Annotated in this window: 110 protein-coding genes, 2 tRNA genes, 2 other RNA genes, 4 pseudogenes and 1 other annotated feature (1 of these 119 cut by a window edge); of the genes and pseudogenes, 53 read left to right on the top strand and 65 right to left on the bottom strand. The window is 54.3% G+C overall.

Going from position 1 to position 112,750, the window contains the following annotated elements:
• From C3708_RS23670 to topA, 4 genes are all read right to left on the bottom strand, one after another.
• Positions 1-52, bottom strand: partial view of a hypothetical protein gene (locus tag C3708_RS23670; RefSeq protein WP_157738402.1) — the 5' end (the start) only. The gene continues 125 nt to the left of window position 1, outside the view; 52 of the gene's 177 nt are visible here — the first part of the coding sequence; it begins with the start codon at positions 50-52; its stop codon lies beyond the left edge, outside the window.
• Entirely contained in the window at positions 49-189 is a 141-nt protein-coding gene (locus C3708_RS02195) for a YmiA family putative membrane protein (RefSeq protein WP_096168876.1), read from the bottom strand. Before C3708_RS02195 ends, C3708_RS23670 begins: the two co-directional genes overlap by 4 nt.
• A gap of 336 nt (positions 190-525) precedes the next feature.
• Positions 526-1,500: an HTH-type transcriptional regulator CysB gene (gene cysB, locus C3708_RS02200; protein WP_095282217.1), complete on the bottom strand. Its 975-nt coding sequence runs from the start codon at positions 1,498-1,500 to the stop codon at positions 526-528.
• Positions 1,501-1,684: 184 nt separating this feature from the next.
• A complete protein-coding gene (topA, locus tag C3708_RS02210) occupies positions 1,685-4,282 on the bottom strand; it encodes a type I DNA topoisomerase (protein WP_103949329.1) in 2,598 nt (865 codons plus the stop codon).
• A gap of 398 nt (positions 4,283-4,680) precedes the next feature.
• Between topA and C3708_RS02215 the strand changes: the two genes are divergently transcribed.
• Complete coding sequence (locus C3708_RS02215) at positions 4,681-4,932, top strand: YciN family protein (protein WP_095282219.1); 252 nt, start codon at positions 4,681-4,683, stop codon at positions 4,930-4,932.
• A gap of 34 nt (positions 4,933-4,966) precedes the next feature.
• On the opposite strand, the gene sohB is transcribed toward C3708_RS02215, so the two are convergent.
• On the bottom strand, positions 4,967-6,010 hold the full coding sequence (sohB, locus tag C3708_RS02220) for a protease SohB (RefSeq protein WP_095282220.1): 1,044 nt from the start codon (positions 6,008-6,010) through the stop codon (positions 4,967-4,969).
• 236 nt (positions 6,011-6,246) lie between these two features.
• On the opposite strand from sohB, the gene C3708_RS02225 reads away from it, so the two are divergent.
• Both C3708_RS02225 and cobO read left to right on the top strand, forming a co-directional pair.
• Entirely contained in the window at positions 6,247-7,008 is a 762-nt protein-coding gene (locus tag C3708_RS02225) for a YciK family oxidoreductase (protein ID WP_095282221.1), read from the top strand.
• Positions 7,005-7,595, top strand: coding sequence for a cob(I)yrinic acid a,c-diamide adenosyltransferase (gene cobO, locus C3708_RS02230; RefSeq protein ID WP_095282222.1), 591 nt, complete (start codon positions 7,005-7,007; stop codon positions 7,593-7,595). The genes C3708_RS02225 and cobO overlap by 4 nt, the downstream gene beginning before the upstream one ends.
• A 34-nt stretch (positions 7,596-7,629) precedes the next feature.
• Here the strand turns inward: cobO and rluB are convergent, their stop codons facing one another.
• The 3 genes from rluB to rnm all read right to left on the bottom strand — a co-directional run bounded on the left by rluB (position 7,630) and on the right by rnm (position 10,106).
• On the bottom strand, positions 7,630-8,505 hold the full coding sequence (rluB, locus tag C3708_RS02235) for a 23S rRNA pseudouridine(2605) synthase RluB (RefSeq protein WP_095282223.1): 876 nt from the start codon (positions 8,503-8,505) through the stop codon (positions 7,630-7,632).
• A 99-nt stretch (positions 8,506-8,604) separates the two neighbouring features.
• Positions 8,605-9,225 (bottom strand): L-threonylcarbamoyladenylate synthase, encoded by a 621-nt coding sequence (locus C3708_RS02240; RefSeq protein ID WP_095282224.1) that lies wholly within the window; start codon positions 9,223-9,225, stop codon positions 8,605-8,607.
• Positions 9,222-10,106 (bottom strand): RNase AM, encoded by an 885-nt coding sequence (gene rnm, locus C3708_RS02245; RefSeq protein WP_103949373.1) that lies wholly within the window; start codon positions 10,104-10,106, stop codon positions 9,222-9,224. Before rnm ends, C3708_RS02240 begins: the two co-directional genes overlap by 4 nt.
• 138 nt (positions 10,107-10,244) lie before the next feature.
• Between rnm and trpL the strand changes: the two genes are divergently transcribed.
• The 6 genes from trpL (at position 10,245) to trpA (ending at position 16,916) form a co-directional block, all read left to right on the top strand.
• The gene (trpL, locus tag C3708_RS24010; RefSeq protein WP_107704263.1) at positions 10,245-10,289 is read left to right on the top strand and encodes a trp operon leader peptide; all 45 of its coding nucleotides are present in this window, start codon (positions 10,245-10,247) and stop codon (positions 10,287-10,289) included.
• Positions 10,266-10,360 (top strand) — a sequence feature (Trp leader region). It overlaps the preceding gene by 24 nt.
• Positions 10,361-10,383: 23 nt before the next feature.
• Complete coding sequence (locus C3708_RS02250; RefSeq protein WP_103949330.1) at positions 10,384-11,946, top strand: anthranilate synthase component 1; 1,563 nt, start codon at positions 10,384-10,386, stop codon at positions 11,944-11,946.
• Positions 11,946-13,541 (top strand): bifunctional anthranilate synthase glutamate amidotransferase component TrpG/anthranilate phosphoribosyltransferase TrpD, encoded by a 1,596-nt coding sequence (trpD, locus tag C3708_RS02255; protein ID WP_103949331.1) that lies wholly within the window; start codon positions 11,946-11,948, stop codon positions 13,539-13,541. The genes C3708_RS02250 and trpD overlap by 1 nt, the downstream gene beginning before the upstream one ends.
• Before the next feature lie 3 nt (positions 13,542-13,544).
• Positions 13,545-14,903, top strand: coding sequence for a bifunctional indole-3-glycerol-phosphate synthase TrpC/phosphoribosylanthranilate isomerase TrpF (gene trpCF, locus C3708_RS02260; protein ID WP_103949332.1), 1,359 nt, complete (start codon positions 13,545-13,547; stop codon positions 14,901-14,903).
• Positions 14,904-14,913: 10 nt separating this feature from the next.
• On the top strand, positions 14,914-16,107 hold the full coding sequence (gene trpB, locus C3708_RS02265; protein WP_095282228.1) for a tryptophan synthase subunit beta: 1,194 nt from the start codon (positions 14,914-14,916) through the stop codon (positions 16,105-16,107).
• Positions 16,107-16,916, top strand: a complete 810-nt coding sequence (gene trpA, locus C3708_RS02270) for a tryptophan synthase subunit alpha (RefSeq protein ID WP_095282229.1) — start codon at positions 16,107-16,109, stop codon at positions 16,914-16,916. Before trpB ends, trpA begins: the two co-directional genes overlap by 1 nt.
• Before the next feature lie 32 nt (positions 16,917-16,948).
• Here trpA and C3708_RS02275 read toward each other — a convergent pair whose 3' ends face one another.
• The gene (locus C3708_RS02275; protein ID WP_095282230.1) at positions 16,949-17,401 is read right to left on the bottom strand and encodes a MarR family winged helix-turn-helix transcriptional regulator; all 453 of its coding nucleotides are present in this window, start codon (positions 17,399-17,401) and stop codon (positions 16,949-16,951) included.
• Between the two features lie 74 nt (positions 17,402-17,475).
• Between C3708_RS02275 and C3708_RS02280 the strand changes: the two genes are divergently transcribed.
• From C3708_RS02280 to C3708_RS02295, 4 genes are all read left to right on the top strand, one after another.
• Entirely contained in the window at positions 17,476-18,423 is a 948-nt protein-coding gene (locus tag C3708_RS02280) for a zinc-binding alcohol dehydrogenase family protein (protein ID WP_103949333.1), read from the top strand.
• A gap of 145 nt (positions 18,424-18,568) precedes the next feature.
• The gene (gene yedE, locus C3708_RS02285) at positions 18,569-19,780 is read left to right on the top strand and encodes a selenium metabolism membrane protein YedE/FdhT (RefSeq protein WP_103949334.1); all 1,212 of its coding nucleotides are present in this window, start codon (positions 18,569-18,571) and stop codon (positions 19,778-19,780) included.
• Entirely contained in the window at positions 19,777-20,010 is a 234-nt protein-coding gene (gene yedF / locus C3708_RS02290; RefSeq protein WP_095282233.1) for a sulfurtransferase-like selenium metabolism protein YedF, read from the top strand. The genes yedE and yedF overlap by 4 nt, the downstream gene beginning before the upstream one ends.
• A gap of 141 nt (positions 20,011-20,151) precedes the next feature.
• Positions 20,152-20,466, top strand: coding sequence for a PTS sugar transporter subunit IIB (locus C3708_RS02295; RefSeq protein WP_095282234.1), 315 nt, complete (start codon positions 20,152-20,154; stop codon positions 20,464-20,466).
• Positions 20,467-20,513: 47 nt separating this feature from the next.
• Here the strand turns inward: C3708_RS02295 and ompW are convergent, their stop codons facing one another.
• Complete coding sequence (gene ompW, locus C3708_RS02300) at positions 20,514-21,149, bottom strand: outer membrane protein OmpW (protein WP_095282235.1); 636 nt, start codon at positions 21,147-21,149, stop codon at positions 20,514-20,516.
• Positions 21,150-21,323: 174 nt separating this feature from the next.
• Here ompW and C3708_RS02305 point away from each other — a divergent pair.
• The 4 genes and pseudogenes from C3708_RS02305 to yciA all read left to right on the top strand — a co-directional run.
• Positions 21,324-21,410 (top strand): annotated as a pseudogene (locus C3708_RS02305) (YkgJ family cysteine cluster protein); the annotation flags it as partial.
• 25 nt (positions 21,411-21,435) lie between these two features.
• Positions 21,436-22,179, top strand: a complete 744-nt coding sequence (locus C3708_RS02310; protein ID WP_095282236.1) for a YciC family protein — start codon at positions 21,436-21,438, stop codon at positions 22,177-22,179.
• 31 nt (positions 22,180-22,210) lie between these two features.
• A complete protein-coding gene (locus tag C3708_RS02315) occupies positions 22,211-22,750 on the top strand; it encodes a septation protein A (RefSeq protein WP_095282237.1) in 540 nt (179 codons plus the stop codon).
• 108 nt (positions 22,751-22,858) lie between these two features.
• Positions 22,859-23,257: an acyl-CoA thioester hydrolase YciA gene (gene yciA, locus C3708_RS02320; protein ID WP_103949335.1), complete on the top strand. Its 399-nt coding sequence runs from the start codon at positions 22,859-22,861 to the stop codon at positions 23,255-23,257.
• Positions 23,258-23,286: 29 nt separating this feature from the next.
• Here the strand turns inward: yciA and tonB are convergent, their stop codons facing one another.
• Positions 23,287-24,006 (bottom strand): TonB system transport protein TonB, encoded by a 720-nt coding sequence (gene tonB / locus C3708_RS02325; protein WP_095284298.1) that lies wholly within the window; start codon positions 24,004-24,006, stop codon positions 23,287-23,289.
• Between the two features lie 221 nt (positions 24,007-24,227).
• Between tonB and C3708_RS02330 the strand changes: the two genes are divergently transcribed.
• Positions 24,228-24,524 carry a YciI family protein gene (locus C3708_RS02330; protein ID WP_095282239.1) on the top strand — a complete coding sequence of 99 codons (297 nt, stop codon included), beginning with the start codon at positions 24,228-24,230 and terminating at the stop codon, positions 24,522-24,524.
• Positions 24,525-24,557: 33 nt separating this feature from the next.
• Here the strand turns inward: C3708_RS02330 and leuE are convergent, their stop codons facing one another.
• From leuE to C3708_RS23530, 4 genes are all read right to left on the bottom strand, one after another.
• Positions 24,558-25,193: a leucine efflux protein LeuE gene (gene leuE, locus C3708_RS02335; RefSeq protein WP_095284300.1), complete on the bottom strand. Its 636-nt coding sequence runs from the start codon at positions 25,191-25,193 to the stop codon at positions 24,558-24,560.
• 65 nt (positions 25,194-25,258) lie between these two features.
• Positions 25,259-25,669, bottom strand: a complete 411-nt coding sequence (locus tag C3708_RS02340; protein WP_103949336.1) for an Exc2 family lipoprotein — start codon at positions 25,667-25,669, stop codon at positions 25,259-25,261.
• 15 nt (positions 25,670-25,684) lie between these two features.
• Positions 25,685-25,813, bottom strand: a complete 129-nt coding sequence (locus C3708_RS23815) for a KPN_01571 family protein (protein ID WP_208861671.1) — start codon at positions 25,811-25,813, stop codon at positions 25,685-25,687.
• Positions 25,814-25,934: 121 nt separating this feature from the next.
• Positions 25,935-26,108: a YciY family protein gene (locus tag C3708_RS23530; RefSeq protein ID WP_095282241.1), complete on the bottom strand. Its 174-nt coding sequence runs from the start codon at positions 26,106-26,108 to the stop codon at positions 25,935-25,937.
• Between the two features lie 143 nt (positions 26,109-26,251).
• Between C3708_RS23530 and cls the strand changes: the two genes are divergently transcribed.
• Together cls and C3708_RS02350 are read left to right on the top strand one after the other, a co-directional pair.
• Positions 26,252-27,712 (top strand): cardiolipin synthase, encoded by a 1,461-nt coding sequence (gene cls, locus C3708_RS02345; protein ID WP_095282242.1) that lies wholly within the window; start codon positions 26,252-26,254, stop codon positions 27,710-27,712.
• A 34-nt stretch (positions 27,713-27,746) separates the two neighbouring features.
• Positions 27,747-28,076: an HI1450 family dsDNA-mimic protein gene (locus C3708_RS02350; RefSeq protein WP_100779945.1), complete on the top strand. Its 330-nt coding sequence runs from the start codon at positions 27,747-27,749 to the stop codon at positions 28,074-28,076.
• 31 nt (positions 28,077-28,107) lie between these two features.
• Here C3708_RS02350 and C3708_RS02355 read toward each other — a convergent pair whose 3' ends face one another.
• From C3708_RS02355 to C3708_RS02385, 7 genes are all read right to left on the bottom strand, one after another.
• Positions 28,108-28,944 carry an ion transporter gene (locus C3708_RS02355; RefSeq protein WP_095282244.1) on the bottom strand — a complete coding sequence of 279 codons (837 nt, stop codon included), beginning with the start codon at positions 28,942-28,944 and terminating at the stop codon, positions 28,108-28,110.
• A gap of 48 nt (positions 28,945-28,992) precedes the next feature.
• A complete protein-coding gene (gene oppF / locus C3708_RS02360) occupies positions 28,993-29,997 on the bottom strand; it encodes a murein tripeptide/oligopeptide ABC transporter ATP binding protein OppF (protein WP_095282245.1) in 1,005 nt (334 codons plus the stop codon).
• Positions 29,994-31,007 carry an ABC transporter ATP-binding protein gene (locus C3708_RS02365; protein WP_095282246.1) on the bottom strand — a complete coding sequence of 338 codons (1,014 nt, stop codon included), beginning with the start codon at positions 31,005-31,007 and terminating at the stop codon, positions 29,994-29,996. The genes oppF and C3708_RS02365 overlap by 4 nt, the downstream gene beginning before the upstream one ends.
• A gap of 11 nt (positions 31,008-31,018) precedes the next feature.
• Positions 31,019-31,927, bottom strand: a complete 909-nt coding sequence (gene oppC, locus C3708_RS02370) for an oligopeptide ABC transporter permease OppC (RefSeq protein ID WP_095282247.1) — start codon at positions 31,925-31,927, stop codon at positions 31,019-31,021.
• 14 nt (positions 31,928-31,941) lie between these two features.
• The gene (oppB, locus tag C3708_RS02375; RefSeq protein ID WP_095282248.1) at positions 31,942-32,862 is read right to left on the bottom strand and encodes an oligopeptide ABC transporter permease OppB; all 921 of its coding nucleotides are present in this window, start codon (positions 32,860-32,862) and stop codon (positions 31,942-31,944) included.
• Positions 32,863-32,986: 124 nt separating this feature from the next.
• Positions 32,987-34,621, bottom strand: coding sequence for an oligopeptide ABC transporter substrate-binding protein OppA (gene oppA, locus C3708_RS02380; RefSeq protein WP_133159621.1), 1,635 nt, complete (start codon positions 34,619-34,621; stop codon positions 32,987-32,989).
• Positions 34,622-35,393: 772 nt separating this feature from the next.
• Positions 35,394-36,041 (bottom strand): YchE family NAAT transporter, encoded by a 648-nt coding sequence (locus tag C3708_RS02385; protein WP_095282250.1) that lies wholly within the window; start codon positions 36,039-36,041, stop codon positions 35,394-35,396.
• Between the two features lie 486 nt (positions 36,042-36,527).
• Here C3708_RS02385 and adhE point away from each other — a divergent pair, with 486 nt between their 5' ends.
• Entirely contained in the window at positions 36,528-39,206 is a 2,679-nt protein-coding gene (adhE, locus tag C3708_RS02390) for a bifunctional acetaldehyde-CoA/alcohol dehydrogenase (protein WP_095282251.1), read from the top strand.
• A gap of 84 nt (positions 39,207-39,290) precedes the next feature.
• On the opposite strand, the gene tdk is transcribed toward adhE, so the two are convergent.
• Positions 39,291-39,905, bottom strand: coding sequence for a thymidine kinase (gene tdk / locus C3708_RS02395; protein WP_095282252.1), 615 nt, complete (start codon positions 39,903-39,905; stop codon positions 39,291-39,293).
• A gap of 548 nt (positions 39,906-40,453) precedes the next feature.
• Between tdk and hns the strand changes: the two genes are divergently transcribed.
• The gene (gene hns / locus C3708_RS02400) at positions 40,454-40,867 is read left to right on the top strand and encodes a histone-like nucleoid-structuring protein H-NS (RefSeq protein ID WP_095282253.1); all 414 of its coding nucleotides are present in this window, start codon (positions 40,454-40,456) and stop codon (positions 40,865-40,867) included.
• 199 nt (positions 40,868-41,066) lie between these two features.
• Here the strand turns inward: hns and galU are convergent, their stop codons facing one another.
• The 3 genes from galU to rssA all read right to left on the bottom strand — a co-directional run bounded on the left by galU (position 41,067) and on the right by rssA (position 44,180).
• Entirely contained in the window at positions 41,067-41,975 is a 909-nt protein-coding gene (galU, locus tag C3708_RS02405) for a UTP--glucose-1-phosphate uridylyltransferase GalU (protein ID WP_103946011.1), read from the bottom strand.
• 198 nt (positions 41,976-42,173) lie between these two features.
• Positions 42,174-43,187, bottom strand: a complete 1,014-nt coding sequence (gene rssB / locus C3708_RS02410) for a two-component system response regulator RssB (protein WP_095282255.1) — start codon at positions 43,185-43,187, stop codon at positions 42,174-42,176.
• Between the two features lie 90 nt (positions 43,188-43,277).
• Positions 43,278-44,180: a patatin-like phospholipase RssA gene (rssA, locus tag C3708_RS02415; RefSeq protein WP_095282256.1), complete on the bottom strand. Its 903-nt coding sequence runs from the start codon at positions 44,178-44,180 to the stop codon at positions 43,278-43,280.
• Between the two features lie 115 nt (positions 44,181-44,295).
• On the opposite strand from rssA, the gene C3708_RS02420 reads away from it, so the two are divergent.
• The 6 genes from C3708_RS02420 (at position 44,296) to C3708_RS02445 (ending at position 46,338) form a co-directional block, all read left to right on the top strand.
• Positions 44,296-44,754, top strand: a complete 459-nt coding sequence (locus C3708_RS02420) for a YchJ family protein (RefSeq protein ID WP_103949337.1) — start codon at positions 44,296-44,298, stop codon at positions 44,752-44,754.
• A 47-nt stretch (positions 44,755-44,801) separates the two neighbouring features.
• On the top strand, positions 44,802-45,644 hold the full coding sequence (gene purU / locus C3708_RS02425) for a formyltetrahydrofolate deformylase (RefSeq protein WP_103949338.1): 843 nt from the start codon (positions 44,802-44,804) through the stop codon (positions 45,642-45,644).
• A 156-nt stretch (positions 45,645-45,800) separates the two neighbouring features.
• Positions 45,801-45,885 (top strand) — tRNA-Tyr (locus C3708_RS02430).
• Positions 45,886-45,911: 26 nt separating this feature from the next.
• A tRNA-Tyr gene (locus C3708_RS02435) sits at positions 45,912-45,996 on the top strand.
• A gap of 40 nt (positions 45,997-46,036) precedes the next feature.
• Positions 46,037-46,167, top strand: a non-coding RNA gene (locus C3708_RS02440) — RtT sRNA.
• A 40-nt stretch (positions 46,168-46,207) separates the two neighbouring features.
• A non-coding RNA gene (locus C3708_RS02445) (RtT sRNA) lies at positions 46,208-46,338 on the top strand.
• A 196-nt stretch (positions 46,339-46,534) separates the two neighbouring features.
• On the opposite strand, the gene narI is transcribed toward C3708_RS02445, so the two are convergent.
• The 5 genes from narI to C3708_RS02470 all read right to left on the bottom strand — a co-directional run bounded on the left by narI (position 46,535) and on the right by C3708_RS02470 (position 54,973).
• Positions 46,535-47,212, bottom strand: coding sequence for a respiratory nitrate reductase subunit gamma (gene narI, locus C3708_RS02450; RefSeq protein WP_095282259.1), 678 nt, complete (start codon positions 47,210-47,212; stop codon positions 46,535-46,537).
• Positions 47,212-47,922 (bottom strand): nitrate reductase molybdenum cofactor assembly chaperone, encoded by a 711-nt coding sequence (narJ, locus tag C3708_RS02455; protein ID WP_103949339.1) that lies wholly within the window; start codon positions 47,920-47,922, stop codon positions 47,212-47,214. The genes narI and narJ overlap by 1 nt, the downstream gene beginning before the upstream one ends.
• The gene (gene narH / locus C3708_RS02460; RefSeq protein ID WP_095282261.1) at positions 47,919-49,454 is read right to left on the bottom strand and encodes a nitrate reductase subunit beta; all 1,536 of its coding nucleotides are present in this window, start codon (positions 49,452-49,454) and stop codon (positions 47,919-47,921) included. The genes narJ and narH overlap by 4 nt, the downstream gene beginning before the upstream one ends.
• The gene (locus C3708_RS02465; protein WP_103949340.1) at positions 49,451-53,194 is read right to left on the bottom strand and encodes a nitrate reductase subunit alpha; all 3,744 of its coding nucleotides are present in this window, start codon (positions 53,192-53,194) and stop codon (positions 49,451-49,453) included. Before C3708_RS02465 ends, narH begins: the two co-directional genes overlap by 4 nt.
• A 381-nt stretch (positions 53,195-53,575) precedes the next feature.
• Positions 53,576-54,973 (bottom strand): NarK family nitrate/nitrite MFS transporter, encoded by a 1,398-nt coding sequence (locus C3708_RS02470; protein ID WP_095282263.1) that lies wholly within the window; start codon positions 54,971-54,973, stop codon positions 53,576-53,578.
• A 310-nt stretch (positions 54,974-55,283) separates the two neighbouring features.
• On the opposite strand from C3708_RS02470, the gene narX reads away from it, so the two are divergent.
• A complete protein-coding gene (narX, locus tag C3708_RS02475) occupies positions 55,284-57,080 on the top strand; it encodes a nitrate/nitrite two-component system sensor histidine kinase NarX (protein WP_103946018.1) in 1,797 nt (598 codons plus the stop codon).
• A complete protein-coding gene (gene narL / locus C3708_RS02480; protein ID WP_095282265.1) occupies positions 57,073-57,723 on the top strand; it encodes a two-component system response regulator NarL in 651 nt (216 codons plus the stop codon). The genes narX and narL overlap by 8 nt, the downstream gene beginning before the upstream one ends.
• A gap of 1 nt (position 57,724) precedes the next feature.
• Here narL and C3708_RS02485 read toward each other — a convergent pair whose 3' ends face one another.
• Entirely contained in the window at positions 57,725-59,131 is a 1,407-nt protein-coding gene (locus C3708_RS02485) for a YchO/YchP family invasin (RefSeq protein WP_103949341.1), read from the bottom strand.
• Positions 59,132-59,314: 183 nt separating this feature from the next.
• Here C3708_RS02485 and C3708_RS02490 point away from each other — a divergent pair, with 183 nt between their 5' ends.
• The 3 genes from C3708_RS02490 (at position 59,315) to C3708_RS02500 (ending at position 62,015) form a co-directional block, all read left to right on the top strand.
• Complete coding sequence (locus C3708_RS02490; RefSeq protein WP_103949342.1) at positions 59,315-59,668, top strand: DsrE/DsrF/TusD sulfur relay family protein; 354 nt, start codon at positions 59,315-59,317, stop codon at positions 59,666-59,668.
• 107 nt (positions 59,669-59,775) lie between these two features.
• The gene (locus C3708_RS02495; protein ID WP_095282268.1) at positions 59,776-61,560 is read left to right on the top strand and encodes a methyl-accepting chemotaxis protein; all 1,785 of its coding nucleotides are present in this window, start codon (positions 59,776-59,778) and stop codon (positions 61,558-61,560) included.
• 212 nt (positions 61,561-61,772) lie between these two features.
• On the top strand, positions 61,773-62,015 hold the full coding sequence (locus C3708_RS02500; protein WP_100779919.1) for a DUF1883 domain-containing protein: 243 nt from the start codon (positions 61,773-61,775) through the stop codon (positions 62,013-62,015).
• A gap of 104 nt (positions 62,016-62,119) precedes the next feature.
• On the opposite strand, the gene C3708_RS02505 is transcribed toward C3708_RS02500, so the two are convergent.
• Entirely contained in the window at positions 62,120-62,815 is a 696-nt protein-coding gene (locus tag C3708_RS02505; protein ID WP_103949343.1) for a gamma-glutamylcyclotransferase, read from the bottom strand.
• A gap of 178 nt (positions 62,816-62,993) precedes the next feature.
• A complete protein-coding gene (gene chaB, locus C3708_RS02510; protein WP_103949344.1) occupies positions 62,994-63,224 on the bottom strand; it encodes a putative cation transport regulator ChaB in 231 nt (76 codons plus the stop codon).
• A 270-nt stretch (positions 63,225-63,494) separates the two neighbouring features.
• Here chaB and chaA point away from each other — a divergent pair, with 270 nt between their 5' ends.
• Positions 63,495-64,595 carry a sodium-potassium/proton antiporter ChaA gene (gene chaA / locus C3708_RS02515; RefSeq protein ID WP_103946021.1) on the top strand — a complete coding sequence of 367 codons (1,101 nt, stop codon included), beginning with the start codon at positions 63,495-63,497 and terminating at the stop codon, positions 64,593-64,595.
• 131 nt (positions 64,596-64,726) lie between these two features.
• Here the strand turns inward: chaA and kdsA are convergent, their stop codons facing one another.
• The 6 genes from kdsA to hemA are packed head-to-tail and all read right to left on the bottom strand — an operon-like array spanning position 64,727 to position 70,029.
• A complete protein-coding gene (gene kdsA / locus C3708_RS02520; protein WP_095282273.1) occupies positions 64,727-65,581 on the bottom strand; it encodes a 3-deoxy-8-phosphooctulonate synthase in 855 nt (284 codons plus the stop codon).
• 36 nt (positions 65,582-65,617) lie between these two features.
• Entirely contained in the window at positions 65,618-66,427 is an 810-nt protein-coding gene (sirB1, locus tag C3708_RS02525; RefSeq protein ID WP_095282274.1) for an invasion regulator SirB1, read from the bottom strand.
• A gap of 2 nt (positions 66,428-66,429) precedes the next feature.
• Entirely contained in the window at positions 66,430-66,822 is a 393-nt protein-coding gene (gene sirB2 / locus C3708_RS02530; protein WP_103949345.1) for an invasion regulator SirB2, read from the bottom strand.
• Entirely contained in the window at positions 66,819-67,649 is an 831-nt protein-coding gene (prmC, locus tag C3708_RS02535) for a peptide chain release factor N(5)-glutamine methyltransferase (RefSeq protein ID WP_103949346.1), read from the bottom strand. Before prmC ends, sirB2 begins: the two co-directional genes overlap by 4 nt.
• Entirely contained in the window at positions 67,649-68,731 is a 1,083-nt protein-coding gene (prfA, locus tag C3708_RS02540; RefSeq protein WP_095282277.1) for a peptide chain release factor 1, read from the bottom strand. Before prfA ends, prmC begins: the two co-directional genes overlap by 1 nt.
• Positions 68,732-68,772: 41 nt before the next feature.
• Complete coding sequence (gene hemA / locus C3708_RS02545; RefSeq protein WP_103949347.1) at positions 68,773-70,029, bottom strand: glutamyl-tRNA reductase; 1,257 nt, start codon at positions 70,027-70,029, stop codon at positions 68,773-68,775.
• Between the two features lie 210 nt (positions 70,030-70,239).
• Here hemA and lolB point away from each other — a divergent pair, with 210 nt between their 5' ends.
• The 4 genes from lolB (at position 70,240) to dauA (ending at position 74,593) form a co-directional block, all read left to right on the top strand.
• Positions 70,240-70,851, top strand: coding sequence for a lipoprotein insertase outer membrane protein LolB (gene lolB, locus C3708_RS02550; protein ID WP_095282279.1), 612 nt, complete (start codon positions 70,240-70,242; stop codon positions 70,849-70,851).
• Complete coding sequence (gene ispE / locus C3708_RS02555; protein ID WP_103949348.1) at positions 70,848-71,717, top strand: 4-(cytidine 5'-diphospho)-2-C-methyl-D-erythritol kinase; 870 nt, start codon at positions 70,848-70,850, stop codon at positions 71,715-71,717. Before lolB ends, ispE begins: the two co-directional genes overlap by 4 nt.
• Positions 71,718-71,842: 125 nt before the next feature.
• The gene (gene prs / locus C3708_RS02565; protein WP_012017724.1) at positions 71,843-72,790 is read left to right on the top strand and encodes a ribose-phosphate diphosphokinase; all 948 of its coding nucleotides are present in this window, start codon (positions 71,843-71,845) and stop codon (positions 72,788-72,790) included.
• Between the two features lie 123 nt (positions 72,791-72,913).
• Positions 72,914-74,593: a C4-dicarboxylic acid transporter DauA gene (gene dauA, locus C3708_RS02570; RefSeq protein ID WP_103949349.1), complete on the top strand. Its 1,680-nt coding sequence runs from the start codon at positions 72,914-72,916 to the stop codon at positions 74,591-74,593.
• 119 nt (positions 74,594-74,712) lie between these two features.
• Here dauA and ychH read toward each other — a convergent pair whose 3' ends face one another.
• Positions 74,713-74,988 carry a stress-induced protein YchH gene (gene ychH / locus C3708_RS02575; protein ID WP_103949350.1) on the bottom strand — a complete coding sequence of 92 codons (276 nt, stop codon included), beginning with the start codon at positions 74,986-74,988 and terminating at the stop codon, positions 74,713-74,715.
• Positions 74,989-75,259: 271 nt separating this feature from the next.
• Between ychH and pth the strand changes: the two genes are divergently transcribed.
• The 5 genes from pth to C3708_RS02600 all read left to right on the top strand — a co-directional run bounded on the left by pth (position 75,260) and on the right by C3708_RS02600 (position 80,102).
• Positions 75,260-75,844, top strand: a complete 585-nt coding sequence (pth, locus tag C3708_RS02580) for an aminoacyl-tRNA hydrolase (RefSeq protein ID WP_095282283.1) — start codon at positions 75,260-75,262, stop codon at positions 75,842-75,844.
• 126 nt (positions 75,845-75,970) lie between these two features.
• Positions 75,971-77,062, top strand: a complete 1,092-nt coding sequence (ychF, locus tag C3708_RS02585; RefSeq protein ID WP_095282284.1) for a redox-regulated ATPase YchF — start codon at positions 75,971-75,973, stop codon at positions 77,060-77,062.
• Positions 77,063-77,206: 144 nt separating this feature from the next.
• Positions 77,207-77,557 carry a DUF1304 domain-containing protein gene (locus C3708_RS02590; RefSeq protein ID WP_103949351.1) on the top strand — a complete coding sequence of 117 codons (351 nt, stop codon included), beginning with the start codon at positions 77,207-77,209 and terminating at the stop codon, positions 77,555-77,557.
• Between the two features lie 500 nt (positions 77,558-78,057).
• Entirely contained in the window at positions 78,058-78,945 is an 888-nt protein-coding gene (locus tag C3708_RS02595) for an RsiV family protein (RefSeq protein WP_095282286.1), read from the top strand.
• Between the two features lie 344 nt (positions 78,946-79,289).
• A complete protein-coding gene (locus C3708_RS02600; RefSeq protein ID WP_103949352.1) occupies positions 79,290-80,102 on the top strand; it encodes a hypothetical protein in 813 nt (270 codons plus the stop codon).
• 45 nt (positions 80,103-80,147) lie between these two features.
• Here the strand turns inward: C3708_RS02600 and C3708_RS02605 are convergent.
• Positions 80,148-80,406, bottom strand: a pseudogene (locus tag C3708_RS02605) (hypothetical protein).
• An 84-nt stretch (positions 80,407-80,490) separates the two neighbouring features.
• On the opposite strand from C3708_RS02605, the gene C3708_RS02610 reads away from it, so the two are divergent.
• Complete coding sequence (locus C3708_RS02610) at positions 80,491-81,381, top strand: oxidoreductase (RefSeq protein WP_103949353.1); 891 nt, start codon at positions 80,491-80,493, stop codon at positions 81,379-81,381.
• A 10-nt stretch (positions 81,382-81,391) separates the two neighbouring features.
• On the opposite strand, the gene C3708_RS02615 is transcribed toward C3708_RS02610, so the two are convergent.
• A complete protein-coding gene (locus C3708_RS02615) occupies positions 81,392-81,712 on the bottom strand; it encodes a cupin domain-containing protein (protein WP_103949354.1) in 321 nt (106 codons plus the stop codon).
• 265 nt (positions 81,713-81,977) lie between these two features.
• Here C3708_RS02615 and C3708_RS02620 point away from each other — a divergent pair, with 265 nt between their 5' ends.
• From C3708_RS02620 to C3708_RS02635, 4 genes are all read left to right on the top strand, one after another.
• Positions 81,978-82,814 carry an alpha/beta fold hydrolase gene (locus tag C3708_RS02620; protein ID WP_103949355.1) on the top strand — a complete coding sequence of 279 codons (837 nt, stop codon included), beginning with the start codon at positions 81,978-81,980 and terminating at the stop codon, positions 82,812-82,814.
• Between the two features lie 125 nt (positions 82,815-82,939).
• Positions 82,940-85,216, top strand: coding sequence for an FdhF/YdeP family oxidoreductase (locus tag C3708_RS02625; RefSeq protein ID WP_103949356.1), 2,277 nt, complete (start codon positions 82,940-82,942; stop codon positions 85,214-85,216).
• A 13-nt stretch (positions 85,217-85,229) separates the two neighbouring features.
• Entirely contained in the window at positions 85,230-85,970 is a 741-nt protein-coding gene (locus C3708_RS02630; protein ID WP_103949357.1) for an AzlC family ABC transporter permease, read from the top strand.
• Positions 85,971-86,291, top strand: a complete 321-nt coding sequence (locus C3708_RS02635) for an AzlD domain-containing protein (protein WP_103949358.1) — start codon at positions 85,971-85,973, stop codon at positions 86,289-86,291.
• 101 nt (positions 86,292-86,392) lie between these two features.
• On the opposite strand, the gene C3708_RS23820 is transcribed toward C3708_RS02635, so the two are convergent.
• The 19 genes and pseudogenes from C3708_RS23820 to C3708_RS02725 form a co-directional block, all read right to left on the bottom strand.
• Positions 86,393-87,175 carry a phosphate/phosphite/phosphonate ABC transporter substrate-binding protein gene (locus C3708_RS23820; RefSeq protein WP_174348381.1) on the bottom strand — a complete coding sequence of 261 codons (783 nt, stop codon included), beginning with the start codon at positions 87,173-87,175 and terminating at the stop codon, positions 86,393-86,395.
• Positions 87,167-88,129: pseudogene (locus tag C3708_RS23825) on the bottom strand (fatty acid desaturase); the annotation flags it as partial. The pseudogene C3708_RS23825 and the gene C3708_RS23820, both read right to left, overlap by 9 nt.
• A 253-nt stretch (positions 88,130-88,382) precedes the next feature.
• Entirely contained in the window at positions 88,383-89,309 is a 927-nt protein-coding gene (gene catA, locus C3708_RS02645; RefSeq protein WP_095282296.1) for a catechol 1,2-dioxygenase, read from the bottom strand.
• Between the two features lie 39 nt (positions 89,310-89,348).
• On the bottom strand, positions 89,349-89,639 hold the full coding sequence (gene catC / locus C3708_RS02650; RefSeq protein ID WP_103946037.1) for a muconolactone Delta-isomerase: 291 nt from the start codon (positions 89,637-89,639) through the stop codon (positions 89,349-89,351).
• An 11-nt stretch (positions 89,640-89,650) separates the two neighbouring features.
• On the bottom strand, positions 89,651-90,766 hold the full coding sequence (locus C3708_RS02655) for a muconate cycloisomerase family protein (protein ID WP_103949360.1): 1,116 nt from the start codon (positions 90,764-90,766) through the stop codon (positions 89,651-89,653).
• Positions 90,750-91,529 carry a 3-oxoadipate enol-lactonase gene (gene pcaD, locus C3708_RS02660; RefSeq protein WP_103949361.1) on the bottom strand — a complete coding sequence of 260 codons (780 nt, stop codon included), beginning with the start codon at positions 91,527-91,529 and terminating at the stop codon, positions 90,750-90,752. The genes C3708_RS02655 and pcaD overlap by 17 nt, the downstream gene beginning before the upstream one ends.
• 10 nt (positions 91,530-91,539) lie before the next feature.
• Positions 91,540-92,202 carry a 3-oxoacid CoA-transferase subunit B gene (locus C3708_RS02665; RefSeq protein ID WP_103949362.1) on the bottom strand — a complete coding sequence of 221 codons (663 nt, stop codon included), beginning with the start codon at positions 92,200-92,202 and terminating at the stop codon, positions 91,540-91,542.
• On the bottom strand, positions 92,199-92,885 hold the full coding sequence (locus C3708_RS02670; protein ID WP_095282301.1) for a 3-oxoacid CoA-transferase subunit A: 687 nt from the start codon (positions 92,883-92,885) through the stop codon (positions 92,199-92,201). The genes C3708_RS02665 and C3708_RS02670 overlap by 4 nt, the downstream gene beginning before the upstream one ends.
• A complete protein-coding gene (locus tag C3708_RS02675; RefSeq protein ID WP_165790677.1) occupies positions 92,882-94,138 on the bottom strand; it encodes an MFS transporter in 1,257 nt (418 codons plus the stop codon). The genes C3708_RS02670 and C3708_RS02675 overlap by 4 nt, the downstream gene beginning before the upstream one ends.
• A 92-nt stretch (positions 94,139-94,230) precedes the next feature.
• Complete coding sequence (locus C3708_RS02680) at positions 94,231-94,725, bottom strand: flavin reductase (protein WP_095282303.1); 495 nt, start codon at positions 94,723-94,725, stop codon at positions 94,231-94,233.
• Between the two features lie 10 nt (positions 94,726-94,735).
• On the bottom strand, positions 94,736-95,668 hold the full coding sequence (locus C3708_RS02685; protein WP_103949364.1) for a PDR/VanB family oxidoreductase: 933 nt from the start codon (positions 95,666-95,668) through the stop codon (positions 94,736-94,738).
• Positions 95,669-95,677: 9 nt separating this feature from the next.
• Positions 95,678-96,412 (bottom strand): SDR family NAD(P)-dependent oxidoreductase, encoded by a 735-nt coding sequence (locus tag C3708_RS02690; protein WP_103949365.1) that lies wholly within the window; start codon positions 96,410-96,412, stop codon positions 95,678-95,680.
• A 10-nt stretch (positions 96,413-96,422) separates the two neighbouring features.
• The gene (locus tag C3708_RS02695; protein ID WP_103949374.1) at positions 96,423-96,902 is read right to left on the bottom strand and encodes an aromatic-ring-hydroxylating dioxygenase subunit beta; all 480 of its coding nucleotides are present in this window, start codon (positions 96,900-96,902) and stop codon (positions 96,423-96,425) included.
• Positions 96,902-98,215, bottom strand: a complete 1,314-nt coding sequence (locus C3708_RS02700) for a Rieske 2Fe-2S domain-containing protein (RefSeq protein WP_103949366.1) — start codon at positions 98,213-98,215, stop codon at positions 96,902-96,904. The genes C3708_RS02695 and C3708_RS02700 overlap by 1 nt, the downstream gene beginning before the upstream one ends.
• Positions 98,212-98,748 carry a nuclear transport factor 2 family protein gene (locus tag C3708_RS02705; RefSeq protein WP_095282307.1) on the bottom strand — a complete coding sequence of 179 codons (537 nt, stop codon included), beginning with the start codon at positions 98,746-98,748 and terminating at the stop codon, positions 98,212-98,214. Before C3708_RS02705 ends, C3708_RS02700 begins: the two co-directional genes overlap by 4 nt.
• A gap of 4 nt (positions 98,749-98,752) precedes the next feature.
• Positions 98,753-99,112, bottom strand: coding sequence for an IacB protein (locus C3708_RS02710; protein WP_095282308.1), 360 nt, complete (start codon positions 99,110-99,112; stop codon positions 98,753-98,755).
• Between the two features lie 23 nt (positions 99,113-99,135).
• Positions 99,136-100,263: an acyl-CoA dehydrogenase family protein gene (locus tag C3708_RS02715; protein ID WP_103949367.1), complete on the bottom strand. Its 1,128-nt coding sequence runs from the start codon at positions 100,261-100,263 to the stop codon at positions 99,136-99,138.
• A 98-nt stretch (positions 100,264-100,361) separates the two neighbouring features.
• Positions 100,362-101,486 carry an amidase gene (locus tag C3708_RS02720; protein ID WP_103949368.1) on the bottom strand — a complete coding sequence of 375 codons (1,125 nt, stop codon included), beginning with the start codon at positions 101,484-101,486 and terminating at the stop codon, positions 100,362-100,364.
• A 333-nt stretch (positions 101,487-101,819) separates the two neighbouring features.
• Positions 101,820-102,293, bottom strand: a complete 474-nt coding sequence (locus C3708_RS02725; RefSeq protein ID WP_103949369.1) for a MarR family winged helix-turn-helix transcriptional regulator — start codon at positions 102,291-102,293, stop codon at positions 101,820-101,822.
• 369 nt (positions 102,294-102,662) lie between these two features.
• Here C3708_RS02725 and hpaX point away from each other — a divergent pair, with 369 nt between their 5' ends.
• From hpaX to gap, 3 genes are all read left to right on the top strand, one after another.
• Positions 102,663-104,051 carry a 4-hydroxyphenylacetate permease gene (gene hpaX / locus C3708_RS02730; protein ID WP_095282312.1) on the top strand — a complete coding sequence of 463 codons (1,389 nt, stop codon included), beginning with the start codon at positions 102,663-102,665 and terminating at the stop codon, positions 104,049-104,051.
• A gap of 31 nt (positions 104,052-104,082) precedes the next feature.
• Positions 104,083-105,063, top strand: coding sequence for a GlxA family transcriptional regulator (locus tag C3708_RS02735; RefSeq protein ID WP_095282313.1), 981 nt, complete (start codon positions 104,083-104,085; stop codon positions 105,061-105,063).
• 79 nt (positions 105,064-105,142) lie between these two features.
• On the top strand, positions 105,143-106,153 hold the full coding sequence (gene gap / locus C3708_RS02740; RefSeq protein ID WP_103949370.1) for a type I glyceraldehyde-3-phosphate dehydrogenase: 1,011 nt from the start codon (positions 105,143-105,145) through the stop codon (positions 106,151-106,153).
• Between the two features lie 442 nt (positions 106,154-106,595).
• Here the strand turns inward: gap and C3708_RS02745 are convergent, their stop codons facing one another.
• A complete protein-coding gene (locus C3708_RS02745; RefSeq protein WP_095282315.1) occupies positions 106,596-107,783 on the bottom strand; it encodes an MFS transporter in 1,188 nt (395 codons plus the stop codon).
• A 116-nt stretch (positions 107,784-107,899) separates the two neighbouring features.
• On the opposite strand from C3708_RS02745, the gene C3708_RS02750 reads away from it, so the two are divergent.
• Positions 107,900-108,856: an AraC family transcriptional regulator gene (locus C3708_RS02750; protein WP_103946048.1), complete on the top strand. Its 957-nt coding sequence runs from the start codon at positions 107,900-107,902 to the stop codon at positions 108,854-108,856.
• A 10-nt stretch (positions 108,857-108,866) separates the two neighbouring features.
• On the opposite strand, the gene C3708_RS02755 is transcribed toward C3708_RS02750, so the two are convergent.
• The gene (locus tag C3708_RS02755; RefSeq protein WP_095282317.1) at positions 108,867-110,249 is read right to left on the bottom strand and encodes a carbohydrate porin; all 1,383 of its coding nucleotides are present in this window, start codon (positions 110,247-110,249) and stop codon (positions 108,867-108,869) included.
• Positions 110,250-110,623: 374 nt separating this feature from the next.
• Between C3708_RS02755 and C3708_RS02760 the strand changes: the two genes are divergently transcribed.
• Positions 110,624-112,306, top strand: coding sequence for an alpha,alpha-trehalase (locus tag C3708_RS02760; protein ID WP_103949371.1), 1,683 nt, complete (start codon positions 110,624-110,626; stop codon positions 112,304-112,306).
• A gap of 96 nt (positions 112,307-112,402) precedes the next feature.
• Here C3708_RS02760 and C3708_RS02765 read toward each other — a convergent pair.
• Positions 112,403-112,750 (bottom strand): annotated as a pseudogene (locus C3708_RS02765) (IS481 family transposase); the annotation flags it as partial.

Genomic DNA, 112,750 nt, shown 5'->3' on the forward strand with positions numbered 1-112,750 from the left:
GCTGACACATCTTCTTAACCGGTTCGATACGCACTTGAGCTGCCATCATCATCCCCAATATTTCCAGACCAGTAACGCCACAACCACCCAGAACAGGGCGGAGCCAAGAAATACCGCCAGCCAGGCTTTACGCTTAAGCGCTGGGTCCCTTTGCGGTTCTTCACTTCCTGAAGGCATTGCTAACCTCATACAATCGACTTCGCTTATCATTTTGATACCAAACAATCGGTACAAGTAATCATGAGTTGAGATAAATCCTAAAGAAACTTTAGTCGAAAAGCCAGTGAATTTACGAACGTTTTCCAGGGAAATAGTTAATCTTTTGACCCAAAATAAATAATTGAGACGAGGTATTTGCGCGGAGGGAATTTACTTTCTACTTTTGTCGCAAATTTGCGACAGTTTGCCCATAAACAATTAACGTTTATCAGGTTATATGCGATAGCAAATGGGGATGAGGTTAATTCTAATTTAGCTTTAATACATTATTCGGTATCTTTCCGGGCGGAAAGATACCGGGTGTGATTATTTTTCCGGGAGCTTAATATCCTGGAACATCGCTTCAATATCTTCGTTTGAGCGCAGCGCGACTGCGGTATCTACAACATCTCGCGTTAAATGCGGCGCAAAGCGCTGAATGAAATCATACATATAGCTGCGAAGGAAAGTGCTGCGACGGAAACCGATTTTGGTCGTGCTGTGGCTAAAGACATCGTGTGCGTCGAGGCGCACCAGGTCCGGGTCAGAAACCGGGTCTACCGCCATGCTGGCAATCACACCCACGCCTAATCCCAGACGAACGTATGTTTTGATGACATCAGCATCGGTCGCCGTAAAGACGATACGCGGCGTCAGCCCTGCACGATTAAACGCCGTGTCCAGTTCAGAACGACCGGTAAAACCAAACGTATAGGTCACCAGTGGATATTGCGCCAGCTCTTCAATGGTCACCGATCCCTTACCTGCCAGAGGATGCTCCGGCGTCACCACAATCGAACGATTCCAGTGATAGCACGGCAACATAACCAGATCGTCATACAGATGCAGCGCTTCAGTCGCAATGGCGAAATCAGCATTGCCTTTGGAAACCGCTTCGGCGATCTGCGTAGGCGATCCTTGATGCATATGCAGCGAAACGCGCGGATAGCGTTCGATAAAGCCTTTTATCACCCCAGGCAACGCGTAGCGAGCCTGCGTGTGGGTGGTGGCGATATACAGCGAACCTTTATCCGGCCAGGTATGTTCCCCCGCAACCGATTTGATCGCATCTACTTTGGATAGCACTTCCCGGGCAATGCGGATGATCTCCTGACCGGCAGGTGTTACTTGAGTGAGGTGTTTACCGCTACGGGCAAAAATCTGAATACCCAGTTCATCCTCCAGCATACGCACTTGCTTACTGATGCCTGGCTGAGAGGTATAAAGACCTTCTGCGGTAGAAGAGACGTTAAGGTTGTGGTTGACCACCTCAACGATATAACGAAGCTGTTGTAGTTTCATGCCTGACCATCCGATTTAGCGCACAGGGAGCATCGCTTAAGACGATTTAATAATAAGAAAGGAGTTAACTATAACCACTATATCATTTATATCCCGAGTGTATAGTACGGAACAAAAAATAATAACGGCCAATAAAAAAGGGCCGGAAGTCCGGCCCTTTCAGGTAAGTCACGGTAAGAAAAGATTATTTCTTGCCTTCAACCCATTTACCATCCACAAAGAATGCAGACCAACCGGTCGCTTTGCCCTCTTTCTCGGCAGCGACATACTGCTGCTTCGTTTTACGGCTGAAGCGAACAACAGTCTTATTGCCTTCCGGGTCCTGCTGTGGTGCATCGGCCAGATAACGCAGTTTCTCTGGCAGACGATCGCGGAAGCGGTACAGCTCTTCCACCAGCGGCGCACGGGTCTCGCGTGATTTCGGGAAGGTGTTGGCGGCGAGGAACACACCCGCGGCACCGTCACGCAGCACGAAGTACGCGTCTGACTTCTCACACGGCAGTTCTGGTAACGGAACCGGATCTTCCTTCGGAGGAGCCACTTCGCCGTTGCGCAGGATCTTACGCGTGTTCTTACATTCTTCGTTGGTGCAAGCCATGTACTTACCGAAACGACCCATTTTCAGGTGCATTTCAGAACCGCATTTCTCACATTCCACAATTGGGCCATCATAGCCCTTGATGCGGAATTCGCCCTCTTCGATTTCATAGCCGTCGCAGGTCGGGTTGTTACCGCAGACATGCAACTTACGCTTAGGATCGATCAGGTAGCTGTCCATCGCCGTGCCGCATTTCTGGCAACGACGTTTGGCGCGCAGAGCGTTGGTTTCGGCATCGTCACCTTCCAGCACGTTGAGAACTTCGTTCTCAGGCACCAGGTTGATGGTGGTTTTGCAGCGCTCTTTTGGCGTTAACGCGTAGCCAGAACAACCGAGGAATACGCCGGTGGTCGCAGTACGAATACCCATATGACGACTACAGGTCGGACACTCGATGCTGGTAATGACCATCTGGTTCGGCTGCATTCCCCCTTCTTCTGGCGCTTTTTCAGCTTTCTCCAGTTGTTGGGTGAAATCGCCAAAGAAGCTGTCGAGCACCTTCTTCCATTCCGCCTGGTGGTTAGCCACCTGGTCCAGACGGTCTTCCATCTGCGCGGTAAAATCGTAGTTCATCAGCTCGCGGAAGTTGTCTTCCAGACGATCGGTGACGATCTCACCCATTTTTTCCGCATAGAAACGACGGTTTTCAGCACGAACGTAGCCGCGATCCTGAATGGTCGAAATGATCGACGCATAAGTGGACGGACGACCGATACCCCGTTTTTCCAGCTCTTTTACCAACGATGCTTCGCTGAAACGCGCAGGCGGTTTGGTAAAGTGCTGTGCCGGGATGAGTTCTGTTAAAGAAAGCTCATCGCCTTTGTTGACAGCAGGCAGAGTACGGTCTTCATCGCCTTTACGCAGAGCAGGCATGACTTTCGTCCAGCCGTCAAAGCGCAGGATACGACCGCGCGCTTTCAGGCGGAAATCACCCGCACCAACGGTCAGCGTCGTTGAATCGTATTTTGCCGGATTCATCTGACAGGCAACGAACTGGCGCCAGATCAGCTGATACAGCTTCTGGGCATCCGTTTCCATGTCTTTCAGGGCTTCAGCCTCAACGGAAACATCCGACGGACGGATCGCTTCGTGCGCTTCCTGAGAGTTTTCTTTGCTCGCGTACTGGATAGCGCTTTCCGGCAGATACTTCTTACCGAAGTTATCGCCGATATAGTCGCGCACCATGCTCACCGCGTCCTGGCTCAGGTTTGTTGAGTCAGTACGCATATAGGTGATGTAACCCGCTTCATACAAACGTTGGGCCATCATCATGGTTTTCTTCACGCCAAAGCCCAGACGCGTGCTTGCCGCCTGCTGAAGCGTGGAGGTAATGAAAGGCGCACCGGGTTTGCTGCTTGTCGGTTTGTCTTCACGATCCAGCACCTGATAGCGTGCTTTTTCCAGCAGCGCAACGGCTGCCATAGTTTGATCGCGATTGACCGGACGGAACGGCTTCTCTTTCTCGTGGGTCACCTGCAGCGGCAGTGCATCGCCACCCGGCGTTGCCACGTTCGCGTCGATTTCCCAGAACTCTTCCGGTACAAACGCTTTGATTTCGCGTTCACGCTCCACGACCAGACGCACCGCCACGGACTGAACACGCCCGGCGGAAAGGCCACGCGCAATTTTCTTCCACAGCAGTGGCGAAACCATGTAACCCACCACGCGGTCCATAAAACGACGCGCCTGTTGAGCGTTAACACGATCGATGTTCAGTTCGCCCGGCTTTTCAAACGCCTGACGAATCGCATTCTTTGTAATCTCGTTAAACACGACACGGCTGTATCGTGATTCATCACCACCAATGATTTCCCGCAGGTGCCATGCAATGGCTTCCCCTTCGCGGTCAAGGTCGGTTGCGAGATAGATGTGGTCAGCTTTTTCAGCGAGCTGCTTCAGCTCATTGACGACTTTCTCTTTGCCGGGCAGCACTTCGTACTGTGCTTCCCATTCGTGCCAGGGATCGACACCCATACGGTTGACGAGCGCGCTACGTTCATCCTTTTTAGGCTTCTTAGCCCCTTTGGTGGAGGTAGAGTCTGCGCTCTTTTTACTGGCTGAGCCACTGGTCGGCAAATCGCGGATATGACCAACGCTGGATTTAACCACATAGTCGTTACCCAGATACTTATTGATCGTTTTGGCTTTTGCCGGGGACTCAACGATGACGAGAGCTTTACCCATATTCACCTTTACCTAATTTAATTCTTCCAGGAATACGCCGCATGTTGATTTCCCTTCCGCTGGCAGCGTTTTTTTTATATTGCGACGACGCCAGGGGATATCAACCCTTTTTTCTTACCGAACGACAGAGGTACACGTCCAGGTGATTGAGTTATCGGGCATTTCATTGACTTCAAAATGACTATGCGACGAGCTTTCGGTCGAATGTCAAGCAATTCTGTTGCCAGAATGACGAAAGCGCACACTGTACCTGATAAAATCTGTTACGCAACTTTATTAGCATGCAAAAGCAAATCGCGCCAGCTTTGCCCCTGCGCTGTAGCCCCGCGAAAAACAGGGAAAATTTGCCCACGGTGCGGGTCCGGCGTAGACTATTGCCACTGTTTAAGGAGTGGAATATGCAGCAAACTACCCAACCTATCGATCGTCAGACTTTGCTTATCGAAGCCAACAAACTGATCCGTGAACATGAAGATACTCTGGCGGGTATCGAAGCCACCGGCGTTGAGCAACGTAACGGTGTGCTCGTATTCAGCGGTGAGTATTTCCTTGATGAACAAGGGCTACCTACCCCTAAGAGCACAGCGGTATTTAACATGTTTAAATACCTGGCCCATGCGCTCTCTGAGAAATATCACCTGGTCGATTAACGCGAAACGCGAGGCAAATGCCTCGCGTTTTTGTTTACAGCAGCGGTTTTTGTCCGCGTTGTAGCCATCGCAACAGCAAGCGGTCTGCGCTCTCCGCCGCGCTATTCGTAAAGCGGTCGAGCAGTTTCTTACGCTGAGTATAGCGTACACCCACCAGCTCACGGCCCTCCATCAGGCTCAGAAGCAGATCGTCACTGGTGCCGACTTCGTCCACCAAACCTTTTTCGTGCGCCTGTATGCCGTACCAGTGCTCACCGGTTGCCACCTGCTCGATATCCAGTGTAGGGCGCATCCGTTTGACGAAATCTTTGAACAGAAGATGCGTTTCGTTGAGGTCTTCGCGGAACTTTTGTCGCCCCTCTTCCGTGTTCTCACCCAGCAACGTCAGGGTACGCTTATATTGCCCGGCGGTGTGCAGTTCAATGTCGATCTCTTTGTTTTTCAGAAAACGATTGAAGTTAGGGATTTGCGCGACCACGCCAATAGAGCCGAGAATCGCAAAGGGTGCGGCGACAATTTTATCGGCAACACACGCCATCATATAGCCACCGCTCGCCGCGACTTTATCCACCGCCACCGTCAGTGGAATCTGTTTTTCCCGCAGACGTTGAAGCTGCGAGGATGCAAGACCGTAGCCATGCACGACGCCACCCGGACTTTCCAGGCGTAAAACCACCTGATCCTGAGGTTTTGCCACCGCCAGCACCGCCGTCACCTCTTCGCGAAGAGACGTGACTTCATGGGCATCCATGCTGCCTTTAAAATCCAGCACATAGACCCGTGGTTTAATGGTTTCCTGATGGCCCTGTTTTGCCTTCGCTTTTGCCGCTTTGGCTTCCTGCTTAAGCTTTTTCTTTTGCGCCTTATGCCATAGCTTCTGCTGATGCCCATCCAGCAACGCCACCGACATGTCCTCCTGCATATCCTTATACTGCTCACTTAAGCGAGTAATGCGCAGTTCACCGCGCTGACGCTTACGCTGCGTCAGATTCACAATCAGTACCGCAACTACCGCTATAGCGATCACCACCGTCGCAATCTTGGCCAAAAACAGACCATATTCAGAAAGTAATTCCACGTGTTCCACCTTGATTTAACCACGAATCTTTCACGACCAGTGTACAACAGCCTGTGCCAGGCGTCTCGATTACGACAATACAGATGCGAGGCGCTTTCAGGAATTTCGTCTTGCGACTGAAATCGTTGCAAATTGTTAATTTGGAAGCGTTCTCTCCTGTAGACTGATTGAAATCACCCGCCGTTTCGGGCATAAAGCCAAAAAGCGAAAGAAAAGCAGGCGTCACAGGAGTATTCGTGCACTATCAACCGCAAAAAGATCTACTGCAAAACCGCATTATCCTGGTGACCGGCGCCAGCGACGGCATTGGTCGCGAAGCCGCGCTCACCTATTCCCGCTACGGCGCACAGCTCGTGCTGCTTGGTCGTAATGAAGAGAAGCTGCGCCACGTAGCGCAAGAGATTGCCGATATCAGCGGGGAAATGCCGCGTTGGTATACCCTCGATTTACTGACCTGTACGCCGGATTCCTGTGCGGAACTGGCACAGCGAATCGCAGCACACTACCCGCGGCTGGACGGCGTATTGCACAATGCCGGTTTGCTGGGTGAAGTTCGCCCAATGGATGAGCAAAATCCTGAGATCTGGCAGCAGGTGATGCAGGTCAACGTCAACGGTACGTTCTTCCTCACCCAGGCGCTGCTTCCTTTATTACTCAAATCAGAATCCGGCTCGCTGGTGTTTACCTCTTCGAGCGTTGGCCGTCAGGGACGCGCCAACTGGGGCGCTTACGCCGCGTCGAAGTTTGCCACAGAGGGCATGATGCAGGTGTTGGCCGAGGAGTATCAGACCCGCCATCTGCGCGTCAACTGTATTAATCCGGGCGGTACCCGCACCGGTATGCGTGCCAGCGCGTTCCCAACGGAAGATCCGCAAAAGCTCAAAACGCCAGCAGAAATTATGCCGCTTTACCTGTGGTTAATGGGCGATGACAGCCGCCGTAAAACCGGTTTGACCTTTGACGCCCAGCCGGGCCGTAAGCCAGGGATTTCGCAATGAGTGAAGAACGCCATCAGCAACGCCAGCAGAAACTCAAAGAACAGGTCGATGCCAGGGTAGCCGCCGCGCAGGAAGAGCGCGGCATCGTTATCGTCTTTACCGGCAACGGGAAAGGCAAAACCACAGCGGCCTTTGGTACTGCCACCCGCGCCGTCGGCCACGGGCAAAAAGTGGGCGTGATTCAGTTCATCAAAGGCGAATGGCCAAACGGTGAACGTAATCTACTGGAACCGCATGGTGTGGAGTTTCAGGTCATGGCGACCGGTTTTACCTGGGATACGCAAAACCGTGAAAGCGATACAGCGGCCTGCCTCGCGGTGTGGGAACATGCCAAACGGATGCTGGCCGATCCGGCGCTGAATATGGTCCTGCTGGATGAAATCACTTATATGGTGGCGTACGACTATCTGCCGCTGGAAGAGGTATTGGGCGCACTGAAAAATCGCCCTGCGCATCAGACGGTCATTGTAACCGGACGCGGATGCCATCGTGATATTCTGGAGTTTGCCGATACGGTCAGCGAATTACGCCCGGTCAAACATGCGTTTGATGCCGGAGTTAAAGCGCAAATCGGAATTGACTACTAGATAAGAAAAAACCCGGCTAAGCCGGGTTTGATTTTTAGCCGTTGTTATTACGGCTGCCAGATCGGCGCGCGGTGCCAACCTGGGTGTGACGCTTCACCGCACGGCGAATCTGGTTCGCTTTCACGCGGCGACGGTCTTTTTCAACCGCCACTTTGGTGGTGGTTTCTGGCTGCAGTTCCACCAGCTCACGCAGATAGTTGGTCTGGGTTAAATCCAGCTCGGTGTAACCCCCGCGTGGAATACCTTTCGGCAGCAGGATATCACCGTAGCGCACGCGAATCAGACGACTCACCTGCACGCCCACCGCTTCCCACAGACGACGAACCTCACGGTTACGGCCTTCGGTCAGGGTGACGTTATACCACTGGTTGATCCCTTCACCGCCGGTGAATTTAATGGTTTTAAACGCCGCAGGCCCGTCTTCAAGCTGAACGCCGCGCGACAGGTCACGCAGTTTGTTTTCATCAACCTGACCGAACACGCGCACCGCGTATTCACGTTCCACTTCACGGCTTGGGTGCATCAGGCGGTTTGCCAACTCGCCATCGGTGGTGAACAGCAGCAGACCGCAGGTGTTCACATCCAGACGCCCTACTGCAATCCAGCGCGCACCGCGCAGTTTTGGCAGACGGTCAAATACCGTCGGGCGGCCTTCTGGATCGTTACGCGTACACAGTTCGCCTTCCGGCTTGTAATAAGCCAGTACGCGACAAATTTGTTCAGCAGACTCTTTAACAGAGATCACGTGACCGTCGAGACGGATTTTCATTCCCGCAACGACTTCTACGCGGTCACCCAGCTTGGCAATTTTGCCGTCTACGCTGACGCGACCCGCTTCAATAATGGTTTCGATTTCACGGCGTGAACCGTGGCCAGCACGCGCCAGCACTTTCTGTAACTTTTCGCTCATTGAGCATCCTTCAGGTGTCGCCTTCACAGGCGTCGAATTAGGGTCAAAAAAGCGGTTTTCCGCTGTTTTGATGGCCGCGTAGTATATCCGCTTAAACCATTACAAGAAAGGTTTAACGTCACCCACACCTTCACGAATCACTTCTGGTGCATCTTCCGTAAGATCGACAACCGTGGTCGGTTGCTGACCGAGATAACCGCCGTGAATAATCAGGTCGACCTGCTTCTCCAGACGATCTTTAATCTCCTCCGGGTCGGACTCGGTAAAATCGCTGCCCGGCAGCATCAGAGACGTCGACAGCATCGGCTCGCCGAGCGTTTCAAGCAGCATCTGTGCAATCGGGTTCGACGGTACGCGCATCCCGATGGTTTTACGTTTTTCCTGCAACAATCGGCGCGGGACTTCCTTAGTGCCTTTCAGAATAAAAGTATAGTTGCCCGGCGTGTTGTTTTTGATTAAGCGAAACGCGACGTTATCCACGTAAGCGTAGGTCGAGATTTCAGAGAGATCGCGACACATCAGGGTAAAGTTATGCCCGTCTGGCAAATGGCGGATGCGACAGATGCGTTCCATCGCCCCTTTATCTTCGATTTTACAGCCCAGCGCGTAGCCGGAATCGGTAGGATAAACAATCACACCGCCCTTGCGAACGATCTCAACCGCCTGGTTAATCAACCGCGCCTGCGGGTTGTCCGGGTGAATATAGAAAAACTGACTCATGCTTCCCTCTCTTCAATGTGTTGCTGCGGCTGCTCCCAAAGCCCCCAGACCGGTTCGACACCTGCGGGTAACCAGAGCTTGCGCCCCAGTTCAATCCATGCACAAGGCTGGTGAAAATCAGAGCCTTGCGACGCAAACAAACCGTACTGGCGCGCATACGTCGCCAGCTGACTGCGCTCATTGGGTGCCTGCTGACACTGGGATACTTCCATCGCTTCGCCACCGTGCTCCGCGAAGTGTGCCAGCAGTCTTTTCAGCCACTTAGCCGAAAGGTTATACCGACCTGGATGGGCCAGCACCGCCTTGCCGCCAGAATGATGAATGACATCAATAGCTTGTTTTATTGTACACCACTGTGGCGGAACGTATCCGGTTTTACCGCGCGCGAGGTATTTTTTGAACACATCGGCAAAGTTATTGGCCTTCCCGGCCTCCACCAGAAAACGCGCGAAGTGACCGCGCGTAACAGCACCGCCATTGGCTAAACGGCGCGCCCCTTCCAGCGCGCCGGGGATCTGCGATTTTTCAAGCCGCTCGCCAATCAGTTCCGCACGCTGGTTGCGGCGTTCTTTCTGTTCTTCCAGGAACGCACACAGCGCCGGATTCTCGATATCAATATTCAGACCGACGATATGGATTTCGTGATTTTCCCAGACGGTGGAAATTTCTACGCCGGAGACCAGGTTTAACGGCAGACTGCTGCGGGCAATCTCGGCCCGTGCCGCCGGAATGGCATCCGTGGTGTCGTGATCGGTTATCGCCAGCGTGCCCACGCGCATTTCCACCGCACGGTGAACCAGTGCTTCGGGCGTTAACAGGCCATCGGAGGCCTGAGTGTGGCTGTGTAAATCATAAATCACGGCGTATTTTGTTTCGCTCAAAGCGGTTTCCATCACAGGTTTATCGTATTCAGGAAGACTATGATAACGGCTTGCGCGTAAATTCTGAAATCAGGGGTTGACTTTACGTCATCGAACTAGTTAACTAGTACGCAAGTTCACTCAAGAAGGTATCTGAAAATGAAAGCACATTTCTCTCTGCACGGCTGGTGGCGCACTTCCTGATTATCGGGCAGTGTCACTTGTGTGCAAAATGCAAACAGATACCAGGCCCGCGACGATGCGGGCTTTTTTATGAACAGAATATGAGAACAACAATATGCAAACAGCCAAAACACACCTTGAGTTGCTGACCTGCGAAGCGGTGTATCGCCATAACCCTACAGCTCTGTTCCACCAGGTTTGCGGCGCACGTCCGGCCACCCTGCTGCTGGAATCTGCTGATATCGACAGCAAAGACGATCTCAAAAGCCTGCTGCTGGTTGATAGCGCGCTGCGCATTACGGCATTAGGTGACACTGTCACCATTAAAGCCTTATCAGAAAACGGTGCCGCCCTGCTGCCGCTGCTTGATGCCGCCCTGCCAGCGGGCATCGAAAACGAACACCGCCCGGAAACGCGTATTCTGCATTTCCCACCGGTGAGCCAACTGCTGGATGAAGATGCGCGCCTGTGTTCTCTGTCTGTATTCGACGCCTTCCGCCTGCTGCAAAACCTGGTGGACGTCCCTGAGGACGAACGCGAAGCGATGTTCTTCGGCGGGCTGTTTGCCTATGACCTGGTCGCCGGATTTGAAGATTTGCCTGAAACCGAACAGGGCAACCGCTGCCCGGACTACTGTTTCTACCTGGCCGAAACGCTGATGGTAATTGACCATCAGAAAAAATATACCCGCATTCAGGCCAGCCTGTTCACCCCTTCAGCGTCTGAAAAACAGCGTCTGGCGCAGCGTATTGAGCAGCTCCAGCAGCAGATGACCGAAGAGCCAACCACGCTGCCGGTCCAGCGTATCGATCATATGCAGTGCGAAACAAACCAAACCGATGATCAGTACGGCGCGGTAGTGCGTCAGATGCAAAAAGCGATTCGTGCCGGTGAGATTTTCCAGGTGGTGCCGTCCCGTCGCTTCTCGCTCCCGTGCCCGTCTCCGCTGGCCGCGTATGACGTGCTGAAGAAGAGCAATCCAAGCCCGTACATGTTCTTCATGCAGGACAACGATTTCACGCTGTTCGGTGCCTCGCCGGAAAGTTCGCTGAAATACGACGCGCCGAGCCGCCAGATTGAAATTTACCCAATTGCAGGAACTCGCCCGCGTGGTCGTCGCGCCGACGGGTCTTTAGATCGCGATCTCGACAGCCGTATTGAGCTGGAGATGCGTACCGACCACAAAGAGTTGTCTGAGCACCTGATGCTGGTCGACCTGGCGCGTAACGATCTGGCGCGCATCTGTACGCCAGGCACACGCTACGTGGCGGACCTGACCAAAGTCGACCGTTACTCCTTCGTGATGCACCTGGTTTCCCGCGTGGTTGGTGAACTGCGTCACGACCTCGACGCCCTTCACGCCTATCGCGCCTGTATGAATATGGGCACCCTGAGCGGTGCACCGAAAGTCCGCGCCATGCAGCTGATTGCTGGTGCCGAAGGCCGCCGTCGCGGCAGCTACGGCGGCGCGGTTGGGTACTTCACCGCACACGGCGACCTGGACACCTGCATCGTCATCCGCTCCGCCTACGTGGAAGATGGCATTGCCACCGTCCAGGCGGGCGCAGGCATTGTCCTCGATTCTGTTCCGCAGTCCGAAGCTGATGAAACTCGCAGTAAAGCACGCGCGGTATTGCGCGCCATTGCTACCGCACACCACGCACAGGAGATTTTCTGATGGCTGACATTCTGCTGCTCGATAATATCGACTCCTTTACTTACAACCTGGCAGACCAGCTGCGTGCCAACGGGCACAACGTGGTGATTTACCGCAATCATGTTCCGGCCCAGACCCTGATCGAGCGTCTGGAAACCATGCAAAGCCCGGTGCTGATGCTCTCCCCGGGCCCTGGCGCACCGAGTGAAGCGGGCTGTATGCCTGAGCTGCTGACCCGCATGCGCGGCAAACTGCCGATTATCGGCATCTGCCTGGGGCATCAGGCGATTGTGGAAGCTTACGGCGGTTACGTCGGCCAGGCGGGTGAAATCCTGCATGGCAAAGCATCCAGCATTGAACACGACGGTCAGGCAATGTTTGCCGGGCTGCCAAATCCGCTGCCAGTGGCGCGTTATCACTCTCTGGTCGGAAGCAACATTCCGGCAGGTTTGACTATCAACGCCTCTTTTGAGGGGATGGTGATGGCCGTGCGTCACGACGCGGATCGCGTCTGCGGCCTGCAGTTCCACCCGGAATCGATTCTGACCTCCAACGGCGCACGCCTGCTGGAACAGACGCTAAACTGGGCGCTACAGAAACTGGAGCAGACCAACACCCTGCAGCCGATTCTGGAAAAACTGTATCAGGCGCAAACCATGACTCAGCAGGAAAGCCATCAGCTCTTCTCTGCGGTCGTGCGCGGCGAGCTGAAGCCAGAACAACTGGCTGCCGCACTGGTTAGCATGAAAGTGCGCGGCGAACAGCCGCAGGAAATTGCCGGTGCGGCCACCGCTCTGCTGGAAAACGCCGCCCCGTTCCCGCGTCCTGATTACACCTTCGCTGATATCGTCGGCACCGGCGGCGACGGCAGCAACAGCATTAATATCTCTACCGCCAGCGCCTTTGTCGCCGCTGCCTGCGGGATGAAAGTGGCGAAACACGGTAACCGCAGCGTCTCCAGCCGTTCCGGCTCGTCTGATTTGCTGGCCGCGTTCGGGATTAATCTCGAGATGAACGCCGAACGTTCCCGAGAAGCACTGGACGATCTGGGCGTCTGTTTCCTGTTCGCACCGAAATACCACACCGGTTTCCGCCACGCGATGCCGGTTCGCCAGCAGTTGAAAACCCGCACCCTGTTTAACGTGCTGGGTCCATTGATCAACCCGGCGCATCCGCCGCTGGCCCTGATTGGTGTCTACAGCCCGGAACTGGTGCTGCCGATTGCCGAAACCCTGCGCGTACTGGGTTATCAACGTGCAGCCGTGGTTCATAGCGGCGGCATGGACGAAGTGTCTCTCCACGCGCCGACGCTGGTTGCCGAGCTGCGCGACGGGGAAATCCAGAGCTATCAGTTGGAGGCCACCGACTTTGGCCTGACGCCGTATCGCCAGGAACAGCTGGCAGGCGGCACCCCGGAAGAAAACCGTGACATTCTGACACGCTTGCTACAAGGTAAAGGTGAAGCCGCCCACGAGGCCGCCGTCGCCGCCAATGTCGCGATGTTGATGCGTTTGCACGGCGAAGAAGATTTACAGGCAAACGCACAAAAAGTTCTGGACGTATTGCGCTCCGGCGCAGCTTACGACCGCGTTACCGCACTTGCGGCAAGAGGATAAAAGATGCAGACCGTTTTAGCGAAAATCGTCGCCGATAAGGCCATCTGGGTAGAAGCGCGTAAAGAGCAGCAGCCGCTGGCCAGTTTCCAGAATGATGTGGTTGTGAGCCAACGCCGTTTTTATGATGCCCTGCAGGGTGCGCGTACCGCGTTTATCCTGGAGTGCAAAAAGGCCTCGCCGTCGAAAGGCGTGATCCGCGACGATTTCGATCCCGCGCGCATTGCCGGGGTTTACAAACACCATGCGTCGGCCATTTCAGTGCTGACGGATGAGAAATATTTCCAGGGCAGTTTTGATTTTCTGCCGATTGTCAGCCAGATTGCGCCGCAGCCGATTCTGTGCAAAGACTTCATTATTGATGCGTACCAAATCTGGCTGGCGCGTTTTTATCAGGCCGATGCCTGCCTGCTGATGCTCTCCGTGTTGGATGACGAACAGTATCGCCAGCTGGCCGCCGTCGCGCACAGCCTGAACATGGGTGTGTTGACGGAAGTGAGCAACGAAGAAGAGCTGGAACGCGCGATTGCGCTGAAAGCGAAAGTCGTCGGCATCAACAACCGCGACCTGCGCGATCTGTCCATCGACCTGAACCGCACGCGCCAGCTGGCTCCGCGCCTCGGTGCAGGCGTGACGGTCATCAGCGAATCTGGCATTAACACCTACGCTCAGGTTCGTGAACTGAGCCATTTCGCCAACGGCTTTTTGATTGGTTCGGCGCTGATGTCTCACGACGATCTGAACGCTGCCATACGCCGCGTGCTGCTGGGCGAAAACAAAGTCTGCGGGCTGACGCGCCCTCAGGATGCCGCCGCCGCCCTCGAAGCGGGTGCAGTTTACGGCGGGCTGATTTTTGTCGAGTCCTCCCCGCGCTTCGTGACCGAAGCGCAAGCGCGTGACGTCATCGCTGCCGCGCCGCTGAGCTACGTGGGCGTGTTCCGCGATGCACCGATTGCAGACGTTGTAGCCAAAGCTGAAAACTTATCTCTGACTGCCGTGCAGCTACACGGACAGGAAGATCAAACGTACATCAACGCACTTCGCCAGACGCTGGCTCCGCAGGTGCAAATCTGGAAAGCGCAGAGCGTGGGCGAAACCCTGCCGGCCCGCGATCTCCAGCACGTCGATAAATATGTGCTGGATAACGGCCAGGGCGGAACCGGCGAGCGATTCGACTGGTCCCTGCTGAACGGTCAGACGCTGGACAACGTCCTGCTGGCGGGTGGATTAAGCCCCGATAACTGCGTAGAAGCCGCGAAAGCAGGCTGCGCGGGCCTCGATTTCAATTCTGGCGTGGAGTCTCAGCCGGGTATCAAAGATGCCAGTAAGCTGGCCTCGGTATTCAAGACGCTGCGTGCCTATTAAGGAAGAGCAAATGACAACTTTATTAAATCCCTATTTTGGTGAGTTTGGTGGCATGTACGTGCCGCAAATCCTGATGCCAGCCCTGCGCCAGCTCGAAGAAGCCTTTGTCAGCGCGCAGAAAGATCCGGCGTTTCAGGCGGAATTTACCGACCTGCTGAAAAACTATGCAGGCCGCCCGACGGCGCTGACTAAATGTCGCAATCTGACGGAAGGCACTAACGCCACGCTGTACCTCAAGCGTGAAGATCTGCTCCACGGCGGTGCGCACAAAACTAACCAGGTGCTGGGTCAGGCGCTGCTTGCCAAGCGCATGGGTAAAACCGAAATCATCGCCGAAACCGGTGCTGGCCAACACGGTGTGGCGTCTGCCCTCGCCAGCGCCCTGCTCGGCCTGAAATGCCGCATTTACATGGGTGCGAAAGACGTTGAGCGCCAGTCGCCGAACGTGTTCCGTATGCGTCTGATGGGTGCGGAAGTGATCCCGGTACACAGCGGTTCGGCCACGCTGAAAGATGCCTGTAACGAAGCGCTGCGCGACTGGTCTGGCAGCTACGACACTGCGCACTACATGCTCGGTACCGCAGCCGGTCCGCACCCGTTCCCGACGATTGTGCGTGAATTCCAGCGCATGATTGGCGAAGAAACCAAAGTACAGATCCTCGAAAAAGAAGGTCGTCTGCCGGATGCAGTTATTGCCTGTGTTGGCGGTGGCTCGAATGCCATTGGCATGTTTGCTGATTTTATCGACGACGAAAGCGTCGGCCTGATCGGCGTAGAACCTGCGGGTCACGGCATTGAAACTGGCGAACACGGTGCGCCGCTGAAACACGGTCGCGTCGGCATCTACTTCGGGATGAAATCACCGATGATGCAAACTGATGAAGGCCAGATTGAGGAATCTTACTCGATCTCTGCCGGTCTGGACTTCCCGTCCGTGGGGCCACAGCATGCGCATCTGAACAGCATCGGTCGTGCTGATTATGTCTCGATCACCGATGACGAAGCGCTGGAAGCGTTCAAAACCCTGTCGCGCCATGAAGGGATCATCCCGGCGCTGGAGTCTTCCCATGCTCTGGCGCACGCCCTGAAAATGATCAAAGAAAACCCGGAAAAAGAGCAGCTGCTGGTGGTGAACCTGTCCGGTCGCGGTGATAAAGATATCTTCACCGTTCACGATATTCTGAAAGCACGAGGGGAAATCTGATGGAACGCTACGATAACGCATTTGCAGAACTGAAAGCCCGCAAGGAAGGCGCGTTTGTTCCCTTCGTCACGCTGGGCGATCCGGGCCCTGAGCAGTCGCTGAAAATTATCGACACCTTAATTGCCGCAGGCGCTGATGCGCTGGAGCTGGGGATTCCGTTCTCCGATCCGCTGGCGGATGGCCCGACCATTCAGGACGCCACCCTTCGCGCCTTTGCCGCGGGCGTGACACCGACCCAGTGCTTTGAAATGCTGGCCGCAATTCGCCAGAAACACCCGACTATTCCGATTGGCCTGCTGATGTACGCTAACCTGGTATTCAGCAAAGGCATTGATAACTTTTACGCCGAGTGTGCTCGCGTAGGTGTCGATTCGGTGCTGGTCGCTGATGTGCCGGTGGAAGAATCTGCTCCGTTCCGCCAGGCGGCAATGCGCCACAACGTCGCACCCATTTTCATCTGCCCACCGAATGCGGATGACGAACTGCTGCGCCAGATTGCGTCTTACGGTCGCGGGTATACCTACCTGCTGTCGCGCGCTGGCGTGACCGGTGCAGAAAACAAAGCGGCGCTTCCCCTGCATCATCTGGTGGAAAAACTGGCCGAGTACCATGCCGCACCACCGTTGCAAGGCTTCGGCATTTCATCTCCTGAGCAAGTGACTGCCGCGATTGACGCCAACGCCGCAGGCGCAATCTCCGGCTCGGCAATCGTCAAAATCATCGAACGTAACCTGGATAAGCCAGAGCAGATGCTCGCTGAGCTACACGATTTCGTCTCTGCAATGAAAGCAGCAACGCGCCAAGCCTGATTATCCTGACCGTCTGGCGCTACGCCAGACGGTCATTCTCCTTTAATGCTATCCGCATATTTTCGTACCAGCCGAAACAGGTTTCCCACGTCATCCTCCTGCCAGTCTTTGAAAATCTGATTCATCAGCGTCATGCGTGCCTCAGCAATTTTCATGGTTAACGCTTTTCCTTGCGTTGATATCGTCACCTCGGACACGCGCCTGTCTTTCGTACCCGGTTTTTTCTGCGCCAGCCCCTGCGCTTCCAGCCGTTTCACCTGGCGGCTGACGGTAGTGTAATCCCGCCCGAGCCCGTCAGCGAGTTCGACCACGCCTACCGGACCATAGCGGTCGATGGCTACCAGCAGAGGGAAAAGAATTTGATCCAGCGAAACACCCGCTTCGGATAACAGAATGTCATCGCGCTGCGGCTGATTCATCACACCCATGATATCCAGCAGCGCGCCGTGAAAATCCGTCACGTCATATTTATGTGCATATTGCATATATTTTCCTGGCGAGTATAGTGCCTCTATCAGATATGTGCATTTTACACATATTCCATTTCAGGAGAAACAGTATGAAAGCAGCTGTCGTTTTCGATCCAGCCACAGGCCCGGTTTACGCCGATTTCGCCGCCCCCAACGCTGAACAGGGGCAACATCTTGTTCGCGTTACCGCCTCGGCGATAAGCCACGTGGTGAAAAGTCGGGCCTCAGGCAAGCATTACAGTTTTGACGGTACGTTGCCTTTTGTCGCTGGTATCGACGGAACGGGCGTTACCGAAGAGGGTCAACGCGTCTATTTTGCGTTTCCGCCGACGCCGTGGGGGAGCATGGCGGAATTCGCCCCTGTCGACGCGAATCTTTGTCTCCCCCTGCCCGCCGATCTCGATGACGTAACAGCTGCAGCAATGGCTAATCCTGGAATGTCGGCATGGGCAGCACTGATAACGCGAGCGCAGTTACAGCCTGGCGAAACCGTGCTGATCAATGGCGCGACCGGTAGCGCGGGTCAACTCGCCGTGCAAATTGCCCGCTTTCATGGCGCGGGTAAAATCATCGTTACCGGACGCAACCAGCAGGTTTTGTCCAGTTTGGGCGCAGATGAGTGCGTGAATATCACCGACGATGAACAGAATATTGCCCAGCAACTTTCCAGACTGGCCGCAGAGGGTATCGACGTGGTGGTTGATTATCTTTGGGGCCAAAGTGCGCTCGCGATCCTCACCGCGCTGGCAAAACACACTTCCTCCCTTAATCCGGTCAGATATGTGCAGGTTGGTGCATTATCCGGCGCTGAAATCGCTTTGCCGGGTGCCGTACTTCGCTCATCGCCCATTCTGATGATGGGCAGCGGTATAGGCAGCCTTTCCATGACACAACTCATCCACGCGACAGGGGAAATGCTCCAGGCATCCGTCGCTGGCGGCTTTACGATCAAAACCCGTCAGGCCAGGCTGGAAGATGTCGCCGACGCCTGGAAAAACGATGACAGTAAGCAACGTACAGTGTTCGTTATTCGCTAAATACAATCTTTAGGGGTAGGCCAAAATTGATCGCTTCGATGTTTTCGGCGCGATCGACTTTTCAAAAAACATCGCAAGCGTATTATCGCGTCTTCTTTTCGGTCTGATGGCCGCGTTAACACCTTCTGAGTTCAGAGGCTTACACATGTCATGGCAACAATTCAAACAGGCATACCTGATTAAATTTTGGAATCCTGTCCCCGCCGTTATCGCTGCGGGCATCCTCTCTACCTATTATTTCGGCATTACCGGTACCTTCTGGGCGGTCACGGGCGAATTCACCCGCTGGGGCGGACAACTCTTACAGCTGGCGGGCGTGCATGCTGAGGAATGGGGCTATTTCAAACTGATTCATCTGGAAGGCACGCCGCTCACCCGTATTGACGGAATGATGATTATTGGCATGTTCGGAGGCTGTTTTGCCGCCGCGCTGTGGGCCAATAACGTCAAACTGCGTATGCCGCGCAGCCGCATTCGTATTGCACAGGCGGTAATCGGTGGGATCATTGCCGGCTTTGGTGCACGTCTGGCGATGGGGTGCAACCTGGCGGCTTTCTTTACCGGGATTCCTCAGTTTTCCCTGCACGCCTGGTTTTTTGCCGTGGCGACCGCCATTGGTTCGTACTTCGGCGCGCGTTTCACGCTACTGCCGATATTTCGTATTCCGGTCAAAATGACCAAAGTCAGCGCGGCTTCACCGTTGACGCAAAAGCCGGACCAGGCAAAACGTCGCTTCCGTCTGGGGATGCTGGTCTTTTTTGCAATGATCGCCTGGGCGTTGTGTACCGCATTCGATCGGCCAAAACTGGGATTAGCGATGCTGTTTGGCGTTGGTTTTGGCCTGCTGATTGAACGCGCGCAAATCTGCTTCACCTCGGCGTTCCGCGATATGTGGATCACCGGGCGCACCATGATGGCAAAAGCGATTATTGCCGGGATGGCGGTGAGCGCCATCGGTATTTTCAGCTATGTGCAGCTCGGCGTTGAACCCAAAATTATGTGGGCTGGCCCAAATGCGGTGATCGGCGGCTTGCTGTTTGGCTTTGGTATCGTCCTTGCGGGTGGATGTGAAACCGGCTGGATGTACCGCGCAGTAGAAGGCCAGGTGCATTACTGGTGGGTCGGGCTGGGGAACGTCATCGGCTCGACTATCCTCGCCTACTACTGGGACGATGTGTCCCCGGCGCTCGCCACCAGCTGGGATAAGGTTAACCTGCTGAACACTTTCGGTCCGTTAGGTGGATTGCTGGTCACCTATTCTCTGCTGCTGATCGCCTTTTTACTGGTAATCGCGCAGGAAAAACGCTTTTTCCGTCGCACCGCGCGTAACACTGAAATACAGGAGAATGTGGCATGACGCAAATCGTTCCTGATTATCGCCTCGATATGGTAGGCGAACCTTGTCCTTATCCGGCCGTCGCGACGCTTGAAGCCTTGCCCTTACTGAAAAAAGGCGAAATTCTGGAAGTGGTCAGCGATTGCCCTCAGTCGATCAATAACATCCCGCTGGATGCCAAAAACCACGGATACACCGTGCTGGATATTCAACAGGACGGCCCGACCATTCGCTATTTGATTCAGAAATAACTCGCCTATGACAACGTTCCCCGCCGGGAGCGTTGTCCCCTTCACTTTATCGACGAAAAAACAACCAGCACGTTGCGTTAGCTCTCATTTTATTTTCACGCCTGAGAATACTGTATCCTCAGTTTCCATGAGGATAATCTGATGAAAAAGTTACTGATTTGTTGTCTGTTCGGCAATACCGCCCAGTCGCTTGCCAAAAAGATGCAGCATGCTGCCGATGAACGTGGAATTAAACTGCTGGTTAGCGCCGTCGGACTGGATAATTTCGCCAGCGTTGCCCCAGCGTTTGATGCATTTTTAGTCGCGCCGCATATTCAATATAAGCTGGAAGAATTGAGGGCGGAAATTGGCGAAGGAAAACCGATAACCGTTATTGAAAGCTATCCGTTTGCGTCGCTGGACGGTGAAAAGGTGCTGGAGTTTGTGCAGGAGAATATGCCTGAACTGGCTGAATAGTTGGTAAAGAGAAAACTGGCCGCTGATGGCCAGTTTTCTTTTCGCAATTAGAAACGATAACCCGCCGAGAACATAAACACCCACGGGTCCAGTCGCGTATGGACGCTCTGCTGTTCCCCGCCCGCTTTAAAGCGTACGTCGGTGTCGATATCCATATACCAGACGGACATATTCAGCAGCCAGTCGCGGTTGATCAGATAATCCATCCCGACCTGCCCGGCCGCACCCCAGGAATCTTTCAGGCTCAGATCCGAAAGGCCATTCTCTTTGCCGTTATCGTTAAACTTCTCATCGAAGAAGGTGGTGTAGTTCACACCCGCGCCGATATACGGGCGCACCTTGCTGCTGGCGTCACCAAAATACCACTGCGCCATCAGCGTAGGTGGTAACTGATGAACGGTGGCGATATTCCCCGTCGGGCCGGTCCCTACTTTGTGGCGGAACGGCGTTGCCGCGAGAAGTTCAACCCCGATATTTTCCGTTGCCATATACGTGAACGTCAGACCCAGCTGGGTATTGTTGCTGACGTTAAAGCCGCCCAGACTACCCAACACATTGTCAGATCCCTCAGTCGGGCGAACCGTCGCCGAACCTGCACGCACAAAGAATTCACCTGCTTCATGCGCATACGCGCCGCCAGAGATACTGCTTAAGATCAGGGCTGCCACTGCTAACTTTTTCATATCCGCTCCATCGTTGTGGTTTTTATTGGCGCGGTGAATATACCCATTATTGAGTAACAAGTGATCTAACGCAGATCACACTTAGGCTTGTAATTTAACATTCATTGATCCAGATTAATTTTTGCCAATCAAACAAACACGCAGATGACCATTGCAGGTCAATTTCCATAATGACCATTGCTTTACAAAGATATGCTTTTCCATACAAGTCATGGTGCTGCCACGACGGAGTTATCCAGGGTACAATTGCCCGCTTATTAATACCTGCAATACTCAAGGAGAGTGCATGTCTATCACGGCGAAGTCCGTCTACCGTGACACGGGGAATTTTTTCCGCAATCAGTTCATTACCTTTTTACTGATCGCCTTGTTATGTGCGTTTATCACGGTGGTGCTTGGCCATGCGTTTTCGCCGAGTGATGATCAAATTGCGACCCTCAGCCAGGGCGATCACCTCGCCGGAAGCGTCGGGCTGTTTGATCTGGTTCAGAACATGACGCCTGACCAGCAGCAGATTTTGCTCCGCGCCTCTGCAGCATCGACCTTCTCTGGGTTGATCGGCAACGCGATTCTGGCGGGCGGTGTATTGCTGATGGTCCAGCTCATTTCTGCGGGTCATCGCGTGAGCGCCCTGCGCGCCATCGGTGCCAGCGCACCGGTATTACCGAAGTTGTTTATCCTGATCTTTTTGACCACCATGCTGGTGCAGATCGGGGTTATGCTGGTTGTTGTGCCGGGCGTTTTACTGGCAATTGTCCTCTCGTTTTCCCCGGTGATGCTGGTACAGGACAAGATGGGGATATTTACAGCGATGCGCAGCAGTATGAAACTGGCCTGGGCTAATATGCGTCTGGTTGCGCCAGCAGTCATAAGCTGGCTGCTGGCAAAAACACTGTTGCTGCTGTTTGCACCGAATTTTGCTGTGCTGACACCGAATGTCGGTGCCGTGGTCGCCAATACACTCAGTAACCTGATTTCAGCGGTGTTACTGGTCTATTTGTTCCGCCTGTATATGTTGATTCGCCAATAGTTTCCCTGAAAGCAGATGATGGAATCGAAGAATGAAGCAGTTTCTTGATTTTTTACCGTTGGTCGTGTTTTTCGCGTTTTACAAGCTGTACGACATTTATGCCGGGACAGCGGCCTTAATCGTAGCCACTGCCGTCGTACTGATTTACAGCTGGCTACGCTACCGTAAAGTCGAAAAAATGGCGCTGATCACTTTTGTTCTGGTGGCGGTGTTTGGCGGATTAACCCTGTTCTTCCATAACGATGAGTTTATCAAATGGAAAGTGACGGTGATTTATGCTCTGTTCGCGGGTGCGTTGCTGTTCAGTCAGTGGGTGATGAATAAGCCTCTGATTCAGCGCATGCTTGGGAAAGAGATCACCCTTCCGCAGCAGGTGTGGTCGCGACTGAACGTCGCCTGGGCGCTGTTCTTTATTCTGTGCGGGCTGGCGAATATCTACATCGCGTTCTGGCTGCCGCAGAATATTTGGGTCAACTTCAAGGTCTTTGGTCTGACTGCGTTAACCCTGATTTTCACGCTGCTGAGCGGTGTGTACATCTATCGACATATGCCGCAAGACGACAAGCACTAAGATTCCAGGCCAGGCAGGCTTCTGTCTGGCCTTTTCCTTCTATTTCCCACCGGCTGTAAATCATAGTAGCATCCCGCCTGTCGTCTTCCGTAACGAGCTTAAGAAACAATGACAACAACGAATGACGCCCCTCAGGGCGAACTGGTTTTACGCACACTTGCAATGCCCGCCGACACCAATGCGAACGGTGATATTTTCGGCGGCTGGTTAATGGCACAGATGGATATGGGCGGTGCGATCCTCGCTAAAGAGATAGCTCATGGCCGCGTGGTAACGGTCAGAGTCGATGGGATGACGTTTTTACGTCCGGTCGCCGTGGGTGATGTGGTGTGTTGCTACGCCCGCTGCGTGAAACGCGGCAATACGTCGATCTCTATCAATATCGAAGTGTGGGTGAAGAAGGTCTCTTCAGAACCTATCGGCCAGCGCTACAAGGCTACCGAAGCGCTGTTTATCTATGTTGCGGTAGACAGCCATGGTACACCTCGTCCGTTCCCGAAGGTATAAAAAAAGCCTCCATTCGGAGGCTTTCTTGTTTATTCCATCTGTGCCCCGCCGTTCAGGCGGAAAACAATATTAACGATGAGTCCATTGCCAGGTTTGCCTGGCTCATAGCGCCATTTGCGCATCGCCGCTTTAACTTCACGCTCGAACATGTTTGCCGGTTGCGCCGAGAGCACCTCGACATTATCCACCCGGCCATCTGCCGTGACGTCAAATTTCACACGTAGACGTCCTTCAATACGCAGCGCCTGCGCACGCGCAGGATATTGCGGCTGATTGCGGCTCATGGCTCGTGGGCCTGACGGCGCGGTTACCACCGGTTTCGCGGTGGTCGGCGAACTGTTCATTACCGGTTTCGCTGGCGCGGTATTTTGTGTCGACTGCACCGCACGCGGCTCAACCGGGCGCTCTTCACGTTTCGGACGCTCTTCAACCTTCTTGACCGGCTTCGGTTTTGGCTTCGGCTTAGGTTTTGGCTCCGGCTTGTGGATCACAACAGGCGCTTCTTTCGGCGGCTCCGGAACAACCTCAGGCTCTGGCTCAGGCTCGACAACCGGCTCTGGTGGAGGTGGAACCACCTGCGGCTCCAGATCTGCCGGTGACACCATGGTCACTGAAATCGGCTGCGCTGGCGCGGGCATTTGAATAACCTGATGAACCGAAGTGTAGAGCAAAGCCGCCACGACAGCACCGTGAATCACAACGGACAGCAGCGTCGGCCAGGGAAAGCGGCGAGGTAAATCCAGGGTCATCGAAGTCATAATCGTTTCAGTTAAAAAACCAGGCCCTGATTTTAAATGCAAATAGCAATCATATTCAATAAGACACTCCATCTTCTCGCGATTTAACTGCACGCGAGGCCAAAAAAGGCGCGTCTTTGTTAAGGTTTTAACAAGGTCGTTATCTTTACATTGCAGTCATCGATGCTTTCACATAACGTTATTGACACTTTTTATGGCTAAGGAGCTCCGCCGTGCTTTACGTGATCTACGCTGAAGATGTTGCCGATTCTCTGGAAAAACGACTTTCCGTGCGCCCAGCTCATCTCGCGCGTCTACAACTATTACATGACGAAGGAAAATTACTAACCGCAGGCCCAATGCCCGCTGTCGATAGCAACGACCCTGGTGCCGCAGGTTTTAGCGGCTCCACGGTCATTGCCGAGTTTGAATCACTGGAAACCGCGCAGTCCTGGGCCGAAGCCGACCCGTACGTCGCGGCAGGTGTTTATGAAAAAGTGACAGTGCGTCCGTTTAAGAAAGTGTTCTGATGTGACAGAAAAGGCTCCCGCAGGAGCCTTTTATCAATGCAGTGACGCCAGCCGCGCTGCAAACCCCACGAATAACAGCCCTATCAAACCATTCCCCAGTTTCGCCAGTTTCTTTTTGGTTTTAAGGTAGCGAGTGACAAACGCACCGGAGAAAATCAGGAAACTCATGTACATGAAACTGATCAGCTCAAGGGTTGTGGCAAGGATGAGAAATGAGGTGCCGGTATTTTTGGCGCTGACGTCGATAAACTGCACGAAGAACGAGACATAGAATAGAATCGCTTTCGGGTTGGTCAGGCTCAGTACCAGCGAGCGCTTCATGATCATGCTGGCAGGTTCAGTTCCACCGGTTTGCGCGCCCGCTTTATGCGTTATCACAGACCAGAGCATTTTTCCACCCAGCCACAGCAGATAGAATGCACCGAGATATCGAACAATATTAAAAAGAACCGGTGTGGTTTGAATCAGCGCAGCCACGCCCGCCCACGCCAGAAACATCAGAACGGCATCGCCGATAAACACGCCTGTGGCGGCAAGATAGCCCTTTTTCACACCGTGGCCGATGCCCGTTTTTAACACAAATAAGGTATTAGGTCCGGGAACCAGTACGATAAAGAAGGCCCCGACAACATAGGTCCAGAAATTAAGTACACCAAACTCCGCAAACACCACCTGCTCCTTTTTAAAAAATAAAATGCCGCCATAACGCGACATTCTCAGGGTTCATCTGCTAACTATTGTACGCCGTTATAACCGTCAAGATAAGACGCAGCAAGTTCATTGCCGAACAATATCGCATCCTTCATTTCCATATCGGAGGACCATTTATCGTTCGCATTACCGCTAAAACTGTGGTTTGTCTTGACGCTCTTTTTCAGCTGATCGCGAATGCTTTGCGCATACTGACTGGCCTCGCTGGCGATTCGCCCCGCTTTTCGGTCAGTTTTTCCCTGCTCGTACAGCTCGCGAAATTGTGGAACATTCAGCCGATAATTCTGCTGTTGGTTGCTGGTAAAATTACCGCCTACAAAAGTAGATTTATGCGACACAAAGTAATAAGCATGTCTTTCTGGCGCTGTTTTGGTGCTGGAGCAACCGCTTAGTAACGCAATGCCCATAACGACAGCCATTATTTTTCCGTTCATCCCTTTTATTCCCTTTTAGATGTTCCACTGCATCATCCATGCTTCGGCATATTCAACCAGTGCAATAAATGATGCCAGTCCCAAACTTTCCCTGAGCGCATCCAGCGCAAAAAGCACAACCAATACCCACAGGAATGGATTCATATTCTACGTTCAACGCGTTGTTTAGGCGGATTATATCTGAACAAGGGGGGCTGGGGGATACTGCGAAATCTGATAGTAAAGAAGAAAACATCAGGCACCTGTAACGGTGCCTTCAGGGTACTCAGAGATCGCGAACAGCAAACACCAGTGCATTTCGGTGATGGCTAAGTCCACATTTTCTGATGGCGTGGATACGCATATTGCGGCGGGATTGAGCCTCAAGCCAACGAGCTTTACGACGACTCATTTGTCGCAACATACGCCAGCGCCCTACTTCGGTTCTGCTGCGTCTCATGTCTACAACTCTTTCCTTAACAGAAACGCCATTATAAACCCCTGACCGTGGTAAACCAGCGCTTTTAGCGGCCCTTTTTATTTGCCAGATCAATTCTGATGCGTACACTCATAACAATACGCTTTCAAAAGGATTTTTAAACTATGACAACCTTCTACACCGTGGTGAGTTGGCTGCTCATTCTGGGATATTGGCTGCTGATCGCAGGTGTGACGCTTCGCATCCTGATGAAACGCCGGGCCGTCCCTTCTGCCATGGCCTGGCTTTTGATCATCTACATCCTGCCGCTGGTGGGGATCATCGCGTATCTTTCTTTTGGCGAGTTACATCTGGGTAAACGCCGGGCCGAACGCGCGCGCGCCATGTGGCCGTCAACGGCGAAATGGCTTAACGATCTGAAATCCTGCAAACATATTTTTGCCCAGGAGAATAGCAGCGTCGCCTCCTCACTGTTCAAGCTTTGTGAACGTCGCCAGGGGATCGGCGGCGTGAAAGGTAATCAGCTGCAACTGCTGACCACTTCCGATGACGTGATGCAGGCGCTGATCCGCGATATCCAGCTCGCCCGTCACAATATCGAGATGGTTTTTTATATCTGGCAGCCTGGTGGAATGGCCGATCAGGTTGCGGAATCTCTGATGGCGGCATCGCGTCGTGGCATTCACTGCCGTCTGATGCTGGACTCTGCCGGTAGTGTGGCGTTCTTCCGCAGCCCGTGGGCAACCATGATGCGCAATGCCGGTATCGAAGTCGTCGAAGCGCTGAAAGTGAATCTGTTCCGCGTATTCTTGCGACGCATGGATTTACGCCAGCATCGCAAGATGATCATGATCGACAACTACATTGCCTATACCGGAAGCATGAATATGGTCGACCCGCGCTTCTTCAAACAGGACTCCGGTGTGGGTCAGTGGGTCGATTTAATGGCGCGAATGGAAGGTCCGGTCGCCACCTCGATGGGGATCGTCTACTCCTGCGACTGGGAAATCGAAACCGGTAAACGCATTCTGCCGCCGCCGCCCGATGCCAATATCATGCCGTTTGAACAAGAGAGTGGGCATACCATTCACACCATCGCGTCCGGGCCGGGTTTCCCGGAGGATTTGATTCATCAGGCGCTGCTGACGGCGGCCTATTCCGCGCGTGAATATCTGATCATGACCACGCCCTACTTTGTCCCTAGCGACGATCTGCTGCACGCGATTTGCACCGCTGCACAGCGCGGCGTAGACGTCAGCATTATCATGCCGCGTAAAAACGATTCGGTGCTGGTCGGCTGGGCCAGCCGCGCCTTCTTTAGCGAGCTACTGGCAGCGGGTGTCAAAATTTACCAGTTCGAAGGCGGGTTGCTGCACACCAAAAGCGTGCTGGTCGATGGCGAGCTCAGCCTGGTCGGCACCGTGAATCTGGATATGCGCAGCCTGTGGCTCAATTTTGAGATCACGCTGGTGATTGACGACGCCGGTTTTGGTGGCGATTTGGCGGCGGTGCAGGACGATTATATCTCTCGCTCTCGCCTGCTGGACGCACACTTATGGATGAAACGCCCTCTGTGGCAGCGGATCACCGAACGACTGTTTTACTTCTTTAGCCCGTTGCTGTAAAACGTGCCCAACGATGTTTTAACAGGTAATCATCATGGAAATGGATCTGAATAATCGCCTGACTGAAGACGAAACGCTTGAGCAGGCCTACGATATTTTTCTTGAACTGGCGATGGATAATCTCGATCCCGCAGATGTGATCCTCTTCAATCTACAGTTTGAAGAACGCGGCGGCGCGGAGCTGTTTGACCCGTCTGAAGACTGGGCTGAGCACGTCGATTTCGACCTCAACCCGGACTTCTTCGCTGAAGTGGTGATTGGTTTGGCGGATACCGACGGCGGTGAGATAAACGATATCTTTGCCCGCGTGTTGCTGTGTCGGGAAAAAGATCACAAGCTGTGCCATATCCTCTGGCGCGAATAATAAAAAAGGCTGCGATTGCAGCCTTTTTTGTTTATTCCGGGAGTTCACTTCCACAGTGATTGCAATATCGCGCGCTGTGTTCATGACTTGTCTGATTACACTTCGGACATTTTCGCTGCTGCTGACGATTTTGAAATGCCGCACTCATGTGTGTAGTAATTAATCCCGTCGGAATCGCAATGACCGAGTAGCCAATCAAAATCAATACCGATGCCACGATCCTGCCAAGCGGGGTGTGCGGCGTGATATCCCCGTAGCCCACGGTCGTCACCGTCACAATCGCCCAGTACACCGACGCGTTCAGCGTGGTAAAGCCGTACGTCGGCCCTTCGATTAAATACATCAGCGAGCCAAAGACCACCATCACTATCGCAATGAACGAATAGAAGAGAATCAACTGATGGCGGGCGCTGTAAATCGCTTTCCAGAACACACGCAACGACGGCATAAAACGCAGCAACTTTAAAACACGAAGTACGCGGATGGCACGCATTGCCCGCCAGGCAAAGACGTAATTAATGCTGATTTCCGGCCATAGCCACATCACATACAGCGGCAGAATTGTCGCTAAATCAATAATTCCCCAAAAGCTGAAGACATATTTCGACGGGTTGGCCCAGCTGAACAGGCGCAGGAAATATTCAAGGGTAAATACCAGGGTGACAAACAGTTCCAGCCAGACGAAAAGATGCCACTCATCAAACGTCAGGTGATACTGGGTTCCTAGCCCTGATTCGACAAAAATGATTAATACGCTGAGAAGCGCGAACAGGCCGCACAATCCTTCGAAGCGACGCCCGGAGCGGGTGTTGGGATCGAATAGCAGGCGATACGTCTTACGCCGTACAGAAGAAACGGAAATCGACACGTTGACCTCGCAAAAGAAAAAGGGCTGACATCATGTCAGCCCTTGCGATTATAACGGGTCTACTTTCAGGCAGGAAACCGCATGGCGGAAACTTCCTTCCAGAACAGGCCGGGTTTGCGCACATTCCGGCCCTGCCATTGGGCAACGCGTGCGGAACACGCAGCCTGACGGCGGATTGATCGGCGAAGGCAGCTCTCCTTCCAGAAGCTGGATAACTTTATTTTTTTCCAGATCCGGATCGGGAACAGGCACCGCAGACATCAGCGCTTTCGTATACGGGTGCAGCGGGTTGTGATACACCTCATCGTAGGTGCCCAACTCGACGGCATGACCAAGATACATCACCAGCACGCGGTCAGAAATATGCTTCACCACCGCCAGGTCGTGGGCGATGAAGATCAGCGACAGCCCCATTTCCCGTTGCAATTTCTGCAGCAGATTGACAACCTGCGCCTGAATCGACACGTCCAACGCGGAAACCGGTTCGTCACAAATAATCAGCTTCGGTTCCAGAATCAGCGCACGAGCAATACCGATACGCTGACACTGACCGCCAGAGAATTCGTGCGGATAGCGGTTAACCAGGTTTGGCAGCAGGCCGACTTTCATCATCATCGCTTTGACGCGATCGCGAACTTCCTGACGCGGCATTTTAGGATGATAGGTGCGCAGCGGCTCGGCAATAATATCACCGATGTTCATACGCGGGTTCAGGGACGCCAGCGGGTCCTGGAAAATCATCTGGATGTCGCTACGGACTTCGCGCCACTCATCCGGTTTCATCCCCAGCAGATCTTTACCCAGCCAGGCCACCTTTCCTTCCGTCGCTTTGACCAGTCCGATTATGGCGCGCGCAAACGTCGATTTACCGCAGCCCGATTCACCAACGACGCCGAGGGTTTCTCCTTCATAGAGACGCAGCGTGACGCCATCGACGGCTTTCAGGGTTTTTGGCGGCTGCCAGAACCACTGTTTGCCGTCTTTGATGTCGAAATGCACTTTTAAATCAGCGATTTCGAGCAGGACATTTCTTTTCTCGTCAATGGCGTTCATACCAGCTCCTCATGCGGCTTAAAGCAGGCGCGCAGGCGGCCTGGTGCAAACTCTTCCAGCGGTGGGGCGCTGTTGCAGATTTCCATTGCGTACTGACAACGCGGCTGGAACGGGCAGCCTTTCGGCAGACGCAGCAGGTTCGGCGGATTGCCTGGAATGGTCAGCAGTGATTCGCCTTCCGCATCCAGACGCGGAACTGCGTTCAGCAGACCAATCGAATACGGGTGTGCCGGGTGATAGAACACATCACGTGCTTTACCGTATTCCATAGTTCGACCGGCGTACATCACCAGCACTTTGTCACAAATCCCGGCAACCACACCCAGATCGTGAGTAATCATGATGATCGCGGTGTTGAATTCACGCTTAAGTTCGTTCAGCAGGGTCATGATCTGCGCCTGAACGGTCACGTCCAGCGCGGTGGTTGGCTCGTCGGCAATCAGCAATTTTGGCCGACATAACAGCGCCATAGCAATCATTACGCGCTGGCGCATACCACCTGAAAACTCATGCGGGAACATGCGCATACGCTTACGCGCTTCAGGCATTTTGACTGCATCCAGCATTCTGACTGATTCTTCGAACGCCTCTGCTTTGTTCATGCCTTTGTGCAGCATCAGGACTTCCATCAGCTGCTCACCCACACGCATGTACGGGTTCAGGGAGGTCATTGGGTCCTGGAAAATCATCGAAATCTGCTCGGCACGCAGCTTATTCAGCTCTTGCTCAGGCAGGTTGAGGATGTTTTTACCGTTAAACGTCGCGGTCCCGCCAATGCGCCCATTCGGGGCAAGCAGGCCCATTAGCGCAAAAGCGGTTTGCGATTTGCCAGAACCGGATTCACCAACGATACCCAACGTTTCGCCCGCACGCAGATCGAAGTTCAGATCGTTTACGGCGGTGACGTCACCGTCCGCCGTTTTAAAAGTGACGCGCAAATCTTTGACATCCAGCAGGACGTTTTTCTGCTGTTGCGCCTCTGGCGCAGTTGCCGTTTCAATAATAGTCATCGCGGCACTCCTTAGCGGTCTTTCGGATCGAGGGCATCACGCAGGCCATCGCCGATAAAGTTGAAACAAAACAGGGTTACCACCAGGAAACCTGCCGGGAACAGCAGCAGCCACGGTGAAACTTCCATTGAGTTTGCGCCATCACTTAACAGCGCGCCCCAACTACTCAGTGGCTCTTGCGTACCCAGACCGAGGAAGCTCAGGAAAGATTCGAACAGGATCATGCTTGGTACCAGCAGTGAGGCGTAAACCACTACCACACCCAGCACGTTCGGGACAATGTGACGGACCACAATCCCGCTGACGGACACACCGCCCACCTGTGCCGCTTCGATAAATTCTTTGCGCTTCAGGCTCAAGGTTTGGCCGCGCACAATACGCGCCATATCCAGCCAGGACACCATCCCGATGGCCACGAAGATCAGCAGAATGTTTTGCCCAAAGAAGGTCACCAGCAGGATAACGAAGAACATGAACGGGAAGGAGTTCAGGATTTCCAGCAGACGCATCATCACGGAATCCACCTTGCCGCCCAGATAGCCGGAAAGAGAACCGTAGAGCGTACCGACAATCACGGCCACCAGCGCAGCAGCGATACCAACCATCAGGGAAATACGTCCCCCAATAGCCACACGCACCAGCAGGTCACGACCTGAAGAGTCAGTCCCAAAGTAGTGACCGGATACCATATCTGGCGCACTGGACATCATGCCCCAGTCGGTATCGAAATAGGTGAACTGCGACAGCATAGGTGCCAAGGTCACGAACAAGGCGATAAATACTAATACCACCAGGCTGGCGACCGCTGCGCGGTTGTGCATAAAGCGACGACGGGCATCCTGCCACAGGCTGCGCCCTTCTACTTCGAGTTTCTCACTGAAGTTTTCCAGCGCCTCGCTGTTTTTCTTACTCAACATCATGGCGTACTCCGGCGCTAGTAGCGAATTTTCGGGTCGATAACGGCATACAACACATCGACAACGGCGTTAAAGAGAATAGTCAGTGCACCCACCAGGATAGTCAGGCTAAGAACCAACGAGTAGTCGCGGTTCAACGCACCATTCACGAACAGCTGGCCGATACCCGGCAGGCCGTAGATGGTTTCGATAACCATAGAACCGGTGATGATCCCAACGAACGCAGGCCCCATATAGGAGAGCACTGGCAGCAGCGCAGGCTTTAACGCATGGCGGAGAATGATGCGGCGCATTGGGAGGCCTTTTGCACGCGCGGTACGAATAAAGTTGGAGTGGAGCACTTCAATCATCGAGCCACGGGTAATACGCGCGATACTGGCAATATACGCCAGAGATAACGCCACCATCGGCAGTATCATGTACTTCGGCGCCCCACCATTCCAGCCGCCTCCGGGCAGCCATTTGAGCGTGATGGCGAATATCATCACCAGCAACGGCGCAACGACAAAGCTCGGGATAACCACCCCGGTCATCGCAATGCCCATTACCGAATAATCCCATCGGGTATTTTGTTTGAGCGCGGCGATAACGCCTGCGGTCACTCCCAGGACAACGGCAAGAATAAATGCCGCAGCGCCTAATTTAGCCGAAACGGGGAAGCTCGAAGCCACCAGGTCGTTAACGGAATAGTCTTTATATTTGAACGAAGGGCCGAAATCCCCCTGTGCCAGTTGCTTCAGATAATTGAAGTACTGAGTGGAGATCGGATCGTTTAAATGATATTTGGCTTCAATGTTCGCCATCACTTCTGGCGGCAGCGCGCGCTCACTGGTAAACGGACTACCGGGGGCGAGTCGCATCATGAAAAACGAAATGGTAATAAGAATAAACAGCGTCGGTATCGCTTCAAGACAGCGACGTAGGATAAATTTCAACATTGCCCGTACCTTCTGGCGTGTGCCTTTTACACATGCTCATTCCGTTATTCCTGAATGATGCCGTGTATATTGTGCGATGAATTAAGACACGGTGGGGCAAATTGCTTTGCCCCACGGTTTGCCATTAATGCTTAATGATGTACAGATCTTTGGTGTAGATGTTATCCATCGGGTCTTTGCCGGTATAGCCGCCAACCCAAGGTTTCACCAGACGCGCGTTCACATAGTAGTAAACCGGTACAATGGCAGAGTCCTGACCCAGCTGCTGTTCCGCTTTATCGTACAGTGCGGTACGTTGCGCTTCGTCAGTCACTTTCAGCGTGTCTTTCATGATCGCGTCAAACGCCGGGCTCTTATAGTGCGCGGTATTCATTGAGCTATCAGACAGCATAGTGTTCAGGAAGGAAGTTGGTTCGTTGTAGTCCGCGCACCAGCCAGCACGTGCCACGTCATAGTTGCCCTGATGACGGGTATCCAGGAAAGTTTTCCACTCCTGGTTCACCAGTTTCACGTCCACACCCAGGTTTTTCTTCCAGATGGATGACGCCGCGATGGCCAGTTTTTTGTGCAGATCGGAAGTGTTGTACAGCAGGCTAAACGTCAGTGGTTTATCAGCCGTATAGCCTGCTTCAGCCAGCAGTTTTTTCGCTTCTTCGTTACGTTTTTCTTGCGTCCAGGTGAACCACTCTGGTTTGGTCAGTTTTGCGCCGTCAGTGTATGGTGGGGTGTAGCCGAACGCCGGCAGATCGCCCTGCGCTTTCACTTTGTTGACGATGATGTCGCGATCCAGACCCAGCTTCAGCGCGGTACGAACGCGCGCGTCGTTAAACGGTGCTTTCTGGTTGTTGATTTCGTAGTAATAAGTACAGAGATACGGGTCAACGTGAACTTCTGTCGGGATCTCTTTTTTCAGTTTCTGGAACAGTTCGATCGGCAGGTTGTTATAGGTCATGTCGATCTCACCGCTGCGGTAGCGGTTTACGTCGGTGACTTCAGACGAGATCGGCAGATAGGTAATCTGATCAACGACGGTTTTCGCGTTATCCCAGTAGTTGGTATTACGCTCCATCACGATACGTTCGTTAACCACCCAGTCTTTCAGCTTGTATGCACCGTTGGTGACGATGTTCGCTGGCTGAGTCCATTTCTCACCGAATTTTTCGATAGAGGCTTTATTGACCGGTGACATGGCCGGGTTAACCAGCAGTTTGTAGAAATACGGAACAGGTTCGCTGAGGGTCACTTCCAGAGTGTGGTCGTCAACCGCTTTCACGCCCAGCTCAGAAGGTTTTTTTTTGCCGTCGATGATTTCATCAACGTTCAGGATGTGACCGTACTGCGGATAGCTGGCGTACGGGGATGCGGTGTTTGGATCCACCAGACGCTGCCAGCTATAAACGAAATCTTGTGCGGTGACAGGTTCACCATTGGACCATTTTGCGTCTTTACGCAGGTGGAATGTCCAGACTTTAAAGTCTTTGTTATCCCAGGACTCAGCGACGCCAGGAATCGGGTGGCCGTCTTTCGTTGAGGTAATCAGCAGACCTTCGAACAGATCGCGGCTGATGTTTGCTTCCGGAACCCCTTCAATTTTGTTCGGGTCCAGAGACTGTGGCTCAGCGCCGTTGTTGCGGATCATGGTTTGCTTGTCTGACAGTGTAACACCTGCAGGTACATCAGCAGCCATTGCCATATTACCTGCGATCAGCGCGGTGAAAATTCCTGCGGCGATCAGACTTTTTTTTGTGATGATGGACATTGTGTTGATACTCCACTCATTATAATTACTGGTTTTAATGCCAGCCTGTTTATTTCCCCTAAGGGGTCCTGAACAACGCAGGAGTTTAGCTGCTGTCAGGTCGTTTACTTCTTGCTATCACCGACTGTACTTATTACTGGTGGCTCGTCTGGCCGCCTTGCGTCGATTCTTTTACACGCCTCCCCTGTTTTGAGACGTGTGGTGTCTTGCTGAGATGAGCGTTATTTTTGAAAATCATTCTCATCTGGAAAAATTCGTTGGCAAAATATAAGGCCGGAAAGTACCAAATGGCTTAATTTCGCGCCAATACATTTTGCAAATTTGTTAAGCAATTCTCTTTTACGGGGAGTCCCGTTTTTCTGGGGGCGTCCTGCCACACATCAATGCTAAAGAAACTACCAGGTATTCAATGTGATAGAGAGTTTTCTCTCGTCAGTAGCCGACGGGTGCCTGTATCGACTGCGTTTTACACAAAAAATTAACAATTGATTATTATTTAGCACATTCGTCTAAGGGAATGTTGAAATTACTAATATCATTTCAGTTATCCCACAGCAAGCCCCAGAGTATCGTGTGAGTAAAATAACAGAGTGTTTGCGCGGTTTATGTTCAGGTGATCAGACGGGAAAAAACTAAGTTACTGAAATGTAAGAAAAGTGTTTTATTAGCAGAATTTATTATGTCTTGTGAAGTTTTCAACTTTATTTATATGATTTGCTGATAATCACGTAAAAAAACGGAGCCACTGGCTCCGCTCTTTCAAATGAAATGACTAATTTAGTAACCCTGGGAAAATACTTTTCAGTCCGGTCACAATAAATTCGATTCCGAGGGCCATCAGCAGTAAACCCATAATACGGGTGATGACGTTAATGCCGGTCTGCCCAAGCAAACGTACCAGCCAGGGAGCAATGCGGAACACGCCCCAACAGCAGAGTGCGAAAAGCGCTATCGCCACGGAAAAACCAATCAGGTGAAACCAGTTGTGGTAACGCGTACCCCAGACGATAGTCGAACTGATGGCACCCGGTCCTGCCATTAATGGCAAAGCCAGAGGCACAACACCGATGCTTTCGCGCACCGCTGTTTCTGATTTCTCCTGTTTGTTCTGTTTATCCTCCCCCAGTTTCCCGCTGATCATCGACATGGCAATAGTCACCACCAGGATGCCACCCGCAATACGGAAGGAATCGATGGAAATACCAAAGATTTGCAGAATCGAATCACCCAGGAAAAGCGAGGTCAGCAGAATGATGGCCACCGACATGTTTGCAGTCAGGTTGGTCTTGTTTCTGGCAGCCGCCGTCTGATAACTGGTCATACTAATGAAGACAGGAATGATCCCGACCGGGTTAACGAGCGCGAACAAACCGATAAAAAACTTAAAATAAGTAGAAAAATCAAAGAGCAATGGGGTCACAGTTAGCTCCGCAAATCAGCATGGCCCAGACGACAGAATAAATGGATAAAAACCGCGCTGAAGATACGCTTTTTATCAGCACACTTCACCAGAAATCTGTGTCAAAACGCTATGATTTTCATGTGTTAAGTATATGTGTATTCAATGCGCGTTTCGGTTCCATTACTTTTGTAATTATTTAACACTTGATATGATTGTGCGAAATACCCGTGCTGAAAGGTATCAGCTTCGGTGTAAATTGATTTAGATCATGTTTTTCGTACTCAGAAGTGAGTAATCTGGGTAACACCGAAAGGGAGAGATAGAAACAAAAAGGGATGATGCTAAAGTCAGGCTCTTTTAGTAAGTTAGTGCTAAGCGTCAACAGTAAACAACACTAAACCTTTGTTTTACTGTGTGTTAAGCAAGTACTGATACCTCGTCTATAATGGTGTCGTATCGAGCGCTGGTTTACTAAAAGAGTTTAAACATTATCAGGAGAGCATTATGGCTGTTACTAATATCGCTGAACTGAACGCACTCGTCGAGCGCGTTAAAAAAGCCCAGCGTGAATATGCCAATTTCACCCAAGAACAGGTTGATAAAATCTTCCGCGCCGCCGCTCTGGCTGCTGCAGATGCTCGAATCCCTCTCGCTAAAATGGCCGTTGCTGAATCCGGTATGGGTATCGTTGAAGATAAGGTGATTAAAAACCACTTCGCTTCAGAGTATATCTACAACGCCTATAAAGATGAGAAAACCTGTGGCGTGCTGGACGAAGACCACACCTTCGGTACCATCACTATTGCAGAACCTATCGGCATCATTTGCGGTATCGTTCCAACAACGAACCCAACTTCAACCGCTATCTTCAAATCTCTGATTAGCTTGAAGACCCGTAACGCAATCATCTTCTCCCCACACCCACGCGCTAAAGATGCGACTAACAAAGCCGCTGATATTGTTCTGCAAGCTGCCATCGCTGCAGGTGCACCAAAAGATCTGATCGGCTGGATTGACCAACCGTCCGTTGAACTGTCTAACGCCCTGATGCACCACCCGGACATCAACATGATTCTGGCAACTGGTGGCCCAGGCATGGTTAAAGCTGCATACAGCTCTGGTAAACCAGCTATCGGCGTTGGCGCAGGTAACACCCCTGTTGTTATCGACGAAACCGCTGATATCAAGCGTGCTGTTGCTTCTGTTCTGATGTCTAAAACCTTCGATAACGGCGTAATCTGTGCTTCTGAGCAGTCCGTTGTTGTGGTTGATTCAGTGTATGACGCGGTTCGCGAACGTTTCGCCAGCCACGGCGGCTACATGCTGCAGGGCAAAGAGCTGAAAGCCGTTCAGGACATCATCCTGAAAAATGGCGCATTGAACGCAGCCATCGTTGGTCAGCCAGCATACAAAATTGCTGAACTGGCAGGCTTCACTGTTCCGGCTACCACTAAGATCCTGATTGGTGAAGTGAAAGTGGTTGATGAAAGCGAGCCATTCGCACACGAAAAACTGTCCCCGACCCTGGCGATGTACCGTGCGAAAGACTTCGATGACGCCGTCAGTAAAGCAGAAAAACTGGTAGAAATGGGCGGTATCGGTCATACCTCTTGCCTGTACACCGACCAGGACAACCAGCCAGAACGCGTTAAATTCTTCGGCGACAAAATGAAGACCGCACGTATTCTGATTAACACCCCGGCTTCGCAGGGTGGTATCGGTGACCTGTACAACTTTAAACTCGCGCCTTCCCTGACTCTGGGTTGTGGTTCATGGGGTGGTAACTCCATCTCTGAAAACGTTGGTCCTAAGCACCTGATCAACAAGAAAACCGTTGCTAAGCGAGCTGAAAACATGTTGTGGCACAAACTTCCGAAATCTATCTACTTCCGCCGTGGCTCTCTGCCAATCGCGCTGGATGAAGTGATTACTGATGGCCACAAACGTGCGCTCATCGTGACTGACCGTTTCCTGTTCAACAACGGCTATGCGGACCAGATCACCTCTGTTCTTAAAGCAGCAGGCGTTGAAACTGAAGTCTTCTTCGAAGTTGAAGCTGACCCAACCCTGAGCGTTGTTCGCAAAGGTGCTGAGCTGGCTAACTCCTTCAAACCAGACGTGATCATCGCGCTGGGTGGCGGTTCCCCAATGGATGCCGCGAAAATTATGTGGGTGATGTACGAACATCCAGAAACTCACTTCGAAGAACTGGCGCTGCGCTTTATGGATATCCGTAAACGTATCTACAAGTTCCCGAAAATGGGCGTGAAAGCGAAAATGATCGCCGTCACCACCACTTCCGGTACCGGTTCTGAAGTGACTCCGTTTGCGGTTGTTACCGACGACGCGACTGGTCAGAAATACCCACTGGCTGACTACGCTCTGACTCCAGATATGGCTATCGTTGATGCCAACCTGGTGATGGATATGCCGAAATCACTGTGTGCGTTCGGTGGTCTGGATGCAGTGACTCACGCTCTGGAAGCTTACGTTTCCGTGCTGGCTTCTGAGTTCTCTGACGGTCAGGCTCTGCAGGCTCTGAAACTGCTGAAAGAAAACCTGCCAGCGTCTTACAACGAAGGCTCTAAAAACCCGGTTGCTCGTGAGCGTGTGCACAATGCTGCCACCATCGCAGGTATCGCGTTTGCTAACGCCTTCCTCGGTGTGTGTCACTCAATGGCGCACAAGCTGGGCTCTCAGTTCCACATTCCTCACGGTCTGGCGAACGCCCTGCTGATCTCCAACGTTATCCGTTATAACGCGAATGACAACCCAACCAAGCAGACTGCATTCAGCCAGTACGACCGCCCAATGGCTCGTCGTCGCTACGCTGAAATCGCAGATCATCTGGGTCTGAGCGCTGCCGGTGACCGTACCGCTGCGAAGATCGAAAAACTGCTGGCATGGCTGGACAGCATCAAAGCTGAACTGGGCATTCCTAAGTCAATCCGTGAAGCAGGCGTTCAGGAAGCTGACTTCCTGGCACACGTTGACAAGCTGTCTGAAGATGCCTTCGATGACCAGTGTACTGGTGCTAACCCGCGCTACCCACTGATCTCCGAACTGAAACAGATTCTGCTGGATACCTACTACGGCCGTGAGTTCCATGAAGACAACTCTGTTGCAGTGAAATCTGAAGCACCGGTTGTTAAAGCTGACAAGAAAGTGAAGAAAAACGCTTAATTGCTAGCCTAATAAAAAACCCGCTCTCGTAGCGGGTTTTTTTATGTCTGAAGATATTCAGCAGGTTGAAAAAGAAAACTCACGCTAGCGACGATACGATTCCTGAATTGCCGTCAACGAGCCAATCACCAGCGCTTCTTTATAATGTTTACGACACACTGAGATATAACGCTCATTGCCACCAATCACCACCTGCTCACCTTCGGCGTAGGGTTTCCCTTCCTGGTCAAGGCGCAGAACCATACTGGCTTTACGTCCGCAGAAACAGATGGTTTTTAGTTCAACCAGTTTGTCTGACCAGGCGAGTAAATATTGGCTGCCAATAAACAGCTCACCGCGGAAATCGGTACGTAATCCGTAGCACAGCACCGGAATATCCAGCTGATCGACGACTTCAGATAGCGCATGAACTTGTTCACGCGTCAGGAACTGGCTTTCGTCCACCAGCACGCAATGTACCGGCTTCAGAGCATGCTCAGTGCGGATCTCTTCCAACAGGTCCGTCTGTGTATTAAACAGCGTTGCTGGAGACGACAGACCGATACGTGAGCTCACCTTCCCCGCACCAAAGCGATCGTCAATTTCTGCCGTGTATACGATAGAACGCATGCCCCTTTCCTGGTAATTATATGCAGATTGCAGCAGCGCCGTAGACTTCCCTGCATTCATTGCGGAATAGTAGAAATAAAGTTGTGCCATTGGTCGTTAAACCCTAATCAATGTGTAATATTCCCGATGAGTCATTGTACCATATTTTGGTGTGGCCTCAGCGACACCACGCACAGACTCAGCGTGAATTGTAAAGTCGTTTGTCGGACGGATTAAGAAAATAACACGTTAAAACAGACAGTAAACTAACGGCTCGCCATGAAAACTGAAGATTTACACTAAGCAAATCCTGATTTTTATAGCAGAAGCAGTCAGCATTAAAATTCAGTATTTATTAACTATTACGCCAGTCTAGTGACTTAAAGTGGGTAATACAAAAGGTTGATATTTATCCGAAGTAACTATAAGCGGTTAGAGATTTGTCACAAAAGTAAACGCGCCGATGAGCAGTTTATGCCAATAGTGATGATAACAAGCTGCCCTTACGGGTAATGAAATTTAAGTTAGCGCCATTAATAATATTGCTGGATATTAAGCCTTTTTTGAATTCCTTACATTCCCACCTATTGCACATCTCAAATTATCACTCTATTATTAGGTCAACAAACCCCCTCCAATATAAGTTTGAGATTACTACAATGAGCGAAGCACTTAAAATTCTGAACAACATCCGTACTCTTCGTGCGCAGGCAAGAGAATGTACCCTCGAAACGCTGGAAGAAATGCTGGAAAAATTAGAAGTTGTTGTACACGAACGTCGTGAAGAAGAAAGCGCCGCTGCTGCTGAAATCGAAGAACGCACTCGTAAACTGCAGCAATATCGTGAAATGCTGATTGCTGATGGTATCGATCCAAACGAATTACTGAACAGCATGTCTGCTGCTAAGACCGGTACTAAAGCTAAACGCGCTGCTCGCCCGGCTAAATATAGCTATGTAGACGAGAACGGCGAAACTAAAACCTGGACTGGCCAGGGCCGTACTCCAGCGGTAATCAAGAAAGCTATGGATGAGCAAGGCAAACAACTGGATGATTTCCTGATCAAGGATTAATCACTACGCCTTCAGAAAAATCCCGTTTTATACGGGATTTTTTATGCCCGTAATTTGTCCTGGAGCATTCTGTTACACTCCGCCATATAGCAACATTTGCGAATGTATACTTTCTGACACTATCCAGAGGCACTTTTTCAGGCATAAAAAAACCGGTGGAGCATAACTCACACCGGTTTTGAACTTCTGCGTGGGCAGATTAGTTTTTAATACCCATAGTCTCTTTCAGCCATGCTTTAAATTCTTCACCCAGCGTGTTGTGACGAATACCGTATTCAACGAAAGCCTGCATATAACCGAGTTTATTACCACAGTCATGACTTTTGCCTTTCATGTGGTAGGCTTCGACGGTCTCTTTCTCGATCAGCATATCAATGCCATCTGTCAGCTGGATTTCATCACCTGCTCCCGGAGGGGTTTTCGCCAGCAGTGGCCAAATCTCTGCGCTCAGAACATAACGGCCTACAACCGCGAGGTTAGACGGCGCTACGTCAGCTTTTGGCTTCTCGACCACACCGACCATCGGCACGCTTTCGCCCGGCTTCAGATCAACGCCTTTACAGTCAACCACACCATACGCGGTCACATCTTCAACAGGCTCAACCATAATCTGGCTGCTGCCGGTTTCGTCAAAACGACGAATCATATCTGCAAGGTTGTCCTGAGAGAGGTCTGATTCGAACTCATCGAGGATAACGTCCGGCAGGATAACTGCAACAGGCTCGTCACCCACGACCGGATGCGCACACAGCACAGCGTGCCCCAGGCCCTTAGCCAGCCCCTGACGCACTTGCATGATTGTGACATGCGGAGGACAGATAGACTGAACTTCTTCCAGCAGCTGACGTTTAACACGTTTTTCCAGCATGGCTTCAAGTTCAAAACTGGTATCGAAATGGTTTTCGATAGAGTTTTTGGACGAATGAGTCACCAGCACAATTTCAGTAATGCCTGCAGCAATACATTCATTGACGACATACTGGATTAATGGCTTATCGACCAAAGGCAGCATTTCTTTCGGAATTGCCTTTGTTGCCGGTAGCATCCTGGTTCCTAATCCCGCTACCGGGATAACAGCCTTTGTGACTTTCGAATTTAGGGCAGCCATTGAAATCTCCTGAACTGTTCAAGTTTTGAACTTTTATGCATTGAATAACGCGTCGAGTATATCAGCCTCACTCTGTAAACCGGGTCTGAAAAGGGCGCGTTACCGATCAATTAGGATAAATACGTATCAAACTGGCAGTGATAGTAGCACTGCCTTTAAAACGGCGGTAAAGCTATCTGACGAATAAAACTCAATTGCTTATTCCGTGGACAACATTAAGCGCAAACGCCCACCGGCTCCCCAAATTTGGCACTGCCATGACAAACAGCGATGGCTTATTTGGTTAAGGTATGTCGAACCCATCGTCCCTAAAGGAACGCCGTTACTGACCTGAATATGATGTTCGCCAGTATTGAGCGTTGCGTTTAGACCCGCTGAGACCAGGATAAGATTTTTTAATTCACTATGGTAATAACCCACTAACAGTGGAAACTGCCCAGGCAAATTGGCCTGGCGAAAAAGATGGTTCACTTGTTTTAGCAATGAACCCAATTCAGGCAGTCGCTGTCCCTGATGTGAGAGTTGTTCCTGCAATAACCCATTGAATAATGCCCGCAATAATAGTGCAGCTAATACACCGTTATCACCTGCTCTCGTCACATCCAGGCAATAAAACGCCAAATCAACGTCGGACAACGGAGCGATATCAAGCACCAGACCGGGCTGATCTGCGGCAACCAGCTGGCGATAGTTAATTCTGCAATGCGATATATTTTGCTGAACCGGTGGCTGAAGTTCCTGTAAAAGCTTTGCGGCTGCATGAGGATTACTGACCAGCGCGTCCCAGTCCTGAAAAAGGCGCTCTTCTTCTTCGACGCGAGAATTAAACATATTTGGGTAGAGGCACGCAAAAACCGTTTCCCGCAGGCGATTTAAATCCTTGACGGGTTTTAACAACACATCCTGAACCCCCAGGCGTAGGGCTTTAGCGATATCGGCCATATTCTCGGTCGCGGAAATGACCAGAATCGGCATCTGGTCACCTTCATTGCGAAGGTGCTCTACCAGCTTGAGGCCGTTCATACGTGGCATAGCAATATCGCAAATCATCAGGTCCGGTGTGTTTTCGGTCATTTTTTCCAGCGCATCGACACCATCGACGGCCAGTACTGTTGTCGCACCCAGTGAGGTTAACCACGAATCCAGCAGCGAACGGAAAACGGGCTCGTCTTCAACTATCAGAATCTGTTTACCGGCCAATGGCTGCGTCATGGTCTCTCCCCTGGCAGTTGATAAGTCAATAGTGGCACGCTATTGGACCTGTCGCCTGTCAGAATTTGCTGAAGTCATCAAAAAGGGTGCTCAGGCTGTCGCCCGCACCAAAGGTAGCAGTTCGTCCATTTTTTTCTCGACCGCAAGTGCTCCGGCAGCGATGGCTGCATCTGCACGATGAAAGTCGAGCGTAGATATTTGCGGACAGAATGGCTGGATCAAGATGTCCGGAGGATCACCTGCCATTCGATTACGCTTCAGGCGATTCTCCAGCACCTGAATAGAGGTCGTCATGATCTCCATCGCCGTTGGCGCAGAGACCGTTTTACGCGTCGCCGCGCGACCTAAACGTTCGCGCAGACGCTCGTGCCAGGCCAGCTTTTCGCTGTCAGCTTCATCGTTGTGAAGATTTACCGGCATCAAGTCTTGCTGCATCAGATGGGCGTCGTGCTGCAAATCGACCGCAATGACAATATCCGCCCCCATCGCACGGGTGAGGGAAATCGGCACCGGATTGACCACACCGCCATCCACCAGCCAGTAGCCATTGTGAGGAACCGGCGCCATCAGGCCCGGCATACTGCAGGAGGCTCGCACGGCAAGATGGATATCACCTTCGGTGAACCATATTTCCCTGCCGGTACTGAGATTGGTTGCCACTGCGCCAAAAGGCATCTGGCAGAGATTGAAATCATTTGAAGGCATAATTTCGCGGAACTGGTTGAAAACGCGTTCCCCGCGCAGCAGTCCGCCGCGTTGCCATGAGAGGTCCATCAAACGAAGTACGTCCCAGTAACTGAAAGAGCGTACCCATTTTTCAAGCTCCGGCATTTTATCGCACGCATACGCAGCACCGACCAACGAGCCGATAGAGCAGCCTGCAACAATATCAACTTCGACACCGAGTCGTTTTAACGCGTTAATCACGCCAATATGTGACCAACCCCGGGCAGCACCTGAGCCCAGCGCCAGACCAATTTTTACCTTTCTCATCAGTCCTGTTTTACTTCCCCTGGATTCCCAACGTAGCATCATCGCTATCGCTCAGTTAACATAGTGCCACCTGGGCGTTTAAACGCCGTGACTTTTTTATTCCAGGAAGAGAATTGTGTCCCAACTCTGCCCCTGTGGTAGCGCAGTCGAGTATAGCCTATGTTGCCAGCGATATCTTTCTGGCAACCAGGTTGCACCCGATCCATCACACCTTATGCGCTCCCGGTATTCTGCTTTTGTGATCAAAGACGCAGACTACCTGATTAAGACCTGGCATCCCTCGTGCCACGCCGCTGACTTTCGTCAAGAAATTGAAGCCGGATTTGCCAATACACAATGGCTCGGCCTGACGCAATACGAGGTTGTCGCTGGCAGCACGCCAAACGAAGGTTTTGTCAGCTTCGTCGCCCGATTTATCGAGCACAATAAACCCGGCGCCATCATTGAGCGCTCGCGGTTCTTACTCGAAGGCGGACAGTGGTACTATATTGATGGTACTCGTCCGCAGTTTGGTCGTAATGACCCCTGCCCCTGCGGTTCAGGTAAAAAATTTAAAAAGTGTTGCGGGCAATAACGCCTGACCACCAATAACAAGCAAACACTCAACAGGATTTCCTCGCGATGCAATCATTACAACGCAAAATACTGCGTACCATTTGCCCTGACCAGAAGGGTCTGATCGCCCGTATCACCAACATTTGCTATAAGCATGAACTGAACATCGTGCAAAATAACGAGTTCGTGGATCACCGCACCGGTCGTTTCTTTATGCGTACTGAACTGGAGGGGATTTTCAACGATACCACCCTGCTCGCGGATCTTGACGGCGCGTTACCGGAAGGCTCCATTCGCGAACTGACTCCCGCCGGGCGTCGTAAAGTCGTGATTCTGGTCACCAAAGAAGCTCATTGTCTGGGCGATCTGCTGATGAAAGCCAACTATGGCGGGCTGGACGTTGAAATTGCCGCCGTTATCGGTAATCACGATACGCTGCGCACGCTGGTTGAGCGTTTTGATATTCCCTTCGAACTGGTAAGCCACGAAGGCCACACCCGCGAAGAGCATGACGATCTGATGGCGCAAGCCATTGAAGCGCACGATCCTGACTATGTGGTGCTGGCGAAGTACATGCGCGTGCTGACGCCATCGTTTGTTTCCCGCTTCCCGAATAAGATCATCAACATTCACCACTCATTCCTGCCGGCCTTCATTGGTGCACGTCCTTATCATCAGGCGTACGAGCGCGGCGTGAAGATTGTCGGCGCCACCGCCCACTACGTGAACGATAACCTGGATGAAGGCCCGATCATCATGCAGGACGTAATCCACGTCGATCATACCTATACCGCAGAAGATATGATGCGTGCCGGTCGTGACGTCGAGAAGAATGTATTGAGCCGCGCGCTGTATCAGGTGCTGGCCCAGCGCGTGTTCGTCTACGGCAACAGAACGATTATTCTTTAATCCTTTGTGAAATGAATTGATTAGCTTTGCGTCTTTACGCGTAAAAAGCAGTCAAACAGTTCGTTTTCATCAAAGGAATGCTTTACAGGGGCGCGTCATTTGATATGATGCGCCCCGCTTCCAGCAGGAAGCAGGCCAGTAAAAGCATTACCCCGTGGTGGGGTTCCCGAGCGGCCAAAGGGAGCAGACTGTAAATCTGCCGTCATCGACTTCGAAGGTTCGAATCCTTCCCCCACCACCATCTCAACGCTCAAGCATCATACCCCTGGCGGGGTTCCCGAGCGGCCAAAGGGAGCAGACTGTAAATCTGCCGTCATCGACTTCGAAGGTTCGAATCCTTCCCCCGCCACCATTTCTTAGACCAAATCCAATATCCCTGTTTGCACGCTATTCCATATTCCCATTGGGGAAGGATGAGAAGCTTCGACCAAGGTTCGATTCAAGCAAAGCGAGAAAGCGTTGCCGCAGGCAACGACCCGAAGGGCGAAGCGCAACGCGCTGAGTAATCCTTCCCCCGCCACCATTTCTTAGATTAAATCCAATATTCCTGTTCGCACGCTATTTCATATTCTCTATGGGGAAGGATGAGAAGCTTCGACCAAGGTTCGATTCGAGCGAAGCGAGAAAGCGTTGCCGTAGGCAACGACCCGAAGGGCGAAGCGCAATGCGCTGAGTAATCCTTCCCCCGCCACCATTTTTCAGTTCAAATCCCAAAACTCATAGTTAATAATCCGGCTTTCGCACACCTCTTTTCCCCGGTGTCGCTGCGCTTACCGGGGCTACAAAACCGAACTGCAAATCCGTAGGCCGGGTAAGGCAACGCCGCCACCCGGCAAAAAGGCGAAAAAAACCCTGCCGAAGCAGGGTTTGTTCATTTATAGCCGAATGACTCAGCGACGCGCGCGGACGATTTGATATCTGCGTGTCAGGTACTCGACCGGCACGCTCCAGATATGCACCAGGCGCGAGAACGGGAACAGGACGAACAACGTCATGCCCAACACCAGATGCATGCGGAAAATAAACGCCACCCCATCAAGATGCTCCGAAGCCCCGCCGTGGAACGTCACCACTGACTGTGCCCAACCGACCAGTTTCATCATCTCGCTGCCGTCCATATGTTGAGCAGAGAAAGGAATTGTCGCCAGACCCAGCGCGCACTGGATAACCAGCACCGACATCACCAGAATATCCGCCGCCGTTGTCGTTGCACGAATGCGCGGGCTGAAGAGACGGCGTTTAAGCAACAGCAGACCGCCCACCAGGCACATCAGGCCCGCAGCACCGCCGCCAAACATTGCCATCTTCTGTTTCACGTCCAGCGGCAGCCAGGCTTCATACATCCAGTGCGGCGTCAGCATCCCGAAGGCATGACCGGCGATCACACCGAGGATCCCGATGTGGAACAGGTTAGAGGCCAGGTTCATTCCTTTGCGATCCAGCATCTGGCTGGAGCCCGCACGCCAGGTGTACTGGCCGTAGTCGTAACGCAGCCAGCTGCCTACCAGGAACACAGTACCCGCAATGTACGGATAAATATCGAAGAAGAACATATTCAGGAAGTGCATTATTGCTGTCCTCCGTTAGAGATATTCAAATATTGCGGGGCGACAGCACCGGCAAAACGACGCTGGTGAGCAGAGATTTCTGACTCACCACAATTCTGGTCAGCAAAGAATTTCACCTGCTCTTCTTCCCAGACCGCATCCAGCGCCTGCGGGGTATCATCGCGCGCTTCGTCGGCGATTTTCTCGGCCACTTTGTCGCTATCTACCGCCGCATTCGCCAGTTTCACCAGCAGTTCGAACAGCACCGCATAGCAGCTTTCACGCTGTTTCAGACGCGCGCTCAGCAATGCGAGAATCGGCGCGATATCCTGCAAACCGCCCAGCGCCTCTTCACGCGGCAGCTGTGCCAGATATTCCAGGTACAGCGGCAGATGATCCGGCAGCTCGCGGCTATCTAATTGCAAGCCGTGCGCTTCGTACTGTGCCATCAGGTCAACCATCGCCTGACCGCGATCGCGGGACTCGCCGTGAACGTGTTCGAACAGCAGTAAAGAGGTTGCACGGCCCCGGTCAAACAGCTGGCTATAAGCCGACTGTACATCCAGTTGATCCTGAGTGAGTAAATCACGCAGGAAAATGCCTAACGCCTGCGCATCTTCTTTATCCAGATTTTCAGATGACGCGAGTGCATCGAAGAGTTCCTGCTGATGCTGCCACAGGGCAGCGTCAGGGTACTCCAGCAGACGCGAAACAATGACGAGTTCAATCATTGGTGCGGCTCCGTTTTGCTGGTCACATCCATCGCATCAATACGACGGCTGTTGAACAGGTTGAATTTGGTGTCTGAACCGTGGCAACCGTCGCCGAAGGTGAAGCCACAACCGCTTTTCTCCGGGAAGGCATCGCGAGCCTGCTCACGGTGGCTGCTTGGTACCACGAAACGATCTTCGTAGTTCGCAATCGCCAGGTAACGGTACATTTCCTGCGCCTGTGCTTCGCTCAAGCCCACCTCTTCCAGCGCGCTGGTGTCGATAACGCCATCAACGGTTTCCGCGCGTTTAAAGTGGCGCATCGCCAGCATACGTTTCAGGGCCAGCAGCACCGGCTGAGTGTCACCTGCAGTCAGCAGGTTCGCCAGGTACTGAACCGGGATACGCAGGCTTTCTACGTCCGGCAGAATCCCGTTGCTGCCCAGTTCACCCGCATCGGCGGCGGACTGAATTGGTGACAGCGGTGGCACATACCAGACCATCGGCAGCGTGCGATATTCCGGGTGCAGCGGCAGAGCAAGCTTCCAGTCCATCGCCATTTTGTAGACCGGAGATTGCTGCGCTGAGTCGATCACGCTCTGTGGAATACCGTCTTTCAGCGCCTGCTCAATCACTTTCGGATCGTTCGGATCGAGGAACACGTCCAGCTGACGCTGATAGAGATCTTTCTCGTTCTCGGTGCTCGCTGCGGTTTCAATCGCATCCGCGTCATACAGCAGCACGCCGAGGTAACGAATACGGCCTACGCAGCTTTCGGAACAGACGGTCGGCATACCCGCTTCGATACGCGGATAACAGAAGATGCATTTCTCGGACTTGCCGCTCTTCCAGTTGAAGTAGATCTTTTTGTACGGACAACCAGTGATGCACATACGCCAGCCACGGCACTTATCCTGATCGATAAGCACGATGCCGTCTTCTTCACGCTTGTAGATGGCTCCGCTCGGACAGGTCGCGACACACGCCGGGTTCAGGCAGTGTTCGCACAGACGCGGCAGGTACATCATGAAGGTGTTTTCGAACTGGCCGTACATCGCCTTCTGCATGTTTTCGAAGTTCTGATCTTTCGACAGTTTTTCGAACTCACCGCCGAGATCGTCTTCCCAGTTCGGCCCTTTGCTGATTTTGTCCATCCGCTGGCCGGTGATCAGCGAGCGCGGACGCGCAATCGGCTGATGCTTCCCTTCCGGTGCGTTGTGCAGGTTCTGGTAGTCAAAATCAAACGGCTCGTAGTAATCGTCGATGCCCGGCAGATGCGGGTTAGCGAAGATTTTACCCAGCAGCAGCGCTTTGTTACCCATGCGCGGCACCAGTTTGCCGTTGATCTTACGGATCCAGCCGCCCTTCCATTTTTCCTGATTTTCCCAGTCGGTCGGGAAGCCAGTGCCCGGCTTGGTTTCAACGTTGTTGAACCACGCGTATTCCGTACCTTCACGGCTGGTCCAGACATTTTTACAGGTGACCGAGCAGGTATGACAGCCGATGCATTTATCCAGATTCAGCACCATGCCGACTTGTGAACGAATTTTCATTTTACGCTCTCCTGTACCTGGTCATTACCTTCGCCATCTAACCAGTCAATATTCTTCATCTTACGCACCACCACGAACTCATCGCGGTTAGAGCCGACCGTACCGTAGTAGTTAAAGCTGTACGCCAGTTGCGCATAGCCACCGATCATGTGAGTCGGTTTCGGCGTGATACGCGTGACCGAGTTATGGATACCGCCGCGCTGCTGAGTAATCTCGGAACCCGGCAGGTTCACGATACGTTCCTGAGCGTGGTACATCATGGTCATTCCGGCAGGCACGCGCTGGCTGACAACCGCACGGGCAGTCAGTGCACCGTTGCTGTTGAATACTTCGATCCAGTCGTTATCCACGATCCCCAGATCTTTGGCATCCACTTCGCTCATCCAGACGATTGGCCCGCCGCGACCTAAGGTCAGCATCAGCAGGTTGTCGCTGTAGGTGGAGTGGATCCCCCACTTCTGGTGTGGCGTCAGGAAGTTAAGCGCTTTTTCCGGGTTACCATTGGATTTCTCGCCCATCACCTCTTTCACCGAACGGGTGTCAATTGGCGGACGGTAGACCAGCAGGCTTTCACCGAAATCACGCATCCACTGGTGATCCTGATACAGAGACTGACGACCGGTCAGGGTGCGCCACGGGATCAGCTCGTGAACGTTGGTATAGCCCGCGTTGTAAGACACATGTTCATCTTCCAGACCAGACCAGGTCGGGCTGGAGATAATTTTGCGCGGCTGGGCCTGAATATCGCGGAAGCGAATTTTCTCGTCTTCTTTGTTCAGCGCCAGATGCGTGTGGTCGCGACCGGTAAACTGGCTGAGCGCCGCCCAGGCTTTCACTGCCACCTGGCCGTTAGTTTCAGGGGCGAGAGTCAGGATCATCTCAGCCGCGTCAATCGCCGTGTTCAGCATCGGCTGGCCTTTGGCCGGGCCGTCAGCCTTGGTGTAATTGAGCTTACGCAGCAGATCCATTTCGCTCTGGGTGTTCCAGGCGATACCTTTCCCGCCGTTACCGATTTTCTCCATCAAGGGGCCGATAGAGGTAAAGCGCTCGTAGGTGGCTGGGTAATCGCGTTCCACCGGAATGATATGCGGTGCAGTGACGCCTGGAATCAGATCGCATTCGCCTTTTTTCCAGTCCTTCACGTCCAGCGGCTGCGCCAGTTCGGCGGCGGAGTCGTGCTGGATTGGCAGGGTCACGACGTCGGTTTCTACGCCAAGATGGCCCACGCAGACTTCGGAGAATTTCTTCGCGATGCCTTTGTAGATATCCCAGTCGCTTTTCGAATCCCACGCTGGGTCAACGGCGGCAGACAGCGGATGAATAAACGGATGCATATCCGAGGTATTCATGTCGTCTTTTTCGTACCAGGTCGCCGTCGGCAGCACGATGTCAGAGTACAGACAGGTACTGGACAGACGGAAGTCGAGCGTCACCACCAGATCCAGTTTCCCGTCGAGACCGTTGTCTTTCCACTCGACTTCTTCTGGCTTCACGCCGCCCTGTTTGCCCAGGTCTTTGCCCTGAATACCGTGGTCTGTACCCAACAGGTATTTGAGCATGTATTCGTGGCCTTTACCGGACGAGCCCAGCAGGTTCGAACGCCAGATGAACAGGTTACGCGGGTGGTTTTTGCCGTTTTCAGGCTGTTCCGCCGCAAAACGAATCGAGCCATCCTTCAGGGATTTCACGGTGTAATCCACCGGCGACATACCTGCTTTTTTCGCTTCTTCCGCGATGCGCAGCGGGTTGGTCCCCAGCTGTGGCGCAGACGGCAGCCAGCCCATGCGTTCAGCACGCACGTTGAAGTCGATCAGATGCCCGGTGTAGCGGGATTTATCCGCCATTGGCGACAGCAGTTCCTGCGCGGTGACGGTTTCGTAACGCCACTGGCTGGAGTGGTTGTAGAAATAGGAGGTGCTGTTCATATGACGCGCCGGACGCTGCCAGTCGAGACCAAACGCCAGCGGCTGCCAGCCGGTCTGCGGACGCAGTTTTTCCTGGCCTACATAGTGCGCCCAACCGCCGCCGCTCTGGCCGATACAACCGCAGAACACCAGCATGTTGATAAGACCGCGATAGTTCATATCGAGGTGATACCAGTGGTTCAGGCCCGCACCGACGATGATCATCGAACGACCGTGGGTTTTGTCTGCGTTCTCTGCAAACTCGCGGGCGATACGGGTGATTTGCGCGCGTGGCACACCGGTCACCTGCTCTGCCCACGCCGGGGTGTACGCTTTGATGTCGTCGTAGCTGGTCGCGCAGTTTTCGTCGTTCAGACCACGTTCCAGACCGTAGTTGGCCATCGTCAAATCGTAAACGGTGGTGACCAGCGCGGTCGAGCCGTCGGCCAGTTGCAGACGTTTTACCGGCAGTTTGTGCAGCAGGATATTTTCCAGCTCCACTTTCTTGAAGTGTTCAGAACCTTCGCCGCCGAAGTACGGGAAACCGACTTCCGCGATCTCATCCTGGCTGCCCAACATGCTAAGACGCAGCTCGGCCTCTTCGCCGGTGGTGCCATCGCGCTGTTCGAGATTCCACTTGCCTTTCTCGCCCCAACGGAAACCGATAGAGCCGTTCGGCGCGACCATATCACCATCGTTGGTGCAGGCGACCGTTTTCCATTCCGGGTTGTTTTCCTGGCCCAGCGCATCCACCAGATCCGCCGCACGCAGCATACGACCGGCAGCATAGTAGCCGTCGCGTTCTTCGAGCATCACCAGCATTGGCATGTCGGTATAACGACGCACGTAGTCGGTGAAGTACTGGCTTGGTTTATCCAGGTGGAATTCGCGTAGCATGACGTGGCCCATCGCCAGCGCCATCGCGGCATCGGTACCCTGCTTCGGCGCCAGCCACAGATCGCACAGCTTGGCGATTTCGGCGTAGTCCGGCGTAACGGCAACGGTTTTGGTGCCTTTGTAACGCACTTCAGTGAAGAAGTGGGCATCCGGGGTACGGGTCTGTGGAACGTTTGAGCCCCAGGCGATGATATAGCTGGAGTTGTACCAGTCAGCGGATTCAGGAACGTCGGTCTGCTCGCCCCAGGTCTGCGGAGACGCTGGCGGTAAGTCACAGTACCAGTCGTAGAAGCTCAGACAGGTGCCGCCGATGAGGGACAGGTAGCGCGCGCCGGACGCGTAGGAGACCATCGACATCGCCGGGATCGGCGAGAAGCCTGCCACGCGGTCCGGGCCGTAGGTTTTAACGGTGTAGACGTTAGACGCCGCAATCAGCTCATTCACTTCCTGCCAGGATGAACGGACAAATCCGCCGCGTCCACGCGCCTGCTTGAAGCTTTTCGCTTTATCCGCGTCTTCAATAATGGAGGCCCAGGCATCAACCGGATCGCTGTGCTGCACTTTCGCTTCGCGCCACATTTTCATCAGGCGTTTGCGCATCAGCGGGTATTTCAGGCGGTTGGCGCTGTACAGATACCAGGAGTAGCTCGCGCCACGCGGGCAGCCGCGCGGTTCGTGGTTTGGCATATCCGGGCGGGTACGCGGGTAGTCAGTCTGCTGCATTTCCCAGGTGACCAGACCATTCTTGACGAAGATCTTCCAGCTGCAGGAACCGGTGCAGTTTACACCGTGTGTAGAACGGACGACTTTATCGTGCTGCCAACGCTGACGGTATCCGTCTTCCCAGTCCCGGTTGGTTTCCAGAACCTGGCCGTGCCCATCGGCAAAAGTTTCGCCCTTCTGCTTGAAGTAGCGAAACCGGTCCAAAAATTTGCTCATCGGGTATCTCCTGTGTGGAGCCTGTGGCTCTCTAAATCGACATTGCTGATTTGCAGCGAAGGTAACGCTATGAAAGATGGCGGGAATTGATAACGATCAAGGCGAGCGGGCTCTTTTGCGCGAGGTATTAGAGCAAATACCACCAAAGCGGTATAAAAATCCATTTTTTAACTATATGTTTTTTATATGTATTTTTTATTTATCGTACAAAGAGCATGGCTTTATTTAACATCTTAGGTATTAAGGGGTAGATGTCCCTGCAAAGCGATGGCGATCACAGTGTTTCACCCTGCGCCAATATCAACTGACATAAAAGTATGTTGTAACTAAATGCAGAATAAAAAAACGCGGCCCGAAGGCCGCGTAAACGGATAATCAAACTTACTTATTTTTCTTAGTATTTCGGCCATACACCAGCCACGTAATAAATACGCAGGCGATGTAGAAGACGAGGAAGACTTTCATGGCACCTGCCGGGGAGCCGGTCAGCTCCAGGGAGATACCAAATGATTTTGGAATGAAGAAACCACCGATAGCGCCAATCGCTGAGATAAAGCCCAGCGCCGCAGCGGTATCTGTCGCCGCTTCACGCATTGCTTGTTCTTCGCTCCCGCCCTGCGCTTTCACACGATCGGTGGTCAGCTTACGGAAGATAACCGAGATCATCTGGAAGGTAGAAGCACTCCCCAGACCGGCCGTCAGGAACAGGCCCATGAAGACAGCGAAGAAGGCGATAAAGTTACCGCCCTGGCCGTTAGTCGGCAGAGTCAGGAACAGCAGCGCACAGAAAACGGCCATCATGATGAAGTTCACCAGTGTCACGCGGGTCCCGCCCAGACGGTCAGAAATCATCCCGCCGGTAGAGCGTGCCAGTGCACCGATAAACGGACCGAAGAAGGCGAAATGCAAAATCTGCACTTCCGGGAACTGGGTTTTTGACAGCATCGCGAACCCGGCAGAGAAACCGATAAACGAGCCGAACGTCGCCAGATACAGCAGCGCCATGATCCACAAGTGCGCACGTTTCAGAACCGGCAACTGCTCGCTCAGGGACGCTTTAGACGCCGACAGATCGTTCATAAAGAACCAGGCCGCCAGGGTGAATACCACCAGGAACGGAACCCAAATCCAGGCCGCGTTTTCCAGGAACAGTTTAGAACCATCGGCTTGTTCCACACCCGTTCCGCCAAACACCGCGAAGATAGACATGGAAATGGCCAGCGGTGCGATCAACTGCATTACGCTCACGCCCATGTTACCCAGGCCGCCGTTGATGCCCAGTGCGCCGCCCTGTTTTTGTTTCGGGAAGAAGAAGCTGATATTCGCCATGCTGGAAGCAAAGTTAGCCCCGGCAAAACCGCACAGCAATGCGATGGTCACGAACACGCTGAATGGCGTAGAGGTGTCCTGCACTGCAAAACCCAGCCACACGCAAGGGATGATCATGATACCGGTGCTGAACGCCGTCCAGCGACGACCGCCAAATAACGGAACCATAAATGCGTAAGGAACACGCAGCAAAGCGCCAGAAAGCGCCGGTAATGCCGTCAGCATAAACAGCTGATCGGTGGTAAAGGTAAAGCCCACTTTCGGCAAGTTCACTGCCACTGCACTAAACAGCATCCAGACACAGAATGCCAACAACAAACACGGAACAGAAATCCATAAATTACGACTTGCAACACGCTGGCCACGCTGTTTCCAGAACTCAGGATCTTCTGGATGCCATTCTGTTATAACAGCACCGGAAGCCCTTTCCTGGGCGGATGAGTGACTCATAGACACCTCTGATTATCGAAAGATGCTGCAAACATTAGGGTTTTAAGCAGGCGGTAAGTTGATATAAATCAAAGGAAAAGTTGACGGTTTGACGGACGAAAAATCGCCATCATCCTTAGTGAGTAGGGTTTTTCGGCAAAAAAGGTGTGGTTTTATAACGGTGCTGACGGTTTAAGGTGCGCCCCTCCCCCTGACTATTACCCCAGTGGCAATTTAGGGGTAATCCTTTGTTGGTATGGGTATACTCCAGGGGATGCATGAAAATAGCGCCATTCCTGGAGGCAGGCAAAATCAGGAGCCCGGCAAGCCCATGTTAAAACGACTCTTCTCCCCGCTGACGCTGGTTAATCAGCTGGCCCTTATTGTTATGCTGTCCACCGCGATTGGTGTGACCGGCATGGCGATCTCTGGTTGGCTGGTGCAGGGCGTACAGGGTAGCGCCCATGCCATCAACAAGGCAGGTTCCCTGCGCATGCAGAGTTATCGCCTGCTGGCAGCTGTCCCGCTGACGGCAGAAGACAAACCGTTGCTCGATGAGATGGAGCGTACCGCATTCAGCCCTGAACTGGAAATCGCCGCCCAGCGCGACGGTCAGACTAACCAGCTTAATGCGCTACAGGGTTACTGGCACAGTCGGCTGAAACCGGGCCTGCAACAGGCGCATAGCCCCGACACAGTCGCCGGTGACGTCGCCAGTTTTGTCGCCCGCATCGATACGCTGGTCTCCTCTTTCGACTCCTCGACCGAAATGCGCATTGAGCGCGTGGTGATGGTCCATCGGGTGATGGCGATTTTTATGGCGCTGCTGCTGGCCTTCACTATCGTCTGGCTCCGCGCCCGCCTGCTGCACCCCTGGAAACAACTGCTGGCCGTGGCCCGTGCGGTGACCCAGCGTGATTTCACCCAGCGGGCGAATATCAGCGGTCGCAATGAAATGGCGATGCTCGGCCAGGCCCTGAATGATATGTCCGGAGAACTCGCCGAAAGCTACGCGGTGCTGGAAAAACGGGTGCAGGAAAAAACCGCTGGTCTGGAGCAAAAGAACGAGATTCTCTCATTTCTGTGGCAGGCCAACCGCCGCCTGCATTCGCAAGTTCCGCTGTGCGAGCGTCTTTCACCGGTGCTTAACGGCCTGCAAAATCTGACGCTGCTGCACGATATCGAACTGCGCGTTTACGACGTCGAAGATGAAGAGAATCATCAGGAATTTACCTGTCAGTCAGACATGACCTGTGATGACAAGGGCTGTCACCTCTGTCCGCGCGGCTTGCCTGTAGCCGCCAGCAGTGGCACCACGCTGAAATGGCGCCTGACGGACAGCCACACCCAGTACGGCATTTTACTGGCGACGCTGCCGACTGGTCGTCATTTGAGTCACGATCAACAGCAGTTGGTCGACACCCTGGTGGAGCAGCTCACCGCGACCCTGGCGCTCGATCGTCATCAGGAAAAACAGCAACAGCTGATCGTCATGGAAGAGCGCGCAACCATTGCCCGCGAACTGCATGACTCAATCGCGCAGTCGCTCTCCTGTATCAAAATGCAGGTCAGCTGTCTGCAAATGCAGGACGACGCCCTGCCCGCCACCAGCAAACAGTTGTTGAGCCAGATTCGCAACGAGCTGAACACCTCATGGGTACAGCTGCGCGAACTGCTGACGACTTTCCGTTTGCAGCTCACCGAACCGGGTTTGCGCCCGGCATTAGAATCAAGCTGTCAGGAATTTAGCGCCCGACTGGGGTTCCCGGTGAAGCTGGATTACCAGCTCCCACCGCGTTTTGTCCCCTCTCATCAGGCCATTCATCTGTTGCAAATCGCCCGCGAAGCCCTGAGCAATGCGCTCAAACACGCCGATGCGACGGCGGTGACAGTGGCCGTCACCTGTCACGATAACCAGGTGAAACTGACGGTGCAGGATAACGGCTGCGGCGTGCCAGAAAACGCTGAACGAACCAACCACTATGGTTTAATTATTATGCGAGACCGCGCGCAAAGTCTGCGCGGGGATTGCCAGGTTCGCCGGGGAGAGTCTGGCGGCACTGAAGTCGTAGTGACCTTTATTCCCGAAAAGCCTCTAATCACTTCCCAAGGAGAAAACCATGACTAATCAGGAAGCGGCAACCATCCTGTTAATCGACGATCATCCGATGCTGCGCACCGGCGTTAAACAACTTGTCAGCATGGCGGCAGATATTACCGTGGTGGGAGAAGCCAGCAACGGGGAACAGGGTATTGAACTTGCCGAGTCACTCGATCCTGATTTGATCCTGCTCGATCTCAATATGCCGGGCATGAACGGCCTGGAAACGCTGGATAAGCTGCGCGAAAAATCTCTCTCCGGGCGCATCGTGGTGTTTAGCGTGTCCAACCATGAAGAAGATGTGGTCACCGCGCTGAAACGCGGCGCAGACGGGTATCTGCTCAAAGATATGGAACCGGAAGATCTACTGAAAGCCCTGCAACAGGCCGCCGCTGGTGAAATGGTCCTGAGCGAAGCCTTAACGCCGGTACTCGCCGCCAGTCTGCGTGCCAACCGCGCCACCTCTGACCGCGATGTGACTCAGTTAACCCCGCGCGAGCGCGATATCCTGAAGTTGATTGCCCAGGGACTGCCGAACAAAATGATCGCCCGTCGTCTGGATATCACCGAAAGCACGGTCAAAGTTCACGTCAAACACATGCTCAAGAAGATGAAGCTCAAATCTCGCGTTGAAGCGGCCGTTTGGGTTCACCAGGAGCGTATTTTCTAATTCATTCGTCCGGCAGCAGTTTCCATCTCGGATCGTCATCAGGCACCGCCATCAGCGGCTGCGACAGAGAGAGCGTGATCTCATTGGAAGAGACACGCTGCCCGTCTTCATCCTCGACCACCACCGACAGCCGCCAGCGGTTCGTTGCGCCTTCACTTGCATCCCAGGCGGGCATAATCACGCTCCAGCCCTCGCTGCTTTTCGCATCAGGCGGCGAAGTCAAACTTAACGCCTGCGTATCGCCCTGCCAGTGAAGTTGTCTCACTCCGTGCGTGCTGCGAATTTGCAGTTTCAGATTGACGGTATCACCCGAATGTAAATTCCACGGCGGCGTCGCCAGATACACCGACAGCGTTTTGCGCTGGCGGAACTCCATCACCGGAAGATTTGCGCGATTCGGTGAGTCATAGCGGCTCCCGCGCAGGGAGCGCGTGGCGGCCACTTCATCCGATGACAACTGCTTTTTCAGCGGGACGCCAAAACGGTAGTTGAGTTTCATGCCGAGGTTATTCTGGCTGACGCCGCTTTCCCCCTGCTTGTGTGCCGCAGAAAACGTCAACAACGGTACCGGCGTATAATCCAGCCCAAGATTGACCGCCATTGGGTTGTGATACCCAGTGCCGCTACGAAACAGATCAACGCTATCGCCAAAATATTGCTCAAAGCTGACGCTGGTATTCAGATGCTGAAAATAGGGTAGCCAGGCTTTCGCGGTCACGTCGTATCCTCGCGCCATCCGCTGTTCCTGCACGTCAGAGCTGTCGCGCCAGCTGGCAAACGGCTGATAATAATTTGCCGACAAACGCAGATTTTCGCCCCACGCTTCGGCACCCAGCCCGGCTCGCTGGAGATTTTCATCCAGCAGATTATCGTAAAAGGTGTTGTATCCGAGCAGCCATTTTCCGGCAACCCAGCGCTGACCAATTCCGGCGTTGCTCACCAGACCGTCGGTTTGCTGCGTCAGCCCCAGCTGGCTCCAGCTCAGATAACGATTGTTGTCCTGCCAGGGGATGAACCATCGCCCGCTGCTGCCAGTAAATTTCCCGTCGTCATCCACCAGCAAATCGACGCTGGCATTCCCCCACGGCGAAAGCCAGGATTCAATCTGTTGATTGACTTCCCCGCTGACGGCGTCGCGCACCTGACCAAACGCAAACTGACGCGCCTGCTCCCCTGTCGTCAGACCGTTGTCAGTCATACTGGCTTCACCAAAAGCTTTCACCATCTCTGCCAGATGTTTTTCACTTTCGCCGGTTGGTTTGGCTAAACCGAGGTCCGGCAGGCCATCACCATTGTTATCAAAGGGATTTCGCGCCTGCTGTTCAAAAGAACCGGGCGCAGCACAAACGGCTCCAGCCGGAATAAGCAGGAGCAACAACAGAGAACGAAGGTGAGGTAAAGCCATCATTAAGGTCGTAACTGTGATCCAGATCGCATGTCTATACAGCTGTAACCTTAACGCGTTCTGGAAGTTTTTGCAGCCCAAAGGGGAATTTCAGGAATATCCTGAAGCAACTTTGTATTCTTCCTCGCCAGCGCGGTAGCATAGGCAACAGATATTTTTCCCGCCTTGCTATCTACAGGAGTGAACATGCAAAAAATCGTGATCGTCGCCAACGGAGCGGCCTATGGAAGTGAATCCCTGTTTAACAGCCTGCGTCTTGCCATCGCTCTGCGCGATCAGGATAGCGAACTGGATCTGCGACTGTTTTTAATGTCAGATGCCGTCACCGCCGGGCTGAAAGGACAAAAACCCGCCGAGGGGTATAATATTCAGCAGATGCTGGAAATCCTCACCGCGCAGAACGTCCCGGTGAAGCTATGTAAAACCTGCACCGACGGACGCGGGATCACTCCCCTGCCGCTGATCGAGGGGGTTGAAATCGGTACTCTGGTTGAGCTGGCCCAGTGGACTCTTTCCGCCGACAAAGTATTAGCTTTTTAATAATAAAACCGTAAACATATTTTTTACTTATGGACGCGGTTGCACCATCAAGTTCCTGCTCGAGTTGCCGATACGCACCTTAAGCCAACTCAGCAGGTATTCAGCATATGTTAAGGTCAATCCGTGCCCGTATCATCGCCGCGACGACAGGTTGTCTGGTCGTCGCCCTTCTTCTTAATACCGTCATTAATTTCCAGGTCACACGTCAGGATAACCAGCAATCGCAACGCGATATTCTGGCCAGTACCAGCGCCAGTCATAATCTCGCCATTGCCGACTGGGTCAACAGCAAATTAACGGTCATTGCCTCTGCGCAATCTGTGGCCCTGAGCGACGACCCGGTTCCGGTATTTAAACAGCTGGCACAAGCGGGTGGTTTCACCAACGTCTACGTCGGCTACGCCAGCAAAACGGCGAAATTCTCCGATCCGGCGGGCGTGCCAGCGGATTACGATCCGACCGTGCGCCCGTGGTATCAGCAGGTAGTCAGCGCCGATGCGCCGGTGGTCACTGCCCCGTATGTCGATGCTGGCACCGGTAAGCTGGTCGTGACGTTTGCTGTGCCGGTAAAAGAAAACGGTGCACTGAAAGCAGTGGTCGCCGGAGATGTGGCGATGGACAGCGTGGTGGCTAACGTGCGTGGTATTCACCCGACGCCCGCCAGCAGTGGTCTGCTGATTGACAGCGACGGTACGGTAATTGCCGCCAACGATCCGGCGCTGACGCTCAAACCCTTTGCAGAAGCGATCAATGGCGTTGATATTAACGAGCTGAAAAAAGGCCACGAAATCGACGGTACATTGGGCGGAGTGGAGAAAACCTTTGTCGCCACACCGGTGGCAGGCACGCACTGGCTGCTTATCGTGGCGCTCGACAGTAACGACGCCACCTCCGGGATGCGTTCCTTGTTGAAAGCATCTGCTTTGTCGCTGATCATTCTGGTGCTGCTGAGCGGCGCAATTGTCCACTTCACCATTGCACGCCTGCTGAAACGTCTGTCGAATATTCGCGACGCGATGCACGCCATCGCCAACGGCACCAACGATTTATCGCAGCGTCTGCCGGATAACGGCCAGGACGAAGTGGCAGAAATTGCCCAGGCCTTTAACGCCTTTAGCGACAAACTCTCGACGGTGATGGTGCAGTTACGCGACGCCAGCTCCTCGGTCAAAAATGCCGCGCGCGAAATTGCCGCAGGCAACCAGGATCTGTCGGGCCGTACCGAGCAGGCGGCTTCCAGCCTGCGCGAAACCGCCAGCGCCGTGGAGCAGATCACCGCCTCTGTCACTCAGTCCACCGAATCGGCGGCGGAAGCTAACGATCAGGCAAGCAAAGCCTCGGCAGCGGCCTCACGCGGGGGTGAAGTGGTTTCTCAGGCCATCAGTACCATGCAATCCATTGAAGTGGCGTCGGCTAAAATCGGTGATATCACCAGCGTCATTGACGGAATTGCCTTCCAGACTAATATCCTGGCGCTGAACGCAGCGGTAGAAGCGGCCCGTGCGGGTGAGCAAGGTCGCGGATTTGCGGTAGTCGCCGGGGAAGTACGCAGTCTGGCAAGTCGCAGCGCACAGGCGGCCAAGGAGATCAAAACGCTGATCGATTCAACCGCCGACAGCGTGGCGACCGGTTCGCGGTATGTACATCTGGCCGGTGAAAGCATGGATGAGATCCGCTCGACTATCGGCAGCGTGTCCGGGATCATGCGTGAAATCACCATCGCGACCAGCGAACAGATGAAAGGCATTCACGAGATCAACCACGCCGTAACGCATCTTGACCGTATGGTGCAGCAAAACGCCGAACTGGTCGTGGAATCCGCCGCTGCGGCGAGCGCTCTGCAAAGCCAGGCGGGCGACCTTGCTGAAACGGCGGGGCATTTCCGCATATAATTTTAGTGTGGCGCGTATTGGCCTGTTCAAATACGCGCCAGCTGAACCCTTTCAGGCATTTTGTCATTTTTGTTTAAACGTTATGCCATTTTTTGATCAAAATCAGCATCCTCTCCCTTCCCCTTTGGTGTTATGCCATGAGTGAATTGTGAACAACATCACGCTCAGGATTAACCGCAGGGAGCGCGTTTTTCGGGACAACGGGGTAAAAAATGGCACTGGTAAAAACAAGTTTGAAACTGTTTGGCGGGGATACGGTAGTCGTGCGCTGCTCTGAGCGCTGCCATATTCATCTGATGAGTGCGAAAGCGCAGAAGTCGTCGCAGGCGGATATTCTTAGCGTACAGAACAAAGACAATGCGTGGTTAACCGTGCCTTACACTGGCACCTGGGATGTGTTGATTGACAGCCACAGCCAGTCGCTTGAGCACTCTGTCAGCTACGTCGCTGCCTGAAAAAGCTGCCTGGCGGCATTGCGTTTGCACAGGCCTACAAAACCGTTGATCTGATTGGCTTTTGTAGGCCGGGTAAGGCGCAGCCGCCACCCGGCTTTTTTTTATCAGGCAAAACCCGGGCGCAATGACGCTTCGCGGGAATCCCCTTCAATCAAGGCTTTGACCTTCGTCACCAGCTCGTTCAGGCAATCATCCTGCATCCCTAAACGCGTCAGTTCCTGATCGAGTGAGAACAGATACTGGGCATTGGTTCCCAGCGGCCCGCTGGCTGCGGCAATCAGTGGCGCAATGACCTGCGTTCGGGTATCGGATTCATACAGCGGATGGCGCGGGTCCATGATAAAGACCAGCGCATTGACGGTGCGCCCGTCGTCGAGCTCCAGTTTGCACCAGCTTGGCAAATAGCAGCCGGTGATCATTTCACGCTTCCACAGCAGCGCCAGCTCGTCCTCGAGGGTATCGTTCGGCAGACGATAGGCGACGCCGGTGGTGCGCCCGCCCTCTTTCAGTGCAAGCATCCGGCCAGGCTGACAGGCGCTACCGCGACCGGCAGTGAGGCGCAGACAAAATGCGCGATGCCAGCCAGGAAGCGTACCCGTTGCGGATTCCACATACTCCAGCGCGGGATTCCACATCAGCGAACCATAACCAAATATCCATACCGGGCCTTCATCCGGGCGGCAGGCCATCGTCGCCGCAAGCGACGCAGCACGTTGTTCAGCCGACCAGAGAAGCGATTCCTCAATAGCACCAAATGCCGTCTTACAATCTGCCTTCATTAAGAAATCACGCGTTAACACTTTACCACCTCCGCCACTGCATGCTTCCGTGCGACATCTTTTACGCCTTCCCGGCATTTTCGTTTCTGCTCATTTTGACAGCAGTTAATAAACGATAAGCAATTCACAGGCCAGTTGCAATACAACGAAAGTTCAACAGCCGGAAAAGTCAAAACAGAGGTGGCTAATCATAAGGGCACTATTTCTTTTTATGCCATTTCTCATCCTCCCCTTTTTCATAATCGTGTTTGACAGCCGCCCAGGCGACGCGATGGGCGGTCTCTTCGCGGCTGGCGTCATCGCGACGGTCCTCTTTATCCTTATATTGCTCCCAGGCGCTGTTAAACGCCTCTTTGTAGATTTCCTGCGCGTGGGACGGCAGAACGTGCTGGACGCTGTCAGGCAGATCGTTTTTTGATTTATAGGGCATCACTCACCTCTTTTGAGTCAAAAAGGTAAGTGTGGTCGATAGGGGTTACCGTTGCCAGTCAAAATGACAATTGTGTGAAATTAATGAACTTAATCCACTGTTATTTAGTGTGTATTTAGATTAAAAGCGATTTTACAGGCGCTTTGATAAAAATAGCCACTGTGACGTAAAATTAAGTAAAACATCACTGGAAATTATCTGTTTTCTGTTAGTTTAATGGCCTGCAATTTCATTCTATAATTACAATCACCTGCATTCACGGAGTATCACATGACAACAACACATGAGGCGGTTAAGACCCGCCACAAGGAGACGTCGCTTATTTTCCCGCTTGTGGCACTGGCCGTGCTGCTCTTCTGGGGAAGTAGCCAGTCACTGCCAGTGGTCGTTGGAATTAACATTCTTGCTCTTATTGGTATTTTATCCAGCGCATTTAGCGTTGTTCGCCACGCCGACGTACTGGCGCACCGCCTGGGCGAACCCTACGGCTCTCTGATTTTAAGTCTTTCCGTTGTTATTCTCGAAGTAAGCTTAATTTCCGCATTGATGGCAACCGGCGATGCCGCACCGACGCTGATGCGCGATACGCTGTATTCGATCATTATGATTGTGACCGGCGGTCTGGTAGGCTTCTCGCTGCTTTTGGGCGGGGGCAAATTCGCCACTCAGTATATGAACCTGTTTGGTATTAAACAGTATCTGATCGCCCTCTTCCCGCTGGCAATTATTGTACTGGTGTTCCCAATGGCACTGCCGGGCGCCAATTTCACCACCGGGCAGGCGCTGCTGGTCGCGCTCATTTCCGCCGCCATGTACGGCGTTTTCCTGCTGATTCAAACCAAAACGCACCAAAGCCTGTTCGTCTACGAGCATGAAGATGACGGCGACGACGATGACCCGCACCACGGTAAGCCTTCTGCGCACAGCAGCCTGTGGCATACGGTTTGGCTGATCGTACATCTGATTGCGGTAATCGCGGTCACCAAAATGAATGCGAATCCACTGGAAACCTTGCTGACCGAGCTGAACGCCCCTGTGGCCTTTACCGGCTTCCTGGTCGCCTTGCTGATTCTGTCACCAGAAGGTTTAGGCGCTCTGAAAGCTGTGCTCAGCAACCAGGTGCAGCGCGCAATGAACCTGTTCTTCGGTTCCGTGCTGGCGACGATTTCACTCACCGTACCGGTGGTGACGTTGATCGCCTTTATGACCGGGAATGACCTGCACTTTGCGCTGGGTGCGCCAGAGATGATTGTGATGGTGGCGTCGTTGCTGCTGTGTCAGATTTCGTTCTCGACCGGACGCACCAACGTGCTAAACGGCGCGGCGCATCTGGCGCTGTTTATCGCGTATCTGATGACGATTTTTGCCTGACGTTCTTTGTCTGAACTGTTTTGCCGGGTGGCGGCTTCGCCTTACCCGGCCTACAAGACCGGCAGTAACGTATAACCCGCGCGCCGGGCATAAAAAAACCCGCCGCGGCGGGTTTTTTATTAGCTCAACGATTAGTTGCTGGTATCCAGCTCGTCGAAGCTTTTCACCAGATCGTCAATCGCTTTGATCTGTTTCAGGAACGGCTCGAGCTTATCCAGCGGCAGCGCGGATGGACCGTCGCATTTCGCGTTGGCTGGATCCGGGTGCGCTTCGATGAACAGACCGGCCAGACCTGTCGCCATACCGGCGCGCGCCAGTTCAGTCACCTGACCACGACGACCGCTGGATGCGGCGCCAAACGGGTCACGGCACTGCAGGGCGTGGGTCACGTCAAAGATAACCGGTGAGTTATTGGACACTTTCTTCATCACGCTGAAGCCCAGCATGTCGACCACCAGGTTGTCGTAACCAAAGTTCGCGCCACGGTCACACAGAATGATCTGGTCGTTGCCGCCTTCGATAAATTTATCGACGATGTTACCCATCTGACCAGGGCTCACGAACTGTGGTTTCTTCACGTTGATGACTGCACCGGTCTTCGCCATCGCTTCAACCAGGTCGGTCTGACGCGCCAGGAAGGCCGGAAGCTGAATCACATCCACTACCTCAGCAACTGGCTGCGCCTGTGACGCTTCATGCACGTCGGTGATCACTTTCACGCCAAAGGTCTGTTTCAGCTCCTGGAAAATTTTCATCCCTTCTTCCAGACCTGGGCCACGGTAAGAGTTGATGGAAGAGCGGTTGGCTTTGTCAAAAGAGGCTTTAAACACGTACGGGATGCCCAGTTTCTGGGTCACGGTCACGTAGTGTTCGCAGATACGCATGGCGAGGTCGCGGGATTCCAGAACGTTCATGCCACCAAACAGCACGAACGGCAGGTCGTTTGCCACGTTGATATCACCAATGCTAACCACTTTTTGTTTCATAGGATCGCCTTATTCAGGTGTGAATCGGAATTAAGATTAATGCAGTGTAATTTGTTTGTGCGCGATCGCGTTGATCTGCGCACGGATCATTTCGCTTATCGGATCTTCCGGGCACTGCTCAACAAAGTAGTTCAAATCATTGAGCGCTACGTGCTCACATTCCAGCTGCGCGTAGATAAGGCCACGGTCGCGGATCTCATACGGATCTTCCGGGTTGAACTGCAGCAGCACTTCGCTCGCACGCAGGGCAAGCTCCATCTGCCGCTCTTCCATCAGCGCCGATTTCAGCGTATCCAGCAGCTTGCGCACCACTTCAGCGTTATCCGCTTCATCGAGATCTTCGTTAAACAGTTCTGCTACCGGGCTGATATTGCCCTTCAGCCAGACATCCAGCGTGTGTTCGTCCAGCGTGTCGCCGTTAAACGGGTTGATCAGCCACATTTCGCCGTCCAGCCACTCCGCGCGCAGAATCATCTGCGTCGGGAAAATGACCGGCACCAGCGGAATATCCAGCCGGTTGGCAACCCACAGCAATACGGCCCCCAGAGCAACAGCGCTACCCTGACGGTTTTTCAGTACCTGATCCAGCCACAGCGCGTCGGAGAGACGATACACGCCGCGCGTGTCGCAAAAGCCCCATTCGCCGTAGAACAGCTCGATAAGCTTCTCCAGCTGCCAGTCCTGAGGACGCGCCTGACTGATCTCTTCACGCGCCATACTTGCCAGATTTTCCAGCTCATCGTAGACCCACTGTGAGGTGAAATCGTCGCGGATCATCTCTGAGATCAGGACCATTCCATCGCAAAGCGGTACTTTATTAAATTCGAAATCGGCTAAGGACCTCATACTTACCCCAGTAACGGTATTCTTGTGGTGGCGAGTTTAATGATGATGTACAGCACCACCAGCCCCAGCAGAAAGGCAATAAATCCGGTCTGCTGGCTGCGCGGACGACGACGTCCAAGCGCGATAAAACCCAAAACGATGTAGATGATAACGCCAAACAGCTTTTCAGTCAGCCATGTGCCTTTATCAGTAAAGGGCATATAGCCCGTCAGCCACATTAAACCGGCGCCTGAAAGGAACAAAATCGTGTCGATGCAGTGCGGCGCAACACGCACCCATCGGGCGTTGCTCAGCGGATGATTGCTGTAACGCCACCAGTAACGCACTACAAAAAAGCTGATAGTCAGCACCACGGCAGCGATATGCAGAGTGATCAAGATGCTAAACGCGCTCATGGCAATTTCCCGAGCGTCAGGCGGTCGTTATCGCCGTAGTCACGGCAGGTTTCGACACTCTCGTATCCTGCTGCGCAAAACAGCGCACGCACCGCCTGCCCTTGCGTCCAGCCGTGCTCCAGCAGCAGCCAGCCGCCGGACACCAGATGTTCGCGTGCGCTGCTAATAATGTGTTCGATATCAGCAAGACCTTCGTTAGCGGCGACCAGCGCCGTCAGCGGCTCGAAACGTACATCACCCTGCGACAGATGCGGATCTTGCTCATCAATGTACGGCGGATTGCTGACGATCATGTCATACGACTGGTTTGCAATGGCGCTAAACCAGCTGCTTTGCAGGATCTGAACGTTGCGAAAATCCAGACGCTCAAGGTTACGCTGTGCCAGTTCAACCGCATCCGGCATCACGTCGACCGCCGTTACCTCACAATCCGGGCGTTCGCTCGCCAGCGCCAGCGCAATCGCGCCGGTGCCGGTGCCTAAATCCAGAATGCGACAGGAGCTATCAGGCAGGCGTGCCAGCGCCTGTTCCACCAGACATTCCGTGTCCGGACGCGGGATCAACGTGGCCGCTGAGACATACAGCGGCAGCGACCAGAACTCCCGCTCGCCGGTCAAATGCGCCACCGGCTCACCCGTTTTACGACGGGCCAGCAGCATTGCAAGCTGTTGTTCTTGCGCGGCGATCAGTTGCGTCTCGCCGAACGCCAGAATAAACGTCCGCGTTTTGCCGGTAACATGTTCCAGCAAGATTTCAGCATCGCGACGCGGGCTTTCACTGGTAGAAAGCTCGCTCACGGCGGCGCGTAACCAGGCCTGAAAATCCATTAGTCCTGCTCAGCCAGCGCTGCCAGCTGATCGGCCTGGAATTCCTGCACGATAGGCTCGATCAAGGAATCGAGTTTGCCTTCCATCGTCTCGTCCAGACGGTAAATCGTCAGGTTGATACGGTGGTCGGTCACGCGCCCCTGCGGGAAGTTATAGGTGCGGTTACGATCGCTGCGATCGCCGCTGCCCAACAGGTTGCGGCGAGTTGAGGCTTCGGCCTGCTGACGTTTAGCGATTTCGGCGGCTCGAATGCGCGAGCCCAGAACCGACAAGGCTTTAGCTTTGTTTTTGTGCTGCGAACGCTCGTCCTGACACTCCACCACAATGCCCGTTGGCAAGTGGGTGATACGGATCGCGGAATCAGTGGTGTTAACGTGCTGGCCGCCCGCACCAGAGGAACGGAAGGTATCAATACGCAGATCGCCTGGGTTGATATCCGGCAGTTCAGCCTCTGGCACTTCAGGCAGGACAGCAACGGTACACGCTGACGTGTGGATACGTCCCTGCGATTCGGTCGCCGGAACGCGCTGCACGCGATGACCGCCGGATTCAAACTTCAGACGGCCATAAACGCCATCGCCGCTAATTTTGGCGATCACTTCTTTATAGCCACCGTGCTCGCCTTCGTTGGCGCTCATGATTTCGACACGCCAGCGGCGAGATTCCGCATAGCGGCTGTACATACGGAACAGATCGCCCGCAAACAGGGCGGCTTCGTCACCGCCGGTTCCGGCACGCACTTCGACAAACGCATTGCGCTCATCATCCGGGTCTTTCGGCAGCAGCAGAACCTGGAGCTGTTGCTCCATCTCTTCCGCACGAGCTTTGGCGTCCTGCAACTCTTCCTGCGCCATTTCGCGCATTTCAGGGTCGTCGAGCATCATCTGCGCAGTTTCAATATCTTCCTGAATCTGGCGCCAGTCGGTAAAACAACGCGCAACGTCACTCAGCTGCGCATACTCGCGCGACAGGGCGCGAAAACGATCCTGGTCAGCAATAGTCGCGGCATCGCCGAGCAGGGCCTGAACTTCTTCATGGCGCTCGTACAGAGCTTCCAGTTTGGCGACGATAGAGGGCTTCATAGGCGTAAAGGCACCTTGTAATAGAAAATGGGTATGTGGCGCTATTCCAGCCCGAGGCTGTTGCGCAGGAGGTTCAGGCGTTCATCATCCCCGTCACGGGCAGCCTGTTGAAGTGATTTGGTTGGGGCATGGATTAACCGGTTGGTCAATCTCCACGCCAGGTCCTGCATAATAATCTGCGGATCGCCGCCCTGTTCAAGGGCTGCCATCGCTTTGGCGGTCAGATCGTCACGTACCTGTTCCGCCTGACCACGGTATTCGCGAATCGTCTCACTGGCGCTTTGCGCGCGCAGCCAGGCCATAAATTCGCTGGATTCTTGCTCGACGATTGTTTCTGCCTGCACCGCCGCCGCTTTACGCTGGGCGAGGTTATGCGAAATGATGCTTTGCAGATCGTCAACGCTGTATAAATAGGCGTTTGCCAGCTTGCCCACTTCGGGTTCGACGTCGCGCGGAACGGCAATATCTACCAGCAGCATGGGCTGATTACGACGCGATTTCAGCGCACGCTCCACCATCCCTTTGCCAATAATCGGCAGTGGGCTGGCGGTTGAACTGATAATAATGTCCGCATCTTTCAGGCGTTCATCGATGTCGCTGAGGGCAATCACCTCTGCGCCCACTTCATCTGCCAATACCTGCGCGCGCTCACGGGTTCGGTTGGCAATAATCATCTGCTTGACCTTATGTTCGCGCAGATGACGCGCCACCAGCTCAATGGTTTCACCAGCGCCGACAAGCAGCACGGTAACGGTTGAGAGCGATTCAAAAATTTGACGCGCAAGGGTACAGGCTGCGAAGGCAACGGAAACCGCACTGGCACCAATGTCGGTTTCGGTTCGCACACGCTTAGCGACGGAGAAGGATTTCTGGAACATACGTTCCAGTTCGCTGGCTTTTAAATGCCCTTTTTGAGAATCGGCAAAGGCTTTTTTGACCTGACCGAGGATCTGAGGTTCGCCAAGGACCAGCGAATCGAGGCCGCTGGCGACGCGCATAAGATGGCTGACCGCATCATTATCATGATGCCAGTACAGGCTGTTGCGCAGCTCTTCTTCGTTCAAATTGTGGTATTCACACAACCAGCGAATGAGGGCTTCATGCAGATTGTCTTGTTCTTCAACGCTCAGGTATAGCTCGGTACGGTTGCAGGTAGAGAGCACCACGCCGCCTTGCACCATCGGTTGCGCAAGCAGGCTATCCAGCGCCTGGTCGAGCGTATCCGGCGAAAACGTTACGCGTTCTCGCAGCGAAACCGGGGCTGTTTTGTGGTTGATACCGAGTGCTAAAAGGGTCATGTGAGCGGGAGTAGTACCAGCGTTAATAAGGTTAGCAGGTCGCATCATACAGGATGCGCGAGATCAATAAAAGAGAGCGCCCCCTTTCGGAGTAATAGGCCGTCCAGGCTAATTTCATGATTTAAGACAATATGAACGTAGACGCTGCCACCGCCCGGCGCTAGCATTAAGGGTTATAACTGCAACGCATCTCAAGGATTTGTCACGACTATGGCCCGATTGATTCGCTTGTTACCGCTGGCGGCGCTGGTACTCACCGCCTGCTCGATTACTCCGCCCAAGGGCCCCGGCAAAAGTCCTGACTCCCCGCAGTGGCGTCAGCACCAGCAAGAAGTACGCAATTTAAGTCAATATCAGACGCGCGGCGCGTTTGCTTATCTGTCCGATCAGCAAAAAGTCTACGCCCGCTTCTTCTGGCAGCAAACCGGGCAGGATCGCTATCGCCTGCTGCTCCTGAACCCGCTTGGCAGCACTGAACTTGAGCTGAACGCTCAGCCGGGTACCGCGCAGATTACCGACAATAAAGGTCAGCATTACACCGCGACGGACGCCGAAGAGATGATCGGCAAACTGACCGGAATGCCAATTCCGCTTAACAGTCTGCGTCAGTGGATCCTTGGCCTGCCGGGTGATGCCACTGATTACAAACTCGACGACCAGTATCGCCTGAGCGAACTGAATTACACCCAGAACGGTAAAACCTGGAAAGTGGTGTACGGCGGCTACGACAGCGCAAGCAAACCCGCGTTGCCGGCTAATATGGAGCTGACGGAAGGCGGCCAGCGTATCAAGCTTAAAATGGATAACTGGATCGTTAAATGATGACCCAATGGCCCTCTCCGGCAAAGCTGAACCTGTTTTTGTACATCACCGGGCAACGCGCTGACGGTTATCACCTGCTGCAGACGCTGTTTCAGTTTGTCGATTATGGCGACACGATTTCTATCACTCCACGCAATGACGGACAAATTCAGCTGCTGACACCTGTCGAAGGTGTGGCGCATGAAGATAACCTCATCATACGTGCGGCGCGGTTGCTGATTAAGGCGGCTGATGAGTCACATCGTCTTCCGCCAGGAAGCGGGGCTGATATCAGTGTTGAGAAACGTCTGCCGATGGGCGGCGGTCTGGGTGGTGGGTCTTCCAATGCGGCAACCATACTGGTCGCACTCAACCATCTGTGGGGCTGTGGGCTTTCGTCTGATGAACTGGCCGCGCTGGGGCTGACACTTGGGGCGGATGTCCCGGTGTTCGTTCGGGGTCATGCGGCCTTTGCCGAAGGCGTCGGTGAGATCCTCACCCCGGCTGAACCTGCAGAAAAATGGTATCTCATTGCTCACCCTGGCGTAAGCATTCCTACCCCGGTTATTTTCAACGATCCGGCCTTAAAACGGGACACACCTGTACGGTCAATAGAAACGTTACTAAAATGTGAATTCAGCAACGATTGCGAGGTTATCGCAAGAAAACGTTTTCGCGAGGTTGATGCGGTGCTTTCCTGGCTGTTAGAATACGCCCCGTCGCGCCTGACTGGCACAGGATCCTGTGTTTTTGCTGAATTTGACACCGAATCCGCCGCACGTCAGGTGCTAGAGCAAGCCCCGGAATGGCTGCATGGTTTTGTGGCGCGAGGGATGAACACTTCCCCGCTACAGCAGACCATTCTGACGCAGACTGAGTTTCGGTGACAACGTCACCCTGTTCCAGACGTTGCATCGCGCTCTTTAATACACCGCCTGGATAGCGTTCGCCTGGCCCGCACAGTTTGTGGCGAATGTTATCCACCATTGGACGCATGCCTGAGGTTCTTCTCGTGCCTGATATGAAGCTTTTTGCTGGTAACGCCACCCCGGAACTAGCACAACGTATTGCCAACCGCCTGTACACTTCCCTCGGCGACGCCGCTGTAGGTCGCTTTAGCGACGGCGAAGTCAGCGTACAAATTAACGAAAATGTACGCGGTGGTGATATTTTCATCATCCAGTCCACCTGTGCTCCAACTAACGACAACCTGATGGAATTGGTTGTTATGGTCGATGCCCTGCGCCGTGCTTCCGCAGGCCGTATCACGGCAGTTATTCCTTACTTCGGCTATGCTCGCCAGGACCGTCGTGTCCGTTCAGCGCGTGTACCGATTACCGCTAAAGTCGTTGCTGACTTCCTGTCGAGCGTAGGCGTAGACCGCGTTCTGACCGTTGACCTGCACGCTGAGCAGATCCAGGGCTTCTTCGACGTTCCCGTTGATAACGTATTCGGCAGCCCAATCCTGCTCGAAGACATGCTGCAACTGAATCTGGACAACCCAATCGTGGTTTCTCCAGATATCGGCGGCGTGGTTCGTGCTCGTGCGATTGCCAAACTGCTCAACGATACCGACATGGCTATCATCGACAAACGCCGTCCGCGCGCTAACGTTTCTCAGGTGATGCACATCATCGGTGACGTCGCTGGCCGTGACTGTGTGCTGGTTGATGACATGATCGACACCGGCGGCACGCTGTGCAAAGCCGCTGAAGCACTGAAAGAACGTGGTGCTAAGCGTGTATTTGCGTATGCAACTCACCCGATCTTCTCTGGCAATGCGGTCAACAACCTGCGTAACTCCGTCATCGACGAAGTGGTCGTTTGTGACACCATTCCATTAAGTGAAGAGATCAAAGCGCTGCCAAACGTACGGACCCTGACCCTGTCAGGTATGCTGGCCGAAGCGATTCGTCGTATCAGCAACGAAGAATCCATCTCTGCGATGTTCGAACACTAATCGAACACGGCCCAAAAACCCGCTGCGGCGGGTTTTTTTGTTTATTATCTTTATTTGTATGATTAATACCTCCTTCACCTGCCATTCACATGACAGATGATGTGCTCACGGATAACGAGAATTGTGAAAAATATAACCTCCTCACACGTTCTGCCTTTTCGCGCCCTCATCGACGCCTGCTGGAAAGAAAAATACACCTCGTCACGTTTTCTGCGTGATGTTATCGCCGGGATAACCGTCGGGATTATTGCCATTCCGCTGGCAATGGCGCTGGCGATTGGCAGCGGCGTGGCTCCTCAGTACGGGCTATATACCTCGGCAGTTGCCGGGATTGTCATCGCCCTGACCGGCGGTTCGCGCTTTAGCGTCTCAGGCCCGACGGCGGCTTTTGTGGTGATCCTCTACCCGGTTTCCCAGCAATTTGGTCTGGCAGGTTTACTGGTTGCGACGCTGATGTCTGGGGTATTTTTGATTCTGTTTGGCCTGGCACGCTTTGGTCGGTTGATCGAGTACATCCCCCTTTCCGTGACGCTCGGCTTTACCTCCGGGATCGGTATCACCATCGGGACCATGCAAATCAAAGATTTCCTCGGTTTGCAGCTCACGCACGTTCCTGAACACTATCTGCAAAAGGTCGGGGCGCTGTTTATGGCTCTACCGACGGCGAATCTGGGCGATGCGGCGATCGGCATCGTCACGCTCGGCACGTTAATTCTCTGGCCACGGCTGGGCATCCGCCTGCCGGGGCATCTTCCTGCGCTGCTGCTGGGCTGTGCGGTGATGGGCGTGGTGAATCTTCTCGGTGGACACGTCGCGACTATAGGCTCCCAGTTCCACTATATTCTGGCGGACGGTTCGCAGGGCAACGGCATTCCGCAGCTTCTGCCGCAGCTGGTACTGCCGTGGAACTTACCCGGCTCGAACTTCACGCTGAGCTGGGATTCTCTGCGCGCCCTGCTACCGGCTGCATTCTCGATGGCGATGCTCGGCGCAATTGAATCGCTGCTCTGCGCGGTGGTGCTCGACGGCATGACCGGCACCAAGCACAAAGCCAACAGTGAGCTGGTCGGTCAGGGGTTGGGCAATATTATCGCGCCATTCTTTGGCGGTATTACTGCCACAGCCGCCATTGCCCGTTCCGCCGCTAACGTCCGCGCCGGGGCGACCTCGCCGGTGTCTGCCGTGATTCACTCCCTGCTGGTGATCCTTGCCCTGCTCGCGCTCGCCCCTCTGCTCTCATGGCTGCCGCTCTCTGCGATGGCCGCTCTGCTGCTGATGGTGGCGTGGAACATGAGCGAGGCGCATAAAGTGGTGCATCTCCTGCGCCGTGCGCCGAAAGACGACATCATCGTGATGCTGATTTGCATGTCGCTGACGGTACTGTTTGACATGGTGATCGCCATCAGCGTCGGGATTGTACTGGCGTCGCTGCTGTTTATGCGCCGCATTGCGCAGATGACCCGTCTTGCACCGGTGAATGTTGAGGTTCCGGACGATGTGCTGGTGCTGCGCGTTATCGGCCCGCTGTTCTTTGCGGCGGCAGAAGGATTATTCACTGATTTGGAATCACGTATTGCAGGAAAACGTATTGTGGTGCTGAAGTGGGACGCGGTGCCGGTGCTCGATGCTGGCGGGCTGGATGCTTTTCAGCGCTTTGTGAATCGCCTGCCGGACGGCTGCGAGCTGCGTGTCAGTAATCTGGAATTCCAGCCCCTGCGCACTATGGCGCGCGCTGGCGTCCAGCCGATCCCTGGCCGCCTGGCGTTCTACCCGAATCGCGATGCGGCGTTAGCGGATCTCTGATACAACAACGGCTCCCTCAGGAGCCGTTCTGACAGATTGCCCGGCGGCACTTCGTTTGCACGGGCCTACGGGTTTTGTAGGCCGGGTAAGCGCAGCGCCACCCGGCAAAAAGCCCCGAGTTAACTGTGTTTATGCTCGTCCCGGCGGCAGCGCTTATCGTAGTGACGCACCCACCAGTATCGGTCGCTGACCTGCTCATGACCACTCACACGCGCTCCTGCCAGCCACAGAACTGCACCTAAGAAGATGCTCAGAACCGCGCCATGCGCGAAATATTGCGGGAGGTCAAGCTGCGGTAACTGGTTTAAAATAGAGTAACCCACACCTGCTACCATCACGAACAGGCCCAATCCCATTAGCACGTTACCGAGTCGTGAAGCGTTTCTGCGTTTCATATGCCACCTCCGGAACCTGGGTTGCAGGGAAAATGTCCCTAATCCTTGTGTGTAAAGTATAGACAACGGGTCTTTTATGAGTTGCGTGAATGATCACAATAATGAGTACAATCGAGACAAAAGTTTACAAATAAGCGACTGAACCGCTTGAAATTCTAATGGTTCAAATGAGTCATTATTCAATTTTCCCCCTACCTGTCGCAGAATTTTGTCAAGCGGCGCGGCAACCAGTAAACTACGCGGCAAATCTGGAATCTTTAGGAATTGAAACGTGACGATTAAACTGATTGTCGGCCTTGCCAACCCGGGCGCTGAATATGCGGCGACTCGCCATAACGCCGGTGCGTGGTATGTTGATTTGCTGGCCGAGCGGTTACGTGCCCCCTTGCGTGAAGAGCCGAAATTTTATGGCTATACCTCGCGTATCAATCTCGCGGGAGCGGATGTGCGTCTGCTGGTTCCGACCACCTTTATGAATTTGAGTGGCAAAGCGGTCGCGGCAATGGCGACATTTTATCGCATCAATCCGGACGAAATTCTGGTCGCGCACGATGAGCTGGACTTACCGCCGGGCGTTGCCAGATTCAAACTTGGCGGCGGTCACGGCGGTCATAATGGACTGAAAGACATCATCAGCAAGCTCGGCAATAACCCGAACTTTCACCGTTTACGCGTGGGAATCGGCCATCCGGGCGATAAAAACAAAGTTGTCGGTTTTGTGTTGGGCAAACCTCCTGCTTCCGAGCAAAAGCTAATCGACGATGCAGTAGACGAAGCGGTGCGCTGTACCGAGGTTTGGCTCAACGAGGGTTTAACCAAAGCGACGAACCGCCTGCATACCTTTAAAGCGCAGTAGTCGGCGCAATACGGCATTTTTACCGCGCGTGGCGCAGGTTACGTGTATAATAGGCGTAGTTATTTACTTTTCTTCAATCGGTTAACACTAACGGGTTGAATATCAAGACATTAAGGTGATTTAAAGATGGGATTTAAATGCGGTATCGTTGGCCTGCCAAACGTTGGCAAATCCACCCTGTTTAACGCGCTCACCAAAGCGGGCATCGAAGCAGCAAACTTCCCGTTCTGTACGATCGAGCCAAACACCGGTGTTGTGCCAATGCCCGATCCGCGTCTGGATCAGCTCGCCGAAATCGTTAAACCACAGCGTATTCTGCCAACCACTATGGAATTCGTGGACATCGCCGGCCTGGTAAAAGGCGCGTCTAAAGGCGAAGGTCTGGGCAACCAGTTCCTGACCAACATCCGTGAAACCGAAGCCATCGGCCACGTTGTACGTTGCTTCGAGAACGACAATATCATTCACGTGAATAATAAAGTCGATCCGGCTGACGATATTGACGTTATCAATACCGAGTTAGCGTTGTCTGACCTCGACACCTGCGAACGCGCTATTCACCGCGTCCAGAAACGTGCAAAAGGCGGCGACAAAGACGCTAAAGCTGAACTGGCTGCGCTGGAAAAATGTCTGCCACAGCTGGAAAACGCAGGCATGCTGCGCGCGCTGGCGTTGACTGATGAAGACAAAGCGGCGATCAAATACCTGAGCTTCCTGACCCTGAAGCCAACCATGTACATTGCCAACGTCAACGAAGACGGTTTCGAGAACAACCCGTATCTCGATAAAGTGCGTGAAATCGCCGCTGGCGAAGGCTCTGTGGTTGTTGCCGTGTGTGCCGCCGTTGAGTCGGACATTGCTGAGCTGGACGATGCCGATCGTGAAGAGTTCATGGCTGAGCTGGGAATTGAAGAACCCGGCCTGAACCGCGTTATCCGCGCGGGTTACGAACTGCTGAACCTGCAAACTTACTTCACCGCTGGCGTGAAAGAAGTCCGTGCGTGGACCATCCCTGTAGGTGCAACCGCTCCGCAGGCCGCGGGTAAAATTCACACCGACTTCGAAAAAGGCTTTATCCGCGCTCAGACTATCGCGTTCGAAGACTTCATCACCTACAAAGGTGAACAAGGCGCGAAAGAAGCCGGCAAGATGCGTGCAGAAGGTAAAGACTATATCGTTAAAGATGGCGACGTAATGAACTTCTTGTTCAACGTCTAATCGTTACCTTCGCTATGCAAAAATCCACGCTCCGGCGTGGATTTTTTGTTTGTGTACACGCCATCCAGCAAACTGGATTTGTCGCTCGACTCCCTGTCTTTATCTATACTCCACCTCACCCTTACTAAAGACAAAAGGTTACCTGTGTTCGCCACTATTCTTGTTGCGGTTGTTGCCGCCATTCATCTCTATATTCTGGTTCTCGAAATGTTTTTGTGGAATACAAAAACCGGTCGCAAGGCTTTTAAACTCAGCGCGGATTTTGCGCGCGAAACCCGCGTACTGGCCGCAAATCAGGGGCTGTACAACGGATTTCTGGCGGCAGGCTTACTGTGGGGCTTATGGCTTGGCGAGCGCGGTATTTCGGTTATCTTCTTCTTTCTGATCTGCGTGTTGATAGCGGGAGTTTTTGGTGCGGTAACGGCCAGCCGAAAGATTCTCTATGTGCAGGCGCTTCCGGCATTGGCCGCAATGCTGGCTCTGCTGGTTCGTTGAGCGGGCCGTAAAGGTTTTCTCTCTGTTTTCCACACGGCTTTACTACATGAACACCTCTTCCGGAAGCCGCCAAAGTACAACACAATTCTCCATCCCGCTACTGACCATGGCGTGTCGGGCATGTTTTCACATTCATCCCTTTGTGTATTACAAAAAGGCAGCAGGTTGTGTTTATTTCATTGACAACGATATTATCACCCTCCAGAACTAAATATGAGTGGATATCCGAGCACAGCGTTCAGTGCAAACCATTTTAAGTTAAATCATCACAATATTTCGCCTTATTTTATAAAAAAAATAGAGTAAACCAATGATAAAAAAAGGTAAGTCGGAACAAAAATACTGCGTATTAAAAAAAGCAAAAGCATCGAGATTTTAACTATCGATTAAAATATTTAATGATATTATATTGTATATCCTTCGTTAACTTTAGAGTCTTCCATGGGCAACAATAAAGTCAAATTTCATGGGAACTCTTATCACATTAGAAATGGAATTGTATGGATTTATCTCTGCTGAAAGCCATTCTTTTTACTCCTGAATTCGGTATCGCAAGTCTTGGCGTATTGATGCTCATTTCCAGAAACATAATAAAAGCAAAAGTTCTGTCAAAATTAACCCAAGAACACAGCTACAAGGTTCTTGACAGGATCATCTTCTTTATAGGAATTGTAGCTATAATCGGGGCTTTATTTTGGGGGGTAATCAGGATTTATGAAATACATGAGTCTGGAAAACAAAAAGCTCAGGCAAGCAACAACACTCAAACGCAGGAAAAACTCGTATCTCCTGTACTGATTGAAAAGTCGGTCAACAAAACCATCCCAGATCACACCCCTGGAACGGATTTTAAAACAGCAGACATTCATTTTAATTATATAGAAGTAACAGGATTGAAAGACCCCCTCATTGAAAAAAAAATCAATGAATACATTAAAGGAATTATTGGCGTTGATACCCTGTACGATGGCACTGAGGATTATTATATGGAGATAGTAAAATCATCCATAGATGATAGTTTACTTAGTGCTCTTGCTGAAGGATCAATGTATGCACATGGTGCTGCAGGCGCAACAAACATCATCGCTAGCATAAATATTAGCGTAAAAAATGGTGAGGTCATTCAGTTCAAAGATCTCTTCCGGGCTGGATATATCGACACAATAAACTCGCTGGCAAAATCCTGGTTCGCAACACAAGACTACACCAGCGATTTTGAAAGCGTCAGCGATGACCAGTGTTTCTATATTAGCGGAAACTTTCTTTATCTGTGTTTCTCAGAATACGAAGTTGCTCCCGGCTCAGAGGGCATTGTTAACGTCCCTATTAAGCTTGACGATATTCGGGGCATAGTTAGCAAAAATGGTCCTTTGGCTTATATTCTTTGAGCCACTGACAGAGCCTTAGCATTCTGACTTCTATGGTCATGCATCTGGCAACATGACCTTATCTGAAGCCCGGTTCGGATTTTATTATGCCCTACTCACATAAGTCGATTATTCAATTATGTGCCTGGGCTTCACGGTTATCACAGCTATGACAGTGTCACTCGCATGGTTCAGGACATGATCTCAAATAAGTTTTAAGAGACCCGCAAATAAAAAAGTTAACAAAATGAACTGAAAAATTCATAGCGAATGAGGAATCTGGACTTGGTTCAATCCGACAGACTCTCATCAAGTAATGCTACAGATATTAATGAATAATTTTATATGTTAAATGGAAGAGAAAAATGATTTCATCTAAGTGTGTTTTTAATATGCAGACTGCCAAAAACACCTACCGTGCTCTGACGGGAGCTGGCGTGGTTATCTTTATGATGTACTCCTTGAGAATCGGTTTCTTGCCTACCGGTTTATCACTGTCAGACGTTTTTTTCTTCCTTCTGGTCATTATTTCATTTTCAATACTACTGGCTTTTTTCATGGCTCTTTGGTTTTCAATGTCAGTTATCCTATCTTATTTATTAATAAAGACCATATTATTGGCCTCTCCAATGCAAACCCGTAAGGGCAGAGCATGGCGAAGAACATTGAGAGGAACTTACAGAGTTGCAAGTCGAATGAAAATTTTCGAGGGGTTATACATTCATACACTTATTGCTCTGATAGGGATAGCTGTAATTTATCTTGGTGTACATAATGGCATTCTTGATTGTGGTTCCATCACTTTATTATTCTTTTTCTCAGTATTATTTTTGACTATTATCCCATGGGTTTACATTGATAAAAAAGTGATGAAAAAGGATAAAAATAAGGTTGCCTTGTCAATTTCTGGTTTACTAGTCACCCTTATCGTGTTTATTTCTGATATACCACCTGTACTTAGCGATGCAGGAATGGCCTACATTGGTGTCCGAAAGTCCAACGTGACTATACTTCTGCATGGCAAAGACCTTGAGATGGCCAGGCATCTCACCGGGAATCAGAATCAGACCTTCTTTAGAGGTGATACACTTTTCTCCGGGGTAGGTTCAACGTCTTTACTGATCATCAACAACCAAAAAATCATCGTGAGCAATGAAAACCTGACCCTGGCATTTTAAATCAGGTGAAGTGATCTTGAGGGAGGCCATCTCTAATCCTCCTCTTCACTCCACACGCCTCACCTCCGAATGACGTTCCGTGGCGGCTTCGCGAAAAATATCGCCCAGCCCGCCTGGAATTTCGGCTTCTGTCAGTCAGTCAGTCAGTCAGTCAGTCAGTCAGTCAGTCAGTCAGTCAGTCAGGAACGATGATGTCGTAAAGTTGCGAGAAGTTGCGCTCTGACAAATTGATCCGAAATACCAGCCAGCGTTTGCCTTCACGTTTGACCCCAATGTGCCGCCCAAAAACATCGTAAATAAGCATCATGACTTTTTCCTGTTATGCGAGAGGTGCCTGGATAGGAGTATGCTAAAAATAAATCTCGTTGCTTAAGAAGGAGAAAACAAGATGTCTGACCATCCCTCAGTCGCCCTTATTGGTCCTGGTGCTATCGGCACCACGATTGCCGCTGCGCTTCATGAAGTTGGCCGAACGCCTCTGCTTTGCGGGCGCACCGCGCATCCGCAGTTAATTTTGCGTCACGATGAAGGTGAAGTGACGGTGCCCGGTCCGGTATTAACCGATCCTGCGTCCGTCCGTCATCCGTTCGATTTGGTGTTTGTCGCGGTGAAAACGACTCAGGTGGCAGACTGCGCCGAATGGCTTGCCGCCTTATGTGATGAAAACACCGTCGTTTGCGCGCTGCAAAATGGCGTCGAGCAGAAAACCCAGCTCGGCCCCTGGGTCAACGGCGCCACGGTGATCCCGTCGGTGGTCTGGTTTCCGGCCCAGCGCGAGGCGGATGCTTCCGTCTGGCTCCGCGCTAAACCGCGCCTGACCCTCCCGGATATCCCGCAGGCCACACGCATCACCGATGCCCTCAGTGGCACGCGCTGTGCGGTCGAGCTGTCAGCAGATTTTACTTCCATCGCCTGGCGCAAGCTGTTGCAGAATGCCGTCGCCGGGCTGATGGTGCTGGCGAATCGTCGCGCGGGCATGTTCTCGCGGGACGATATTACAGCGCTGGCGCTGGCCTATCTGCACGAATGTCTGAGCGTCGCGCGGGCAGAAGGCGCGCGCTTAAGCGACAGTGTGCCACAAGAGATCGTCGACGGTTTCCATCGTGCCCCGGCAGATCTGGGCACCTCAATTTTGGCCGACCGACAGGCCAATCGCCCGCTGGAGTGGGACATCCGCAATGGCGTGATCCAGCGCTACGGGCAAAAACATGGCCTTCCCGTGCCCATCAGCAACGTCATCGTTCCGCTGCTGGCGGCGGGTAGCGAGGGGCCGGGGTGACGTGCACGATTCAGGGGGCGGCGGGTTTTCCCTGCCCCACGTCCACCAGCAACAACACGCCAAAACTCCTCGCCGGTACCGAATGCCACGCCCCTTTTGGCACAAAATAGTACTCGCCTGCCTTGAGCGTAAACTGCTCGCCCTCCACCACCAGCGGCAGTTCTCCGTCAAGCACCAGCAGCAGCTCGTCGAAATCGTCGTGAACTTCTGGCGGAATGCCCTCTCCTCCCATCTTGATCACCTTAATATTGGCGTTCCCGACGGTTCCAAGAACGCGTGAGCGCCAGATCTCCGGCAGGCTCGCGACGACGCCCGCAATAGAGGCTTTCATTTTTCCACTCCGCTTCGTTAGATTTCACCACCTTTACCATGTCGTCAGTAATACCGTTATGATTTCATCAGGTTAGGCTTGCCGGATTTTAGCTAAGCCTTTTTAACGCTCTGGTTTACAAGGATATTCACGACCCCTTCCTGGAATTTCCTGACCCGAGAATTCAGGCAAACGGCACCGTTCTCAACTAGACTTGGAAGCTGTACTTTTCCACCGGATATCCAACCTACCCCTTCTCCTTTCACTCCACCCGAGAGGTTCAATCATGTCATTTGTCACCACCAAAGATAACGTTGAGATCTTCTATAAAGACTGGGGCCCCAAAGATGCGCAGCCGATATTTTTCCACCACGGCTGGCCGCTAAGTGCGGATGACTGGGATAACCAACTGCTGTTCTTTTTGGCACAAGGTTTTCGGGTGATCGCTTCTGACCGCCGGGGTCACGGGCGTTCAAGTCAGGTCAGCGACGGGCACGATATGGATCACTACGCCGCCGACGTCTCCGCTGTCGTTGAGCATCTGGATCTGAAAAACGTGGTGCATATCGGGCACTCGACGGGTGGCGGGCAGGTTGCGCGCTACGTCGCAAAATACGGTCAGCCGCAGGGGCGTGTGGCGAAAACGGTGCTGATCAGTGCCGTCCCTCCGCTGATGGTTAAAACGCCGGACAACCCGGGCGGCACGCCGCTGGAAGTCTTCGACGGATTCCGCCAGGCGCTCGCCGCCAATCGCGCACAATTTTATCTCGATGTGGCGTCCGGTCCGTTCTACGGATTTAACCGCGATGGCGCGGAAATTTCACAGGGCACCATCCAGAACTGGTGGCGTCAGGGAATGATCGGCAGCGCGAAAGCGCACTATGAGGGCATCAAAGCGTTCTCCGAAACCGACCAGACCGAGGATCTGAAAGCCATCACCGTGCCAACGCTGATTTTGCAGGGCGATGACGATCAGGTGGTGCCGTACAAAAATGCGAGCCTGCTTCAGGATGAACTCATCAGCAACAGCACCCTCAAAGTCTATCCGGGCTTCCCGCACGGGATGCACAGCACCCATGCGGACGTGATTAACCAGGATCTGCTGGCGTTTATTCGCAGTTAACTGAACCTCCGGTATCACCGCCCCGTGATACCGGCATTCATCACTAAAATGATGCTTATTTGTTGTTATTTCGTTAACTGCAACGGTGTAGAATCGATCTATTGATCGACACAGCCGGAGCTTTTATGAATAACAAACGCCGCTCGGTTCCAGGAATCAGGCACTATGATGGTCCTGCCGGTGGATGGGGTGCACTCAAAGCCACCGCCATCGCCGTGCGCACCCAGATGGACACTCTCGAGGCTCCCGCCACCCTGCTTCGCACCAATCAGCCCGACGGATTTGACTGCCCCGGCTGCGCCTGGCCCGACAAGGAGCACAAATCCACCTTCCAGTTCTGCGAAAACGGAGCCAAAGCCGTCACCTGGGAAGCCACCAGCAAACGCGTAACGCCTGCCTTTTTTGCCGAAAACACGGTGACTTCCCTGCTGTCGAAAAGCGACTTCGAACTCGAAGGCTATGGCCGTTTGACCCATCCGCTGGAATATCACCCGCAGAGCGATACCTTCCGCCCGGTCGAATGGGAAAAAGCGTTCGCCCGCATAGGCGAAATATTGCGTGCGCTCCCACCGGATGCCGTCGAGTTTTACACCTCCGGTCGCGCCTCGAACGAAGCAGCGTATCTGTTCCAGCTGTTCGCCCGTGAGCTAGGCACCAATAATTTTCCTGATTGTTCCAATATGTGCCACGAAGCCACCAGCGTGGGATTACCGCGCTCTATCGGGATTGGCAAAGGCACCGTGTCGCTGGACGATTTTGATAAAACTGAGTTGGTTATCTCAATTGGTCATAATCCCGGTACTAATCATCCGCGCATGATGGGTACGCTGCATGAACTTGCCAGAAGAAATGTGCCCATTATCGTGCTCAATCCGATGCGTGAGCGCGCGCTGGAGCGTTTTGCCGATCCGCAAAGCGTGGTAGAAATGGCGACCTACAGCTCAACGGATATCGCGTCGACCTATTTCCAGGTCAAAGCCGGTGGCGACGCCGCCGCACTGAAAGGCATCGCGAAACATCTGTTGGCGTTTGAAAACGCGCTGGATGACGATTTTATCGCCACCCACACTCAGGGTTTCGACGCGTTCGCGGCAGATATCGAGGCTACTCGCTGGGAATCAATAGAGCGCGAATCGGGTCTGTCTCGCGATGATTTGCTCCAGGTAGCCGAAGCCTACGCTAAGTCGAACGCCACCATCATCACCTATGGCATGGGCATTACTCAGCACAATAAAGGCACCTCCAATGTGCGCCTGATAGCCGATTTGCTGCTGATGCGCGGCAATATCGGTAAACCGGGAGCCGGAATTTGCCCGCTGCGTGGGCACTCGAACGTACAGGGCAACCGCACCGTCGGGATCTCCGAAAAACCGACGGCGGCGTTTCTGGGTAAAATCGAAGAGGTGTTTGGCTTTACGCCGACTTCCGCGCATGGGCACGATGCGGTACAAACTACCCAGGCGATGATCGATGGAAGTGCGAAAGCGCTGTTGTGTCTTGGCGGTAATTTTGCGGTGGCAATGCCGGAGCACGAGCGCGTTTTCCCGGCGATGCGAACGCTCGATCTCAGCGTTCATGTCGGCACCAAACTCAACCGTTCGCACCTGCTGACGGCGAAAGAGACCTTTATTTTCCCCTGCCTCGGTCGAACCGAGCTGGATATGCAGCTGACGGGCAGGCAATCCATCACCGTGGAAGATTCCATGTCGATGGTTCATGCCTCTTCCGGCAAGCTCAAGCCCGCGTCTCCTGAGCTGCGCTCCGAACCCGCGATTGTCGCCGGGATAGCGAAAGCGACGATGATTCACACCAAAGTTGACTGGACCCGTCTTGTGACGGATTACGATCTGATCCGGGATCTGATCGAAAAAACCATCCCCGGCTTTGACCAGTACAATCAGCGTATCCGCATTCCCGGTGGTTTTCGGATGCCACTCCCGCCAACTGAACGCGTATGGCCGACGCCATCTGGTAAAGCGATGTTCTCCGTGTTCGACGGGGTTGATGAGAACCGGCAAGGGGTCGGTGAAAACATTCTGCGCCTGGTCACCTTGCGCAGCCACGACCAGTACAACACCACCATCTATGCGCTCGACGATCGCTATCGCGGGGTGTTTGGCCGCCGCGATATTCTGTTTATGAACGAGGGCGATATGGCACAGCTCGGCCTGGAGCACGGGGATCGGGTCGATATCGCAACGGCACTACCGGACAGCGCTCTGCGCCTGATGGATATCACCGTGGTGGCTTACAACATCGCCTCCGGGACCGTCGGTGCCTATTACCCGGAGGCTAACGTGCTGGTTCCGCTCGATTATCTTGACAAAGACAGCGGCACACCGTCCTATAAATCTGTGCCCGTCACGGTGACGTTACGCTCAAAAGAGATCCGCGCAATTTAAACGAGACCCTTTGATGTTGATGAAAACAAATACTTTGCGTCGGGATGACGCCAGCATGGAATTTCGCGCAGGGATTACTGCCTGTCTGCCCACCATTCCGGGCTACTGGAGCATCGGTTTTGCCGCCGGGGCCATTGGTACGCTTTCCGGCTTCACCACTCAGCAAACCGCTCTGCTGGCCAGCGCGCTGTACGCCGGTTCAGCGCAGTTTCTGTTTTATTCGCTGTGGGCCACCGGCGCGGAAATTGCCTCGGTGGTGTTGAGCGTGTTCCTCGTTAACCTGCGCTATTTGCTGATGAGCTCTGCCATGAGCGTGTTCTTTCGCGAATACTCCACCCTGCAAAAAGTGGTCAGCGGGCTGCTGCTGACCGATGAAACGTTTGGCGTGGCGGTGCAAAACGGCAGCCAGCAGAGCAAAGTGCCGTTTGCGTGGATGCTGGGTCTAAACCTGGCCGCCTGGCTCAACTGGATCCTCGCCTGCATAGTCGGCGCATGGCTCGCCTCCGCCCTTCCGCCATCGTTGATGGAAGGATTGAGCTTCAGCCTGGTCTCAATGTTTATTGGACTGGTGCTAATGATCTGGTTCGCCAGCCGCCGCAAAGCGCTGGAATCGTTCAGCATCGCCGCGGCGGTGGTCATTACCCTGCTGACTGCCGGTCACACGGACATGAGCGTGGTGGTGATCGTTGCGGCATCCGTTTCAGCGACTCTCGCGACCCTGGGGCTGCGCGTGTTCTATAAAGGCGGGAAATAGATGGAGAGGAATATCTTACTGGCGATTATCGCCTGCGCGGTGGTTACTGCCCTGATGCGTACGGTGCCGATTCTGCTGCTCTCGCGGTTCCGCCTGGCTCCTGTCCTGCAACAGTGGCTGAGCTTTATCCCTTCGGCGATCATGGCTGCGATCATCACCGCCGAGCTGGTCGGTAAACCGGCGCTAGCCCCGTCGGGGATCAGTATCTCGCTGCTGGCGGCAGGCGTGGCAACGCTCGCCGGGATTTTATCCCGCAGCCTGTTTGCGACGGTCATCGCCGGAATGGTCGCGTTTTCAGGGTTGAGTTATTTGTTGGGGTGATGCCTGAAGTGCCGGGTGGCGCTGCGCTTACCCGGCCTACACAACCCTCAATCGTAGGCCGGGTAAGGCGCAGCCGTCACCCGGCAACAAAAGGCACAACGTCAAAGCCGCGTCACACCCAACTCCACCGCCTCATCGCGCCACGCGAGCAACAGAGAATACGGCTCGCGCGACACCGCGCTAAACCCGCCGATCAGCATCGCCTCGCACACACTCTGATATTGCGGTTCACTCACCAGCGCGTGCAGCGCATCCCGCAAAAGCTCAACCGTTGAAGCATCCCCCGCCGTGATCAACGGCAGCCCCGGCGTGGGCGGGGTTTCTCCCACCACGCTCAAACTTTTCAGTACGTCGGGTTCATGGCGCTGCAATAACGCCCAGGTCACGCAGTCGATGGCGGCGATATCCGCGCTCCGTTCTGCCAGCGCAACTAATGATTGCCGATGACTCCCGCTCAACCTCGTTTCCGAGAAAAACCGTCCCTGCACTGAGAGCGGCGCGACCATTTTACGCAGGGCGTTATACCCCGACTGCGAATCGACAGAATTAGACACCGCCCGCTGACCGCGAAAATCCGCCAGCGTTTTACCCGCATCCGCTTCACGCGCAACGAGAAAACTGCGGTAATGAATGCCTTCACAGCCGGGCGCGGTGTAGTGAAAACAGCCCACCGTCTGCACGTCCGTAAGCTGTGTCACCAGCGGGAAACCGCAGGTCTGGCTGAGCAGCAGCTCAGGGCTTTGCCAGTGCGCGAGCAAATCCGTCCCGTTCCAGGAACTGACCCGCAGGCCACGTTCCAGCAAAAGAGTTCGCACCGCCTGCCACAGCCGATCGTTATCAGCCGTGTTGATGGCATACATCGGAAACGCGAGAGTCTTAGTCATGCTTTTCACACCCGGATGCACGGTGACATCGACGTTTTTTGCCCAAAACTGGCGCAGCCATTCTCCGTAGCCACGCACCACAAATTGCTGATTGCGCTGTTGATAATCATGTTTATTGCGCAGATATATTTCACGCAGGCCATACCACGGCACGCCAGGGAGATCGTGATGCACTGAATGATAGTTGAGATTGAGAAACAACACTCGCCACACCAGCGCGGCTTCGTTAATCACCGAACGCGCCAGCGGATCGTCCGCCGCCTGATGTTCCAGGAACGAGCGTACTTTGGTTAAGGCCAGCGCCGGATAACTCACCGCGAGCACAAAATACAGCTCCGAAAAACCGATCGTTTCCATCCACATAAACAGCGGCACCAGCAGTGCGCCGTGAATCAGCCACATCGCCATATTCCTGAGTTGTAGATGGCGAAACGCTTGATATGCGCCGGTAAGCGTCTGGAAAATATCCAGCAGCGGGGCTAACAGCAGGCGACCGGGAAAAGTATTGCGCGCCTGGATCAGTTTGCGCTGCCACGGGGAAAACTTCGCCCAGGATTCATCGGTGAAATAGTAGGATTCCGGGTCGTCCACCGGAACGGTCAGATGGTCGTGATTGTGATGTGCCAGATGCGAATCGCGATACAGCCCGAACGGATACCACACCGCCAGCGGCAACGTGCCAAGCAGTTGGTTGAACCATGCCACGCGCGTCGGATGGCCGTGGATCAGCTCGTGCTGCAGCGACATATACCAGGCGGTAAACCAGATCAGCAGCACAGTCGCGGGAATACGTCCGAGGAATTGCCAAAAATACAGCGTGGCAAACCAGCCGCCGTAAATGACAATAAGTAAAACCCAGGTGGGAAATTCGCTGCGCCATAACCAGCGCTGAGAAAGGTGGCGAATAATCTCGCGTTGCTGTGGGTGTAAATAGAGTGGAGACCATTGACTCATCGGGTTCGATGCCATTTCCGCAATAAGACGTTATCCCACGAAGATGTGAGATAACGTCGGAAATAACAAAGAATTTAAATAACTATGCTTTGCCAGTTATTGCGCATTATTACCGGATGCTGCTGCGCTTACCCGGCCTACAAATTTGGCTCCCTCTCCCCGTGGGAGAGGGTTGGGGTGAGGGCATCAGACCGCGCAAATGTAAACGTAGGTCGGGTAAGGCAAAGCCGCCACCCGACAATGTCCTCGCACGTTATTCCTTCACGCGCGCACGCTTGCCGCGTTCTTCTTCCTGGCTGTCGGCACTCGCCACTAATGCGAAATTAAAACTGACTTCCGTGTGTGGGGCGTTAATATCGCGTTCTTGCGCCAGTTTGCTGTCGGTGATTTTAATCGGATCGGCGATCAGCTCTTCGCGGGTGGCAAAGGCAAAATCGTCCCACAGATATTCATCGCCATTGAGGTTAATCTGCGTAGTCAGGTGCTTATAACCCGGCGCGGAGACAAAGAAATGCACGTGCGCCGGACGATTGCCGTGGCGCCCTAAACCGTTCAGCAGTTTTTGCGTTGGGCCATCCGGCGGACAACCGTAGCCGCACGGCACAATGCTGCGTACCGCATAGCGTCCATCCGCGCCGGTCTGCACGCGGCGGCGCAGGTTATATTCGCTCTGGGACGCATCAAAGAACGAGTAGCCGCCGAGCGTGTTGGCGTGCCAGATATCGACAATCGCGCCCGCCACCGGTTTGCCGTGCAGATCGGTGATGGTCCCGTGCAGCCACATGGTTTCGGCCTTCTCGCTGCCGTCGTCCATGCGCGCGTAGCCCTGACTGAGCGGCGCGTTGGCTACGTACAGCGGCCCTTCGATGGTGCGCGGCGTGCCGACGTCGTTGCCCGTTGCCGCCTCTTTTTCGTCGGCACGCATATCGAGATAGTGTTCCAGCCCTAATCCCGCCGCCAGCAGCGCCGCCTCTTTGCGCTCGCCCAGCTCGTTGAGATAATTCACCGCCAGCCAGAACTCTTCGTCGGTAATATCAAACTTTTTAATGGTTGCACACAGGTCGCCGAGGAGCTGATGCATAATCGTTTTAAAACGCTCGTTACCCTGGGCAGAATTTAATCCGCTGCTGATGGCGAGTAACGTTTCCAGTTCGGTTTGTTTGGTTGGATTGACTGACATTGCGTATTCCTCTTGTAGGATAAGGTTTATTATTCTGTGTTACTGCTTTTCAACATAAATAGACGATGGATGCTGGCACAGCGGCTGCACGCTAATTTCCATATAAGGGAAAAGCGGCAGGCCAGTTAATATCTCGTGCAGCTCCTGATTATCTTTCACATCAAACAGGCTGACATTGGCGTATTGCCCAACGACGCGCCAGATATGCAGCCATTTCCCTTCGCGCTGTAATTGCTGCGAATAGGCTTTTTCTTTGGCTTTTATTTCTTCTGCCTGGGCTGCGGGCAGCGACGATGGAATATTCACCGTCATCTCGACTTTAAATAGCATTCTGATGTCCTTTATTTACGCGCGTAATAACGCAGTTTGTCTTCGTCGATCTCAACGCCCAGGCCAGGGCCTTGCGGCAGCGTCACCTGGCCGTCGCTGAAAACGAGCGGGTTCGCAACGATGTCGTCTTTCAGCAGCAGCGGGCCAAACATCTCGGTGCCCCACTGCATTTTCAACGTCGACCACGCATGGAGAGACGCCACCGTGCCGAGCGTGCCCTCCAGCATCGTGCCGCCGTACAGCGCCACGCCAGCGGCCTGCGCCACGTGCGCCAGCTTCAGCGCCTGCACCGGCCCGCCCGCTTTGGCAATTTTCAGGGCATAGGCACCGGTAAAACCGCCGTTTGCCAGGCCATAGCCGTCGTGAAGCGTTGCCACCGCTTCGTCTGCCAGGATCGGCAGCGTAAAGCGCTGACTCAGGGCTATCAGCCCACGCGTGTCCCAAAGCGGGATCGGCTGCTCGACCAGGTCGATACCGCCCTCTTGCAACAGCGCCATGCCTTTAATCGCGCTCGGCAGATCCCACGCCTGGTTCACATCCACCCGCACGCTGACGCCATCGCCCAATGCCGCCTTGATCGCCAGCGCATGACGGATATCGCTATGCAGTTCGCCCGCGCCGATTTTCAGCTTAAAAGTGTTGTGCCGCCCTTCGGCAAGCAGGCGTTTTCCCTCGTCGATGTCTTTGTTGGTGTCGCCACTCGCCAGGGTCCAGAGCACCGGCAGACGTTGGGTTAATGCCCCGCCGAGCAGCGTGCTGACGGGCACATTCAGCTGTTTCCCCAGCGCATCAAGAAACGCGGTTTCCAGCGCAGATTTGGCAAAAGTGTTGCCTTTGACGCTGGCATTCATCATCTGCGCAAGTGATGCGACGCCGCTGAATGTCTGGCCGCACAGCAGCGGTGCGAGATAGGTTTCAATCGCTGAACGAATGCCTTCCGGGCTTTCCGCCCCGTAGCTCAGGCCGCCGATGGTGGTGGCTTCGCCCCAGCCGACCACGCCCTGTACGCATTCCATGCGTACGATAGTCAGTGTCTGGCAGCCCATCGTCGCCATCGACAGCTTGTGCGGACGAATAGTCGGGATATCCACCAGCCAACAGGTGATGGATTCAATGGTTAAGCTCATGCTCGGCTCCTGCGGTTAAAAAGGTGATCACATGCTGGTTAAACGCCGCCGCACAGGCCACGTTCGACAGGTGCGACGCGGGTAAAACAAGGTAGTGCGCGTGTGGGGCATCCACCACGATAGCTTCGGCGTCACGCGAGGTGGTGACAGGGTCACTTTCCCCTGCGATCACCAGCATCGGGCGTGGCATTTGCGTCAGTTCATCACGCAGATCGGCCATCGCCAGCGCATCACAGCAGGCGGCGTAACCCTCGGCAGGCGTCGCGGCGAGCTGCTCAATCAGTGGGTAAACCACCTCAGGATTGTTTTGACGAAACGCAGGGGTAAACCAGCGGTCGGCGGCGCTCTGGGCAACCGGGTCCATGCCCTGCTCGCGCACCGTTGCGGCACGATCTCGCCAGCCCGCTTCCTGCCCAATTCGTGCCGCCGTGTTCGCCACCACAATCCGCTGGAAACGCTCCGGCGCGTGGCGGTTGAGCCACATCCCGGTCATGCCGCCAAGCGAGATTCCGCAAAAGCAGGCCCGCTCCACATCGAGATGATCCAGCAGGGCAATCACGTCCTGTCCGAGTCGCTCGAGGGTGACGGGCTGTTGCCCCACCGCCGAGCGTCCGTGCCCGCGCGTGTTGTAGCGCAGCACGCGAAAATGCTGCGTCAGCGCCGGGATTTGCGCCTGCCACATCGCCCAGGTGGTACCTAACGAATTCGACAGCACCAGCAGCGGCGCGCCTTCCGGGCCATCCAGGCGAAACTCAATCTCCATGCTTTTCTCCTTATGCCGTCGCGTCTTCAGCAAGCAGCGCAAACGTCAGCGCCACCGGCGTGACGGACTGCAAATACTCCGGCGTCACGTCACCAAACAACTCACGCACCACTACGCCTTCAGGCGTGATATCCATCACCGCCATGTCGGTATAAATGCGGTCGATACAGGCCATGCCGGTCAGCGGATAGGTGCAGCGTTCGACGATTTTGCACTCGCCTTTTTTGGTCAGGTGCTCGGTCATTACGAACACTTTTTTGGCCCCGAACGCCAGATCCATCGCCCCGCCGACGGCAGGAATGGCGGACGGCGCGCCGGTGCTCCAGTTGGCCAAATCACCGCGCGCTGACACCTGGTACGCCCCGAGCACGCAGATATCCAGGTGCCCGCCGCGCATCATGGTGAAGGAGTCGCCGTGGTGGAAATAACACCCGCCCGAAAGCAGCGTCACCGGCTGTTTCCCGGCGTTAATCAGCTCGGGGTCTTCCTCGCCTGGCGCCGGTGCTGGCCCCATGCCGAGAATGCCGTTTTCGCTGTGCAAAAAAATCTCGCGATCCTTTGGCAGATAGTTGGCAATCTGGGTAGGCATGCCGATGCCCAGATTGACGTACGCGCCCTCGGGAATATCCCGCGCAATGCGCTCGGCGAGCTGTTGATGCGTTAACGTCTTCACGCGGTCTCCTTAAGTGACGTGGCTGAAACCTGAATCACCCGCTGAACAAAAATGCCCGGCGTGACCACCGCTTCCGGGTCCAGTTCGCCGAGGGCCACACATTCGCTCACCTGCGCGATGGTGCAACGGGCGGCGGCGGCCATGATCGGGCCAAAGTTGCGCCCGGTTTTGTCGTACACCAGGTTGCCCCAGCGGTCGGCTTTCAGCGCTTTGATCAGCGCGAAGTCGGCGTTCAGCGGCAGTTCAAAAACATAATCTTTGCCGTCGATATGGCGTGTTTCTTTGCCTTCGGCCAGCTCAGTCCCGTAGCCGGTCGGTGTAAAAATGCCGCCCAGTCCCGAGCCGCCTGCCTGAATACGCGCTGCCAGATTGCCCTGCGGCACCAGCTCTAGCTCGACCTCGCCGCGACGATACAAATCGTCAAACACCCAGGAATCCACCTGACGCGGGAAGGAGCAGATCACCTTCCTCACGCAACCTGCTTTGAGCAGCGCCGCAAGGCCGTAGTCACCGTTGCCAGCGTTGTTGCTGATGAGGGTGAGTTCGCGTGGACGGCGGCGGATCAGCGCATCCAGCAGGTCCGACGGCTGTCCCGCCGGGCCAAACCCGCCGACCATTACCGTCGCGCCATCGAAAACATCCGTCACCGCGTCATCCAGCGTGGCGATCCGTTTATCAATCATTCCTGGGCCTCTTTTTTGTTATTGGGCAGGCTGCGCAGCGCAATCCACGCCAGCAGGGCGTAAACCATCAGCAGTACGGAGACGGGCCATGAGGCGTTGAATTCCATCAGTAGCGCCACCGCCAGCATCGGTCCCAGACCGCCGGAAAATATCGATCCCACTTCATGTCCCAACGCCAGGCCGGAGTAGCGCACCCGCACCGGGAACAGATCGCTCATGATGCAGGGCTGAGTGCCGATCATCGCCCCGTGGCAAAATGGCAGGCCGAGCAGCATCGCCAGCATGATCCAGCCGTACGTCCCGGTGGAGAGCAGCCAGAAGAACGGGAACGCCATTACCAGCAGGCCGATCACGCCGATGTAGTAGACCGGCTTGAGGCCGATGCGATCCGACAGCGCGCCCCAGAACAGAATCGAGAAAAACTCCACCAGCATCGCCAGGGTCACGGCGCTGATAATTTCCCCGGTGCTGATGCCAATGTGTTTGGCGTAGACCACCGAGAAGGTAAAGAAGATGTACGATGCGCCGTTCTCCGGCAGACGCAGGGCAATGGCCTGCAACAGCGCTTTCGGGTGTTCGCGGATAATCACCAGCAGCGGGATTTTCTCGTGCGCCTCTTCCGGTTTGGCCTGGGTAAAGGCCTTGCTCTCACGGATGTTTTTGCGGATGTAAACGCCGACTAAAAAGATGACGATGCTCAGCAGGAACGGCACGCGCCAGCCCCAGCTCATAAAGTCGTCTTCCGGCAGTTTTTGCACCAGGTAAAAGGCAAAGGCCGAGAGAACAAATCCACCGGAAACCCCCATCTGGCTCCAGGCGGTGTAATACCCGCGCCGTGATGCGGGCGCGTTTTCACTCAGCATCAGTACTCCACCGCCCCACTCTCCGCCCGATGCCACGCCCTGTAAGAAGCGCAAAATGATCAGCGACAGCGGCGCCCAGATACCAATCTGCGCGTACACCGGCAGCAGGCCGATAACGAACGTGGTGGCCCCCATCAGCGTCAGGGTCATGATCAGCGTCATTTTGCGGCTGTAGCGATCGCCAATATGCCCGAAGACAATCCCGCCCAGCGGACGCGCCAGAAAACCGACCGCAAAACCGGAAAAGGCCAGCAAGGTTCCCTGGAGCGGGTCACCGCCCACCGGGAAGAACAGCGGGCCAAACACCAGTGCCGCCGCCGTGCCATACAGAAAAAAGTCATACCATTCCAGCGCATTGCCCAGCACCGAGGCGATCACCAGCTTGCGCATCTGCTGCGCGTCCTGGCTGCCGGCGGCTTGTGTGACGGTACTTTCAGTAACGACATTACTCATGACACGCGTCCCCTCTTGTTGTCGTGGACTTACGCCTGCACATCGTCACCGACGGTGTGATAGCGGCGGTTGAAGTAGACCAGCCCGCGCGGCTGTTCGCTGATGCGAATGGCCTGAACCTGGCAGTAGAAAACGCTGTGGCTGCCCACTTCGTGACAGGTGTCGATGGTGCAATCAAAGCTGGCGACGGACGAGCTGAGCACCGGCGCGCCGCTGCTCAATACCTGCCAGCTGTCGTGCAGGAACCGCTCCTCGGAACGCAGGCTGGCGTTGGCGAAGACGCCAGAAAGATCCTGATGTTCACCGGAGAGCACGTTGACGCACAGGGTGCCGTTGTGTTTGAAATGCTGATGAGCAAAGGAGTTGCGGTTCATGCACACCAGCAGCGTAGGCGGCTGATCGGTCACGCTACAGACTGCCGACGCGGTAAAACCAAATTTCCCCGCCGGGCCGTCGGTGGTGATAACCGAAACCGCGCTGCCGAGCTGTGCCATCGCATTACGAAATTCTGTTTGCAGTGTCATAAGTGGTTCCTTACAAATCGATAACGAGACGGGCGCATTTCGCCCGCGAACAGCAGAGCAGGATCTGATCGCCGTCGGCTTTCTCTTCGTCGGTCAGATAGTGGTCGCGGTGATCCGGCTCGCCTTCCAGCACGTCCGTCAGGCAACTGCCGCAAATCCCCTGCTTGCACGACACATTCACTTTCAGTCCGGCCTGGGCCAGCGCCTCGACGATGGTCTGGTTTTCCAGCACTTTCACGGTGATACCGCTGGTCGCGGCGACCACTTCAAAAGCCGTGCCGCCGGTCTGCACCTCGGCGCTGAAACACTCCTGGTGGATGTGCTCTGGGTGATAGCCCTGGGCTTTTGCGCGATCGGTCACCGCATCCATCAGCCGCGCCGGGCCGCAGGTGTAGACGTGGGTGTTGTCGGGCACATCGCACAGCGCGGCGTCAAGATTCAGGCGCTGCTCGTCGCTAAAGTGCAGATGCACGCGGTCGGCGAACGGCGCGGCTTCCAGCTGCGCAATAAATGCCGCCTGTGAACGCGACCGGGCACAGTAATGCAGCGAAAAACTCCGCCCGGCGGCGTGGAGTTCCGCCGCCATCGCCAGCATCGGCGTGATACCAATTCCGCCGCCGATCAGCAGGCTGTGGGCGGCGGTTTCATCCAGCGCAAACAGATTGCGCGGCTCGCTAATCTGAATCTCATCGCCTTCACGCAGGGCGTGGGCCGCCAGCGATCCGCCCTGTGAATTTGTGTCTTTCAGCACGCCGAGCTGGTAGTACCGGGCATTCTGCGGGTCGCCGCACAGGGAGTACGGACGAATCAAATCGGCGCTGAGATGCAGGTCGATATGCGCCCCGGCGCGAAACGCCGGGAGCGGAATGCCGTCAACATGCGCCAGCGTCAGCAGCACCACGTCGCCCTGCAGCTCGCGGCGGATAACCTGTAGTGTCAGCATGGTGGCTCCTTAACGCATAAACAGGCCGCCGTTGATGTCCCAGGTTGCCCCGGTGACAAACGACGCCTGCGGTGAAGCCAGCAATGCCACGGCTTGCGCGACAAACGCCGCCTCACCGAGTTTGCCGACCGGGATCATGGCCAGCAGTCCGGCCATTTTTTCTTCCGGCACCAGAGCGTGGACCATCGGCGAATCCATCGGGCCAGGTGCAATGGCATTGACCGTCACGCCCGCTTTGCTCAGCTCGCGGGCGAAGATTTTGGTCAGCGTCAAAATGCCGCCTTTAGATGCGGCGTAATGCGCCCCCGACGCCGTGCCGCCGTTCTGCCCGGCGAGCGATGCCAGGTTGATGATGCGACCGTAGCCTTGAGCGGCGAAGTAGCGCCCCAGCGTCTGACAGCCGACAAAGGTGCCGCGCAGATTGGTGGAGATCACGCGGTCGAACTCGTCGACGCCAATCTCCATTACTGGCGTTGCCAGCGTCAGCGCGGCGTTGTTGACCAGCACCTGTAAACTGCCGAAACGGGCGAGCGTCGCGTTGAGCGCGCGGGTAAACTCCTCCGGCTGGCGGATATCCAGCCCCAGCGCCAGCACGTTATCGCTGTCGAGCGCGTCCGCCGCCTGCTGCGCGCGAGCGGCGTCGACGTCGGTCAGCACCACCTGGAACCCCTGTTCCAGAAGATGTGCGGCGATAACATTGCCCAGACCGGCGGCCGCGCCGGTCACTAATGCAGTTTGTGTCATGCGCGATTCCTCAGAGGATGTAGCCGATGCTGTGCAGCACATCGTCGCTGTTGACCAGGCGGATCACCTTCTGCTGGATGCGCAGGCGTTCGCCCTCGCGCTGGAGCTGCCAGGTGATATCCGCCGCGTAATGGCGGCTGTGGCCTTTGCGGTGTTCCCACAGAGACTGCGCCCCGCGCACCACAATCAGGCTGTCGCTGGATTCCAGCAGACGAAAACGCGACAACGTGCGCAGGGTTCTGGCGCGCGGCGTGGTGGAGATCGACTCGCCGCTGTAGAGGCGATGAACACGTTTTTCGCGCATGTGGTGATCGTCACAGGCGTAGTTGAGCGTGTTCTTGAAATCGGTTTCGTTCGGGTCGATAGGCACCACGTACAGACCGTCGTGCTGCCACAGATCCAGCCAGGCGTTAAATTCGCCCTGGTCCAGCAGATCGCCTTCGAGGTTAATCAGCGTCACGGCGGTAAAGAGTTCAGATTCTGGCGTCATCATTGTTCGCTCTCCGTCATCAGTTTTTTCCACTGCTGGTAGGCCGCGCGCATCCCGGTTTCGGCGCTGACATCGCTGCGCAGGCCGTCGTCGGTGCGGTACTCGCCCGCCAGGCCTCGGTTGAGCATGATCCACAGGTCATCACCCGCCGTGGCCCCTCGCTGAACGCGCTCCCAGGCTTCGGAGTCGTCCGGCGTGCCAAAGCCCATCGGCCCCTGGAAGTGTTCGTGCAGACGCAGACGCGCCTGGTTCGCAATTTCTGGCCCGCCGTCCATCGTGATGACCGCGTGGTGAATTTCAGTTTCATTGACGGAGACCGGCTGGAGCACGCGGAAGAACGCCATCGAACAGGCGATGTTCGGGAAGATATTGAGATTAAAACCGGAGCCACCGACGGCGCGCACGATGCGACGCACCTGCTGTTCGTCGTGTTCGGCACGCAGCGCCTCTGCCAGCGCTTCAAAACGCTCAGGGATTGGCGCATCGAGATTCGCGTCGAGATCCACTAATTCCGGGATCATCACCATTACGCTGTGGCCGTTGCCCAAATCTTCGACGTAGCCGCTGCCGTCGACGAAGTTGAGCATCTCTTCGGTCTGCTTATCGACGGAAGTGAGGAACGAGCGGTGAACCACCGGGAAGTGGTAGCCGTCGGTGGTGTTTTCGAGCTGGATTTTCCAGTTGCCAGGGAAGCGGAAACGGTGCGCCGGGCCGGTTTTGATCGGATAGCCCGCGCCCTGTTTCATAAACAGATCCATCCACTTTTTCGCCGCGCCGAGGAAATCTTCCAGCGGTTCGATCTGGTCGTTAAAGGTGGCGAAAATCATCCCCGCGTACTGTTCGGTGCGCAGGGAAACCAGCCCCAGTTCGCCCTTTTCAAGCTGATCGGCGTAGCTTTCAGGATGCGGTACGCCGCGCAGACTGCCGTCCAGCGCGTAGCCCCAGCCGTGATACGGACAGACGAAGCTGTTGGTTTTGCCGCTGCGGTGTTCGCACACGGTCGCCGCGCGGTGACGGCAGCGGTTGAGCAGCGTGTGAACGGTACCTTTGCGATCGCGCACCACAATCACCGGCTGAGTGCCGAGTTCGGTGGTTTTGAAACTGCCGGTGTCCGGGATTTCACTGGCGTGCGCCACCCACACCCAGGTTTTGCTGAAGATGCGATCCAGCTCGAGCTGGAAAAGGTCGTCCGAGGTGTAGAGCGAGGTGTGGACGCGGTCGCTTTGGACCAGCGCCGCGATCTCTGCCGCGCTCGGCACCGCCTGCGGCGAGGTGTCGATATTTTTAATGGCTATCAGGTGATCGCAATTCATGTCTGGTTCTCCTGCACATTTTCGTTTTTATCGGGGACAGGTAATTCATCCGCCGCGTGCCAGCGGTCCACCGGTCGGCTGAACAGGTTGCGGGTAGTGAAGTGGCGCATCGCCATGCCGTTCGCGTCGCGCATAAAGGTGACGCAGATTTCTGCGGCGTTCAGGTGCGCCCCCCCGGCGGTAAATTCTGAGGTTTGCAGCATCAGCCAGCGCCCGCGCAGTTCACCGTCCGCCGTGTGGCCCAGCGCTTCCGAGCACAGGAAATGCGCGTTGAGGGCAAAGTGCGCGGGACGCCGCACGTAACTCGCCATCATCGCGACAATCGCCTCGCGTCCCTGGTGTTTGCCGAGGCGAGTGGCGTAGGGTTCACCGAGCCCTTCCCAACAGGCGTCGGTAGTAAACAGCGCGCCGATTGCCTGCACAGTTTCATGGCTGTCGAGCTGGTCGCACAGGCGCATGTAATCGCTGATGCACACCCGCGCCGCCTGGCTGTCTTCGAGCTGCTGTAAGCGCAGCGCATCCTGTGCGTTCATGGTCTTAGCCCTGAATAATCAGTTCGCGGCCCACGCGGGCTTCGATTTTGCAGAATTTCCACAGCTTGCTGCCGCTTTCGCCAACCGGCGTGGTGCGGAACAAGTTGCAGACAGCCGCCACGTTGTCCAGGTGCTCGGCGTCCGCCAGCACGTAAGTGGTCCACGGTGCGGTGGTGGACGGGCCGACCATCAGCTGGTCGTCATCCATGTTGCCGATAACGCGAATTCCCTGGGTTTCCTCAATGCCTTTCATCATCACGCCGAACGCGGCCCACACCTGTTTGGCCTCCGCCGGACTCGCGTCGAAAAAGTTCTGATTAACCCCGATGCAAAACAGCACTCGTAACGTTTTTGACTGGCTCATCTGTTGCTCCTTTCATTAAAAAATTACAAATAACCGGGCAGCGGTTTGCCGCCGAAAAAGACCGTACCGGCGTTGAGGTACGAGAGATCGCCCATAAAGGCGTGCTGAGTGATCACCATCGTGTCGCGCACAAAACGTTGCAGCGGGCTGGTCATGGTGACGCCGCCCATGCCGTTTAGCGCCAGTGCCTGACGCGCCACGTCAGCGGCGACGCGTGTCACGTGAGTGGAGGAAAGCCGCAGGGCGTTGATCTGCTCGCAGCTCGCCTCATTTCCCGCCAGCAGACACTGCCAGACGTCGTCGATGGCCTCATAAAACCAGGCGCGGGCGGAGCGCAGCTCGGCTTCGCAGCGGGCAATTTGCATTTGCGCCTGCTGGCGGTCCGCCAGACGTGGCGCGCCGGTCACCGACTGCTGACGATGGGCGATGGCGTAGATTTCGTTGAGCGCCGCGCGAGCCACGCCGAGCGCCACCACGGAGAGCACCTGAGTCGCGAGCGACAGCACCGGATAGCGGTACAGCGGCCCTTCCAGATTCAGCGCCCCGCCGCGAATAAAGGTCCACTCGTGCGGGACAAAGGCGTCGTTGACCAGCAAATCGTGACTGCCGGTTCCGGCGAGGCCGACCGTGTCCCAGACCGGATCGATCTGCACGCTGGCGCGGGGCAATACCGCCATGCGCGGCAGTGCCTGTTCGGTATCCGGCAAAATCCCGACGCCGAGCACTGAAGCCCCCATGCTGCCGCTGGCAAAACTCCAGCGTCCGCTGACGCGGTATCCGCCGTCTGCCTGAATGGCTTTCTGCGTCGGGAAGATGCCACCTGCAAAGACCACGTCCGGTCCGTCGCGATACAGCTCTTGCAAGGTATCGGGCGGCAGCGCACCGAGATAAAACGGGCTCATGCCGAAGCTCGCCACCCAGCCCGCAGAGCCGTCGGCGGTAGAGATTTGCTCGATCAGTTCGCAAAATTGCGCCGGAGAGCATTCGTCGCCGCCATACATTTTGGGCACCAGCGCACGGTAGACGCCCGCCTGCCGGAAACGGGCAATGATGTCGTCAGAAATATGACGCTGGTGTTCAAATTCATGGCTGCGAGCGGCGACATCACTCAGCAGCGGCACAAGTTCCTCACGGACCTGGATAGCAGACATAGCGTTCTCCGAAATGGGTGATGCGGTGCCCGCAAGGCGAGCGCGTCCGCAATGAGTCGTACTCACTGAGTCTTCAGGAAATTAAAAAACCGGGAAATTTACGGTTGTCGTCGTCCGGTGAGCCATTCAACGGCCTGCACCAGCAGCCCGTCCTGGCCTTTCGCAGCCACCAGCTGGAGCGAGACCGGGCGTCCGTGTAGGTCGCCCACGGTCAGGGTAATGGCCGGATGACCGCTGAGATTGAACGGGCGAACCAGGCGCGTGAGATTCACCACGCTAAGAGGATCGGCGGCTTCCTCAAGCGTCGGCGGCAGCTCGGGCAGCGTCGCCAGCGCCAGTAGCGGGGTTTTTGCGAGCAGTGCGTCAACCTGTGCGGTGAACTCGGTGCGTATTTGCTCGGCAGAATCCAACGCGTTGGCGCTGACATCCGCTCCAGCGCGGATACGCGAGGCGACGTCCGGCGAAACCTTGTTGCTCGCCAGCAGCGGGCTGAACGCCTGCCAGTTTTCATGGCTGATGAGGGTCAGCCCGGCGCGATGGGCATCATCCAGATTGGGGAGTTCGGCCTTTTGCGGCGCGATACCCTGCTGTTCAAGGAAACGGAGAAGTATCGCGTCAATCTCTGCGCTGGCAGCCGGGATAAACGACATCGCCGGTAGCGCGTTCAGCGGTTCGCCAACGGGGACACCGAGACGCGTCATCGCCTGGCGTAAAACGGCGGCGTCGCTCGCAAATACCCCGACGCAGTCGAGTGAGCTTTGCGCGGGCATCACGCCGTGACGGCTTAGGACGCCGTAGCCGGGTTTGAATCCCAGAATGCCGCAGCAGGCCGCAGGCATTCTGACCGATCCGCCGGTGTCGGTGCCGAGGGAGAAATCGACTTCACCGGAGGCGACCACGGCGGCTGAACCGCTGGACGAGCCGCCCGGGATCAGTGCCGGATAACGGGGATTCACCGGCGTGCCGCTCCAGGGATTGATCCCGGTGACGCCAAACGCCAGCTCATGCAGCGTGGTTTTGCCCGTCAACTGGCAGTTTTGTGCCAGCAGCGCAGCGACGACGCTGGCGTGCTGTGGCGCGACGGGATTGTGCTCCAGCGCAGGACAACCTGCGCGAGTTTGATGTCCGGCGATATCCAGAGTGTCTTTCACCGCGAATCGCAGGTCGCCCTTGCCGAGGACAAATTGCTCAACGTAACCATTGCTCTCATAAACTGGCTTCATGATTAATACCTTGACCAGAAAAAGTGAATCATATTCAGGCGGACAGTCAGTGCTGTCTTTTTGTCCTGACTAACGTTAGGTCAATCATGGAAGAATTAGATGAAAATTCAAGTAATCTTTCACGTTAATTTCACGTTGATGCAACATTTAATTAACCTTTGACTCTGCAAGGTTACTGATTCAGGGTGATGAAAAATAAGACAAAACGGCGGGAAACAGAAAGCCGTGTCGCTCTGAGCATTGAGAGCGACATAAGCTTTTTACTATTGAAATTACAGAGAGTTAGAGAGAAAGACTACGGAGTTCACAAATTTGTCATCGGATAATTTGACCTCACAGTTCGTTGAGGTTATCCAGCACTTTGGCGAGTGAAAGATTCATCTTGTCGACCTGTGACACACTCATCCCTTTGAAGCCTTTTTCGAACACTTTTTGGGTCAGAGCGTAGGCCTCTTCCACTTTTTTTCGACCGGCGTCGGTAAGCATCACTTCGGTGACGCGCGCATCCTGTTCGCTGCTGGCGGTCGTGACCAGACCGTCATCGCGCAGCCGCCCAACGATTTTGGTGATGGTCGGCATTTTGGCCATCGCGTATTCAGAAATTTGCGAAATACTGGCCTTGCCGTACTGGTGCGTGACCATCAAAACACGAAAGCGAGAGACGTCTAGCTGGGCTTTTTTTAGTGTAATTTCCATGATTTGCGTATAACGCGCATAGACATTCACGATCCAGTAAAACGGAAACTCTTCGCGATGAAAGCTGGGATCGTCAGGCGTGCCGTCCGGGGTATTTTTTATTGTTGTCATGCGTTTCCTTACCAAAAAAAGCGTCAGATTGAACGATTATACCCTGCGAATCTGCGGCAGCTAAGCGTATCAGTGAGGCTGCTGAATCGTATAAGAGATCCCGATCGCATTATGATTCAAAAATGATAAGTAATTAACAATTACGTATCATTTTTTACACATTGCATTGACGATTAGGGTGGCTATTTTCTATACCCTAAATAATTCGAGTTGCGGGAAGGCGGCAAGCGTGGGAATCCCCAGGAGCTTACTTAAGTAAGTGACTGGGGTGAGCAGGCGCAGCCAACGCACCTGCAACTTGAAGTATGACGGGTATATACGTTAGCGGACCTGTACGACAATTCTAATAATCGCAATGTGGAGCATTTCATGAACGAACGTTCTTCTGTGGAGCAGACGCGCCCGCCGTCGTCTGCGCCCGACGCTCTGGACCCTCGCCAGCAGGCCGTGATCAAAAAGCTGTTTCGTCGGCTGATCGTTTTTTTATTTATTCTGTTTGTTTTCTCCTACCTCGATCGCATTAACATTGGCTTTGCCGGCCTGACGATGGGCAAAGATCTGGGCCTGACCAGCACCATGTTTGGCCTCGCCACCACCCTGTTCTACGTGATGTATGTCATTTGCGGCATTCCCAGCAATATCATGCTGAGTATCGTCGGCGCACGGCGCTGGATTGCAGTGCTGATGGTCATCTGGGGGATTGCCTCTACCGCCACCATGTTCGCCACCGGGCCGAACAGCCTGTACGTCCTGAGAATGCTGGTCGGGATTGCCGAAGCGGGCTTTTTACCGGGCCTGTTGCTGTATTTAACCTTCTGGTTCCCCGCGCATTATCGTGCCCGCGCTAATGCCCTGTTTATGATTGCGATGCCCGTGACTATGGCGCTTGGCTCGCTGGCCTCCGGCTTTATCCTCAACATGGACGGCCTGCTGAATCTGAAGGGCTGGCAGTGGCTGTTCCTGCTGGAAGGCTTCCCGTCCGTGCTGTTGGGCCTGGTGGTCTGGTTCTGGCTGGATGACAGTCCGGCGAAGGCCAAATGGCTAACCGAGGACGACAAAGCCTGCCTGAATGAGATGCTTGAGGCGGATAAAATCGCCGCCAGCAAAGTGCAAACCGCCGCGAATGTCGGGCTGATACCGCAGCGCAGCGTGGCGCGAGAGCTGTTCACGCCAATAATTATTCTCTACACGGTGGCCTATTTCTGCCTGACCAACACCCTTAGCGCGCTCAGCGTCTGGACGCCGCTGATCCTGCGCAGCTTCAACGAGACCAGCAGCAACGTGACAATTGGTTTGCTGAGCGCCATCCCGCAGGTGTGTACGATTGTGGCAATGGTGTGGTGGAGTAAGCGTTCGGACCGACTGAACGAGCGCAAAATCCACACGCTGCTGCCGTATCTGTTCGCCGCCGCTGGCTGGATGTTGACCGCCTCCAGCACACATCCGCTGCTACAGTTCACCGGGATCGTGATGGCCTCGGCGGGCGCGTTTGCCGCGATGGTGATCTTCTGGACCACACCGGATCGCTTTATCTCCCTGCGCGCGCGTGCCGTCGGGATTGCGGTGATCAACGCCACCGGGATGACCGGTGCGGCGCTGGGGCCGCTGCTGATGGGCTGGATGAAAGACGTCACCGGCAACTTCAACGCCGGGATCTTTATGGTGGCCGGGTTCCTGGTACTGGGCGCGTTGATTATCGCCCTGATCCCGATGACCAAAACCGTGGCGCAGAAAGCTGCCGCCCCACTCTCGACTTGACTTATTTTGTGATAAAGGTACTTTTCAGGACATGAAGAAAATCCTGATTATCGTCCCTGACGGCGGCATGTTGTTCGAAGCCGCCGGTATCGCAGACATTCTGATGCAGGCCAACCAGCTCCACACGGAAGGCCTCGCTCAGCCTCGCTATCGCATTATTATCGCCACCACCCAGCCGCATCAGGTGATACACGGTCAGTCCGGGTTAAACCTGCTGGCGGATTATCGCCTGCCGGAACTTGATCCGCGCGAGCCGCTCGACACCATCATTATCACCGGTCGCGGAATGAATGAACTGGAGAGCACTGCGGTAGTGGACTGGCTGCATCTTGCCGCTCCTCACGCCCGACGCATCGCCTCGATTTGCGGCGGCGCAATGCTGCTGGCGCAAAGTGGTTTACTGGACGGTCGCCGCGCTACCACTCACTGGCGACTGCTGGACACAATGCAAAAAACCTGGCCGAAGATCAAAGTCGAAGGCGGCCCGCTGTATATTCAGGACGGACACATCTGGACCTCCGGCGGCGTAAGCTCGGGATTTGATCTCACCCTGGCACTGGTCGAAGAAGATTACGGATTTACCCTCGCCCGCGACGTTGCTCAGGATCTGGTGATGTACCTGCGCCGCCCCGGCGGTCAGCTGCAGTTCAGCCGCTACAACCTGCGCCAGTCCAGCAGTTCCGGCCCGGTTAGTGAATTGCAGGCCTGGATTCTGAACAACATTACTGCCGATCTCTGCGTTGAGAAACTGGCTGAACAGGCGGCCATGAGCCCGCGCAATTTCACCCGCGTCTTTACCCGAGAAACCGGTGCTTCTCCTGCTCGCTATGTGATGGAAGCTCGCCTCGCTGCTGCCCGTCAGCTCCTTGAACAAACCAGCGAACCGCTGGAGCGCATCGCCGAGCAGAGTGGATTTGGCAGCAGCATCAATTTACGCCGCGTCTTTGAAAAACAGCTCCACCTCACTCCCGGCGAGTATCGCCAGCGCTTCCACTGCCGTAAAATGGCGTAATGTGATCCTTTTTTGTCATTTACGCCATTGCGCCTGAAGCCTACAGTTGATTCCAGAAAACATCGATAAGGAGTCAATCATGGTTAAGATCGGTATTAATGGTTTCGGCAGAATTGGACGCAACTTCCTGCGCGCCGCGCTCGGTAATGCGGATATTCAGATTGTGGCAATTAACGATCTGACGGACAGCAAAACCCTCGCTCACCTGCTGAAATACGATTCTCTGCTGGGCACACTCTCTGCGTCAGTTGAGGCGGGTGACCGTTACTTGCAGGTCGATGGCAAACAGATTACGGTCTTCAGCGAACGTGACCCGGCAAACATTCCGTGGCGCAGTGTCGGGGTAGATATCGTGATTGAGGCGACCGGTTTCTTCACCGACCGTGAAAATGCGGCGGTACATATCGAGAAAGGTGGCGCAAAACGGGTCATCATTTCCGCACCGGGTAAAAACGACGATTTGACCGTGGTGATGGGCGTGAACGATGGACTGTACGATCCGGCTCAGCATTTTGTGGTCAGCAACGGCAGTTGTACCACCAACGGCCTCGCCCCGGCGGCGCAGGTACTGCATCAGCATTTCGGCATTGAACATGGTCTGATGAATACCACCCACGCCTACACCAACAGCCAGGCGCTGCACGACCAGCCGGAAAAAGATCTGCGCGGCGCCCGTGCCGCTGCACTGTCGATTGTCCCCTACTCCAGCGGCGCGGCGAAAGCGCTCGGGAAAGTGATCCCAGAGCTTGATGGGCGTCTGACCGGGTATTCCCTGCGCGTGCCAGTGCCCGTGGTGTCGATTGTCGATCTGACGGTGACGCTGAGCCGGGAAGTCACGGTTGAAGCGGTGAATAACGCGTTTCGTGAAGCTGCGTCTGCGGGGCCACTGAAAGGGATTCTGGGTTACAGCGATGAGCCGCTGGTGTCGAGCGATTATCAGGGCGATCCGCGCTCATCCATTATCGACGGGCTTTCCACGCTGGTGATTGGCGGCAACATGGTGAAAATTCTGGCGTGGTATGACAACGAATGGGGCTTCTCGAATCGCCTGGTGGATTTGGCGGTGCTGATGGAGAGGAAAGGGTTGTAAGTAGAAAATCCGGGTGGCGGCTACGCCTTACCCGGCCTACAAATACATCTCGCTCTGATGCCCGGAGCCAATCAAAATGTCGGCTGGCGGCTGCGCCTTACCCGGCCTACAAATACATCTCGCTCTGATGCCCGGAGTTAATCAAAATGTCGGCTGGCAGCTACGCCTTACCCGGCCTACAAATACATCTCGCTCTGATGCCCGGAGCCAATCAAAATGTCGGGTGGCGGCTACGCCTTACCCGGCCTACAAATACATCTCGCTCTGTTGCCCGGAGCCAATCAAAATGTCGGGTGGCGGCTACGCCTTACCCGGCCTACAAATACGTCTCGCTCTGATGCCCGGAGCCAATCAAAATGTCGGGTGGCGGCTGCGCCTTACCCGGCCTACAACGACATCTCGCTTTCGTAGGCCCGGTAAGCGCAGCGCCACCGGGCAGTTTTTACGCCGCTTTAACCCGCACACCCATCAACACAATCACCATAGCGCTGACCAGCAATAATCCGCTTCCGGCGAAGACGCCGCTGGCACCGTTGAGGTCAAATATCGCTCCACCGCCTGCGGCACCCGCACCGATGGCGAACTGAATAGACGCCACCAGCAGACCGCCCGCGCTTTCGGCTTCGTCCGGTACCGTCGTCGCCAGCCAGGTTGACCAGCCGACTGGCACCAGGCCGAAGGCAAAGCCCCAGAGCGCCACCAACAGACCGTCCAGCATTGCCAGGTGACCGAACGCCACCATCATGAGTGCAAGGACTCCCATCGCAAACGGCACCAGTGCCAGCGTCAGGCGTAAATTGCGCGCCAGCAGATGGCCGGCAATCGAGGTACCGACAAAATTGGCGAGCCCAAACCCGAGCAGAATCAACGAAATGCTCTCGACGCTGGCCTGTCCGACGGTTTCGAGGAAGGGGCGCAGGTAGGTGAAGAAGGCAAAGTGGCCGCTAAAAATAAGCACCGTTGCCAGCAGTCCGCCAATCATCCCCGGACGACGCAGCACGCGCAGCAAGGTTCCCAGGCTGCCGCTACTTTCCGGTTTCATTGACGGGAGGACCCATAACTGCCAGAGCAGCGCCACGATGCTCGGCAAAATGCACAGGATAAAGACATTGCGCCAGCCGATCAGGCTGCCGAGATAGCTGCCAAGCGGCGCGGCGACGACGGTTGCGATCGACACGCTGGAGAAGATGATCGCCAGCGCTTTCGGCACTTTATCGGCAGGCACCAGGCGCATCGCCGTGGCGGTCGACATCGCCCAAAATCCACCGATAGCGATGCCCAACAGTAAGCGTCCCATCAGCAGCACCTGTAAATTAGGTGCGAAGGCCACCAGCAGGCTGGAGATAATCTGCAGCACGGAGAAAAACATCAGCACCCAGCGGCGGTCGATGCTTTTAGTGGCGGAGGTGATGAGCAGCCCGGTCACCAGCGCGACCAGCGCAGTCGCGGTTACCGCTTGTCCGGCCATCCCCTCACTGACGCCAAGACTGGCGGCCATCGGTGTTAACAAACTGGCGGGTAAAAACTCCGCCGTGATCAGGCCAAATACCCCCAGTCCCAGTGAATAGACCGCGCGCCAGGCGGGTTTGGCGGGCGCTATGGCCTCGCTTGCCGCGATACTTGAATTCATCTGTTGCTCTCCAGTTAGAAAAATGTGACAAACATCGCAAAAGCATAGAGTGTTCCCCGTGGACGATCTATGACATATAATCTTCACTTATTGATAATTCGTCCGGAGTTGTGCCGATGCCCGTTCAGTCGCCCGATTTAATCAGTGAGCTTTTGCGTGGGATGCGCCTCTCCGGAGTGAAATATCGCCGGATAGAAGCCAGCGCACCTTTTGGCGTGGCATTCAGCCAGGCACCCGGCAAGGCGCAGTTTCATTTCGTCAGCCACGGCTCGGCGGTGTTACGCATGGAGAGCGGCGCAACTTTTCATCTCAACAGCGGCGATGCGCTGTTTATCCCCAACGGCAATGCCCACGCTCTGTTATCGGACGAAAATGCCAGCGTCACACCGGTACAGGCCTTTCCCAGCGAGCCGATTTGCAACTCCGTCTGCGCCATCACCTGTGAGCCGTGCCCGGAAAGCGAGCACACGGTAATATTCAGTGGATGTATGGATTTCGAACTGGGGGGGATGCAGCCACTGATCAAAGCGATGCCGGAAGTGATGATGGTGAGCCGTCTGATGTCGACCTGGCCGGAGATCCACCCGCTGCTGGCGGCGATGGAGCGCGAGTCTATGACCCGTCAAGTCGGGTTCGCCGGGATTTTGGCGCGGCTTGCCGACGTTGTCGCGGCGCTGATCGTACGCGGTTGGGTTGAAGCGGGCTGCGGTAAAGCCACGGGCTGGGTACAGGTGTTACGCGATCCGCGCCTAAGCCGTGCGATTTACGCCATGCATCAGCAGCCAGGTGTGAACTGGAGCGTGGCGGAGCTTGCCAAAGAGGCTGGTACGTCGCGTTCAGTGTTTGCTGAGCGCTTTTTGTCGGCGACCGGCACGACGCCAGCGAAATATTTGAGTGAACTGCGGATGCGCCTGGCGATTCAGTACATTCGTCACGAACATCAGGCGATTGAAACGGTGGCGTTACGTCTGGGATATGGATCGTTGGCGGCGTTTAGCCGGGCGTTTAAACGTATTGTCGGCCATGCGCCGGGCACGCTGCGGGAAACCAGCCAGACCCCCGAAGAGGTCTGACTGGCGCGAGTTAGAAGTAATATTTGAAGCGGACGCGTCCGCCATAGCGGTCGTCGTTATTGCCGTCGCCGTCGTTCGGGTGCGCCTCCACCCAGGACGCATAAGCCCCAAGATAGATATTAAAGTTCTTCATTTTCATCACGTTCGGGATGAGATACGACGCGTGAATAGTGTGGATATCGTAATCGCCCGGATCGGTTATCCAGCAGTCGTCATCGCAGTTATCGAACACATTTGCTGAGTTGAATTTATCCACCTCGTTGTGGGCGTAGATGTAACCCAACTCGACGTTGTGCCACAGGGCGTTGGTCCCGGCGGTGAAGTCGGTTTCATCCGTGGCGTCCATATAGGCGGTGTTGAGATTGACGACCACCCCGTTTTCAGGATCGGTTTTTTGCCCGTTCCAGGTCAGTGTAAAACCGTAGCCGGTGCGGTCTGACTGATCGACCCACTGCCCGGACGCGTCGCGATAGCCGTAGGCGTTGTTGACGAGGTTACTCTCCATCGCCACCGCCGTGGAAAGGCGTCCGCTCTGCCAGGAAATGACCGGACGCACGTACGCCACGTTTTTATCGTTATCAAGATCGACACCGTGATACTGCTTATCGACGAACAGGGTGCTGCCGTTTTCCAGCAGGGTGTTGACCTCGAAATACCAGTTATCAAGCGTTTTGCTCATCAGGAAATTACCGCCGCTGTCGCTACGGCCCCGTCCTTCTTTCATCATGTAGATATAACCGTAGCCGTCGCTATACAGATCGTTCGCAGTATTTCCGGAGTACTCGATAAAAGTATCCTGGTTAAGCGGGAACATATCATAGGCTTCAAAGCGCCCCACTTTGACCTTCCAGTTATTTTCGTTGCCGAAGAAGAATATGGCATCATCGAGATTCATTTTACCGCCAAGGTCCGCCAATGGCTGAACTGAGAATCCGGCAAAATTACCGCCATCCATACGACGATAACCGTCGAAGCCTAATAAGATGCGGCCATTAATATCCCAGCGTTCATTATTTCCTGATGCCCAGTCCTTATTCGCACTTGTTTTTATCGATGTTAATGCTCCGGTTCGGCTCGCAGCATCCATATTAAATTCGACGTCGCCATACATTTTAATATCACCGTACCCCGATAGCGTCAGCTTCGGTAATGCAGATGCAGTGACTGGTTCGGCGGATTCCACCGTGACGGAGGGTTGGCTTTTTGCCGCCAGCGTCTGGTGCTGCTGGAGTTGTTCAATTTGAGCTTCGGCTTTCTCTGCCCGGTTTTCCGCCTTTTCCAGACGCGCTTCGAGTTGTGCCAGTTTGTCTTCCAGACTCGGCGTGTTGTGTGCGGCGTAGGCTCCGCCAAAACAGAGTGTACTGACGGCTAAAGCAATAAACTTTATTCTCATGGATTCCTTCCTGATAATTATGACGACCAATAAAAAGCAATATTTCGCCTAATCATCGACTTGTAATCCATTACGTTTTTTCATCACATAGTTATGTTTTTTAATTTATGTGATCGCGGAGCGTGAAACAGATATATTTGCACCCGCATCGCGCGTGTTCGATCACAATTATAATTACGGCAACACGTAACCACCAAATAACACATTCAACAATTCGACTTATTATTGATTAATTATAGATTGGGTAAATGCCTTATTATCCCGCCAGGTTCTGGCAGGTAAAAAATCTGGTTTTGCGCAAAACGGGATATCCGACACACGAAAACCGTCAGATTCGTCTAAGGTTTTCAGGTGGATAAAAAGGAGAAAAACCAATGACGAGACCCGAAATACGCCCGCTCGCGCTGCGCGTGGCGTTAGGAGGCGCACTGATGAGTGTCGCCGCACTGAGCTTCGCAGACACCTTACCTCCCATGCAGAAACAGTCGCCGGATATCCTGCTCGGCCCGCTGTTTAGCGACGTACAAAGTGCCAAATTATTCCCCGATCAAAAAACCTTCGCCGACGCGGTGCCCAAAAGCGATCCGCTGATGATCCTCGCGGATTACCGGATGCAGCATCAGCAACGCGGCTTTGATCTGCGCCACTTCGTTGATATGAATTTTACCCTGCCATCTGAAGGCGAAAAATATGTCCCTCCTGCCGGGCAGAATTTACGTGAACATATCGACGGCTTATGGCCTGTTTTAACCCGCACTACCGACAAAGCTGATAAATGGGATTCCCTGCTGCCGCTACCCAAGCCTTATGTCGTGCCGGGCGGGCGTTTCCGCGAGGTCTATTATTGGGATAGCTATTTCACCATGCTCGGACTTGCCGAGAGCGATCACTGGGACAAAATCAGCGATATGGTGGCGAACTTCGGCTATGAGCTGGACAATTTCGGTCATATTCCCAACGGCAATCGCAGCTACTACCTGAGCCGTTCGCAGCCACCGTTCTTCGCGCTGATGGTCGAACTGCTGGCGACGCACGATAAAGACGCGCTGAAAACTTACCTGCCGCAGATGGAAAAAGAGTACACCTACTGGATGGAAGGCGTGGAGACGCTGCAGCCGGGCCAGGCCAATAAACGGGTGGTGAAACTGGACGATGGCTCCGTTCTGAACCGCTACTGGGACGATCGCGATACGCCGCGCCCTGAATCCTGGCTCGATGACGTAACCACCGCCAAAAATAACCCGAACCGCCCGGCAACCGAAATCTACCGAGACTTACGTTCTGCTGCCGCCTCCGGCTGGGACTTTAGCTCGCGCTGGATGGACGATCCGCAAAAACTTGGCACTATTCGCACCACCAGCATCGTGCCGGTCGATCTCAACGCCCTGTTGTTCAAAATGGAAAAACTGCTCGCTAAAGCCAGCCAGGAAGCGGGCGATACTGAGCGCGCGAACCGCTATGAAACGCTGGCAAATGCGCGACAAAAAGCGATTGAGAGTCACTTGTGGAATGAAAAAGAGGGCTGGTACGCCGATTACGATCTGAAAAGCAAAAAGGTGCGTAATCAGCTGACCGCCGCTGCTTTGTTCCCGTTGTACGTAAATGTTGCGTCAAAAGAGCGGGCGGATAAAGTCGCCAGTGCCACCGCTTCTCGCCTGCTGAAACCGGGTGGCGTGTCTACCACCACCATCAACAGCGGGCAACAATGGGATGCCCCGAACGGCTGGGCACCGTTGCAATGGGTGGCCGCCGAGGGGCTGCAAAACTACGGTCATAAGAAAGTGGCGATGGACGTCACCTGGCGTTTCCTGACCAACGTGCAGCACACCTACGATCGCGAGCAGAAACTGGTGGAGAAATATGACGTGTCGACCACCGGTACCGGCGGAGGCGGAGGGGAATACCCACTGCAGGACGGTTTTGGCTGGACCAACGGGGTGACGCTGAAAATGCTGGATTTAGTCTGTCCGAAAGAGAAACCGTGCGACAGTCTTCCTGCGACGCAGCCCGCTGCGAATGATGATGTGGCGCCTGCGCAGAAGAGTGCGGCGCAGTAGGATTGCGCGGTGCGGTCTGGTCCCCTCACCCCAGCCCTCTCCCTGTACGGTCCGGGGACATGGTAGACAGGTGTTCGGGGACATGGTGAACACTATTTAACATCCTTTACCCATGGTGATCGACTTTTTCTTCAGGTCGATCACCCCCACTTTCGTGCTGTACCACCACACCTCATAACAGCCATCTTCAGCCCCTTCCTTCAGTCCCACATATTCACCCCTGAACGCTTTTCCTGCCTTCAGCGTTACCCCTCTCAGGCTCAGCTTTCCGCTGATATCCACTTTCCTGACCATCACGCCCTCGTCGTATTCCGGGAGTTCAGCGTGACTGTTGTACTGCCGCGCTGATGGCTGATACCGCGAAGCGGGCACTGCCATATCCAGCGAGGTGTGCGGCCGTTCAAGGTTATAGACGTTGCGCCAGTGGTCAAAGGCACGCTGCAG

The sequence above is a fragment of the Lelliottia sp. 7254-16 genome, assembly GCF_002922995.1.
GTDB lineage: Bacteria > Pseudomonadota > Gammaproteobacteria > Enterobacterales > Enterobacteriaceae > Enterobacter > Enterobacter jeotgali.

Bases quoted from the DNA above. Each gene is read 5' to 3' on its own strand.
- C3708_RS02195 (WP_096168876.1), bottom strand. From the start codon at position 189: ATGAGGTTAGCAATGCCTTCAGGAAGTGAAGAACCGCAAAGGGACCCA.
- cysB (WP_095282217.1), bottom strand. From the start codon at position 1,500: ATGAAACTACAACAGCTTCGTTATATCGTTGAGGTGGTCAACCACAAC.
- topA (WP_103949329.1), bottom strand. From the start codon at position 4,282: ATGGGTAAAGCTCTCGTCATCGTTGAGTCCCCGGCAAAAGCCAAAACG.
- C3708_RS02215 (WP_095282219.1), top strand. From the start codon at position 4,681: ATGCAGCAAACTACCCAACCTATCGATCGTCAGACTTTGCTTATCGAA.
- cobO (WP_095282222.1), top strand. From the start codon at position 7,005: ATGAGTGAAGAACGCCATCAGCAACGCCAGCAGAAACTCAAAGAACAG.
- rluB (WP_095282223.1), bottom strand. From the start codon at position 8,505: ATGAGCGAAAAGTTACAGAAAGTGCTGGCGCGTGCTGGCCACGGTTCA.
- C3708_RS02240 (WP_095282224.1), bottom strand. From the start codon at position 9,225: ATGAGTCAGTTTTTCTATATTCACCCGGACAACCCGCAGGCGCGGTTG.
- C3708_RS02250 (WP_103949330.1), top strand. From the start codon at position 10,384: ATGCAAACAGCCAAAACACACCTTGAGTTGCTGACCTGCGAAGCGGTG.
- trpD (WP_103949331.1), top strand. From the start codon at position 11,946: ATGGCTGACATTCTGCTGCTCGATAATATCGACTCCTTTACTTACAAC.
- trpCF (WP_103949332.1), top strand. From the start codon at position 13,545: ATGCAGACCGTTTTAGCGAAAATCGTCGCCGATAAGGCCATCTGGGTA.
- trpB (WP_095282228.1), top strand. From the start codon at position 14,914: ATGACAACTTTATTAAATCCCTATTTTGGTGAGTTTGGTGGCATGTAC.
- trpA (WP_095282229.1), top strand. From the start codon at position 16,107: ATGGAACGCTACGATAACGCATTTGCAGAACTGAAAGCCCGCAAGGAA.
- C3708_RS02275 (WP_095282230.1), bottom strand. From the start codon at position 17,401: ATGCAATATGCACATAAATATGACGTGACGGATTTTCACGGCGCGCTG.
- C3708_RS02280 (WP_103949333.1), top strand. From the start codon at position 17,476: ATGAAAGCAGCTGTCGTTTTCGATCCAGCCACAGGCCCGGTTTACGCC.
- yedE (WP_103949334.1), top strand. From the start codon at position 18,569: ATGTCATGGCAACAATTCAAACAGGCATACCTGATTAAATTTTGGAAT.
- yedF (WP_095282233.1), top strand. From the start codon at position 19,777: ATGACGCAAATCGTTCCTGATTATCGCCTCGATATGGTAGGCGAACCT.
- C3708_RS02295 (WP_095282234.1), top strand. From the start codon at position 20,152: ATGAAAAAGTTACTGATTTGTTGTCTGTTCGGCAATACCGCCCAGTCG.
- ompW (WP_095282235.1), bottom strand. From the start codon at position 21,149: ATGAAAAAGTTAGCAGTGGCAGCCCTGATCTTAAGCAGTATCTCTGGC.
- C3708_RS02310 (WP_095282236.1), top strand. From the start codon at position 21,436: ATGTCTATCACGGCGAAGTCCGTCTACCGTGACACGGGGAATTTTTTC.
- C3708_RS02315 (WP_095282237.1), top strand. From the start codon at position 22,211: ATGAAGCAGTTTCTTGATTTTTTACCGTTGGTCGTGTTTTTCGCGTTT.
- yciA (WP_103949335.1), top strand. From the start codon at position 22,859: ATGACAACAACGAATGACGCCCCTCAGGGCGAACTGGTTTTACGCACA.
- tonB (WP_095284298.1), bottom strand. From the start codon at position 24,006: ATGACCCTGGATTTACCTCGCCGCTTTCCCTGGCCGACGCTGCTGTCC.
- C3708_RS02340 (WP_103949336.1), bottom strand. From the start codon at position 25,669: ATGAACGGAAAAATAATGGCTGTCGTTATGGGCATTGCGTTACTAAGC.
- C3708_RS23815 (WP_208861671.1), bottom strand. From the start codon at position 25,813: ATGAATCCATTCCTGTGGGTATTGGTTGTGCTTTTTGCGCTGGATGCG.
- C3708_RS23530 (WP_095282241.1), bottom strand. From the start codon at position 26,108: ATGAGACGCAGCAGAACCGAAGTAGGGCGCTGGCGTATGTTGCGACAA.
- cls (WP_095282242.1), top strand. From the start codon at position 26,252: ATGACAACCTTCTACACCGTGGTGAGTTGGCTGCTCATTCTGGGATAT.
- C3708_RS02350 (WP_100779945.1), top strand. From the start codon at position 27,747: ATGGAAATGGATCTGAATAATCGCCTGACTGAAGACGAAACGCTTGAG.
- oppF (WP_095282245.1), bottom strand. From the start codon at position 29,997: ATGAACGCCATTGACGAGAAAAGAAATGTCCTGCTCGAAATCGCTGAT.
- C3708_RS02365 (WP_095282246.1), bottom strand. From the start codon at position 31,007: ATGACTATTATTGAAACGGCAACTGCGCCAGAGGCGCAACAGCAGAAA.
- oppC (WP_095282247.1), bottom strand. From the start codon at position 31,927: ATGATGTTGAGTAAGAAAAACAGCGAGGCGCTGGAAAACTTCAGTGAG.
- oppB (WP_095282248.1), bottom strand. From the start codon at position 32,862: ATGTTGAAATTTATCCTACGTCGCTGTCTTGAAGCGATACCGACGCTG.
- oppA (WP_133159621.1), bottom strand. From the start codon at position 34,621: ATGTCCATCATCACAAAAAAAAGTCTGATCGCCGCAGGAATTTTCACC.
- adhE (WP_095282251.1), top strand. From the start codon at position 36,528: ATGGCTGTTACTAATATCGCTGAACTGAACGCACTCGTCGAGCGCGTT.
- tdk (WP_095282252.1), bottom strand. From the start codon at position 39,905: ATGGCACAACTTTATTTCTACTATTCCGCAATGAATGCAGGGAAGTCT.
- hns (WP_095282253.1), top strand. From the start codon at position 40,454: ATGAGCGAAGCACTTAAAATTCTGAACAACATCCGTACTCTTCGTGCG.
- galU (WP_103946011.1), bottom strand. From the start codon at position 41,975: ATGGCTGCCCTAAATTCGAAAGTCACAAAGGCTGTTATCCCGGTAGCG.
- rssB (WP_095282255.1), bottom strand. From the start codon at position 43,187: ATGACGCAGCCATTGGCCGGTAAACAGATTCTGATAGTTGAAGACGAG.
- rssA (WP_095282256.1), bottom strand. From the start codon at position 44,180: ATGAGAAAGGTAAAAATTGGTCTGGCGCTGGGCTCAGGTGCTGCCCGG.
- purU (WP_103949338.1), top strand. From the start codon at position 44,802: ATGCAATCATTACAACGCAAAATACTGCGTACCATTTGCCCTGACCAG.
- narI (WP_095282259.1), bottom strand. From the start codon at position 47,212: ATGCACTTCCTGAATATGTTCTTCTTCGATATTTATCCGTACATTGCG.
- narJ (WP_103949339.1), bottom strand. From the start codon at position 47,922: ATGATTGAACTCGTCATTGTTTCGCGTCTGCTGGAGTACCCTGACGCT.
- narH (WP_095282261.1), bottom strand. From the start codon at position 49,454: ATGAAAATTCGTTCACAAGTCGGCATGGTGCTGAATCTGGATAAATGC.
- C3708_RS02465 (WP_103949340.1), bottom strand. From the start codon at position 53,194: ATGAGCAAATTTTTGGACCGGTTTCGCTACTTCAAGCAGAAGGGCGAA.
- C3708_RS02470 (WP_095282263.1), bottom strand. From the start codon at position 54,973: ATGAGTCACTCATCCGCCCAGGAAAGGGCTTCCGGTGCTGTTATAACA.
- narX (WP_103946018.1), top strand. From the start codon at position 55,284: ATGTTAAAACGACTCTTCTCCCCGCTGACGCTGGTTAATCAGCTGGCC.
- narL (WP_095282265.1), top strand. From the start codon at position 57,073: ATGACTAATCAGGAAGCGGCAACCATCCTGTTAATCGACGATCATCCG.
- C3708_RS02485 (WP_103949341.1), bottom strand. From the start codon at position 59,131: ATGATGGCTTTACCTCACCTTCGTTCTCTGTTGTTGCTCCTGCTTATT.
- C3708_RS02490 (WP_103949342.1), top strand. From the start codon at position 59,315: ATGCAAAAAATCGTGATCGTCGCCAACGGAGCGGCCTATGGAAGTGAA.
- C3708_RS02495 (WP_095282268.1), top strand. From the start codon at position 59,776: ATGTTAAGGTCAATCCGTGCCCGTATCATCGCCGCGACGACAGGTTGT.
- C3708_RS02500 (WP_100779919.1), top strand. From the start codon at position 61,773: ATGGCACTGGTAAAAACAAGTTTGAAACTGTTTGGCGGGGATACGGTA.
- chaB (WP_103949344.1), bottom strand. From the start codon at position 63,224: ATGCCCTATAAATCAAAAAACGATCTGCCTGACAGCGTCCAGCACGTT.
- chaA (WP_103946021.1), top strand. From the start codon at position 63,495: ATGACAACAACACATGAGGCGGTTAAGACCCGCCACAAGGAGACGTCG.
- kdsA (WP_095282273.1), bottom strand. From the start codon at position 65,581: ATGAAACAAAAAGTGGTTAGCATTGGTGATATCAACGTGGCAAACGAC.
- sirB1 (WP_095282274.1), bottom strand. From the start codon at position 66,427: ATGAGGTCCTTAGCCGATTTCGAATTTAATAAAGTACCGCTTTGCGAT.
- sirB2 (WP_103949345.1), bottom strand. From the start codon at position 66,822: ATGAGCGCGTTTAGCATCTTGATCACTCTGCATATCGCTGCCGTGGTG.
- prmC (WP_103949346.1), bottom strand. From the start codon at position 67,649: ATGGATTTTCAGGCCTGGTTACGCGCCGCCGTGAGCGAGCTTTCTACC.
- prfA (WP_095282277.1), bottom strand. From the start codon at position 68,731: ATGAAGCCCTCTATCGTCGCCAAACTGGAAGCTCTGTACGAGCGCCAT.
- hemA (WP_103949347.1), bottom strand. From the start codon at position 70,029: ATGACCCTTTTAGCACTCGGTATCAACCACAAAACAGCCCCGGTTTCG.
- lolB (WP_095282279.1), top strand. From the start codon at position 70,240: ATGGCCCGATTGATTCGCTTGTTACCGCTGGCGGCGCTGGTACTCACC.
- ispE (WP_103949348.1), top strand. From the start codon at position 70,848: ATGATGACCCAATGGCCCTCTCCGGCAAAGCTGAACCTGTTTTTGTAC.
- ychH (WP_103949350.1), bottom strand. From the start codon at position 74,988: ATGAAACGCAGAAACGCTTCACGACTCGGTAACGTGCTAATGGGATTG.
- ychF (WP_095282284.1), top strand. From the start codon at position 75,971: ATGGGATTTAAATGCGGTATCGTTGGCCTGCCAAACGTTGGCAAATCC.
- C3708_RS02595 (WP_095282286.1), top strand. From the start codon at position 78,058: ATGGATTTATCTCTGCTGAAAGCCATTCTTTTTACTCCTGAATTCGGT.
- C3708_RS02600 (WP_103949352.1), top strand. From the start codon at position 79,290: ATGATTTCATCTAAGTGTGTTTTTAATATGCAGACTGCCAAAAACACC.
- C3708_RS02610 (WP_103949353.1), top strand. From the start codon at position 80,491: ATGTCTGACCATCCCTCAGTCGCCCTTATTGGTCCTGGTGCTATCGGC.
- C3708_RS02615 (WP_103949354.1), bottom strand. From the start codon at position 81,712: ATGAAAGCCTCTATTGCGGGCGTCGTCGCGAGCCTGCCGGAGATCTGG.
- C3708_RS02620 (WP_103949355.1), top strand. From the start codon at position 81,978: ATGTCATTTGTCACCACCAAAGATAACGTTGAGATCTTCTATAAAGAC.
- C3708_RS02625 (WP_103949356.1), top strand. From the start codon at position 82,940: ATGAATAACAAACGCCGCTCGGTTCCAGGAATCAGGCACTATGATGGT.
- C3708_RS02630 (WP_103949357.1), top strand. From the start codon at position 85,230: ATGTTGATGAAAACAAATACTTTGCGTCGGGATGACGCCAGCATGGAA.
- C3708_RS02635 (WP_103949358.1), top strand. From the start codon at position 85,971: ATGGAGAGGAATATCTTACTGGCGATTATCGCCTGCGCGGTGGTTACT.
- C3708_RS23820 (WP_174348381.1), bottom strand. From the start codon at position 87,175: ATGACTAAGACTCTCGCGTTTCCGATGTATGCCATCAACACGGCTGAT.
- catA (WP_095282296.1), bottom strand. From the start codon at position 89,309: ATGTCAGTCAATCCAACCAAACAAACCGAACTGGAAACGTTACTCGCC.
- catC (WP_103946037.1), bottom strand. From the start codon at position 89,639: ATGCTATTTAAAGTCGAGATGACGGTGAATATTCCATCGTCGCTGCCC.
- C3708_RS02655 (WP_103949360.1), bottom strand. From the start codon at position 90,766: ATGAGCTTAACCATTGAATCCATCACCTGTTGGCTGGTGGATATCCCG.
- pcaD (WP_103949361.1), bottom strand. From the start codon at position 91,529: ATGGAGATTGAGTTTCGCCTGGATGGCCCGGAAGGCGCGCCGCTGCTG.
- C3708_RS02670 (WP_095282301.1), bottom strand. From the start codon at position 92,885: ATGATTGATAAACGGATCGCCACGCTGGATGACGCGGTGACGGATGTT.
- C3708_RS02675 (WP_165790677.1), bottom strand. From the start codon at position 94,138: ATGCGCAAGCTGGTGATCGCCTCGGTGCTGGGCAATGCGCTGGAATGG.
- C3708_RS02680 (WP_095282303.1), bottom strand. From the start codon at position 94,725: ATGACACTGCAAACAGAATTTCGTAATGCGATGGCACAGCTCGGCAGC.
- C3708_RS02685 (WP_103949364.1), bottom strand. From the start codon at position 95,668: ATGCTGACACTACAGGTTATCCGCCGCGAGCTGCAGGGCGACGTGGTG.
- C3708_RS02690 (WP_103949365.1), bottom strand. From the start codon at position 96,412: ATGACACAAACTGCATTAGTGACCGGCGCGGCCGCCGGTCTGGGCAAT.
- C3708_RS02695 (WP_103949374.1), bottom strand. From the start codon at position 96,902: ATGACGCCAGAATCTGAACTCTTTACCGCCGTGACGCTGATTAACCTC.
- C3708_RS02700 (WP_103949366.1), bottom strand. From the start codon at position 98,215: ATGAATTGCGATCACCTGATAGCCATTAAAAATATCGACACCTCGCCG.
- C3708_RS02705 (WP_095282307.1), bottom strand. From the start codon at position 98,748: ATGAACGCACAGGATGCGCTGCGCTTACAGCAGCTCGAAGACAGCCAG.
- C3708_RS02710 (WP_095282308.1), bottom strand. From the start codon at position 99,112: ATGAGCCAGTCAAAAACGTTACGAGTGCTGTTTTGCATCGGGGTTAAT.
- C3708_RS02715 (WP_103949367.1), bottom strand. From the start codon at position 100,263: ATGTCTGCTATCCAGGTCCGTGAGGAACTTGTGCCGCTGCTGAGTGAT.
- C3708_RS02720 (WP_103949368.1), bottom strand. From the start codon at position 101,486: ATGAAGCCAGTTTATGAGAGCAATGGTTACGTTGAGCAATTTGTCCTC.
- C3708_RS02725 (WP_103949369.1), bottom strand. From the start codon at position 102,293: ATGACAACAATAAAAAATACCCCGGACGGCACGCCTGACGATCCCAGC.
- hpaX (WP_095282312.1), top strand. From the start codon at position 102,663: ATGAACGAACGTTCTTCTGTGGAGCAGACGCGCCCGCCGTCGTCTGCG.
- C3708_RS02735 (WP_095282313.1), top strand. From the start codon at position 104,083: ATGAAGAAAATCCTGATTATCGTCCCTGACGGCGGCATGTTGTTCGAA.
- gap (WP_103949370.1), top strand. From the start codon at position 105,143: ATGGTTAAGATCGGTATTAATGGTTTCGGCAGAATTGGACGCAACTTC.
- C3708_RS02745 (WP_095282315.1), bottom strand. From the start codon at position 107,783: ATGAATTCAAGTATCGCGGCAAGCGAGGCCATAGCGCCCGCCAAACCC.
- C3708_RS02750 (WP_103946048.1), top strand. From the start codon at position 107,900: ATGCCCGTTCAGTCGCCCGATTTAATCAGTGAGCTTTTGCGTGGGATG.
- C3708_RS02755 (WP_095282317.1), bottom strand. From the start codon at position 110,249: ATGAGAATAAAGTTTATTGCTTTAGCCGTCAGTACACTCTGTTTTGGC.
- C3708_RS02760 (WP_103949371.1), top strand. From the start codon at position 110,624: ATGACGAGACCCGAAATACGCCCGCTCGCGCTGCGCGTGGCGTTAGGA.